Genomic DNA, 113,537 nt, shown 5'->3' with positions numbered 1-113,537 from the left:
CAAGCGCCGGATACGATGCCCTTCCTCCGAGGTTCCGAAATCGGGCAGACCGGCGGGCTTGCGGACGCGTTCCACCGATAGCAGCGTGGCATGGGGCAGGCCGCCGCCTCGCAGCAATTCTATCCTGAAGAACGCATAGATATTCTGTGCGGGTGCCTTGGCGCAGACATAGTTCCCCGACCCCTGCCGCCGTTCGAGCAGCCCCTGTCTCGTCAGTTCGGCCAGCGCCTTGCGCAGTGTTCCGACCGAGGTTCCCAGCTTCGCCGCCATTTCACGCTCGGGCGGCAGCTTTTCCCCGTCGAGCAGATGCCCGGCGGCGATGTCGCGGGCAAGAAGCTCGCTGAGCTGCAGATAGAGGGGAAGGGCGGAATGGGTTTCCATTTGTCCTGCGGCAAAAATTGATACACTATTGATCTACATCATCGGGCCTGCTACGCAAGGGAAAATTTCATCCAGGGAGCGCAAGGAATGAGTATCGTCCCGATAACCTCACCGGAGCTGCAAGCGGCTGAAGTGTCGTGGTTTTCCGCGCTTTGTTCAGATGACTACCGTTATCTCGGGGTGCCTGACGGCGCGTTGCGCTCCAGTTGGGAACATTGCTCGGACATCGTCAGGGCCGCCGAATCGCAGGGATTCCGCAATATCCTGTGCCCGTCCTCTTACCAGGTCGGGCAGGACACGCTGAGTTTCGTTGCCGGCTGCGCACCGATCACCGACCGGATCAACCTGCTGGCGGCTGTGCGTTGCGGCGAGATGCAGCCGATCATGCTGGCGCGGACCATTGCGACGCTGGACCACATGCTGAAGGGACGGCTGACGGTGAATATCATCAGCTCGGATTTTCCGGGCGAGAAGGCCGAGAGCGCCTATCGCTATCAGCGCTCGCGCGAGGTGGTCGAGATCCTGAAGCAGGCATGGACGCGGGACCAGATCACCTACAAAGGCGAGATCTACGATTTCGAGGGCATTCCCACCGACCCGGCCAAGCCCTATCAGCAGAATGGCGGCCCGTTGCTGTATTTCGGCGGCTACAGTCCCCCGGCACTGGAACTTTGCGGGCAGCATTGCGACGTTTACCTGATGTGGCCCGAAACCAAGGAAGAGCTTGCAGGCCGGATGAGGGCCGTCAACGCTGTGGCCGAGAGGTATGACCGCACGCTGGATTACGGGCTGCGCTGCCATGTGATCGTCCGCGAAACCGAGGCCGAGGCGCGCGAATATGCGCGGGAACTGGTCTCGAAACTGGATGACGAGAAAGGCGAGGCGATCCGGGCCCGCGCGCTGGACGCGACCTCTCTCGGGGTAGCGCACCAGGCCCGGAATCGTGAACTTGCGGATATGGAGGGATTCATCGAGCCGCATCTTTGGACGGGGGTGGGGCGGGCCCGCTCGGGTTGCGGCGCGGCGCTGGTCGGGTCAGCCGATCAGGTGTTGAGCGAGTTGGAGGAATATCGCAAAATGGGTATCCGGGCCTTCATTTTCTCGGGCTATCCGCATATTAACGAATGCGAGTATTTCGGCCGTCTGGTCCTGCCGCATGTGCGGACCTGCTCGCTGCCGCATGAATATGGCCGGGTGCCGGACAGCGCGCCTGAAACACCGCTTGGGATTGGAGAGCGCCGGTAATGGAACGTATCAGCCTCAACGGGGATCTGGAACTCAGCCGCATCGTCTATGGCATGTGGCGGCTGGCCGATGACGCGGATACCGGAGAAAGGCATGTTCAGGCCAAGATCGAGGCCTGCCTTGATCAGGGGATCACCAGTTTCGATCAGGCGGATATCTATGGCGATTATGAAAGCCAGATCGTTCTGGGCCGGGCGTTGAAAGCCGCGCCGTTCCTGCGCGACCGGATGGAGATCGTGACCAAATGCGATATCGCCCTGCTTTCGGACAGGTTCCCGAACCGGCGCGCGAAGCATTACGATACCAGCCGCGCACATATCGAGGCTTCGGTGGACCGCTCGCTGGCCGAGATGAATATCGAGCGGATCGACCTGCTTCTGATCCATCGTCCCGACCCGCTGATGGATCATCACGAAACCGGCGCCGCGTTGGACGGGCTGGTGGCCAGCGGCAAGGTGCGGGCCATTGGCGTTTCGAATTTCAAACTGCATGACTGGACCCTGTTGCAATCGGCCATGCAGACCAAGTTGGTGACCAACCAGGTCGAACTGAGCCTTTTGGAAAGCAGTCCGTTCCGCAATGGCGACGTAGCCTTCATGCAAGAGCGCGGCATTCCACCCATGGCATGGTCGCCCCTTGGCGGCGGCGCCCTGTTCGGCGGCGAACACGGGGTGCTGCGTGCCCGGCTGTCGGAACTCGCCCGACAGGCAGGGGTAGATGAGGCTGCGATCGCCATCGCATGGCTGCTGCGTCATCCGGCGCGCATCATCCCGGTGCTGGGAACGAACAATCTTGACCGGATCAAGGCGCTGTCCGCGGCGATGGATATCACGATCGATCGCGAAACCTGGTTCGAGCTTTACAGCCTTGCCAATGGCCATGATGTCCCTTGAGGGAGCGCGGGATATGATGCAAGCCATGCGTAGTTTCACTCCATCGCCAGAAAACAGCCGCGAATTCCGGGATGCGCTTGGACGCTTCGGCACCGGGATCACTGTGGTGACGGCCGGATCGGAGGATGGGCCGGTCGGGATCACCGCCAACAGCTTCGCCTCGGTCTCGCTGGAGCCGCCGCTGGTGCTTTGGTCGCCCGCGAAGGCATCGCGGCGGTTCGCGCATTTCCAGGCGGCAGAGTATTTCGCAATTCACGTCCTGTCGCACAGGCAGGAGCAAATCTGCCACGGTTTCGCCAGATCGGCCTATGCTTTCGACAAGCTGGACTGGGTCCGGAACGAAAATGGCGTGCCGCTGATCGAAGGCTGCCTGTCGCGCTTCGAATGCAGGCGTCGGGCGACTTATGAGGGGGGCGATCACATGATCGTCGTGGGAGAGGTGACGCGCGCGACGACGACCGACGGCGCGCCGCTGCTTTTCTACCGGGGAAGCTTGGGCGAATTCTTGCGCCGGAATTGAGACCGGGCGTTCGGGCCGATACCGGCGGGCCGGCATGGGCAGAGGCGGTCCGGCCCATTTACGAATGGTTCAAGCCGAACGTCGGTGGTGGTGAAGGGGCATTCAACACCCTAACCGAGGCGGTTGCATTGGCCGGGGAAGAGATCAATGCCGCGCGGGCCGCCGATATCCGGTAGCCGCGGTGGCAATTGGGGTAAATACCAACCAGTCAAACCCGTGAGGGGATCCGCGCATGGGTTACCCGATCCCGTGTTCAGTCCCATCCGTGTAATTCAGCATGAGTTTCTGCGCGAACAGATGATCGATTCCCGGCCTTGAAGGTGGCGATTGCGGGGCTTGTCCCGACCTGGCGGGTTTCATAAACTTCATTCGTCTGGTGCCATGCTCCCCGACGGGGCAGGAGAATCGGGAACACGGTGCAATTCCGTGACGTGCCCAACGCTGTAAGGTGGATGATGCGGCAATAGCCACTGACCCTGTGGTCGGGAAGGCGCCGCATCAGGTGAAGCCGAGTCAGAAGACCGGCCAGGCAAGATAGATCCTTTCCCGTGTGGATAGCGGGAGGTCGCCGATGTTGCCGAGACAGGGGAGATTGTCATGCCGCAACCCGTCAGCCCCGTGCCTGCGGGCAGGTTTTCCGATAACGAGCGAGAGGCGGTTTATCGTGCCATCCATACGCGCCGCGATGTTCGCGGCCAGTTTCGGCCCGATCCGATTTCCGAAGAGGTGTTGCATAGGCTGCTGCATGCGGCGCATCACGCTCCCTCGGTGGGGTTGATGCAACCATGGAACTTCATCGTGATCGAGGACGCGTCAGCCAAGTCCCGCATAAGGGAGGCTTTCAGACGGGCCAACGACACGGCTGCGGCATTGTTTCCGACAGAACGGCGGGCGCTTTATTCCACGCTCAAGCTTGAGGGCATTTCCGAAGCGCCGATCAATATTTGCGTTACCTGCGATCGTTCGCGGGGCGGCGAGGTTGTTCTTGGACGGACACATAATCGCGACACGGACATCTATTCGACGGTTTGCGCAGTGCAGAATCTCTGGCTTGCGGCGCGGGCCGAGGGGATCGGCCTGGGTTGGGTTAGTATCTTCGAGGAGGAGGATCTGCGGTCCATCCTGCAACTTCCGGATCACGTGGTCCCTGTCGCCTATCTTTGCCTTGGTCATGTAACGGAACTTTATGACGAACCGGAACTGCAGGCACGGGGTTGGGCGTCTCGTCTGCCCCTGGATAATCTGGTTTTCCGGGACAGATGGGGTGCAAGGCGGCGAAACGGCCCGGCCTGAGCCGGGCCTGGTCACTTCATTCAGCGGGTTGCGCTGCCATTTCCCGGTAATGATGGCGTTCGTTCACAGGACGCAGGAACAGGTTGGCGAAGAAGGCGATAACCAACAGCCCGGCCATGCAATACATCGTGGTGTTGTAAAGGCTTGGAGTCGGATCAATGGTGCCTTCGGGGGCGATCTCCATCAGCTTGGCGACAGTCACCGTCTTGGCTGCGACAAGCTGATCGAGTTGATCGATCGGGGCGCCGAATTTCTCGGCGAATGCCGCCGGATCGATCCTGCCTGTCAGGTCTTCGATGGCCTTGCCCACCGACATGTCCCGCAGCGAGGTGATGGCCAGCGGCCCCAAGACGCCCGCCGCCGACCATGCCGTCAGCAGTCTGCCATGGATGCCGCCTACATGCATGGTGCCGAACATGTCCGCCAGATAGGCCGGGATGGTCGCAAACCCACCGCCATACATCGAGAAGATGATCATCGTCGCGACATAGAAGCCGACCAGGTAGATCACATTCGGGCTCTCGGCGCCTGCCGAGGCGAAGAACGGAATCGACAGATACAGCAGCGTGCCGAGTACGAAGAAGCAGTGATAGGTCATCTTGCGGCCGATGTAATCCGAGGTCGAGGCCCAGAAGAACCGCCCGCACATGTTGAAGACCGAGATCATCAGCACATAGGTCGAGGCGAAGGCCGCGGTGACGATGCCGGGCATGGTGGTGCCGTAGATCTCGGTCATCATCGTCTTGGCGACGCCGATCACCCCAATCCCGGCGGTGACGTTAAAGCACAGCATCAGCCACATCTGCCAGAATTGCGGCGTCTTCAGCGCCTGGTCGATATGAACATGCTCGCGCGTGACCATGCGGTTGGTCTGTTCTTTAGGTTCCCACCCTTCGGGTTTCCAGTTCTCGGGCGGGACGCGATACATGAAGGATGCGACGATCATGACGCAGAAATAGACGATCCCAAGCGTCATGAAGGTGGCTGACGCACCGGTGTCGCCCGTGCCAACGACATAGATGCCCGCCTCGCCACCATAGGCGGCGGCCTGGTTCGCCGAGGCGACGATCACTTCGACCTTGCCGGCAGCGGTTTCGGCGAAACGGCGGCCGCCCTCGGTGATCACCTTTACCGCGCCTTCGGTGCCGAGATATTCGGGCGCCCTGGCATGGATCGACAGCAGCCAGTCCTTGACCGGCGCGGCAATCATCGCGCCACCGCCAAAGCCCATGATGGCCATGCCCGTCGCCATGCCGCGGCGGTCGGGGAACCAGCGCAGCAAAGTCGAGACCGGCGAGACATATCCCAGCCCCAGCCCGCAGCCACCCAGGACGCCATAGCCGAGATAGATCAGCCAGAGTTGATGCAGCGAAATACCGATCGAGCCGATAATGAAGCCGCCACCCCACAGGAACGCCGCGACGACTCCGACCATGCGCGGGCCAACCTCTTCCAGCCATTTGCCCGCGAAAGCAGCGGCCAGGCCCAGAAAGACGATAGCCACCGAGAAAATCCAGACGATCGAAGACAGGCTCCAGTCATCGGCGGCGGCACCTACGATACCGATCTCGCGCGAGAGGGCCGGGTTGAACACCGACCACGCATAGACCGAGCCGATGCAAAGGTGGATGGCAATCGATGCCGGTGGCACCAGCCAGCGGTTGAAACCGGGCTTGGCGACGATGTTTTCCTTTCTCAGGAATCCCAATGCGCCGCCGGGCTTGGCGTTGTTCATGATATCTCCTCCGTTGGTTGGGTTTTGCGCCGGTTTTTCCCGGCGCTTGCCCCCCGTATGCGAGGCGGATAATGGCGCGACACCGACAGGCGGTCAATATTTTTATATAATAAATTCAATTAGTTATTTGCATCTTGTCCTTTGTGCAAGGATTGTGTGGCCGCAATCGGGACATTTCGTCCATGACCCGGAGAAAGCCCGGCGCAGGTTTGGGACATTTTGTCCTTTTCAGGAATTTCCGGCCATCGGCAGGATAATATCGAAGCGGCTGCCCTTACCCGGCTCTGAACTGGCGCTGATTCGTCCGCCGGCCCGTCCGATCAGCTGCTGACTGATGGACAGGCCAAGCCCGGTGCCCTGTGCCTGCTTGGTGGTGAAGAACGGATCGAAGATGCGCTTCAGCGTCTCTGGCGGAATGCCCGAACCGGTATCCTCGATCCGGATCACGACATTCCCGCTTTGGTCCAGCACACTCAATGCAAGGCTGCCCCCTTCCGGCATGGCGTGAACGGCGTTGAGTATGAGGTTGACGATCACCTGCTGAAGCTCGGTCCTCTCCATCAACACGGTGCGGGTTGATGTGAAGTCCGTTCGGGTCTCGATCCGAGCCTTCTCGATCTGCTGGCGGGTCAGGACCAGGCAGTCGCGTGCAATCTCGGCCGGAACGATCAGGTTGGCGGCGCCGGAATATTCGGCCGGGCGCGCGAATTGCAGCAGCTTCGAGACGATCACCCCGATGCGATAGATTTGGTCGTCAATCAGCCGGAACTCCGTTTCCACCTTTTTCGCGTCTTTTTTCAGCAGATCGCGCGCGACATCCAGATTGCCCTGGATTACCGCGATGGGATTGTTGATTTCATGCGCGACCCCGGCGGTGATCTCGCCCACTGCCGCCAGTTTCTCGGACATGATCAGCCGTTCGGTCGCGCGCTCCAGCTTGCTGTTGGCCTCTTGCAGGTCGCGGGTGCGTTCCTCGACCTTCTGCTCCAGGCTTTCGCCCCAGTCCCGCAACTGCCGGTCACGCTCCTGCAAGGCGTCGAGCAGCCCATCGAGATGTCGTGCCACCTGCGCGATTTCCCCGCTTTCGCCCTGCTGCCGGTTCCGGGCATCCAGGTTGCCGGCCTCCACTTCGGTGATGGTCTGGGTCATTCCCTCAAGCGGGCGGAAGATCCGTCCAGCCCATCGCAGGAAGATCGGGACCGAGATGCCGGCGACGAACAGGAAGATCAGCGACAGTGCCGCGACCGTATTGGTTTTCTGCCGCTGAAACGGAGCTTCGAGAAATCCGACATACAGCATGCCGACATTATTGCCCTTGCTGTCGCTGATGGGCTGATAGGCGGAAATATACCAATCGTTAACCACAAAGGCGCGGTCCAGCCATGTGGCGCCGTCGCCCAGTACCCGTTGACGCACCTCGGCAGAGACGCGCGTGCCGAGGGCGCGCAGATTCTCGAACAGCCGGACATTGGTGGAAATGCGCACATCGTCCAGAAACAGTGTCGCCGTGCCCTGGCTGCCCTCGGGCAGGGACCGTTCTCGATAGACCAGCGCATTGATCGTGTCGATGAAATCGAGATTACGGTTCAGCAGAACCCCTCCGACCAATGCGCGGCGCGAGCCGTCGGGCATGGTGACCGGTGCGGCGGAATGAATGATCATGCCGCGGTCTTCCGTCTTGCGCTCGGTCGGCATAGCTGCGCGGGTAGGCACAAGCCGGATCGTGGCACGTTCCGCCATTCCCTCGGAGAGTGCCTCTAGTTGGTCCGGGCCGAGGATATCGATGGCGCTGCGTGACCGGCCAGACAGCGCATCGCGTATCACTGGCCAGTTGCCGGGGGCAAAGCCCCGGGGCAAGGTGCCGCCATCCGTCAGATACAGGAAATCGAGCCCCAGCCGCGCTTTCTGGGCGGCGATGAAGGCATCGAGAGCAACTGAACCCAAAGCCTCTTCGAAGGCGACGGAACGTGCCAGTGCATCAAGCTGCTCGACGGAGTTTTCCAGCAGGTGCTGCAGATACTGATCGGCGATGGTCAGGTCGCTGTTCACCTTGACGATCAGCAGATTGTCCATCTTGTTCGACCAGCGCAGCATTGCACCGCCCAGCATGACCGGGAAAAGCACCAGCATCGGCAACAGGGCGATGACCAGCAGACGAACGCGAACCGAGCGGAAAAAGCGCAGTGGCCCCGAGTCCGGCATGCTTCACAGCCCCCATGCCGCGCATTTCCGGTCGATGGTCTTGCGCGAAACGCCCAGCCGCCGTGCCGCCTCCGAGCGGTTGCCGCCGGTCGCGTCGAGCGCCCGCAGGATCTCGCGGCGCTCGACATGCGCCAGCGGCTCGATCTCGTCCCGATCGCCCGAGGGAGACAGGGTTTCCAGCGGGAACCGGCCAAATATCAACGACCGTTCGATGAAGTTTCGCAATTCCCGTATATTGCCGGGCCAGTCATGGCGCAGCAGCGCGGCGCGGGTTGGGCCATCGATTTCAAGCGGCGGCAGGCCAAGGCGGGCCGCGATTTCGCGCAGGAACAGCTTTGCTAGTTCGATGATATCCTGCTCTCGCTCTGCCAAATTCGGCATGCGCAATTCGATCACATTGATGCGAAAGAACAGGTCCTCGCGGAAACGGCCCTCGGCAACCTCCTGGGCCAGGTTCTTGCTGGTGGCGAGAACAAAGCGCAAATCCAGCTGCATCTCACGTTCGGCGCCGACAGGGCGCACGGTTCCGTCCTCCAGCACCCGCCGCAATGCCGATTGTGCGGAGGAGCTGAGTCCGGCGACATCGTCGAGAAAAACCGTTCCTCCCTGAGCGGAGGGCAACAGCCCCTCGCGCGCGGCCGAAGCGCCCGGAAAGGCGCCGGCGACATGGCCGAATAGCTCGCTTTCGATCATCTCTGCGGGAATGGCCGAACAGTTGATCGGCACGAACGGCGCAGCCGCGCGTTGCGATGTGCCGTGCATATGCCGCGCCGCGACCTCCTTGCCGGTGCCTGATGCGCCCGTGATCAGAATCGGCGTGGTGACATCGCGAATACGGGCCAGCATGTCACGCGTGGCAGCGATGGCAGCCGAAGATCCGATCAGTTCCCGCCGTTGCTGGCCGATATCCTGCCCGTCCAGTTCGCGCCGAAGCAGCATGTTCTCGCGCCGGAGCTGCGCCATCTGGATGCAGCGCCCAACCGCGTTGAGCAACTGGTTGGAGCGGAAGGGCTTCAGCACGAAATCCGAGGCACCCGCCCGCATTGCCTCGATCGCCGTTTCCAGATCGGCATAGGCGGTGACCATGATCGTATCCGTGAAGCCGCCCTTGCCGCGTTGCTCGGCCAGCCAGTCGAGACCGCGTTTGCCCGGCATCATGTTGTCAAGGATCATGACGTCGAAATGCCGGCGGGCAAGCTGCGCTTCGGCCTCATTGGTGTTCCCGGCCTCGGCCACGAAAAGACAGTGCGGCGTCAGCGTCTTGACCAGGAAATTCCGCATCCCCGGCTCATCATCCACCACCAGCAGGCTGGCGCGCGCGAGATGTCCGGTCAGTCGCAGATCATCGCCATTCATCCGAGGCCCCGCCTTGCCTTTTCATCATCACTTTCGCATCATCCTGACGCGGGCAAATGAAAAAAGCCAGTAATCCGCGATCCCGAGATGTGCAGCAAATCGCCCGGACCGGTCATCCGACGGATGCCGTCGTCTCGCGCAGCATCAGCTGCGGAGCGAGCAAGGTCACGGGTTCGACCTCGTCCCCCGAGATCCGGCGCAGGATCGTGCGGGCCGCTTGCCGCCCGAGTTCCTGCTTGGGCTGCCTGATCGTCGTCAGCGCGGGCGCCAGGTGCGAGCCGAGTTCGATATCGTCGAAGCCGATGATCGAGATATCGCGCGGTGCGACAATGCCGCTGCGTTGAAGGCTGGCCATGAACGCGCAGGCCATCTCGTCGGAAAAGGCGAAAACCGCGCTTGGCCGTTGTTCCCGCGGCAACTCTTCCCATCGCTTTGCCGCGTTCTTTCCGGCCTGCAATGTGAAATCTCCTTCAAACAGGGTCAGCCGGGCTCCGTTGGCGGCGTCGCGCACGCCTGCAAGGCGGGACCGGTGCAGAACGTTTCGCTCCGGTCCGCCGATCACGCCGATATGGCGGTGGCCCAGTTCGCGCAGATGGCCGATGGCCAGACGGGCGCCCTGGCGATTGTCCAGTATCACGCGCGGTAGATCGATTTCCTCGACCCATTCGCAGGCGGTGATCAAGGGGGGCAGGTCGGGCCGTTCTTCCATGCCATCCATCGGAACCATGCCGTCCAGCAGGATGATTCCGTCGGCGCGGGACGGATCCATGAAGCGGTGCAAGGCAGTGTGCCTGCCTGCTTCGTCCAGCGTATCGGCTACCAGCAGGTCATAGCCTGCCCGCGCCAGTTCCTTGCCCATTCCGTCAAGGATCTTGGCAAAGAAGGGGTTGCCAAGATTGGGAACCAGCGCGACCACACAGCCGGTGCGCTGTTTGCGCAGGTTCCGGGCGGCGTGGTTCATCCGATAGCCGGTTGCCGCAAGCGCCTCGGCCACGGCCTTGCGGGTCGCTTCGGCCACCACGTCAGGCCGCGAAAGCACCCGGCTGACGGTCGAGGCGGAAACACCGGCCAGTTTCGCTACATCCGAAAGCCGTGCCCGACCGGGTGAAGACAAGCTTTTGTTCATCGTGGAATCCTATGTCGCCGGAATCTGCCCCGCAAGATGGGAAAGAAATTATTTGCAATCGATTGCAAGCCAGTGCAGATTGCCCGCAAGCAAGGGAGGTTTCATGCAGACCATCAAGGGGCCGGCATTGTTTCTGGCGCAATTCATCGGTGACGAGGCGCCTTTTGACAGTTGGGACGGGATCACGAAATGGGCCGCCGAATGCGGCTATGCCGGGGTGCAGGTGCCGACCAACGATCCCCGGATACTCGATCTCGACCGGGCAGTGGATTCGCAGGATTACCGCGACGAATTCCTGGGCATCGCCCGGCAGAACGGCGTCGAGGTGACCGAGCTTTCTACCCATCTGCAGGGACAACTGGTCGCCGTGCATCCCGCCTATGACGCGGGGTTCGATGGTTTCGCGCCGGCCCGTCTGCATGGCGATCCCAAGGCAAGGCAGGAATGGGCTGTCGATCAGGTCGCCCGTGCCATTCGCGTCAGCCGTCTGCTGGGGCTGAATGCGATGGCGACATTTTCCGGAGCGCTGGCCTGGCCGTATCTTTATCCGTGGCCACAGCGCGCGCCGGGGCTGGTCGAGGCGGCTTTCGACACGCTGGCCGAGCGTTGGCGGCCGCTGCTGGATCTGGCGGACGAGCAAGGCGTCGATATCTGCTATGAGATCCATCCGGGTGAGGATTTGCATGACGGTGTGACATTCGAGATGTTCCTTGATCGCGTCGGCGGCCATGCCCGCGCGAACATGCTTTACGATCCGTCGCATTACATCCTGCAGCAACTGGATTACTTGCAGAATATCGATATCTATCACGACCGGATCCGCATGTTTCACGTCAAGGATGCCGAGTTCCGTCCGACCGGGCGGCAGGGCGTCTATGGCGGCTATCAAGGCTGGGCCGACCGTGTGGGGCGTTTCCGCAGCCCGGGCGACGGACAGGTGGATTTCGGCGGGGTGTTTTCCAAGCTGACTCAATACGGCTTCGATGGCTGGGCTGTGGTAGAGTGGGAATGCGCGCTGAAACATCCCGAGGACGGAGCGCGCGAAGGGGCGCAATTCGTGCGCGATCACATCATCCGGGTAACGCCGCATGCGTTCGACGATTTTGCGGCATCCGGTACCGATCGTGCGGCAATCGACAAGGCATTGGGGTTGGCATGAAACCGATACGTTTAGGCATGGTTGGCGGTGGCAGTGGAGCTTTCATCGGTGCAATCCACCGCATCGCCGCCAGGATGGACGGACATTACCAGATCGTCGCGGGCGCGCTTTCGTCGGATCCCGAACGGGCGGCGGCAAGCGCTGCAGAATTGGGACTGGATCGGAGCTATGCCGATTTCAACGAGATGGCGCGGGCCGAGGCCGCCCGCGAGGACGGGATCGAAGCCGTCAGCATCGTGACGCCGAACCATCTGCACGCGGCTCCGGCAATCGCGTTCCTGAACGCGGGCATTCACGTCATCTGCGACAAGCCCCTGACCGCGACGCCCGAGCAGGCGCAGGCTTTGGCCGAGGCGGTCCGTGCATCCCGCGCGCGGTTTTTTCTGACTCATAATTATTGCGCTCTGCCCATGGTGCGCGAGGCCCGGGCGTTGGTTGCAGAGGGGGCTCTGGGGCAGATCCGGCTGGTGCAGGCCGAGTATCTGCAGGGCTGGCTAGCCGACGAGGTAGACAATAAACAGGCCGCATGGCGCACCGATCCGGCGCAGGCCGGGGCGGGGGCGCTTGGCGATATCGGCACCCATGCGTGGCAATTGGCGCAGTTCGTCACCGGCCACACGCCGAGTCACGTGTCGGCAGAGGTGTCCAGCATCGTTCCGGGACGTCCGATCGACGACGACGCGCGCGTATCCTTGCGTTATGCCTCTGGCGCCAAGGGCGGGCTCTGGGCCAGTCAGGTCGCCGTGGGACAGGAAAATGGACTATCGTTACGGCTGTTCGGGACCGAGGCGGCGCTGGAATGGCGGCTGGAGGAAAGCGAAAGGCTGATCCTGACACCCAAGAATGGCCCGGCGCAAATCCTGACTCGGGCGCAGGATCGCTCGACCTCCTATCGCACCCCGCCAGGTCATCCCGAGGGCTATCTGGAGGGCTTCGCCAATCTGTACAGTGACATCGCCGCGATCATCCGTGGCGATACCACCGATCTGGAGCGTGTGCCGGGATTGATCGCGGGGCTGTCGGGGATGAGCTTCATTGCGGCGGCCAAGGCGTCATCCGCGCAAGGCGGTGCCTGGATCGAGATCGGCGAATGACGATCCTCGCGCTGCAGGATGTCTCGAAGAGTTTCGGGCCCATCGAGGTCCTGCATGATGTCGACCTGGCGCTTGAACCGGGTGAGGTTCATGCGCTGATCGGGGAAAACGGCGCGGGCAAATCGACGATCATGAAGATCCTCGGCGGGTTTCTGGACCCGACCAAAGGACAGGTTCTGCTGGATGGCCGGCAGGTGATCTTCGGCAGCGGTCCCGAGGCCGAGGCGGCGGGGGTTGTCGTCATCCATCAGGAATTCAACCTTGCCTCCGACCTGTCGGTTGCCGCCAACCTGTTCCTGGGGCGCGAGATCGGAGGCTGGCGGCTGGATCACGCCGCCATGCGCAAGCAGACCTCGGAACTGCTTGAACGGCTGCACAGCCCGATCGCGCCGGAAACCCTGATCCGAGACCTGTCGGTTCCCGACCGCCAGATGGTCGAGATCGGCAAGGCCCTGTCGCGCAATGCCCGCGTTCTGATCATGGACGAGCCGAGTGCCGTGCTGACCCATCGCGAGGTCGGCACGCTTTACGAACAGATCGACCGCTTGCGGGTCGAGGGTGTGGCGATCCTGTATTGCTCGCACCGGCTGGACGAGGTGGCGCATCTGGCCGACCGCATCACTGTTCTGCGCGATGGCAGCGTGGTGCGTCGTGCCATGCGCGGGGAGTTGGACGAGGATAGCATGGCCGCCGCCATGGTCGGGCGCGAATTGCAGGATTTCTATCCGCCGAAAGGCCAGCCATCCCCCGAACCCGCGCTGGAGGTCAGTGGCCTGAGCGTTCCCGGAAGGGTCCGCGATGTCGGTTTCACCCTGCGCAAGGGCGAGGTGCTGGGCATTGCCGGCCTGGTCGGATCGGGACGGACCGAATTGGCCGAGGGGCTGGTCGGCCTGCGTGCTGCCAGCGGTGAAATCCGGGTGAATGGCCAGCCCGTTGCAATCAGCAGCCTGCGGGATGCCTTTGACGCCGGGCTTGCCTATCTGACCGAGGACCGCAAGGAAGCCGGGCTTTTGCTGAACAAGGGGCTGCGCGAGAATCTGACGCTGGCCACGCTGGAACGCTTCGGCAAGTTCCGGTTGGATACCGTCGCCGAGGACGCCGCGCTGGACAAGGCCACCGGGGATTTCGACATCCGCGCCCCGCGCCGCGACATGGTGGCGGGCAAACTGTCGGGTGGGAACCAGCAAAAGCTGCTTCTGGCAAAGACCATGCTGCCCGATCCGCAGATCATCATCATCGACGAACCGACACGGGGCATCGATGTCGGCACCAAGAGCCAGATCTACGCCTTCATCCGCAACCTGTCGGCCGAGGGCCGCAGCGTGATCGTCATCAGCAGCGAAATGACCGAGGTGATCGGCCTTGCCGATCGCGTGCTGGTGATGCGCGAAGGGCGGCTGGCAGGGCAGGTCGAAGGGAACGCAATGACCGAAGACAATATCGTACGCCTCGCGATGGGCGTTGCCGGAGAAGCAGCATGAGCAAGCCCGATCTGCACACACTCGGCCCGCTGGTCGCGCTGGTCGCGCTGATCGTGCTGGGGGCGCTGCTGAACCCGGCCTTCCTGGCGCCCGGCAACATCACCAATGTGCTGGCGCGTTCGGCCTTTATCGGCATGATCGCGGTTGGCATGACCTTCGTGATCACGGCGGGCGGGCTGGACCTGTCGGTGGGTTCGATGGCCGCGTTCCTTGCCGGGATCGCCATCATCGCGATGAATGCCGCACTGCCGGGAATGGGAGAGAACTGGGGCACGATCCTTGTCGGCATGGGGGTGGCCGTGCTTGGCGGGCTTGTCGCCGGTTACCTGAACGGCGCGCTGATTACCAAGGCGCGGATCGAGCCGTTCATCGTGACCCTGGGAACCATGGGGATCTTCCGGTCGCTGGTGACATGGCTGGCAGATGGCGGGACGCTCAGCCTCGATTACGGGCTACGCACGCTGTATCGACCCGTCTATTACGGTGGTATCGGCTGGATCACATGGCCGATCATCACCTTTGCCATTGTCGCCTTTGCAGGCGAATGGATCATGCGGCACAGCCGATTCGGGCGTCATGTCGAGGCCATCGGCTCGAATGACCGGGTGGCGCGTTATTCGGCCATCGACGTGAATCGCATCCGGCTGATGACCTATATGCTGCTGGGCCTGCTCGTCGGATTGGCGACGGTGCTTTACGTGCCGCGCCTTGGCTCGGCCTCGGGCTCGACAGGGGTGCTGTGGGAGCTGGAGGCCATCGCCGCGGTCATCATCGGTGGCACGGCGCTGAAGGGGGGCACGGGGCGTGTCTGGGGCACGGTCGTGGGCGTGCTGATCCTGTCGCTGATCGACAATATTCTCAACCTGGCCGACCTGGTCAGCCCCTATCTCAACGGGGCGATCCAAGGGGTCATCATCGTTCTTGCTGTGGTCCTGCAGCGGGAGAAACGCATCGCTGAAGAGCGGTAACAACCGGGAGGAAGAAAAATGAAACGCAGAAGCCTGATGAAGGCCGCCGCATTGTCGGCGGTGATGGGGCTGACGGCCGGCGCCGCTTTGGCGCAGGAGGAGGCCGAAAAGAAGGTAATCGGCGTATCGATCCCATCCGCGACGCATGGGTTCATGGGTGGGCTGAACTGGCATGCGCAGGATACCATCGAGCGGATGGGCAAGGTCTATCCCAATCTCGAGTTCGTGTTGGCGACCGCAGGGGATTCCGCCAAGCAGGTCAGCGATATCGAGGACATGATGGCCACCCGCAATATCGACGGGCTGGTGGTTCTGCCCTTTGAATCAGAGCCTTTGACCGCGCCGGTTGCCGCCGTGAAAGAGGCGGGCAAATTCGTGACCGTTGTCGATCGCGGCCTGAGCCAGGAAGGGATCGAGGATCTTTATGTTGCGGGCGATAACACTGCTTTTGGCCGTGTTGCGGGTCAGTATTTCAGGGACAATCTCGAACCCGGCTCCAAGATCGTTGTGCTGCGCGGCATCCCGACCACGCTGGACAATGAGCGGGTAGAGGCGTTTCAGGCCGCGCTGGAAGGCTCGGAAATCGAGATCCTCGATATGGAGCACGGTAACTGGAACCGCGACGACGCCTTTACCGTAATGCAGGACTTCTTGTCGAAATACCCTGAAATCAATGCGGTATGGGCGGCTGACGACGATATGGCCATCGGCGTGCTCGAAGCCATTGCGGCAGCCGGACGCGAAGAAGAGATGTGGGTGATCGGCGGCGCCGGCATGAAGGAGATCGTCAAGCGGATCATGGACGGAGATCCGCAACTGCCGGTGAATGTGACCTATCCTCCGGCGCTGATCTCTGCGGCGATCGAGATGACGGCGCTGAACTTCGTGTCGAATGCGCCGATGACGGGACGCTTCATCATCGGCTCGCAACTGATCACGCCCGAGAATGCCGAGCAGTTCCACTTCCCCGACAGCCCGTATTGATCGCATTCGCTGCCGCGCTCTGCGCAAGGCGCAACGTTACCATGCGTTGCGCCGTTCCGTGTGGTGCAGAAGGAATTGCCCGACATGGCAGGCGGCGGAAATCCGGTCGTGACAACCCCGTGTGACGAGCGCGCGATCTGCAGGCGGTCGCGCATGCTGCTCGTTCCGGATCCGGGCGATCGACAGACTTTCCATTCGCCTCCGATATGGTCTAGAGCATGGCGGCAACCCAGGCCGGAGGACTGCCATGTATACCGTCTCGTTGATCGCTGCGCCTAAGGTAGCCAACCTGCACAGCGAGTTGTTGGATGGGCTGGCCGAACGCTGGCAGGGTGGGGCGGTGGAATGGCTCAATCCCGGAATCGCCGGGGAGTTCGAGATTCCGGCCATGCCCGTGGACCGGGATCAGGTCTGGGCGGATTTGCAGACTATCGGGTTGGATCTGGCCGTTTTGCCGAGTAGCGGGCGGCGCAAGCGGATCCTGCTGGCCGATATGGATTCGACCATGATCGAGCAGGAATGCATTGACGAGCTGGCCGATATGGCGGGAGTGGGGCCACGCGTTGCCGATATTACCGCCCGCGCGATGAATGGCGATCTGAATTTCCACGAGGCGCTGATCGAACGGGTTGGCCTGCTGGCGGGCTTGAGAGAGACCGTCATAGACGAGGTGCTCGATACCCGTATCACTCTGGCTCCGGGCGGGAGGGAACTGGTCGCCACGATGCGCGCCAATGGCAGCTATGCCGCGTTGGTTTCGGGCGGGTTCACGGCCTTTACCGGGGCGGTGGCGAAATGGCTGGGCTTTGACGAGCATCGCGCCAATACCCTGCTTTCCGAAGGAGGGGTCCTGACTGGCCATGTCGCACTGCCGGTGCTGGGGCGGGAGGCCAAGGTCGAGGCGCTTGAAGAGATCACCGCCGCGCGCAACCTGACCTTCGGGGATGTCATTGCCGTGGGGGATGGCGCGAATGATCTGGGCATGTTGCAACGCGCGGGAACCGGCGTGGCATTGCACGCCAAGCCGGCGGTTGCGGCGCAGGCAGGTGTCCGGATCAATCACGGAGACCTGACGGCGCTGTTGTATCTGCAGGGCTATTCCGCCATGGATTTCGTCACGGGCTGATTGCCGCCACGGTTTTCTTTGCGGGGCGAGCCACGGCATGTGCCGCGCCGGTTCCGGCCCAGAAAGCGCCGAATCCGGCTTCTCCTGCCGCCAATGCTGCCGCGTTCAACGCTTTTCCGGCGTCATAGGCCACGGGATAATCCGCCGCGCCGGTTCCGTCGATCGCGGTGAACAGGTTCTCCATGCCGCGTGCCGGCCGCCCCGAGATGGCGCGGGTCATGATCGTTCTGCCACTGGCCAATGCTGCCTGATGCGCGGCAGATGTTGCGGCCTCCGGGGCCAGCAGGAAAGCCGTTCCGCATTGGACCGCCGCCGCTCCGGCATCGATTGCCTCCCGGGCATCCGCGCGAGTCATGATTCCTCCCGCCGCGATGAGGGGCAGGCCCAGTCCGGCGAGAAGGCGTATCAGGGGCAGGGTTTCGAGGCACTCGTCACCGGCATCGGGATCGAACATGCCGCGATGTCCGCCCGCCTGCCATCCCTGCGCGACAATCCCGTCCAATCCGGCTTTTGCGATGGCGCGGCCTTCAGCCTCGCTGGTTGCCGTGGCCAGCAGAACGGCGCCGGTTGCACGCAGGGCCTGAAGCTGTGCGGGTTCCGGTAGTCCGAAGTGGAAGCTGATCGCGGCCGGGCGAGCCTCGAGCAGCATGTTGAGCATGTCGGGGCTGGTGCGAAAGCTTTGATAGATCTCGGTCAGGTGATCTGGCGGGGTGCTGTCAAAGCGGCGGAATTCGGGGCGCAATCGCTCCAGCCACGCCATTTCGCGCGCGTGGTCGCGATGCGCGGGCCGATGGCAAAACAGGTTCACCGCAAAGGGCCGTCCAGTCAGCGCCCGTGTTCTTGAGATCGCCTCTTGTGCCCCCGCCACGTCCAATGCGCCAAGCGCCACAGAGCCCAGCCCGCCCGCTTCGCTCACCGCCGCTGCCAATGCAGGCGTCGATACGCCGGCCATCGGCGCCTGTATCAGCGGGTGCCGCAGTTCCAACCGGTCCAGCATGTGTCTTTCCCCTCGTTTTCACTCAAATATCCTACGGGATCGCCGGTTGGGGCACCACTGGTTCGAGAACCAGCCGGCGACGGGGTGTGAAACCCCCGCTTTCCAACGAGCTTTCCGATGCCGTCCGGGCGCATCCGTGTTGTTTCTGACTTGGGAAGCCTTGGGGTAAGGCGGGCCGACACCCGCTCTGCCAAGGGGTGCCGGCCGAACGGTATTTCAGAGGGACGATTGGGGGCGCGGCCCTCATGGCGGCATTCAACCAGAAAAATGCGTCGGATTCGTGACGAATCAGCTGGGAAAGCCCGGCGCGGTCCGCATTTCCCCGGTCACGATTCCGCGCCAGTTCCGGATCGGGCCGGTCAGGTATGTGGAAATCACCGGGTCGTCATTATCCAATACTTTCAGGTGTAGCAGAAGCGCGACAATCGCAGCTTCGCTGGCGCGGGTGGCACCGTCCAGGGCCTTGAGCGCGATCCCCAGCCCCTCTTCGGGCAGGATCGCCACAAAGACACCCTCGGCGCCGGTCTTGACCGCGATCTTGCCGCGTGCCGCCCGCATGAGCGAGGTGCAGGCGCGGCCCTCGCCGGCCACCATCTCCGGATGCGTGCGCATGGCGTCGACCAGCCGTCGCATCGCCCGTCCCCGGCGATCGGTGCCGGGATTGGCGAAGGCGGCCATGGCACTGGCCAGACCCTTGAGACTGCAGGCATGATTGGGGGCCGAGCATCCATCGATCCCGTAGCCCCGACTGTCTTCGCCAGTGACCTCCTCGAAGGCGGCTTTCGCGGCTTGTTGCACCGGGTGATCCGGCTCGACATATTCGGGGCCGCCGCCCAGATGCCGGTTCAGAGTCAGGAAACCCGCATGCTTGCCCGAGCAGTTGTTATGCCGTTGGTCCGGTTCCTGATCCGAGCAGGTCAGGCGGCGGTTTTCTTCCTTGTCCTGCGGCATGTGACAGCCGCAGCGCAAATCGGCCTCGGACAGATCAAGGCCGGTCAGCCAGTCACCGACCGTTTCAACATGGATACGGGCGCCGCTATGACTGGCGCAGGCAAGGGCAAGCTGGCGGTCGGTCAGGCCTACCGCATCCGCGGCGCCGCTTTCCACAAGCGGCAATGCCTGGATCATCTTGCAGGACGACCGGGGGAAAATCACATTGCCGGGGCAGCCCCAGGCTTCGACTACGCCGGTGCTGTCGCAGATCACCGCGTGGCCCAGATGAAGGCTTTCGCGCCGCCCTCCGCGCCACAATTCGATCATTTCTGCCGCTTGCATCGCGATTTCCCCCTGACAATTGCGCGATTTTACGCATGTTCCCCTTTTTCATGCAGTGATTTTCGTTATCCTGTCCACAGGTGGTTGAAAAGACCAACGCAATCGGGAAAAGAACGTCGAACTGAGCGGCGAAAACATGGCAGGAGACCAGAGCATGAAGAATATCACGCTGCGCGGCATGGCCGCAGTCGCACTCCTGATGGCTGGGCTGGGGACAGCGGGCGCACAGGAATCCAACAATGTGGTGGCGACCGAAGGGGACTGGACCGTATTCGCGGCACAGGATCCGCAGGAATGCTGGGCGGTGTCGCCTCCCAAATCCACCGTGAACACGGATTCGGAGGGTAATCCCAAGGAAGTGACCCGTGGCGATATCCGCCTGTATGTCGCTTACCGTCCGGGCCAGAATGGTGAAGTGTCGTTTGCCGGCGGTTATCCCTTCGCGCCTGACTCGACGGTCGAGGTGGATATCGGGGGACAGAAGTTCAACCTGTTTACCGAGGGCGAGAACGCCTGGACCGGCAGCCCTGACGAGGACCAGAAGCTGATCAGCGCGCTGCGGGCCGGGTCGGATGCCGTGATCACGGGCCGTTCATCGCGGGGCACGGTCACCAAGGACACTTTCAGCCTTTCGGGCATCACTGCCGCCACCAACACGGCGCAGGAACGCTGCCAGTAAGCCCGGCGGCAATTACCTGACTGCGGGAGAGCCGGGCGGTTGCACGGGGCTGGTTGATTTACGGCCCCGTTTCGCTTATGTGCGGGTCCTTCAATCAATTTGCCGGTGACCCCGATATGTCCGTTCCGATCACGCAGGATGTCCTGACCATTCCCCGGAAATTGCCCGAAGGCGGCCGGACGAATATTGTCGGCCTGACGCGTGAACAGTTGCGCGAAGCGCTGATCGCCGCGGGAACGCCCGAGCGGCAGGCAAAGATGCGGGTCGGGCAGGTCTGGCAGTGGATCTATCATTGGGGCGTTCGCGACTTCGCGCAGATGACCAATCTGGCCAAGGATTATCGTGCCCTTCTGGCCGAGAAATTCGAGATAGTGCTGCCCGAGGTCGTTACCCGGCAGGTCAGCGCCGACGGCACGCGGAAATACCTGCTGCGCATTGCCGGGGGGCACGAGGTCGAGGCGGTCTATATTCCCGAAGAGGGGAGGGGCACGCTGTGCGTTTCCTCGCAGGTTGGCTGCACGCTGACATGTTCCTTTTGCCATACCGGCACCCAGAAACTGGTGCGCAACCTGACCCCGGGCGAGATCGTCGGCCAGCTCATGGTGGCGCGCGACGATCTGGGCGAATGGCCCGTGCCGGGCGCACCCAAGGACGAGACGCGGCTGGTCAGCAACATGGTGCTGATGGGCATGGGCGAACCGCTGTATAATTTCGAGGGCGTGCGCGACGCGATGAAGGTCGTCATGGATGGTGAAGGGCTCAGCCTGTCGCGCCGCCGGATCACGCTTTCGACGAGTGGCGTGGTGCCCGAGATCGCCCGCACCGCCGAAGAGATCGGCTGCCTTCTGGCGGTGAGTTTCCACGCGACCACCGATGATGTGCGCAACAGGCTGGTGCCGATCAATCGCCGCTGGAATATCGAGGCGCTTCTGACCGCGCTGCGCGAATATCCGCGCCTGTCGAACAGCGAGCGGATCACTTTCGAATATGTGATGCTGGACGGGGTGAACGACAGCGACGAGGACGCGCGGCGCCTAGTCAAGTTGATTCGCGGTATTCCGGCCAAGATCAACCTGATCCCTTTCAACGAATGGCCCGGCGCGCCCTATCGCCGGTCAAGCTGGGAACGGATCGAGGCATTCGCCGACATTGTTCACAAGGCGGGCTATGCCAGCCCGATCCGTACCCCGCGTGGAGAGGATATCATGGCCGCCTGCGGCCAGTTGAAATCCGCGACCGAGAGGGGCCGCAAGAGCCGCGCAGAGATCGCCGCCGAAGCGGCAGGGTAGGCGATCCTTTTCCGAACCGGGATGAAATGGGAAAACTGCGGGCCTGGGGAGTGGCTGCCCGAACCGGAATGCGGGCAGCCGGATCTGGTCACTTCAATGCGCCATCATCTCTTCGGCGATCTGCTCTCCGCTGAGTGACGAGGGGTAATAGGTCGGCCAGTTGGTCAGTTCTTCCAGCAATGCAGCGCGGTCATCGCCCCAATACAGGTGATAATGGTCCGCCTTTTCCGGGGCGATGCGGTGATCGCTGAACTGGATGAACTGCGGCGCGGCGTCATCGCCTTCGGTCTTTTCAAAGATGAAGCGCACCCCCCGATTGCCCTTTTCGTAGGTCAGGATTTCATAGCCGTCGCTTTCGTAATGCCCTTCGACAGGACCGCTATCCCTGAAAAAGGTCACGCTGTCGCCCTCGATCACGATGCGATCGGTATCCGTGCTGTATCCGGTTTCGTAATAGGCGCGGTATTCCTCTGCACTCTTGTCGCCATGTTCGGCCTTGTGCGCCATGACATCGTCGAGAGTGCCGTCCTGCAGATGAGGATAGACGGATTGCCAGTCGCCTTCCCAATCCGAAAGCGGGCGGTCCTTGATCTGGCTGTCTTCGAAATAGCCCTTGTAAACGGAATTGTCTGTGTCGTGCGCGTGATCATGTTCATGTGAATGATCATGCGCCGAGGATGGGTCGGAATTCTCCTTCGCCTGCGCATGCACGGTGAAAAGCAGCATCGAGCCAACTGCCATTGCGCCAAGGAATTTGTTGGTTGCCGTTTGCATCGTCATGGACCTCTTTCGGTTACTGCATTCAAGGGGTAACTACCCATGAATGATACGTTATATCATAACTATTCTGGAGATAATGCAAACTCACTCCGTTGGCAATCGGGAAGCGAAGTTCGGCACGCGATGAAACGAGATTTCGGCAGTGCAGCGATACTTTTGGTCTGCCAGCCGTTACCCGGCTTTTACCTTGGTCAGGACAAGAAATGTCATCATTCCCAGTGGCGGCAGCGTTTTCTGTTCTTCGAGAACCAGTGCCTTTTCTTGCAGAACCGTTTCGATCCTGAAGTCGGAATGCCAGCCAATCGTATTTGCAAGCGGAGCGAAAGCCCGCTCCAGTGATGCGAGAATGCCCTGCGTCCGCGCAAAATGATTGGTGATCACCACTTTGCCTCCGGGTTTGCAGACCCTTGCGATCTCGGCCATTACCTTTTCCGGTGCCGGAACGACCGACAGGACATGCATTGCGGCGACCGTATCGAAATGGTTGTCCGGAAAGTCGAGCGAACGGGCGTCCATCTGCCGCAATTCCTTGACATGGCGCAGTTTCAGCCGCTCTGCCTTGGCTATGGCCTTTTGCAGCATCGCTTCGCTGAAATCGATTCCGGTCACCTGCATCCCCGGTTTGTAGTATTTCAGCGCAAGGCCGGTGCCGACGCCAACTTCAAGCACGCTTCCCGGACGGGTATTGATGTAATCGACCGTTCGGCGCCTGCCGAGATTGGTAATCGCTCCGAAAGTGTTGTCGTAGACGGGTGCCCACCGGGAATAGGAGGATTGAACCGCTTCGATATCCATGTCTACTCCTTGTCAGTTTGAAAGACGGCCCTTGTCGAAACTCGCCCAGATGACCATTCCCACATAGCCGATGCAAAGCACGATCAATGTAGCCCAGGCAAAGGTCAGGATTGCGGCTCCGGCACAGGCGACGCCGACAAGGAAGAACTTGACGTTCCCGCGCGAGATCCTGGTGGTCTTGAACGACCATGTCGGGATCCGGCTGATCAGCAGCAGGCCGATGAAGATCATGTGGATGCAAATGACGAAATCCGGCAATATCGGTGCATCGGCAAAGGTAAACGACAAATACATCGGCAACATGACCAGCAGCGCACCTGCCGGGGACGGCACGCCTTCGAAAAAGGCGCTGTCGGGACCCGTGTTTTCGGACTTGTTGCCGACATTGAACCGTGCCAGCCGGATGACGCAGCAAATCGAAAAGAACAGCACGGCAATCCAGGCCAGGCCGCGAATATCCTGCAACGCCCAGAAATAGAGAATGAGCGAAGGTGCCACCCCGAAATTCAGAAAATCGGCAAGGGAATCGAGTTCCGCGCCGATCTTGCTGCTACAGCCGAGGATACGCGCAATGCGCCCATCCAGCCCGTCAAGAATGCCCGCCGCAATGATGAGCTGAACCGCAAGCATATAATCGCCCTGCACTCCGAACCTGATGGCCGATATGCCCGCGCAAATTGCTATTATGGTCAGCATATTCGGCAGCAGCTGGATCAGGGAAAATTCGGTTTCCGGGCCGTTCAAGGGATCCTCCATGGGCCCTTTTACCTGCTTTGATCCGGCGATAGCAAATCGGCAATGACGGTTTCGCCGGCGATCATGGTCTGTCCGATACTGACCGACGGAACCACGCCCTCCGGAAGGTATACGTCCAGCCGAGAACCGAACCGGATCAGGCCGAACCGGTCGGCGGTCTGCAGCTTGCTTCCCGGCTTCACAAAGCAGACGATCCGGCGCGCCACCAGACCAGCGATCTGCACGACTGCCAGTTCCCGCCCGTCTTCCATCCGGATGCACAGGCTGTTCCGTTCGTTATCGGCGCTGGCCTTGTCCAGCGATGCGTTGAAAAATTTTCCCGGCCGATAGGCCAGCGCAGTGACCTCTCCGGCAACCGGTGAGCGGTTCACATGGCAATTGAACACGCTCATGAACACGCTGACACGGGTAAGCGGTTGCTGGGGCATTCCAAGCTCGATCGGCGGAACCGCCCTTTCGATCAACGAGACGATCCCGTCAGCCGGGCTGACCACCAGCCCGGGGCGCATCGGAGGGACGCGGACCGGGTCCCGGAAAAAATAATAACACCAGACCGTCAGTCCGATGCCGATCCAGCCCAGAAAATCCGCTACTAGGAACAAGGCTATGGTCACGGCTGCAAAGATCGCCACGAACCGGATCCCCTCCGGATGCATCGGCTTGATGAATGTATCGCGCATTCGCATCGAAATCAGCTCCTCGGGGCACAGCAACCGGGCCACTCATAAGTGGATTGGCCCGTAATACAACAGAGATCAAAGGAACGTTGAGATATTCCCGCCCGATCGGGCAAGGCCGCACAACTATCCCGTGCGTGGATCGTATATAGATGTGACGACGGAGTGCCCTTTCAAACAAATCACAACCGGCGGAGATGAGGCATTGGCGGGTGGAAAGAAATCGCGCCCTGTTACTGTGCCATTTCCTCCTCGACCCTGACGGCGACGGCCAGTCGTTCGATGCCCGAACCCATTGCAACTCCGCGTATCGGTGCCGCATCCGATGCGTCCAGACCGGATCCGAGGCGGACATAACGCTCGTCCGGGCAGCATCCATTGGCCGCGTCGAAGCCGACCCAGCCCAGATTGCCGACATGAATCTCGGCCCATGCATGGGCGGCCTCGTGCGGCTGCCCGTCGGCGGTCGAGTGCAGATAACCCGAGACATAACGGGCGGGCAGGTCGCGCAGCCGGGCCAGGGAAATCAATGCATGGGCGTGATCCTGGCAGACGCCCTCGCCCAACGCCAGGGCCTCGGCGGCGGTGGTCTGTGCCCGGGTAACGCCGGGGCGGAAGGTTATGGCCTTGCTGACCAGCGCCGACAGTTTATGCGCCAGATCCAGCGCATCGTTATGCGTGCCGGTCGACTGCGCCAGTTTCCGCAATGCCTCGTCCGGTGCCGTTGCCTGCGTGTCGCGCAGATAGGCGAGCGGATGGATCAACTCGCGATGCCCGCGCAGGACCCCGGCGGTGTCGCGGGTTTCGACATGGCCGGTGATCCGCACCGTGACCTCCTGTGCCGGACCGCGCAGGGTCCAGCCCTCGATCCAATCGCCCGCACCGTCGCGGAAACCCGGCCCCTTGATGCCGTCCGGGACCTCGATCAGCCATTCATGGGTCTTCTGCCCCTCGAAGATCGAGGGAGTCAGCCGCAGGCTTTGCACAAGGTTGCGGATCGGCTGATCATAGCAATAGACTGTTTCATGAGAGATGCGCAGCTTCATGGGTTATGACCCTCCCAGCAGGTAGTCCTGGTGCACCAGGTTCGAGACGGTGCCGATCTCGCCGATGAACCAGCTGAGAAACTCGTGCAGCCCTTCGTCGAAGATCATGTCGATATTGCGTGCCTGCAGTGCTTCCAGCGTTGCCCGCGCCTGGTTTCGGGCACCTGCGGGCGCATTTTCGCCATAGCGGCGGACAAGGCCATCCAGGTGCCAGACCGTTTCGTAAAGGGAGGTGATCAGTGAACGCGGGCTTTCTCCGTTCAGGATCAGGAAATCGGCCACCCGCGCGGCGGTGATGTCGCCGCCATAGGCCCAGTGAAAGGCGCGATGCGCCGAGAGCGCCCGCAGGATCACCATCCACTGATAGGTATCGAGGCCGGAGCCAACGAACTCGATCCGGGGCAAGAGCACGAAATATTTCACGTCCAGTAACCGGGCAGTGGCGTCGGCCCGTTCCAACCCGAAGCCGGTATTCATGAAATGCCAGCCGTCATTGCGCAACTGGGTCGCGTTGATGGCCCCGCGCACGGTCGAGGTGTGGCTGGTGGTGAAATCGGTCAGAGTCGCGGTGTCCAGCTTGGAACGCGGGGTTTTCTCGATCTTGCGCAACTCCTGGTAGGTGACGTTGAGCGCGTCCCAGACCTGCCCTGTCAGCGCGGTGCGCACGATCCGGCCGCTTTCGCGGGCCTTTTCGATGCAATTGGCGACCGACGAGGGATTGTCGCGGTCGAAGAAGATGAACTCCTCGATATTCTCCTGCGTGAGATCGTTGTATTTCTGCCGGAACTGGTCGGCGGCCCCCGATGCCTGCAGAAGCGAGTTCCACTCACTCTGATATCCGGCCGCTGTATTGGGTAGCAGCGTGATGCGCTGGCCGACATCCAGCAGGCGGGCGGCGGTTTCGGCGCGTTCCAGGTGGCGGCCCATCCAGAACAGGTTCGAGGCGGTGCGGCTGAGCATGGCTGATCCCCCCTCTTATTCCGACAGGACCCAGGTGTCCTTGACGCCCCCGCCCTGCGACGAGTTGACGACAAGGCTGCCCTCGCGCAGCGCTACGCGGGTCAGTCCGCCCGGCACCAGTTCGATCCGGTCGCCGCAAAGGCAGAAGGGGCGCAGATCGACATGTCGCGGCGCGACGCCCTCCTCGACAAAGGTCGGGCAGGTCGACAGCGACAGGGTGGGCTGGGCGATGTAGTTCGAGGGATTGGCCTCGATCTTCTTGCGGAAGGTTTCGATTTCCTCCTTGCTGGCCTTTGGCCCGACCAGCATGCCGTAGCCACCCGAGCCATGCACCTCCTTCACCACCAGATCGGGCAGGTTCGCCATGACATGCCTGTAATCCTCCTCCTTCCACAGCGTCCATGTCTGGACATTATTCAGGAGCGGCTCTTCGCCCAGGTAGAAGCGGATCATTTCCGGCACGAAAGTATAGATGGCCTTGTCATCGGCCACGCCCGCACCGGGAGCCGAGCAGATCGACACCCCGCCCGAGCGATAGACATCCATCAGTCCTGGCACCCCCAGCATGGAATCGGGGCGGAAGCAAAGCGGATCCAGGAACGGGTCGTCGATCCGGCGATAGATGACATCGACGCGCTTTGGCCCCTGCGTCGTTCGCATATAGACGAATTCGCCGTCGACGAAGAGATCCTGCCCCTCGACCAGTTCGACGCCCATCAGGTTGGCAAGGAAACTGTGCTCATAATAAGCGCTGTTGTAGTGGCCCGGGGTCAGGATCACGCAGGTCGGGCGGCTGTCGCATTTCGCGGGTGCCACCGATTCCAGGGTCCGGCGCAGCAATTCGGGATATTGCTCGACCGGCTCGATGCGGCTCTGGCGGAAAAGCTGCGGAAACATGCGCATCATGATCTCGCGGTTTTCCAGCATGTAGCTGACGCCGGAGGGGGTGCGGCAATTGTCTTCGAGAACGAAGAATTCGTCCTTGGCGGTGCGGACAAGATCGATGCCGATGATATGGCTATAGACGCCGCGCGGCGGCACGATGCCGACAACGGCCTTTTCATAGGCCGCGTTTCGATAGACCAGCCGTGCCGGGATACGGCCCGCGCGGATGATCTCGCCACGGCCATAAACGTCGCGCAGAAAAGCGTTCAGGGCGCGGGCGCGTTGCTTGATGCCGCGTTCCAGCCTGCGCCATTCGGATTGTTCGAAGACGCGGGGCATCATGTCGAAGGGAATCAGCCGGTCCGGGTCGCCGCCCTCGCCATAAACGGCGAAGGTGATGCCGATGCGCCGGAACAGGGCCTCGGCTTCGGCCTGTTTCATCTGCCGGAAATCCTCCGGCATCGTCCTTACCCATTCGCTGAGGCGCGCATACGGGTCCCGGACGGACTCGCCCTCGAACATTTCATTATAATATACCATGATCCCCCCAAAAACTCACGACACCCCACCCTTTGCGGGCATTCTATGGGGCGATGATCGGGGACAGGCTTGGTGGTGTCTATAGCAGAAAGGTTATCGCCGTGCGAAAAACCTGTCATATTCCGGTGTTGCCAAACCCGTGGCGACGGCTGGTTGATGTTTTAGGCAAACTGGAAAGCTCGGCGTCCTTGGCAGGGCGGAAACCCGACAATACGCTATTCCTCGGGTGCGGGGGGCGCGGCTGGCGTTCGGGCGCCGGCACGTTGCCAACGCGACTGCTCGGCTTGGGGATCAAGCGACACGTCCCGGTAGGCGCGGTGATAGACACTCGTTCCCGCCAGACGCTCGAGCGGGCGAGGCTTGTGGCGCTCCCGCCACTCCTGATCGGCTTGTGCCAGGGTTGTGCGGATGGCGGGATCGTTGCCCGAGCGCGAGGCATAGGCCACCATTGCCTGATCCGATGCGGCAACACCCTGATCCGTCAGCGCGGCGGGATTGCCGCCCATCGCACCTACGGCGTCGGCTATCGGCGTGGGGTCGGTGATATTGGAACTGCCCGGGGTCGGGGTGGGCAGCAAGGCCAGATCCGGGGGCATGCTGATCGGTTTGGTTGGCAGAATCGCAAATTCATCCGGCGAATTCTGTCCCCTTTCCAGATTCATCAGCTTTGGATTGCCGCCACAGGCGGTCATGCCCGTCAGTGCCGCAATACCGATTGTCAGCGAGATCGCCCGCATTATCCGCCCCTTTATCATTCGGCCCTGTTCTAACGCGAATTTTCCGCTTCGTCACGGGTCTTGTCGCTTCTGGGCTTGCTGCGTGGCTTTCTTGCCGGTTTTCCCGGTTCGGGAGCGGGTTTCGTCTGTGGCATGAGAACCAGCCCTATGGCACCCGCGAAGATCGAGATATCCGCGACGTTGAAGCTATACGGGTTTTGCCAGTTCGGCAGCGACATGTTCAGGAAATCCGCGACCGCGCCATAGAGGATCCGGTCGATCACGTTGCCAAGTGCGCCGCCGATCAGCAACCCGGCGGATATTCGCGCAACCGTCCCCAATGCAGCCCGCCAAACCCAGATCCAGACCCAAAGCGAAATGGCCAGCGCGACGCCGATCAGCACCCATCGCATCATATCCTGTTCTGAGGAGAACAGCCCGAAATTCACTCCCTGGTTCCATGCCATGCGCAGGTTGAGCCATGGCGACAGCACGTCGATCTCGTGTCGCCGGTCAAGTTGCAGCACATGGACGATCCAGTATTTCAACGCCTGATCCAGCGCTATGATCGCGGCGGCAATCCAGCCCGTCAGCCGCATATCGGCGCGGATGGGTTCAGGCGGAGGATTGGGCCTGCGCGCGCGTGGGGCCTTGGGCTTGACACCCCCGGATTTCGGAGCCTCGGCCATCAGTGACGGAAATGCCGCTGGCCGGTAAAGACCATCGCCAGACCAAGCCGGTTGGCGGCGGCGATCACCTCGTCATCGCGCATCGAGCCACCGGGCTGGATCACGGCCTTCGCACCCGCTTCGGCCAGCGCCTCGATGCCGTCGGCAAAGGGGAAGAAGGCATCCGAGGCGACCGCCGCACCCTCGGTCAGCGGCCGGGACAGGCCAAGCGCCTCGGCCATGTCCTCGGATTTGCGGCGGCCGATACGGGTGGAATCCACGCGGCTCATCTGGCCCGCGCCGATGCCGACAGTGGCCATGTCCCTGGCATAGACGATGGCGTTGGACTTGACATGCTTGGCGACGGTCCAGGCGAACAGCAGATCGTTCAACTCGTCTTCCGAAGGCCGGCGCTCGGTCACGATCTTCAGCGTGTCGCGGGTGACGTGGCCGTTGTCGCGTCCCTGCACCAGAAACCCGCCCGCGACCTGCCGGAATGTCGTCCCGCCGGCGGTCGGATCGGGTAGCCCGCCGGTGGTCAGCAGGCGCAGGTTCTTCTTGGCGGCAAAGACGCGTTTCGCGTCCTCATCGGCATCCGGCGCGATGACAACCTCGGTGAAGATCTTGACGATCTCCTCAGCGGTCGCGCCGTCCAGAGGTTGATTCAGCGCCACGATTCCGCCGAAGGCCGAGGTCCGGTCGCAATCGAAGGCACGCTTATAGGCGTCGATGGCGGTCTTTCCGAGCGCGACGCCGCAAGGATTGGCGTGTTTGATGATCGCGCAGGCGGGGCCTTGGGCCGGGTCGAACTCGGCGGCCAGTTCGAATGCCGCGTCAGTGTCGTTAATATTGTTGTAGGACAGTTCCTTGCCCTGCCATTGCCTGGCGCTGGCGACCCCGAGGCGTGCCTCGCCCGTCACGTAGAAGGCGGCCGATTGATGCGGGTTTTCGCCATAGCGCAACCCTTGGGCCAACGTCCCGGCAAAGGCGCGGCGGCGCGGGGTTTCCTCGCCGATGGCGCCCGCCATCCAGGTCGATACGGCGGCGTCATAGGCGGCGGTGCGGGCATAGGCGATCTGAGCCTGGCGCTGGCGGAACTCCAATGTCGTGTGGTCGTCATTGGCGTCCAGCTCTGCCAGCAGGGCGTTGTAATCCTGCACATCCACGATGACGCTGACGAAGCCGTGATTCTTGGCTGCCGCCCGGATCATCGCGGGGCCGCCGATATCGATATTCTCGACGCAATCCTCGTAGGCGGCGCCCTTCGCCACGGTTTCCTCGAAGGGATAGAGGTTCACCACCAGCAGGTCGATAGGGCCGATGCCATGCGCCTCCATCGCGGCCAGGTGCTCGGCATTGTCGCGCAGGGCCAGTAATCCGCCATGCACGATCGGATGCAAGGTCTTGACACGGCCATCCATCATCTCCGGGAACCCGGTGACATCGGCGACATCCACCACCGTCAGCCCGGCCTCGCGCAGGACCTTGGCGCTGCCCCCGGTCGAAAGCAGCTCGACGCCACGGGCCGACAGTTTCCGGGCGAATTCGATCAGCCCGGTCTTGTCGGAGACCGAGATCAGGGCACGTTTCAGGGCGACGGGATGGGACATATGGGGCCTCGCATCTGGTTTGGCGATCAACTAACCGGCTGCGGGCCGAAGGTCCAGCGTCACGCGGGCTTTCCAAGGCGCGCCATGTAAAATCCATCCATTCCGCCCAGATCCGGCCAGTAATCGGGGCGCAGGCGCAACCCGCCTTCGGGGGTGATCCATGCCGGGTCGATGCCGGGCAGTGCGGGGGGGTGGGCGACAAGGCCGGGATGGCGGGTCAAGGCGGCGCGAATCTGCGCCTCCCCCTCTTCGGGCAGCAGCGAGCAGACGGCATAGACCAGCCTGCCGCCGGGAGGGAGCTGGGCCAGCACGTGATCGAGCAGGCGCGATTGCAGCGCCACCAGATCGGGAAGGCCGCTGCCGTCGCGCAAAAAGGGCAGGTCGGGATGACGGCGGATCGTGCCGGTGGCCGAGCAGGGGGCATCCAGCAGGATCGCGTCGAGGGCTGTATCAGCCTGCCATTCCAGGGCATCGGCCGTGACAAGATCGGCGCTCAGGCGGCAGCGCTTGAGATTTTCGGCGACGCGTCTCATGCGTGCGGCGCTGATATCCACCGCTGTCACCTGTGCACCGCTTGCCGCGAGTTGCAGCGTCTTGCCCCCGGGGGCCGCACAGATATCCGCGATCCTCTCGCCCGGTTGCGGATCGAGCAGGCGCACCGGCAGGGCCGCAGCCGCGTCCTGCACCCACCATGCCCCCTCGGAGTAACCCGGCAGGGCCGAGACCTGCACATGGCCAAAGATGCGCAGCGAACCGGTCGGCAGCTCTGTCGCGCCTTCGATAAGAGGCGCATCAGCCTTTGGCGTCAGGTCGAGCGGCGCGCCCGCCTGATGGGCCGCTTCGATGGCCAGCGCCACATTTTCCCCATAGGTCTCGGCAACCGGCAGGCGCAGCCAATCGGGCATGCGCTGTGGCGGCAGATCGGCCCAGCCCTCGTGGCGCGAAACCTTCCGCAACACCGCGTTCACCATGCCGGCTGCGGCCTGCCCGCGCCTGCCCAGCCCCCGGGTCAGGGTGACGGCCGCATCCACGACTCCATGTGCCGCACCGCCCAGTTCCAGCATCTCGACCGTGGCGAGGCGCAGGACATCGGCGATCTGCGGGGCAGGTTTGCGGCTGACATGGATGGCGATCACCATATCGGCGCGCTCCCGGTGGCGCAGCACCTCGGCGGCAAGACGACCGGCCCGGGCTTGCTCCGCCGGGGGTATCGATTTCAGCGATGCTCCCTGATCGGACAGGCTGAGCCCCTCGCGCATACCCGCAAGCAGCCGCAACGCGCCTTTTCGTGCCAAATCGCCAGCCGACTTTGCCAAATCACTTCCTTTCGCCTAAGTCTTGTCGCAAGACTGACATGACCCATACGCCCAATCAGGGAATGTTTCCATGAGCGATCGACCCGATTTGCCGCCCGCCGCCCAACGCGCCCTTGCCGAGGCCGAGGAACGCCGCAAGGCCGCAGTGAAACAGGCGGCTTCACCCAAGGAATATGGCGGCCGAGATGGCCCGGAACCCGTGCGCTTCGGCGATTACGAAAAGAACGGCCTCGCGGTGGATTTCTGAGATGGATTGGCTGAAGGCGACGGCGGTCCAGCAAGGCCGGGCGATCATTGCCGGGCTGCTCGACCCGCTGGATCAGACCGAGGCCTACCTGACCGCCATCAAGGCGCATCCCGACGGCAAGCGCATTTATGCGCGGCTGACCGAGGCCCGCGCCCGCTCTGAGGCCATTGCCGCCCATGACCGCGCCAAGGCGGAACTGCGCCGGGGTGTGCTGGACGGGGTGGCGATCAGTTGGAAAGACAATATCGACAGTGGCGGCTCGGTAACCGAGGCGGGTTCGCGTCTGCTGGAAGGGCGGGTGCCGCGGCGCGATGCCGAAACCCTGGCGCAAGCGACGCGCGAAGGGCTCGTCTGTCTGGGCAAGACGCATATGACCGAGCTTGCCTTTTCCGGATTGGGGCTGAACCCGATGACGGCCACGCCTCCCAACTCATGGGATCCGTCCAGGGCGCCCGGGGGATCGTCCTCGGGTGCGGCGGTGTCGGTGGCACTGGGGCTGGCCGCAGCGGCGATCGGCTCGGATACCGGCGGATCGATCCGGGTTCCGGCGGCGTGGAATGACATCGTCGGTTTCAAACCGACGCATGGGGCGGTGCCGTCGCAGGGCGTGGTGCCGCTATGCCGCCGCTTTGATGTGGCCGGGCCGCTGGCCCGCTCGGTCGAGGATTGCGCCGAGATCATGGCGGTGCTGACCGGCAGGCAAGCCGTCGACCTGAAGGACGTATCGGCGGCAGGGTTGCGGCTGATGATATTGGATGGCCTGCCCTTCGAGGATGCCGAAGATGGTCCGGTTTCGGCCTTTGACGACGCGGTTGACCGGCTGGCTCGTGCCGGGGCGTCCATTGTCCATGCCAGCCTCGGGGTTGTCGGGCGCGCTATGGAGCTGTCTCCGCTTCTTTTCGCGCCCGAGGCCTATGGTATATGGCGCGCGCAGATCGAGGATGCGCCGGAGTTGATGCACAAGCCGATCCTCGAACGTTTCCGCGGCGGTGCCGAGGTCAGTGCGGCGGATTACGTTGGCGGATGGGAAAAGCTGACGCGGCTGCGCCGTGAATGGGCCGCGAAAACCGCCGGGTATGATGCTATCCTGTTGCCAAGCTCGGCGATCCTGCCGCCGGATGCGGCCCGGTTGGGCGAGGACGAGAAATATTTTGCCCGCGCCAACCTGCTGACCCTGCGCAATACCCGGATCGGCAACCTGCTGGGCCTGCCTGCGGTTTCCCTGCCTACCGGTCATCGCGGATGCGGGATCATGGCCATGGGGCATGCCGGCGGTGACCGGCATCTTTTGCGCGTCGCAGCCGGGATGGAGATTGCCCTGGGTTCAAGTTAGTCCAGATGATCGCTTCGTGGGCATCGAACCGGGGTCATGTCCTCCGATATGCGGCCTGCCCACTTTCTTCTCACCCCCGGATGATGCGGGGATTTTCGCCCATGTCGAGCCCCGGGAACACCGAGGTTTCCAGCGCATCGCGGCTGGTTCCGAACAGATCGCGCATCGCCCAGGCCGCATAAGCGCGGATGTCGGCGACAGGCATCAGGTCACGTCCGGCATAAAGGTCGCTTTCGCCCAGCCCCGGCCATTTGCCCAATACGGTCCCGCCGCGCACTGCACCACCGGCAACCAGCATCGAGCCGCCGGTGCCATGATCCGTCCCACCGGAGCCATTTTCCCTTGCCGTACGCCCGAATTCGGTCATCGCGAGCACGGTGGTTTTCGGCCAGTTCCCGCCCAGATCCTTGCGCAGCGTCAGGATCGCATCCGCCAGGCGGAGTAATGCGCGCTCCAACACCGCGCCTTGCCGCGCGTGGCTGTCCCAGCCCGGCAGGGAAAAGGTCGCGATCCGCGTTTCCTCATTTAACCGGCTCGCGGCAAAATGGGCCAGGGCACGTGCATCGCGCGTGGGGCCGCCTTCCTTGTCCTCGCGGTTACCCTCCACCCCCTGGCCCGCGATTTCCATCGCCTCGCTGCCGGCTTCGCGGAACAACGGATCGTCATGATAGACATGCTGCAACAGCATCTGCGCCTGTGAACTGATCCGCAGGTCGATTTCGGGTGCCCAGCTTTTTGCCGGGGCATCTCCCGCGAGAATGCGCATATCCTCGGTGCCGACCGAATAAGCGGTTTCGGATTGCGCTCCGGGCATGTTGTGAAGCAAGCGGTTCAGCCAGCCATCGCGCTGGCGGTCCAGATCGAGATCCGTTCCGGTTCCTGCCTCGAGCATGTCCTGCCCGTCGAAATGGCTGCGCTTGTCGCGATAAGGAGTCGAGACCGAGGGCACGAAGCCGAGCTCTCCCGCCTTCCAGAGCGGCAGCAGCGAGGAAAGAGCGGGATGCAGCGCGAAGAAGCCATCGAGATCATGCGCCCCCTTGTCGGGGCCAAGTGAAATTGTCTGGCGCAGCTTGCGCAACTGGGGATCGCCATATGGCTGGAACACATCCAGCCCGTCCATCGCGCCACGCAGGATGATGACGACGAGCCGATTCTCGCTTGGCGCCGAGGCGAACGCAATGCTGGATAAGAGAGGGTGCGCCGCCGCCGAACAGCCGATCAATGCGCTGGATTTGAGAAACAGTCGTCGATTCAGCATTGCTTTATCTCCGGTTGAAATCGGCAGATGCCAGCACGATCGCTATGCCTTCCTGGGTGGATTCTGCCTTTGGAACCGCCCATTGCAGCGCCTCGGAAGCCGTATCGCCAAGCGCGGCTTGGAGGAGCTGCCGTGGATCGGGCAGGTCCGGGCGAAGTTTGGGTGGTATGCGCATCGCCCAATCTATCCTTGCGGCCAGCCCTTGCGGCGTGGCCCAGTTCTCGGCCGCCTCGGGCCAGCCGTTCGGGCCATCGGGTTGACCCCATTTCTGGCCCATCGAGGTCATCGGCTGTATCAGCCAGCGATAGGCCTGCCCCGGTTTGAGAGCCATGACCTGCTCGCCCGTAATCCCCAGGCCACGCAATGAAGTTACGATGAAGTCGAATGGCTGCCGCACTTTGCTGCGGAAATGCGTTTCCAGTTCCGGGGCCTCAACCAAGGCCGCATTAACGGCGGAAAGATCGCCATCGCTATCCGTATAGACCGCCGCGAGGCGGTCCACCATCGGTTGCGGGGGCTCATCGGAGATGAAATGCGTGACCAGTTTGCGGGCAAGATGCTGCGCTGTCGCCGGATGACGTGCCAGATCCCCGATCACGGCCCGGATATCACGCAATTTGGCTGGACCGTCTCCGCCATAGCTTTGTCCCAGCACCGTCTCGGCGCCCGGCTCCGCACGGTTGGGTTGAAACCGCTTGTCGCGCCGGGGGGTGTATACCAATCCGGTCAGCAGCTTGGCGAGTTGGCGCACATCCTCTTGCGTGTAGTCCGCCCCGACGCCCAGGCTATGCAACTCTATCATTTCCCGCGCGAGGTTTTCATTCAAACCTAGAGTGCGCTCATCCTTTTTCCGCCGTGCCAGCCGCGAGTTCGGCCCGACCGAGCGATCCTGATTGAGATAGACCAGCATTCCCGGATGGGTCTCGGCGGCGAACAGCATATCCGCGAATTTCCCGCTTATATGCGGACGGATCGCCTCGTTCACATAGGCGGCCGCCATCAAGCGCCGATCGGTGTTGTTGCCGGCAATCGTGAAGTGGTCGGCCCAGAATTGAACCAGCCTTTCGCCAAATCCGAAGGGATCATCGACGGCGCGCGCAATCCGCCGGAGCGCTTCCTTCTGGGCGCGCTGATTTGCCCGGCGACGTTCTTTTTTGACGGCTTCGCTTGCGCCTTTGTCGTCCTTGCCGCCCTTTTTCTGGTTGCGCTTCAGTTTCGCCAGGCGCGAGCGCATCTTGCGAATCTGATTCAGGCTGATGGTTTCGCCGTCGGGTCCGGCAGCCTGGACCGAGGCCAGGATTTCATCCGGTCCGGACGGTGGCGGCATCTGTGATGACAAGCCATGTCCCAATCGAATCGCAGCTAGCTCCGGATACGCGACCATTTTTTCCCTATCGCAACGTTTCCTGTCCCGTAAACGATCACCAGGCTATGTGGTGCACCCTATATCAACCCGCGCTTCGCTGTCAGTTCACGCTTTCGGTAGCATGCCTCGTATCAGCCGGATTCGAAACTGTTGATATAGGCAATGATCCCTTTCCTCGGCTCTTCTATATCAGCACGCATGGCCGCGCGTGCCGCCGGACCGTCACGGGTCTCGCAGGCCGCGATGATTTCGTAATGGTGGCTGACCAAATCCTTGCGCGCGCAATCGTAATATCCGGCGATGAGCGGCCCCATCCGCAGCCACAACCGGTGCAGGATCGACAGCAGAACCGGCATGTCCGCCATATTGGCCAGCTCGAAGTGAAAACGTTGATTATACTCGACAGCGCGGATCCACCGATCCGCCGCCATGGCCTCCTCGGTTTGCGCGACAATCCGCCTCAGGCGCGAGATATCGCCGGGCTTCGCCTGCCGGGCGGCCTGTTGGGCGGCCATGCCTTCCAGTTCTATCCGGATACGGGCGATTTCCAGGTATTGGGCGACCTCCAGCACCGGCACCCGGACATCGCGGGGCGAGCGTTGTTCCAGCACCTGATCCTGCAGCATGCGCTGGATGGCGTCGCGCACCGGGGTGGAGCTTGTTCCCAGCATCTCTGCCAGTCCCCGGATCGTCACCTTTTGATCCGGGCGAAGCATGCCCCGGACAAGCGCCTGCGCCAACCGATCATAGATGGCCGCGCCCAGGGGATCCTTGCTGATTTCCTTCAAAACCTGGCACCTCGCGACAATTGGAAGACAGTTTATTTTGACGCATCATGCATCAAAAACATTGAACCGGCAATAATTGGGCGCAATAGTCAGCCCGTCGGATCCTTGCGGAATCGTTTTCACTTCCCGCATCCACAATGTCAGGAGGACAGATCATGATGGCCAGCGGCATGAACTCTCAGGAAGCGCGTGACATTGCCTATCACCTGCATAGCTACACCAACGCGGCCCGGCATCTTGAGGTCGGCCCCCTCGTGATCGAACGCGGCGAGGGGCCCTACGTGTTCGACAATGGCGGCAATCGCTATTTCGAGGCAATGGCGGGGCTATGGAGCGTTGGCCTTGGCTTTAATGAGCAACGGCTGGTGGATGCGGCAACGCGGCAGATGAAGGCGCTGCCATTTTATCATTCCTTCTCGCATAAATCGCATGGTCCGGTCATCGATCTGGCGGAAAAATTGATCTCGATTGCCCCGGTGCCGATGAGCAAGATCTATTTCACCAATTCGGGCTCTGAAGCGAACGATACGGTCGTCAAGCTGCTCTGGTATCGTTCGAACGCGCTTGGCCAGCCGCAGCGCAAGAAGATCATTTCCCGCCTGCGCGGCTATCATGGCGTCACGGTTGCCTCTGCCAGCCTGACCGGATTGCCGAACAATCACCGGTCCTTCGATCTGCCGATCGCGAATGTCCTGCACACCATGGCACCGCATTTCGGTAGCGAGGGCAAGGAGGGAGAGAGCGAGGAGGAATTCGCCACCCGCTGCGCCGAGGAGCTGGAGGCGCTGATCCAGCGCGAAGGCCCCGATACCATCGCCGCCTTCATCGCCGAGCCGGTGATGGGCGCGGGGGGCGTGATCGTTCCACCCCGCACCTACTGGGAGAAGATCCAGGCCGTGCTGAAGCGGCATGACATTCTTCTGGTCGCCGACGAGGTGATCTGCGCTTTCGGGCGCACAGGAAAGATGTTTGCCTGCGAAACCTACGGGATCGAGCCGGACATTCTGGTGATGTCCAAGCAGATCACCTCGTCCTATTTCCCGCTCTCCGCCTTCATGATTAACGAGCGGGTCTTCGAGCCGATCGCACAGGAAAGTGACAGGATCGGTGTGCTGGGGCATGGTTTTACCGCCTCGGGCCATCCGGTGGGCGCAGCGGTGGCGCTGGAGAATATCGCCATTATCGAGGAGCGGGATCTGGTCCGGAACGCGGCGGAAACCGGTGCCTATATGCAGGACCGCCTGAACGCTCTTGCCGGTCATCCGCTGGTTGTCGAGGCGCGCGGGATCGGCCTGATCGGGGCGCTTGAACTGAAACCGGGTGAAATCCCGGGGCAGCGAGGAGCCTTGATGAACCGGATCATGCAGGACAAGGGCGTGATTTCGCGCAACATGACCGACGCAATGGCCTTCTGCCCACCCCTGATCGTTTCGCGCGCGCAGATCGACGAGATGATGGGTGTGGTGACGGAGTCGCTCGACATCCTGCAGCAGCAGATGCCGGCGTGATCCCATCCTGTGACCGATAAGGAAAAGAACATGAACGGAGCCGAAAGCGTCGTCCGCAGCCTGCATGCCGGTGGGGTCGAGATCTGTTTCGCCAATCCCGGCACCTCCGAGATGCAATTCGTCGATGCGCTGGACCGCACGAGGCTGATGCGCTGCGTGCTGGGCCTGTTCGAAGGTGTCGTGACCGGCGCGGCCGACGGATATGCGCGCATGGCCGGGAAACCCGCGGTGACGCTTTTGCATCTTGCGCCCGGCCTCGCCAATGCCGGGGCCAATATGCATAACGCGCGCAAGGGCAGGGTGCCGATGGTGAATATCGTCGGCGATCACGCCTTGCGTCATCAGCAATATGATGCGCCGCTTTCCGGCGATGTCGAGGGCGCGGCGGCCCCGTTCAGCGATTGGGTGCGCTCGGCCCGTTCGGCGGAAGGTTTTGCCGCCGATGCGATGGCGGCCCTGGCGGCGGCATGCAGCAAACCGGGACGAGTCGCCACGCTGGTCGCCCCGGCGGATATCGGTTGGGATGAAGGCGGGGTCATGGCGGATGTGATCGCGCCAGAGGGTCCCGCCCCGCTCGATGAAACCGCCCTGTCTCAGGCCGTCAGGGCATTGGAGGGCGGTGAAAACACTGTCATCCTGGCGGGAAATTCGGTCCTCGAGGACATCACCGCGCTGGCATTGCTGCAGGGGATATCGGAACGCAGCGGCGCGCGTGTTCTCGCCCCCGTTTCGAGCCGCCGGACCGAACGTGGCCGGGGCCGGTTCGAGGTGCCGAAGATTCCCTATCCGATCAACGAGGCGCTGGAATGCCTGCGCCCCTTCACGCGGGCGATCCTGATCGAGACGCCGCCGCCAGTCGCCTTCTTCGCCTATCCGGGCAAGCCCAGCCTCGTCCTGCCTGAGAATTGCGAGATCATCCGGCTGACCGGGCTGGATGGCGACGGCCCGGCGGCCATCGCCGCGCTGGCCGACCGGATCGGCGCCAGGCCGGGCAGGCCGGTCGACAATCCGCTGCCTCCCGCGCCGCAATCCGGTGCGATCACCCGCGAGACGCTGGCCGCCGCCATCGCCAATGCGCTGCCTGAGAATGCGATTGTCACGGATGAGATGGTCACCGCGGGTGCCCATGTCTATCCGGCCGCGGCGGGGGCGGCGCCGACAAGCTGGCTGGCACTGACGGGCGGTTCGATCGGCATCGGGCTGCCCTTGGCTACGGGGGCTGCACTCGGCGCGCCCGGCCGTCCGGTGATCGCCTGTCAGGCCGACGGATCGGCGATGTACACGATTCAGGCGCTCTGGACTCAGGCCCGTGAAGGCCTCGATGTCACCAATGTGATATTTGCCAATCGCAGCTATGAGATCCTCAAGGGGGAATTGCGCAATGTCGGCGCGAATCCGGGGCCCGCTGCGCTGAACATGCTTGATCTCGACCGTCCCGAGCTGGATTTCGTGGCGCTCGCTCGCGGGATGGGCGTGCCGGGGCGGCGGGTCGAGGATGCCCGCGAATTGCAGCAAGCCATCGAGGATGCCACGCGCGAACCCGGCCCGTTCCTGATTGAAGCCGTGATGTAACGGTGCAACCGAAAGGAGTATCCGATGCCGCTCGATCCAGCCCTCAGGGACCGCATCCTGGAATCCGTCGTGGAGGGATTCGATGATCAGATCGTCTTCACTCAGCAGCTTGTCGCGATGCCGTCACTGCGCGGGCACGAGCATCCGATCCAGGATTTCGTGTTCAACCAGTTGAAATCGCGCGGTTACGCGATGGATCGTTTCGCAATGGACAGGGAGGCCATCACCGCGCATCCTAGCGGTTCGCATTGGTCCGATCAGCATTCGGACGCGCCCATCATCGTCGGCATCCATCGGCCCCGGAACGAAACCGGCCGCTCGCTGATCCTGCAATCGCATCTCGACGTGGTGCCCGAAGGCTTGCACGACATGTGGCGCGACCCGCCCTTTTCGGGCCGGATCGATGGGGACTGGATGTATGGCCGGGGTGCCGCAGACATGAAGGCGGGTGCGGCGGCGAATATATTCGCGCTGGATGCGCTGCGCAGGATCGGGTTGCAGCCGGCGGCAACGGTCTATGTCCAATCGGTCGTGGAAGAGGAATCCACTGGCAACGGCGCGCTGCAGACATGGCTTCAGGGATATACCGCTGATGCTGTCCTGATCCCTGAACCCGAGGACGAAAAGCTGGTTCGTGCCAATACCGGGGTGCTGTGGTTCCAGGTCAGGCTGCGTGGCATGCCCGTGCATGTGCGGGAAATGGGCGAGGGGGCCAATGCCATCGACACGGCCTATCGTGTCATCGGGGCGCTGCGCGAGATCGAAACGGACTGGAATGCCGAAAGGGACAGGCATCCGCATTTCGAGCGGGAGGATCACCCGATCAACCTTAATATCGGCAAGATCGAGGGGGGTGACTGGGCGTCTTCGGTTCCGTCATGGTGCAATATCGACTGCCGTGTCTCGATCTATCCGGGACGCAGCGCCGCGGATGCAGCCCGCGAGATTACCGAACGGATCGCGGCTTTCGCCCAATCAGACAGATTTCTGGCCAACAATCCGCCGGAGGTCGTCTTCAACGGCTTCCACGCCGAGGGCTACGTGCTGGAACCCGGCTCTGCAGCCGAGGCGGCTCTGGCCGGTGCGCATGAGAGCGCATTTGGCAAGCCATTGGAAACATTCATGACTGCCGGTTATCTCGATACACGGGTCTATGCGCTGTACAACCGAATCCCGGCGCTTTGCTATGGTCCGGTTTCGCGCAATATCCATGGTGTCGATGAATGCGTCAGCCTGTCTTCCCTGCGCAGAATCACGCAAGCCATGGCATTGTTCATCGCTGATTGGTGCGGAACCGAGGCGGTCGGGTTCTGACAGCGTGCCGAGGGGTCATCCCGTGATAGGCGGTCAGCCGACCCGGTCGATATTGCGGTGAAGAACGATATGTGTCGTCAGTTCGGCCACCTCTTCGCGTGAGGCGACCAGACTCCGCAACGTGCTGAGCCGCGCGATATTCGGGGCGATCACTTCGACGATCAGGTCGATGCGCCCGCCAAGCGAACAGACCCGCCGCACCTCGGGGAAACGTGCCAGCAAGTCGACAACCTCCGGGGCGGGTGTGGTTTTCAGCGAGATCGTCAGATATGCGGATATATGCTGCTGATCGACTTCGGCTATGTCGGCGCGATATCCCTTTATGACACCCGCCCTCTCCAGCGCGTTCACACGGTCGGCCGTGGCACTGCGCGACAGGGAAATTCGCGCGGCCAGCGCCTTCATCGGAATCCGTGCCTCTTTCGAAAGGATGGCAAGGATCTCGCGATCCTTGTCGTCGAGGTTTTTCATGAGTGGGCTCCATCACCAACCGTGAATATGCCGGGGGAAACACCGCAAACAGCCGGCGATTCCGTCAGATTGTTGGATGCCGGATTTACGAGGCCGTGCCAAGGTTTGTTGGTCGAAGCGTGGGAAATGATCTTGAAGGTGGTTTTTCAACCTTGCGTCGGGAAGCCGGAAAATCGCTTTGGTTACGGGTGTTGCGCAGCCGCTGAAGGTTTGCTCTCGCGAGGGATGAAAGACGAAGGACGATGAATCCAGCGATCCATGCCGATCTGGCAGTGCATGACGATAAGGTCTGGACGGGATATGGCAATCAGCCGGCGCGGATCATCATGCCTGACAGACTGGATCTGGATGGAGAGATGGTCGGACCGTTGGCCGGAAATGCCCGGAATCGGCCTGTCCGTGAAGGCGCGCTGCGGCATGACGATTTGGGACGGGCATGTTGTCCATGATCCGTTCGACGGATGGTATGGGTCTGCTTTCACCTATGGACAAGAAAAACCGGGGCTGGAGGAGGCCCCTTCAACGGGAGAGAAACATGTTGACCAGACTTGGCCTTATGGCCGCCCTAGCGATCGGAACGGCGACCGCCGCAATCGCCCAGGGCGAGACTCCGCAGGATGGCGGCAGGCTGATATTCACGGCCGGTTACGGTTCGTCTATCACCTCGCTGGATATTACGGCGACGCCGCATACGCAGGACGAGATCTTCTCGAAGGCCATCAATGCCTCGCTGTATTCTTGGGATCCGGTGAAGGCCGAGCCGGTGCTGGAACTGGCGGAGTCGGTCGAGAAATCCGAAGACGGGAGAACCTATACCTACAAGCTGCGTGATGCGACCTTTCACGATGGCTCCAAGCTGACCGCGGATGACGTGATCTACAGCTACAATCGCCTTGCCGACCCCGAGAAGGCCCTGCCGGGTGCCCAGCAGATACTGGCGATCGAGGGGGTGGAAGAGGTGCAGAACGGCACTGCCGACACCATCTCGGGGCTGAAGAAGATCGACGACATGACCTTTTCGATCACGATGACGGATCTTGCCGATCCGGGCTGGTCGCTGATGTCGAATTTCGCGCCGATCTACAGCAAGGACTATCCCGAGGACAAGCTGGCCAGCCAGCCCAACGGTCTTGGGCCGTTCAAGCTGGTCAACTATGTGCCCGGTTCGAAAGCCGAATACGAGAAGTTCGAGGATTATTACGAGGAGGGTAAACCGCACCTGGACAAGCTTGAAATCGTGATGATGGGCGAGGCCGCCGCGCGTGACGTCGCCTTCCGCAATGGCGAGATCGACGTCAACATCCTTGGTCCGGTGCAATACGAAGCCTACGGACAGGAGGCCGGGCTGCAGGACCATCTTCTGGAGGTGGCCGAGGTCTATACCCGCAATATCGGTTTCAACTCCAAGGTGGAGGCATTCCAGGACAAACGTGTCCGCCAGGCCATCAACCATGCCATCAATTCCGAAGTCATCATTTCCAAACTTTTGAAGGACAAGGCTTATCCGGCCGTTTCCTGGCTGCCGACCTCGTCGCCCGCCTTCGACAAGGAGGCGCAGCCCTATGCTTATGATCCGGAAAAGGCAAAGGAGTTGCTGAACGAAGCCGGCTACGGCGACGGGCTGAGCTTTTCGGTGACGGCGACGCCGAATGAAAGCTGGGGTGTGCCGATCGTCGAGGCGATCATACCGATGTTGGCGAAAGTGGGCATTACGGCAACCGTCGATCCGGTCGAACCGCCGGTGCTGTCCGACAAGATCTTTGCGGATAATTTCGATGCCTTCATCTGGTCAAATGTCTCGGGACCGAATGCGCTCGAGGCGATGAAGTGCTTTTACTCCAAGACGCCGCAGACTGCCTGCAACTACGTCAAATTCTCGAATCCCGAATTCGACAAGCTGTATGAGGCCGCTGGGCAGGAGGCCGATCCGAACAAGCGGAACGAGTTGCTGAAACAGGCCAACAACCTGCTCCTGGAAGAGGCGCCGGTCTGGTTTTTCAACTATAACAAGGCGGTCATGGCTTATCAGCCCTGGGTTCATGGCCTGCAGCCCAATGCCCAGGAACTGGCGATCCAGGATTATGCCGACCTGTGGATCGACGATAGCGCCCCGGAATCGCGGAAATGATATGTTGGCAGGCAGGGACAGTCCCTGCCTGCCCGAATTCGCCTAACCGAAAGGACGAACCCGCCTATGTCGCGTTTCATCCTGCGCCGGGTGCTTCAGATGATTCCCACGATACTTGCCGTGGTGCTGATCATCTTCGTGATCTTCAGCGTTGTTCCCGGCAGTTTCGTTTCCAGCCTGCTGGCAGAGGGGCGCAACGTTACCAATGCGCAAGTGGTTTCGCATCTGAACGAGCAGTTCGGCCTGGACCAGCCGCTGCCGGTGAGGCTGTGGGATTACCTGTCGGGGCTTGTGCAGGGTGATCTGGGAACCTCGTACCGGACCCGCGAGCCGGTCTGGCAGACCATCGCGCCGCGGCTATGGCCCTCGATCAAGCTGGCGCTGGCGGCGATGGTGCTGGCGGCGGGGGTTGGTATTCCGCTTGGCTTTCTTGCCGCGCTGAAACCGGGAAGCGTTTTCGACAGTGCAACGATGGTTGTGGCGGTCTCGGGCCTGTCCTTGCCGGAATTCTGGTTTGGGCTGCTGCTGATGTACGCCTTCGCCCTGCAATTGGGCTGGCTTCCCAGTTTCGGCTACCAGCCGGGCAGCATCAGTCATGTCATCCTGCCTGCGATCGCGCTTGGCGTGTCGCCGATGGCATTGCTTGCGCGCACGACACGGTCCGGCGTGCTGGACGTGATGAATGCCGATTTCGTGCGAACCGGCCGCGCCAAGGGCGTATCCGAGCCGCGCTTGGTCAGGGCCCATGTCGCGCGCAACGTGCTTGTGCTTGTCCTGACCACGATGGGGCTGCAGATCGGCGCGCTGATGGGGCAGGCGATCGTGATCGAAAAACTGTTCTCCTGGCCCGGGATCGGATCGCTTCTGGTCGACAGCGTCGCGACCCGGGACATTCCGGTTGTGCAGGGCACGGTCCTGGTGATCGTGCTGTGGTTCCTGATCATCAACATGCTGGTCGATATCGCCTATGCGGTGATCGATCCGCGCATCAAGGTGGGCTGAGACCATGCAACTGCGTTTCAACCTGACCTTGGGGGCGGCGCTGGTCATTGCCGTGCTTCTGGGGGCGTTGACCGCCGGATGGATCGCCCCGTTCGATCCGGTGATGGATGCCGACCTGATGAGCTCGGAACTGCCGCCCGGTGGAGAGTATCTCCTGGGCACCGACGGGCAGGGACGCGATATCTGGTCGCGGATCCTCTATGGCGCGCGGGTATCGCTGGCGGTCGGGGTCATCTCGCAGATCATCAATTCCTGCATTGGCACGGCGCTTGGCATATCCGCTGGTTATTTCGGCGGCTGGTGGGATGATCTCGTGAACGGGTTGACCAATGTCATGCTGGCGATTCCGTCACTGGTCTTTGCCCTGGCGATCATGGCGGTCCTTGGGCCGGGACTGGCCAGCCTGTTGATCGCGCTCGGGCTGACGAACTGGTCCTGGACCTGCCGGATCGCGCGTAGCTCGACCCTTTCGCTGAAAAGCCAGGGCTTCGTTCAGGCGGCGAAAACGGCAGGCTTCAGCGACCTGAACATCATGCGCACGCAAATTCTGCCCAACATCCTCGGCCCGGTTCTGGTGATCGGTACGCTTGGCATCGGCACCGCCATACTGGCCGAGGCCGCCCTGTCCTTCCTTGGCATCGGCATCAAGCCTCCACAGCCAAGCTGGGGCAATATGCTGAGCGACGCGCGAGAACTGATCCGAGCCGCGCCATGGGCCGCGATTTTCCCCGGGCTGGCGATCTTCGTGACGGTGTTGGGTTTCAACCTGTTGGGGGACGGGCTTCGCGACAGGCTGGATCCCCATATGCGCACGAGGAAGGCATGAACGATATTCTTCCTGATCCCGTCCTTTCGGTCCGTGACCTGCAGATCGGCATCGGCAACAAGCTGAAGATCGTGCACGGCGTGTCCTTCGACATCCTGCCGGGCGAAACCTATGGGCTGGTCGGCGAATCCGGCAGCGGCAAAAGCGTAACCGGGCTGTCGATCATGGGGCTGCTGAAACGCCCGTTGAACGTCACCGGCGGCGCGCTGCATTTCCTTGGGCACGATCTGCGGAGAATCCGGCCCCGCGACCACCGCCGTTTGCGCGGTGACCGTATGGCGATGGTGTTCCAGGAGCCGATGACGGCGCTGAATCCGCTTGCCCCGATCGGCCGGCAAATCGCCGAGATGTTCGTGATCCATCGCGGCATGGACTGGTCCGAGGCCAAGGCAAAAGCGGTCGAGGCGTTGGAAAGCGTTCGCGTTCCATCACCGGAAGAGCGCGCGCGCGCCTATCCGCACCAGCTTTCAGGCGGGATGCGGCAGCGGGTGATGGTTGCGATGGCCTTGGCCTGCCGTCCCGATCTGCTGATCGCGGACGAGCCGACGACGGCCCTTGATGTCACCGTGCAGGCGGGCGTTCTGGAACTGATCGCAGATCTCTGTACCGCCGAGGGCACCGCCGTCCTGCTGATCAGCCATGACCTTGGGGTGATCGCCAATATGTGCCAGCGCGTGGGTGTCATGGATCGCGGCAGGTTGGTCGAGGAACAGGACACGAAAGCACTGTTCGAAAACCCGATGCATCCCTATACCCGCGGGCTACTTGCGGCGCGGCCACGTCTTGGCTCGCGTGTTCCCGGTGAGCGCGGGCGCCTGATAGAGCTGGAACAGATGGTCGCCGACGAGGATCGCGGGCATGACGTGCCGACACTGGTCACGCCGCGTGGTCCCAGGAAGGAGGTGACGGCATGACTGTAGCGCCGCTGCTAGAAATCCGTGATCTCTCGGTGCATTTCAACCTGCCACGCCTTACCCCCTTCGGGATGCGGCGGATTCTGCATGCCGTCGATGGCGTCGACCTGTCGGTGAAGGAGGGGGAGTGCCTTGGCATCGTGGGCGAGTCCGGCTGCGGCAAGTCCACGACCGCACTGACGGTGATGGGTCTGCAGGAGCCCAGCTCGGGGCAGATCCTTTATCGTGGTCAGCCCCTGTCCGGCCCTGGTGCTCCGGGTCGCAAGGAGCGGGCGCGGATCGCGCAGATGGTTTTTCAGGACCCCTATGCCTCGCTCAATCCCCGCCAGACGATTGGCAGCACGTTGTTGTCCCAGCTTGCCCTGCACGGTATCGCCCGCGGCAGCGAGGCAAGCGATCGCGTTGCCGATATGCTGGTCCGGGTCGGGCTTTCACCGGATCATGCGAAACGCTATCCGCACGAGTTTTCGGGCGGGCAACGCCAGCGCATCGGCATCGCCCGCGCCTTGATGCTGGATCCAGAGATCCTGGTGCTGGACGAGCCGGTCTCGGCGCTGGACGTCTCCATCCAGGCGCAGATCATCAATCTGCTGATGGATCTGCAAGAGACGCTGAACCTGTCCTATATCATGATCTCGCACGATCTCAGCGTGGTCGAACATGTCAGCGACCGGGTCGCGGTGATGTATTTCGGTCGAGTGGTAGAGCTGGGCCATTGGCATGCGATTTTCAGCCGTCCTACCCACCCCTATACCCGCCACCTGATCGGTTCGGTGCCGAATGCCGAGGCGGTTCTGGGCAGATCGCGTGGGGTTCCCGATCCGGTGGCGATTCCGGAGGGGCGCAGATTCGCGCCCGATATCTCGGTCCGGCCGGAAGCGGGTGCCTCCCGCGAGGCCAGCAGCCTTGTCGAAATAGGTCCGGACCACTTTGTCCGGCTGGCGGATTCCATCTCGTCGCCCAAGGCGAAGAGGTGATATTCAGGCGTGCTGTCCCCCGTTCACGTCAATCGACGCCCCGTTGACATAAGAGGCTTGATCGGAACACAGAAACAACACGACCTGCGCCACTTCATCCGGGCTTCCAAGCCTTCGCAGCGGGATGATACTACTGAGTTCGCTGGTGCCGGGGGACAGGATTTCCGTCTCTATCTCGCCCGGCGTCACCATGTTCACACGAATTCCCCGCGGCCCGAGTTCCGCGGCTGCTTCGCGCGTCAGAGCCGCCAGCGCGGCCTTGGAACAGGCATAGGCGACCCCGGCGAAGGGGTGAACCCTCGAACCGACGATCGAGCCGACATTCACGACCGCGCCCCGGCCCTTTTCAAGTTCGGGTAAAAGATCCCGCATCAGGGCGGCAGGCCCCATGAGATTTACCGCCAGAACCTGCTGCCAGAGCTCGTCGCTGCTTTGGGCGAGTCCCAATCTTTCGCCATGCTCTCCCTTCGGCGAGATACCGGCATTGTTCACAATGGCGTGCAACCCGCCATGACCAAGACTTGCCCGGACTCGCGAGACAAGATCGGCCCGCGCGGAAGGATCGGACAAATCTCCCTGGAAATGATCCGTGGCACCGGCGTGCCAGGGGCATCGTGAGTCAAAAGCGGTTCGGGAGACTGTCAGCACTCTCCAGCCAACTGCCTGGAACGCCTTGACGGTGGCATGTCCGATCCCGCGGCTCGCGCCGGTCAGAAGTAATGTCTTTTGTGTCATGTGACCTCTCGCCAAGCATCGTGATGCGAAAATGGTGAAAGGTAAATACGGTATGGCGGATCATCGAAGCGTATCACTAAAGAAACACTGATATCCGGTGGCAGGCTGTGCGGTTCGAACTAGCCGCTGCCACTACGTATCTTCGCTGTCCGCCGCCTGCGCGCGCGTGATTGATGTGCGACCCCTGCGCGCAGCAGCTTGCGGAAGCTCGGGCATTCCATATGCGAAGGTGCCGGGCAATCTGCCACGTGACGCATCATGGTGGCCAATACAACCATCTCGCGCGCCTTGTGCTCCAGCGCATCGGCGCGGTGATGCAGCTCCTCGCGGGGGATATCGGGCCTGTCGTCCCGCCCGAACATGGCCGCGATCTCGCTTAACGAGAAACCTGCCGACCGTGCCATGTCGATCAGCGCCAGCCGTTGGATCACGTCCGGCTCATATTGCCGGCGCAGGCCATGCCTGCCCGCTGATGCGATCAGGCGCAGTTCCTCATAATACCGGAGAGTCGAGGCGGGAACGCCGCTTGCATTCACGACCTCGGCAATGTCCAGCAATTTCATTCTTGACCTAAAGCTGACTTGAATTCGTATGGTGCCCGTTCGCAACTGAACATGCAAGCGGACAGTCCTATGGAAACCAATATAAATTACACAGAATCATCGGTCTGGCGCGACCCCCGCGCGATTGCGCTGATGATTGCCGCATCCCTGACTGTGATGGCCGCCGCCACGATAAGCCCCGCATTGCCGGGGCTTGAAAGACAGTTTCCCGACAACGCCACCAATGCATTCCTGATCCGCATATTGGTTCCGGCCCCTTCGCTTGCCGTTGTGCTGATGGCGCCGTGGTGCGGGATCATTGCCGATCGGTCGGGCCGCCGTCGGATGCTGTTGGCGGGGTTGATCCTGTTCATCATCGCCGGCAGCGCCGGGCTGGTATTGCCGACGCTGCCATCCATCCTGTTCAGCCGGTTGTGCCTGGGCGTGGCGCTCGCGATGATCATGACGGCGCAATCCGCCCTGCTTGGCGATTACTTCTCGGGCAAGGCCCTGCACGCGGTTTCCAGTGGTCAGGTATCGGCGCGGAATCTGGGCGGACTGGTATTCATCCTGCTTGCCGGTCTTCTGGCGACCGTTGGACCACGGCTTTCCTTTGCCGTCTATGCGTTGCCCATGCTGATCCTGCCCTTTTTCTGGCGCGTGATCGCCGAGCCCCCGCGCAAGGCAGGTGCGGCGGAAACCCGTGTCGCACCTGTCTCCGGCAGTTCACAGCGACTGGTGATCCTGCTTTGCTGCGGTCAGATGGCCGTGACGATGCTGTTTTTCGTCATGCCGACACAGCTTCCGTTCTTCCTGTCGGCTCAAGGCTACGAATCCCCGGCAATGACCGGGGCGGCATTGGGTATGCTCATGCTGGCTGGCGGTGTGGCCGCTCTTGGTTATCCCCGGATTCGCGCGGCCATCGGCGATGGCGGCAATTGGGCCTGTGGCTTTGGCCTGATGGCGGCGGGATTTGCCTTGTTCGCCACGAACACTGCTGAAGTGGCGATCTTTTTCGGCTGTGCGGCAATCGGTGCAGGCTATTCACTGGCTATACCGGGTTTCGTCGCGCTTTCACTCGCGGCAACTCCACCCGAGCGGCGTGGCAAGACGGGCGCATTTCTGACCGGCTCGGTATTTCTCGGCCAGTTCCTGTCTCCGTTCCTCAGCAGTCCCGCCATTGCGTATTGGGGATGGCACAGCAGCAGTATCGGGCTTGCCGTGATCCTCGGCATCGCAGGGCTGATTTCGGTGTTGTGTGCCCGCAGCTCGCCTTACCCGCGATGAAATCGCCATCGGGGGCCCTAACTCATCCACCGGAATAAGGGCGGAAACGCAAAAGATCAGTGCTTGAGGACCCGGGACAAGAAGCTCTGGGTTGAAGGGTGCTGCGGGGCGTCGAAGATCTGCTCGGGAGGACCTTCCTCGGCGATCCTGCCCTTGTCGATGAAGATCACCCGGTCGGCGACTTCGCGGGCAAAGCCCATCTCGTGGGTCACGATCATCATGGTCATGCCTTCATTGGCCAGTTCGCGCATGGCATCCAGCACCTCGCCGATCATCTCGGGATCCAGCGCGGATGTCGGCTCGTCGAACAGCATCAGACGCGGTTCCATCGCCAGCGCCCTGGCCAGTGCCACCCTTTGCTGCTGACCGCCGGAAAGCTGGCTGGGGTATTTGTTGGCCTGATCGCTGATTCCCACCCGCGCCAGTAATCGCCGGGCCGTGTCCGTGGCCTGATCCTGGCTCCAGCCGCGAACCCGCATCGGCGCTAGGGTCACGTTGTCGAGGACGCTCAGGTGGGGGAAGAGGTTGAACTGCTGAAAGACCATCCCGACCTCGGTGCGGATCTTCTGCAATGCCCGCGTGGCCTTGCCATTGGGCAGCAGGGTATTGCCATCGACCTCCAACTCGCCCTGCTGGAACTCTTCCAGCCCGTTGACGCAGCGGATCAGTGTCGATTTGCCCGAGCCGCTGGCACCGATGATCACCACCACCTCGCCGGGAACCACCGTCAGGTCGATATCCTTGAGCACGTGCAACTCGCCGTAATGCTTGTTGAGCTTGCTCAGGCTCACGATGGGCGTGGCGTCCGGGGCCGGCTTTTCATGCGTCATGTCGTGTCCTTCTGTCGTCGGCCCTGTCATTGTCCCACCAGCCCCTTGCGCTCAAGCAGGCGCAGCGCGATAGACAGTGACAGGGTGATCGCCAGGTAGAGCAGGGCGACCATCAGGTAGACCTCTAGCGCGGTGAAAGTGGTGGCGATATATATCTGTCCCTGGCGTACCAACTCACCCACCCCGATGACCGAGAACAGCGAAGTGTCCTTGATGCTGATGATGCCCTGGTTACCGAGCGCCGGGATCATGCGCCGGAAGGCCTGCGGCCAGATGATGTCGCGGAATGTCTGCACCCGCGACAGGCCGAGCGAAAGGCCTGCTTCGCGCTGTCCGCGCTCGATGGATTGCACGCCGCCGCGCACGATTTCCGAGATATAGGCGCCGGAATTGACGGCGATGGCGGCGATGCCGGCGACCAGCGCATTGATCGGACCGCCGAGGAGTTGCGGCAGGCCATAGAAGATGAACAGCACCTGGACCAGCACCGGTGTGCCCCGGAAAATCTCTATATAGACGATCGCGGGCCAGCGCAGCCACGCGCTCGGGCTGATCCGCAGCAGGCCGAAGAAGATGCCGATGAAGAACCCGATGGCGAGACCGCCGAAAGAGATCAGCAGCGTATAGGGAATGCCCGCCACGAGATGAGGAAGCGAGGCGAAGGCCGCCTGCCAGTCGAATCGGAAAGTGACGTCCAAGAAGGGCCTCCGTCAGAATACAATCAACGCTTTCCACGGAGTGGAGGGCAGACAGCGCAGCAGTTTGAATGACACGGGGCCGGATCGCCAGATCCGGCCCCGCATGATCGAGGCGCGGGCGTTACTCTTCGCTCGCGCTGCCGAACCATTTCGTATGGATTTCGTCGTAGGTGCCGTCTTCCTTCATGGCGGCGAGGGCTTCGTTCACGGGCTCAAGCCATTCGCTGTCCTTGACCAGAACGATGCCGTATTGCTGACCCTCGTAAAGCGGTCCGACCGTCTTGGCCCGGCCTTCGCCCTGGGTCTGCGAGAAATAGCCGACATTGGGCGCGTCGTAGAAGACGGCATCGGCGCTTCCGCCAAGCAGGGCCATATACATGTCGCTGGAACCCGGATAGGGCGTGATCTCGGCGCTGTCGCCGAGGTTTTCCTGAAGGTAATCGAAGCTGGTCGAGCCGATCTTGGTGGCGACGGTCTTGCCCTCGAGATCCTCGACAGTCGCGATGCTGTCGTCATTGGCGCCAACCAGCAGGCGCAGGCCGCTGTCATAATAAGGAGTCGAGAAATCGACGATCTTGGCGCGCTCCTCGGTGATGGTGATCCCGGCGATGGCGATATCGACATTACCGGTCTGCACGGCGGGAATGATGCCGTTGAAGTCCATGGTCCGCAGGTTGATTTCGAAGCCGGCCCGTTCGGCAACTTCGTTTATGATGTCAATGTCGAAACCGACCATTTCGCCGGAATCCTGATCCATCATTTCGAATGGCACAAAGCTCGGGTCCGTGACCACGTCCAGGGCCTGGTCCTGAGCATTGGCCATACCGGCAAGACCCAGACCCACGCCAAAGCAGGAAAGCAGCATTACCGTTTTCAATGGGTGTTTCATAGGTCTTCTCCCTTAACCTGAATGTCCTTTAATCCCGGCCACTATGTCGGGCCGCTACTGGAGCGTCAAGCTGACTGGGCGGGCCCGGCCGGGATTGCCGCTGAGGCCCCTGCCATCATGTCCCTGCAAAATCCGAGCATGGAAGAATGATCATACCGCCTTTTCAGGAAATATGGCGCTGGTTGCCCCCGCCATATCCGAGATCGGACGAAAGATTGCGTGTAAATTCCAGCAAGGATGTAACGACAGGACCATCCCGGTTCAGATCGGTCAGCCTGCTTGGACCAATGACAGTAACCGAAAGCTGCAATGCCCCGGTATGATCATAAACCGGGGCGGCAACGGCACTCACACCCGGGATCGGGATGTCGGCGGTTATCTCGTAGCCCATCTCGCGGATTTCCCGAACGCGGGCACGGAACCATTCCTCGGTGATGCCAAAAGAATGAACGTCATGGTTGTTATGCGCGGCAAATTCCGCGGTGATCCGGTCCTCGGTCGCCTCGGTGGGCAGGAAGGCGGCAAACAGGCGGCCTGTGGCGGTGATGCCGAGTTCGAATATATTGCCCGGCTTCACATAGGAATGAATCCTTCGCGGGCTGTCATGGACATAGACAATCGTCGTGCCGTGCTGACCCCAGACCGCGATTGCCACCATCAAACCGGTTTCTTCGGCGAGTTCCGGCACGCGCCGGATCGTCTCCATATACGCATCCTGATTCCGCAGCCGCGCCAGCCCGAGTTCCAGCGCGAAAGGGCCAAGGGCATATTGCGTGCCCTCGACCTGCTCGACGAGCCCGGTATTGCGGAAACTGACCATGTAGGGGTGCAGTTGCGACGCCGCGATGCCGACACGATTGCTGAGCTCGCTCAGTTTCATGGGGCCGGCGGCCTCGGTGAAGGCGCGCAGGATCATTGCCGCCGTTTCGACGGTCTGAACGCCTCTTTGCGCCCTGGCGGGTTTCCTGCCGCCTGTATGGTCCGAATTGGCTATTGTCCGATCCTCATGCTGGAAATCCGATCAGGCTATCCCTGCTTTTCGCGGGCGGCAACCAAGTGGCGCTATTCCAACCGTATGATGGGGCAGAGGGACACTGTTCAATCATTTCCCCCTGCCATGTGACGGGCCGCGATCCAGCCGAAGGTGACTGCCGGGCCAAGTGTGATGCCACCTCCGGGATAATTGCCACCCATGATCGAAGCGGCGTCATTGCCAACGGAATACAGCCCCGCGATCGGCTGTCCTTCCGGGGTGATGACCTGTGCGTTTTCATTGGTCCTGAGACCCGCGTAGGTGCCAAGATCGCCCACATGCAGCCGCACGGCGTAGAACGGACCGTCCTTGATGGGCGCAAGGCAGGGATTCGGGCCATGGTCCGGATCACCGAGCGAGCGGTTGTAACTGGTCGTGCCCTTGCCGAATTCGGGATCTTCTCCGCTGACGGCATATTCGTTGAACCTGCTCACGGTTTCATCCAGCTGTCGCGCATCGGCTCCGAACTGTGCCGCCAGATCCTGCAATGTCTCGCCGCGCAGCAGATAGCCATCTTGGATCAGCTTGCCATAGGGAACCGGGGCGGGTTTCGCGAAACCCAGGCCGTATTTGCGGAAGGCGCGATGATCGGTGATGAACCATGCGGCGATCTCTCCATCCGGGCCGGATTCCTCGCGGCAGCGCCTGACCATGGCCTGACAGAAGTCATGATAGCTGTTTGCCTCGTTTACGAAGCGACGGCCCGAACGGGTGACGGCGATGACGCCGGGTTTCGAACGATCCACGAAATGCGGAAAGGTGCCGAGCGTGCCATCCGGGCGGCGCGGACGCGAGATCGGCACCCAAGCGGCCGGATGCGGCAGAGAGGTATCCACGGTCGCGCCGACGCTTTCGCCAAGCCGCAGCCCGTCCCCGGTATTGCCGGGCGGGGCGGGCGAGACATGTTCATAGCCTGTCGGTGCGTGCGGCATCAGCATCTTGCGGCGGATCGGATCCTGCGGAAAGCCTCCGGCGGCCAGCACCACGCCCTTGCGCGCGATCACCTCGACCGGGCCGTCCGGCTTCTGGATGCGCGCGCCGGTGACTGCCCCCTTGTCGTCGCGCAAAAGTTTCAGGGCGGGCGATGAGGTCCAGATCTCTCCTCCCTTGTCAAAGATCGATTTCGCCAGCCGCCCGACCAACGCGTTACCGTTCATCAGCCGCATCGGGCGGCCATGGAACGCCATGTCGCGCAGGAATTTCAGGAACAGCCTGCCCACGTAAAAGGCCGACACGGGTGAGCGCATCACATTGAAGAAATGCAGAAGTTCCTTACCCGAGCCTATCATCATCCCCAGGAAGGTGATCTCCTGCAAAGGCGGGCGGAGGCGGCGGATCTCGTCGCCCAGTTCACGCCCGTCGAACGGTTTGGCCACGATCGAGCGCCCCCCATCCATGCCACCCGGCGCGGTCGGGTGGTAATCGGCAAAAGTCGGGCCAAGATCGAATTGCAGCGAGGTCTCGGCTTCGTAAAAATCCACGGCTTTCGGCCCGGCATCCAGAAAGGCGTCGATCCTCGCGGCATCAAAATGCTCTCCGGTTTCGTGTTGCAGATAGGTCCGCGCCTTCTCGCGGCTGTCCTGCACGCCGGCGCGGCGGGCGGGAGCATTGCAGGGAATCCACATCCACCCGCCGGAACGCGCGGTGGTGCCGCCGAAGACCGGCTCTTTCTCGGTGACGATGACCGACAGGTTCCGATATGCGGCCGAAACCGCCGTGGCCAGCCCTCCCGCACCCGAACCGATGACCAGAACATCGGTGTCGATCCGGCGCGGCGGGGTGATATGCTGAATTTCGCTATCCTGCATGGTGTGAATCCCTTGTCTCAAGCGGCCAGATAGCCGCCATCCACCGGCAACAGCGCGCCGGTCACATAGCTGGAGGCATCCGAGGTCAGGAACAGGACGGGCCCGACCAGCTCTTCCGGTTTGCCGGGGCGGCGCATGGGGGTATGCGCCATGAAGCGCCCGATGGCCTCCGGATCGGCGCGTGTAGGGGCCGTCATCGGGGTTTCGATCACGCCGGGAGCGATCGCGTTGACGCGAATTCCATCGGGCGCAAGGTCATGCGCCAATGCCTTTGTCATCTGCATCACCGCCCCTTTCGAGGCGGCATAGGCTGTCTGCCCCGGCCCGGCGATCACCGACATGATCGAGGCGAGATTGACGATTCGACCCCGCGTCGCGCGCAGCTGCGGCAGGAAGGCTCGAATCATCTGCATCGTCCCTGTCGCATTGACCGCCATGATCGCCCGCCAATCCTCGGCAAAGCTGGTTGCGTCCGGTTTGGTGCGCCGGATGATCCCGGCATTGTTGACCAGGATCGAAGCGTTTCCGAAATGCTGGGCAATCTTTTGTGCGGCGTTCAGGCAGGACGCCTCATCCGCGATATCCAGGTGCAAGGGTAATGCCTCGCCACCATTCGAGCGGATCTCGTCGGCCAGTTCCTGCAGCGGTTTATCCTGAATATCGCAACAAGCGACCCTTGCTCCCGCTCTTGCGAGTCCTTGGGCGATGGCTCGGCCATTGCCTTGCGCCGCCCCTGTCACGACGGCCGTTTGTCCTTGAATTTCCAGCATTGTCTCTTGGCCTCCCCAGTTTCCGAGCATTCTGTCCCTTGGCCGCAAGGGGCCGGGTCGTCTCATTCGAGATAGCAAAAAATTTGTATATTGCAAATGAATTTGTAATAAGCTAAAAAGCTTGAAGCGGAGGGCGGCATGCGCTCTGTCAAAATCGTCTGTGGGAGCGGGCGCTGATCTGGGAGGAAGCAATGAGAAATTCGGTCCTGGCCTCGATTCTGGTGGCAAGCTGCAGCTTCGCTACCTGGGCAAGCGGAGAAAGTTATGATCTGCAAAGCGTCTTTGGGCTCAATACCCCTTCTATCGGACCCAGCCCCGGGCTCTGGGCCGAGCGGGTTTCCCGCGCAACCAATGGCGAGGTCACGATCAATGTGCATGGCGCGGGGGATTTCGTCCCGCCCTTCGAGGTGTTCGGCGCCGTCAGTTCTGGCGCTCTGCCCATGGGCTTCGACTGGATAGGCTACTGGTCCGAGCAGATCCCGGTTGCAGGCCTGGTCGGCGCGATGCCCTTTGGTCCATCACCCGAGGTTGCGCTTGGCTGGATGTTCGAGGGCGGCGGGCTCGAGATCATCCAGAAGGCTTATGACCCCTTCAACGTCAAGGTTTTGCCCTGCCATCTGGTCGTCTCCGAGGCTGGAGGCTGGTTCACCAAGGAAATCAGCGGCGTTGACGATCTCAAGGGGTTGAACATGCGGATTGCCGGGCTTGGTGGGCTGACCATGGCCAAGCTGGGCGTCAACACCCAGCTTGTTCCGGCAGGAGAGATTTATCTGAGCCTTGAGACCGGACGTATCGACGCGGCGGAGTTCTCGGCCCCGCAACTCGATCTCGGGCTGGGTTTCCAGAAAGTCGCCAAGACCTATTATTTCCCGGGCTGGCATCAGCCGTCCAGCTGGGACAGCATCATCATCAACATGGATGTCTGGAACAGCTTCGACGAGCGCACGCAGCAGATCATGACAGATGCCTGTCAGGCGAATATCGCCTGGAACCTGCATGACCAGATCGACGCTCAGGCAGAGGCGATCGCCGAGATCCGGGATGCGGGGGTAGAGGTCAAGCGCCTGCCCGACGATGTGCTGGCCGCGTTGCGGGACGCTTCGAAAGAGGTTCTGGCCGAGCAGGCAAAAGCCGATCCGATCTTTGCCGAGGCGCTTGAGTCGATGCAGGCCTATATCGACAGTGTGGGCGAGTGGGGCACCCTGCAGGCATTATCCCGCTGATCGCGCGCAACCGACCCGGAGGAGGCCCGATGCCGAGAATACTCACCCGCCTGATCGACTTGATATGCCTTCCGGGGAAATGGTTCAGCTGGCTGGTTCTGCCATTGATGCTGGCCATCCTGCTGACGGTGGTGGCCGCCATCTTTGGCTGGACCACCCTGATCGACTGGCCCGGGGAAATCTTTCTGTTCGGCCAGGCGCTGACCGTGAACAGCTTGACTGACATACAATGGTATATCTTCTCGCTGATCGTGCTGTTCGGCGGTGTCTGGGCTCTGCGTGACGGCAGCCATGTCTCGGTCGATGTGCTCGCCATGAAAATGACCGGGCGTCAAAAGGCCATGGTGCAGATAGTCGGGGACCTGCTGTTCCTGCTGCCGTTCTGCGCGATTACTGCCTGGTATGGCTGGGGTTTCGCAGAAACGGCGTGGAGCACCGGCGAGGGTTCCAGTCAGGGCGGGCTGGGTGCCCGGTGGCTGATCAAGGGGGCGCTGCCCGTGGCATTCGCCCTTTTGGGTCTGCTGGGTCTGCTGCGGGGCATTGGAACCGCTATCGTCCTGCTGCGCGGAGAAATCCCGGCGCAGGGGCCGGAGCATTCCGCGGTCGCGAAGGGCGCGGAAAATGGCTGAATATCTATGGCCGATCGTGATGCTGGTGGCACTTGGCTGCGGGCTGTTCTCGGGCTATCCGGTCGCTTTCGTGCTTGCCGGAATCGGGATCCTGCTATCGCTGTTGGCCGATATTCCGGTGCTGTTCCTGTCGATGGGCGTGCAACGTATCTATTCCGGCACATTGACCAACTGGCTGCTGGTGGCCATTCCGCTTTTCGTCTTCATGGGCCTGATGCTGGAGCGCTCCGGCATCGCGCAAAGACTGATGCATTCGCTGGCCGCCCTGTTCCGCTCTACCCCCGGTGGCTATGCCTTTGCGATCGCAATCATCGGCGTCATCATGGCTGCCTCGACCGGTATCATCGGCGCCTCGGTCGTGTTGATGGGCATGATGGCCATGCCAGCCATGCGTGGGGCAAATTACGACGTCAAGCTCGCCTCGGGCCTGATCGCGGCGTCGGGAACCCTGGGCATCTTGCTGCCGCCGTCGATCATGCTGATCATCCTGGCCGATCAGATGCGGCTTTCGGTCGGGGATCTGTTCATGGGAGCGATTTATCCGGGACTGCTGCTGGCCGGGATGTATTTCCTGTATCTGCTGGGTATTGCGCTGTTCGCACCTCACAAGATGCCTGCACCGCCACGCTCGGACGATGGTCCGGGAATGGCGCGGGCAATCTGGTCGCTGGTCCGGGACATGCTGGCGCCGCTACTGCTGATCCTCTCGGTTCTGGGCACGATCATCGCCGGAGTCGCCACCCCCACGGAATCCGCCGCCATCGGAGCCGCTGGTGCGACTCTGCTGGCGTTGCTGTCGGGTGGATTGAGCCTGAAATCCTTGCAAAGCGCCGTATTCGATACTTGCAAAACCACGGCGATGATCGTTTTCGTGATGATCGGGGCGTCCATCTTCTCGGTGGTGTTCCGGCGTCTTGGTGGCGACCAGATGATGATCGACATGTTCAGGATCGACGAAAGCAATCCCTACTTCGTGCTGTTCGTCATCATGGCGCTGATCTTCGTGCTGGGCTTCTTTCTGGATTGGGTCGAGATCACTCTGGTCGTGGTTCCCATCGTTGCCCCGGTGGTAGCGGCTCTGGATTTCGGTCTGCCGGGTGATCAGGTGATGATCTGGTTCGCGATCCTTCTGGCGGTGAATCTTCAAACCTCGTTTCTGACCCCACCCTTCGGCTATGCGCTGTTCTATCTTCGTGGGGTGGTGCCGGATCTGCCGATCGCCACGATCTATCGCGGCATCATGCCCTTCGTGCTGATCCAGATACTCGCGCTGATCCTCGTGATCCTGCTGCCTCAGATTGTGCTAAGCTTGCCAATGGCAAACCGGTAGGCTTCCCATCAACCCATCATCAAGGAGCATCCAATGGCCAAGCAATTTGCCTCCCATGGCGATCTGGAGGAAAAGAAGATCAGTTTCACCGGGATCGGCGAGGGATTGTTTGCCTTCACCGCCGAGGGCGATCCCAACTCCGGAGTCATTATCGGCGATGACAGCGTGATGGTGGTCGAGGCGCAGGCCACGCCGCGCCTTGCCCGCAAGGTGATCGAGGCGGTGCGTGGAGTGACCGACAAGCCGATCAGCCATCTGGTTCTGACCCACTACCATGCCGTTCGCGTATTGGGAGCCTCGGCCTACAACGCCCGGGAAATCATAATGTCGGAGATCTCGCGCGCGCAGGTCGTCGAGCGCGGGCAAGAGGATTGGGACAGCGAATTCGGACGTTTTCCCCGCCTGTTCCAAGGGCATGAGGAAATCCCCGGCCTGACCTGGCCCACGACGACCTTCCGCGACCGGATGACAGTCTGGCTGGGCAATCGCCGCGTCGATATCATACAGCCGGGACGGGCGCATACGGCGGGGGATGCGATTGTCTGGGTGCCCGATCAGGAGGTGATGTTCACCGGCGATATCGTCGAATATCACTCGGCCTGCTATTGCGGAGACGGGCATTTTGCGGATTGGGGGTGCACGCTGGACCGGATCATGGCCTATGATCCGGCTTCGATCGCGCCGGGGCGTGGCGATGCGCTGCTGGGCCGCGACATGGTTTCCAGGGCTGTGGCCAATACCCGCGATTTCGTTGACAGCACATATCGCGCCGTGGCCCGTATCGCCGCCGCCGGTGGCACGATCGAGCAGGCGGCGGCGGCCGTCCGCGCTGAATGCGACCCGAAATTCGGCGATTACGCGATCTATGAACATTGCCTGCCCTTCAATGTCGGCCGCGCATGGGATGAGGCCCGTGGCATAGATACCCCCCGCATCTGGACGGCCGAGCGCGACCGGATGATGTGGGACCTCCTGCAGAAATAGCGGAGTGGCGGCGGTGGAGCAGTTTCCGCATCCTCTTGTCGTACCCGTCATGAAAGTCACTTGTAACGGGCAGCACCGTGCTATCCGGTGCGATGCCGCAGATATGCAGAAGAGATGTGGATATTCCCGGGCGGAAATCTGCAGCCGCTGGCGGCCCGGCCAAAGTCGCCGTAAATCGGTCATGGCCATAGACGGCCATGGATTATCCCCACTATGCTTGCAGCATGAGTGAAATATCATCCCGTCCCTATGACGCCGACGATTTCAGCGCCTGTCTGGCAATATTTGACAGCAATTTGCCAACATATTTTGCACCGGAAGAGCGGGCGCAGTTTTGCGAGTTCCTGGAAAATCTCGGTATTCGGGGCAGGACCTATCTGGTGCTCACAGGCAACGGCTCGGTGGTCGCTTGCGGCGGGCTGCTTGCCGATGAAGTGCAGGGGCGGGCGTCTCTGGAATGGGGAATGGTAGATCATGCGCTCCATGGGCAAGGATTGGGGACCGGTTTGATGCAGGCCCGGCTGGCACTGGCGAACTCGATTCCGGGCATTGCCGAGTTGACGATAGAAACAAGCCAGCATTCTCGTGGTTTCTATGAGCGATTTGGCTTTACCCTCTCAAGGATCACACCCGACGGGTTTGGTCCAGGGTTAGATCGCTGGAGTATGGCGCTGCGCCTCTCCTAGACGCCGGCGCTGTTCACGCGATCAGTTCTTCACTCTCCAGTATCCGCCTTTCCCGTCTGCTGGTGCTGTCATACCGGGCCGCCAGTTATTCCGGGCTTTCGTATCGTCAGCAGGAGAAACCCCTTGAAGTTCTGGCCACTAGAGAGATTAGCTTCTCGAATCGACGGAACATGTGATCCGGCACTGCGCCGGACCAGGAGACCAGAGATGAAAGATGCGACGCGAAGGGAATGGGCGGTCAATGGCATGGATTGCGCTGCCTGCACCAGAAAGGTGGCGCAGGCGGTGGAGCGTTTGCCCGGAGTCAGCGATGTCAGGGTTGCGCTGATAAGCGAGAAGCTTTCGCTGATGCTTGAACCGGGCACCACCGATCCCCGCCGGGTCGAAGAAACCGTCCGCCGGTTGGGTTATGGCATTTGGCGACATGAGGAGAAGGCCACAGGCCATGGGGCAGGAATCCCGCCCGCGGTGGCGCATGACAGGTTCGCGTGTGGCGCACTCGCCGGACCGGGACTTGACCGTAGGTTTCATGCCGGGGCGGGGCATGGCGAGACGGAAAATATCCCACGGTGTTCCGAACCTGTCGATGCGGGCAAGGTCTGGCACCGGACTGGTAAGGACCGGCTGGTCGCTTTCGTCGGTAGTTTGCTGGCGCTGGCATGGGCTGTAGAAATCATGACATCGGCCAGTTATGGCTACTGGGCCTTTGTCGCCGCTGCTCTGATCGGCGTGGCGCCAGTGACGAAGTGCGCCACCGAGGCGCTGCGCACAGGCCAACCTTTCACGATCGAAAGCCTGATGACGATCGCGGCCGTCAGTGCAGTTTTTATCGGCCCAGCGGAAGAGGCGGCGCTGGTCGTCTTTCTCTTTGCCGTGGGAGAACTGTTGAAGGATGTTGCCGCCGGCAAGGCGCGTGAGGTCATCCGGGCGCTGGCGAACCTGGTTCCCAAGACCGCGTTTCTGAAAGAAGCAAGCAGATATCGGCGTGGCGATGAGTTCCTGGCATAACCGGACGCCGGATCACGATCCTGACCGATACCGGGGCATGGTGCTGGTTACGATGAGCGCCCTGTGGCTGTTGCGCTTCGATCAGGTCAGGGAAAGCTGACGGTGGCGGAAAGCGTCGATATCGATCGGGCCGGCACCGGCTTACCGGCTTGCGGCAGAGTCGGGCGACCGCGCATCGGACGCATTGTCCCGCGCTTGCTGATAGGCTGCGGTCAGATCGGCAAGGACGGATGAAACATGACGGCCATGGGCGCCACCAACCGGATCCTCGATATGGATCAGGCGCAACTCGTTCATGAACCGCTCCCACATTGACGCGCCTCCGTCCTCGAGAAGCCGTGCTCGAATGCCAAGCTCTTCACTGACCGGCAAATGCCTGCATCCCCAAGCGCCGATCATCGCGAGAACCGGCAACAGCTGGATTGCCGGTTCGGTCAGGCTGTAGATAGCTTTCTGGCTATGGCTGGGATCGTCCTGCCTGGCCAGCAACCCAAGGCCCACCAGGCGCCTGAGCCGCGCGGCCAGGATATTCGACGCGATTCCTTCCACGGAATGCGTCAGCAGTTCGCGAAAATGCCGGTGATTGCCGAACATGATGTCGCGGATGACGATCAGGCTCCACCGGTCGCCCAATACTTCCATCGTCAGGTTGATCGGGCAGCCAGACCGTCGCTCGATATCCAATTCACACCCTCCTCGAAAACCAGTTGCAAAATAAGATCAGTCATGCGATAGCACAACCAGTTGCTTCTTGCAATCAGATCAGGGGGAGGAATTTATCATGTCCAGACTTCGCGTTTGCTGTTTCAGCCTGTCGCTTGATGGTTTCGGCGCCGGTCCGAACCAAACCATCGACAACCCGCTTGGTGAAGGTGGTGAGGCCATGCACAAATGGGTGTTTCCGACCCGCAACTTCCAGAGGAAGGTGATGGGCAAGGAAGAGGGTACAAGCGGCCCGGACGATGATTTCGTGGCGCGCGGGTTCGACAATATCGGCGCCTGGATCCTGGGGCGGAACATGTTCGGACCGGTCCGGGGCGAATGGCCGGATGATGAGTGGAAAGGCTGGTGGGGTGACAACCCGCCCTATCACACGGATGTCTTCGTGCTCACGCATCATCCCCGCGAACCGATCAAGATGGAGGGCGGCACGGTCTTTCACTTCGTCACCGATGGCATCCATGCCGCACTCGAACGGGCCCGGGCCTCCGCCGGAGGCAAGGACGTGCGGCTTGGCGGTGGCGTTGCGACCATCCGGCAATATCTTGAAGCGGGGCTCGTCGACGAGATGCATCTTGCGATCAGTCCGGTTTTGCTCGGCAGGGGCGAGCATTTTTTTGCCGGGATCGACACGGCCAGTCTTGGTTTCCGCTGCACCGAGCATGTAGCCACGGAGAGCGCCACCCATGTTGTGCTGACCAGGTAGGTGATCGCCTGTCCCGTAGCGACCCGGGGCCAGTCAGGCTGCGGGTCGCTGCTCTTCAGGACAAAGAGTGCTGGGCTCGCGCCGGGACGATCAGGCGCGTGCCCGGAGCGGCACGCCGGGCGATCCAGATGAGATGCTGGCGGGCGAAGGCGATGCAGCCTTCGGTGCCATGACGGGGGCGGCGCCATTGATGCAGGAAGATGGCCGAACCCCATCCGGCGATCGCCTCGGGCCAGTTCCAGTCGGTGGTCAGGATCAGGTCGTATAAAGGGTCGGAACGACGCAGGCACTCGTGGCTGGCGGCAAGCGGCGCATGGGTATGACGGTTATAGGCGGGGTGGCCAGGGTCGTCGCACCACAAGTCGCCGGGACCGATGGGGCGTGCCCATGGGGCAGGGGCGGCAAGCCGGTCCGGGCGATACCAGAGGCCGGTGATCCGGTGCTCCCCGGCGGGCGTGGCCTTGTCGCCTTCCCGTTTGGCCGTGGTTATGCCGGATTTACCGATACTGCAGGGCAAAACACGCCCGAGAAAGCGGATTCCCCGGGGGGTCAATACCAAGTCTTGCGGACTCATAGGAGATGCCCGGATTTGCGGGCCTTGGTGTCGAGATAATCCGTGTTGAACCGGTTACGGGGCGTGATCAGCGCCACACGCTCGGTAACCCTGATGCCTTGTCCCTCCAGCATCTCGACCTTGCGGGGATTGTTGGTCATCAGCCGCACGCTGTCAAAGCCCAAACGCCGCAGCAATCCTGCGCCGATGCGGAAATCGCGCTCGTCATCCTCGAAACCAAGGCGATGGTTCGCCTCCACCGTATCGAAACCCTGATTCTGCAGGTCGTAGGCGCGCATCTTGTTGGCCAGGCCGATCCCGCGGCCCTCCTGGTTAAGATAAAGCAATACGCCGGCCCCTGCCTGTCCCATCGCGGTCAGTGCCGATTGCAGTTGCGGGCCGCAATCGCATTTCAGGCTGCCAAGCACGTCGCCCGTGAAGCAGGCAGAGTGCAGCCGGGTCAGAACGGGGGCGTCGCGGGGCGGATCGCCGATCTCGATCGCATAATGCTCGGCCCCGCCGTCATCTGGCCGGAATATATGGAGGCGCGAGTGCTCTGCCGCCAGAAGCGGCAACCGGGCGGCGGCGACCGGTGCCATCGCGGCCTCTCCGGCCAGTTGCGCCAGCACCGGTCCCGCCGCCAGAACCGTCAGGCCAGGCTGTGCCTTTGCGGGAACCATCAGCATTGCCGGTAAAAGCTGCGCCGATTTGGCCAGCGCGAGTGCCGCCTGATGGGGCTGGACCCCTCCACCACGTTGCGTGAGTAACGGTCCTTTCATCGGGGTCATAAGGTCGCCTGCCGGATCGGCCAGCGCCCTGAGCCAGGGCAGATCGCCATCTTCCGGCACCAGGACCCGTGCGAGACCGTCGTCATAGACCCGGGCCTTCAATGTCTCGGCCCGGCGGGCGGTCAGGGCCAGCACAGGCTGACCCAATGCGCGGATATCCGACAGCCGTTCCGCTGACAGTGTTTCGACCGCAGCAACGAGATGGTCGTCGATCATGACCGGCAGCCCCATGCGCAAATCAGCGCGGGCGCGAGAGACGGTTTCGGCGAGTGTTGGGATCAGGCTCATGGCTGGCGATTTTGAAACATTCTGAAACATAGCGCCTTATTCCGACAACTCCATGTGATAATTCCGACATGTTGCTGGACGGCGCGCTGGCTTGTCCCCACTCCTTTGCGCAATGACGCAAAGGAGGCAACATGCCTGGACTGAAAAAAATCCTGCTGGTCGATGACGAGGAAGACCTGCGCGAGGCTCTGGCCGAGCAATTGGCGGCCACCGATGACTTCGAAGTGATCGAGGCCGGAACCGGCGCCGAAGCGGTCGAAGCAACGAAGAATGCGATCTATGATCTGGTGATTCTCGATGTGGGGCTGCCCGATACCGATGGCCGCGAGCTGTGCAAGAAGCTGCGCAAGCTGAATGTCAAATGCCCGGTGGTCATGCTGACCGGGCATGACACCGATGCGGATACGATCCTTGGGTTGGATGCCGGGGCTAACGATTACGTGACCAAGCCGTTCAAGTTCCCGGTTCTGCTTGCCCGTCTGCGCGCCCAGCTTCGCACGCATGAGCAATCCGAGGACGCGATCTTCCAGCTTGGGCCCTATACTTTCAAGCCGGCGATGAAGATGCTGATCGATCAGAAGGATCGCAAGATCCGGCTGACCGAGAAGGAAACAAACATCCTGAAATTCCTTTATCGCGCACAGGATGGAGTCGTGCCGCGTGATATCCTGCTGCACGAGGTCTGGGGATATAATGCCGGTGTCACCACGCATACGCTGGAAACCCATATCTATCGCCTGCGCCAGAAGATCGAGCCCGATCCCTCGAACGCGCGGCTTCTGGTGACCGAATCCGGCGGCTATCGCCTGATTGCCTGATCCGGGGGCGGATGGAACCGATCAGGCAGCGTCGCGTTTTACTGCCGAAGCCCAATGGCCGGTGGATGCGGCCATACCTCTCTCTCTCTGATGCCCCGGTGCCCTGTGCGCCGGGGTTTCGTCTTGGCGGCAGCAATTCCGGGGAACCGGTCGGGCCTGCCGGGTGTTGACGTGTCAGGGCGGACAGGAGATCGGGAAATGGACTATGTATTCGGAATTGTCGTCTTCGTTCTGGATGTCTGGGCAATTGCGCAGATCATCAACACGAATGAGCCGATGAGCAAGAAAATCCTGTGGATTGCCATTATTGTCATTCTGCCGATCCTGGGCCTGATCATCTGGTATTTTGCGGGGCCCAGGTCGAACGTCTCTCTCTGAGACCGCTACCTGCGCAGATAGACGTAATAGGCCCCTTCGCCGCCATGCCGGTAGTGAGCCGGGGTGACCTGTTGAACCACCTTGGCCAGCGGCATCTGGTGCAGCCAGTAAGGCACCTGATGCCGCAGCGCTCCGGGCCGTGTCGGCAGGGGGCCGTGATCCCCACGCCCCTTACCGGTGATTACCAGAACCAGTCGAAGGCCATTCGCGTGACAGGACAGGATAAAACCGGCCAGTTCCGGTTGCGCCGCCGCGAGCGTCATGCCGTGCAGGTCAAGCCGTGCCTCCGGCCGCATCTTGCCTCGGGTCATGCGCTTGTGAAGCTTGTGGTCCATACGCAAGGACGCCTCTGTCAAGCTTTCGGCCGGGCTGGGCGCTTGGTTATGCGCGGTCTTTGAGGGCGAGATGGACTGCCCGATACGAAAACGCGGCAATCCGGCCGGCTCTGCAGCCGGTTTCGCATCGGAACCGGCGAGCGGTCCTGGCAAAGGATCGGAGGGTTTCCGGGGTGGGTGCAAGGCTTCGGCGGTGCGTGTTACACGGGACCATAGTTCCCGCTCTTCGGGCGTCAGCCCCCTGCGCCGCCGTGCCATCTTAGCCGGTCGCGACAAGCTGCCAGTTCGGGTCGTCCTGCCCCATGCGTCGGCTGAAGGTCCAAAGATCCCGCTGCTTGCGGGAAATCTTGGGATCGCCCTCAACGATTTTTCCATCCGCGTCGCGGGTCGCTACAATCAGTTCGGCCACGAACTGGACGGTGATTTCCGCGCTTCCCGAATTGCCGTCAAATTCGGCAGTGGATATCGAGATTTCGCGTGTTCCCAAATACTGTGCCTCGACTGTCTGACCCAGTTCGTTACGGGAATCGATGACCGACTGAAATGCGCTGGCAACCTCTTCGGCCAGGAATGGGCGAATCTCGGAAATGTCGCCTCGTTCGAATGCCAGCAGGATCATCTCATGCGCCGATCTTGCACCGTTCAGGAACTCGCGGACACCGAAGGACGGCTCCGCACGTTTCATCGCGGCCAGAGCGTCGGCGTTGGGACTGCCGGCCTCGACATGATCCGTAATGTCATGGTCGACTTCATTTGCGCTTCCGTCGATGACCTCGAATGTTCGACGGTCCGTTCGGGGAGGCTCGGTTTTGGTCGGTTCAAATCCGTCCCGGGTACCCAGCACATTGCGTAGCCGCAAAATCAGGAAAATCGCGATCGCGGCCAGTACAAGCAACTGGATCATCGGATTTGACATTCAGTGAACCTCAATTCTGTGCACATCGGTTGGTATCTTCAAGCTTCCCCATTATGTAGGGATTGAGCCGGGGCAAGTCCAGTTGCCGCCCTGGTCGGAAAGGGGTTCATATGTCGCTATTCTGGCTTTTCCTCGCTGTGCCGATCATCGAGATCGCCCTGTTCATTCAGATCGGCGGCCTGATCGGTCTGTGGCCGACGCTGGGTATCGTCGTGCTGACCGCAATCGCCGGGACCGCACTCCTGCGCAGCCAGGGCGCTCGCGCATGGGGCGAGGTGAACCGAAGCTTTTCCGAACTGCGTGATCCCACCCGCCCGCTGGCACATGGTGTCATGATCCTTGTTGCGGGCATGCTATTGCTGACGCCGGGATTTTTCACCGATACGGTCGGCCTGTTGCTGCTGATTCCCGGAATGCGGAATCTGGTCATGCGCAAGCTGGCCAGCCGTATTCATGTCGCGCACGTGAATATGGCCGGGTCCGCAGAACCGCGCGAGCCGCATCGTCCGCCCTATGGTGAAGGCGTGATAGATGGCGATTACGTTGTCGAAGACGAGCCGCGGCGAAAACCGCCGGTGCCGCCGGATATTTCGCCGTCGAATAATGAAAAGCGGGGGAATTCCGGCTGGACACGGCATTGAGACAAAACAGCGCGCCTGCTAGAAGCTAGGCCGAGTTCGCATAGAGAGGTTTACGAACATGGCCGATGAAAGCCAATCGAACGGGGCTGCCCAGCCAGAGCAGACACCGCAGCAGCAGGTTCGGATGCAGATCCTGGCGCAATTTATCCGCGACCTGTCTTTCGAGAACGCGGTTGCCCAGAAGGGTGCGCCCACGGGCGATGTGCAGCCTGAAATCACCGTGCAGGTCAGTCTGGATGCGCGCAAACGCGGCACGGAACATCAATATGAGGTGATCTCCAAATTCCGCGTGACCTCGAAGAACAAGGGCGACAACCAGACCCTGTTCCTGGCCGAACTGGATTATGGCGGCGTGTTCCACATCGAAGGCGTTCCCGAGGAACAGTTGCATCCGTTCCTGATGATTGAATGCCCGCGAATGCTGTTTCCCTTCGTGCGCCGCATCATTTCGGACCTGACCCGCGATGGTGGATTCCCACCGTTCAACATGGAGCCGGTGGATTTCGTTGCGCTGTATCGCCAGGAACTGGCGCGGCGGGCGCAGCAACAAAAGACATCGGAACAGAAACCGGCCGCCGCAGACGGCCCTAAACCGTCCTGACGGCAGAAGGCGATGCCTGCCAAGCAACGGCGCGCCTGGCAGCGGATGCTGTCCGGGCGCCGCCTTGATCTTCTTGACCCCACTCCGGTCGATATCGAGATCGAGGATATCGCGCATGGCCTTGCCTTTGTTGCGCGCTGGAATGGCCAGACGCGCGGTGACTGGCCATATTCGGTGGCCGAGCATTCGCTGCTTGTCGAGCATATCTTTGACCGCCTGAACCCGGAGGAAGAGCCTATCTGGCGGTTGGCGGCCCTGCTGCACGATGCCCCCGAATATGTCATCGGCGACATGATCTCCCCGGTGAAGGCGGCGCTGGGACGAGAATACGGTGAGATGGACGAAAGATTGACGACGGCAATCCATCGCCGCTTTGGATTGCCAACGGAGATACCGGCGCCGGTCAAAAGACGTATAAAATCGGCCGACCGAATATCGGCCCGGCTTGAAGCTGTTCAAATTGCCGGATTTTCTACGGACGAAGCAGAAAAGCTGTTTCCGATTTCATGTGAACATATTCTGGAAGATCTGGAAATAAGGATACGTCCACCGATGGAGGTTCGAGGTGAATTTCTAAAGAAATTCACTCGGCTTCTTAATGATATCGATAGCGTAAAGTTATGAATGATAAAGTGACTGCGATAATGCAGTCACTTTATCGGGGTCAGATCAGCAGATCATCCAGGGTCTTGCCATTCTCCAGGCACTCCAGAACCCAACGCGGCTTGCGGCCGCGACCGGTCCAGGTCAGTGTAGGGTCTTCTGGATTGGCGTATTTCGGGGCTACCGTGCCTGCACGCTTTGGTTTGCTTCCCGTCAGTTCGGCCAGGTTAAAGCCATATTCACGCGCTGCACTTTCAACTGCTGCCAGTGCCTCTCGCCGTTTCCGGTCTTCGTAGGAATTGATGGCGCGCTCCAATTTTGCTTGAAGGGCTCGCAATTCCTTCAGCGACATCTTGTCGAAATCAATGTCCATTTTTTGCTTTCACATAGATACATGTCTCAGGTGGCGAATCATACGCACTGAGAAAAGAAAAATCTATTTTCAATTATTATCGGGGTCCGCGCTTGGCAAGAATTCGCTGTAATGTCCTTCGATGCATATGTAACCGGCGAGCAGTCTCGCTGACATTTCTATCACATTGCTCGAAAACGCGTTGAATATGCTCCCATCTAATTCTGTCGGCGGACATCGGATTATTGGGAGGAGGGGGAAGTGAACCGGTAGTGGACAACAATGCGGACGTCACGTCATTTGCATCGGCCGGTTTCGCCAGATAATCGGTTGCGCCCATTTTTACCGCCGCAACCGCCGTTGCGATCGCTCCGTAACCCGTCAGAACAATAATCCTCGCATCGGGACGGCGCTCCCGCAGATGATCCACCACGTCCAGCCCATGCCCGTCCTCGAGCCGGAGATCGATCACGGCATAGGCGGGCGGTGCCTCTGCGATCATTTGCTCGGCCTCTGCGACGCCAAGCGCTGTTCGGGTTCGAAACCCACGTTTCTCCATTGCGCGGCCAAGCCGATTGACGAAGATTTCATCGTCATCGACAAGCAGCAAGGAAGGGTCCGGCCCAATTTTGTCCAAGGTGTTTTCCGACATGCGCAGCCTTTGATCGAAATACCAGGCCCGTTGAATCGGGCGCTGCTGGCTGCTTGTAGCTTATGTTGCCGCGTCAATAAAGCAGGCCGCGCGATCCGCCAGGACTTCGGGGGCTTCATCGCGCGAGAAGAATTCGACGGTCTGATTTCCCGGCATGACCAGATAGGTATTTGTCATGTGGTCAACCAGATAGTATTCGTCGTCCTCCTCGTCGTTCAACTTGTAGTAATTCCGCCATCCCTTGTTGACCGCCGCGATTTCCTCGTCGGTGCCAGTCAGCCCGATCATATCGTCTGAAAACGCATCCGTGAAATCCGCCAGAACCTCCGGCGTGTCGCGGCGCGGGTCGACAGTGATGAATACGGTTTGCAGTTCCACACCGCGATCATTCAGGATTGCCGCAGCCTCGGCATTTCGGGCGCTGTCGAGAGGGCAGACATCGGGACAGAATGTATAACCGAAATACAGCAAGGAGGGTTTCGAGAAAACCTCCTGATCCGTAACGCGCTTACCGTCCTGATTGGTGAGGGTGAAGGATGTGCCGAAACTGTCCATCCCCCCGGCGACGTTGCTCTTGCTGCATTGCGCATAAATGTCGCCATTCCTGCCAAGCGTCAAATAGGCCGTACCGGCGGCGAGCACAGCAATTGTAATTGCGGTGCCCATCAAAAGAAGCTTGCGGTCTGCCATTTGCTTGCCCTGATTTGAATCGCTACATGCATTGATTGCTTATCCAGTGGCCGGTATCAAGGCGCGCATTGTCGCATCGGGAATTGTCCATGTCAGAAGCCGGACCAGCAAGCTTTGCGGAAAAAATCCCTCAGGCAGAGCCAATTCGAATGCGAACGCTGGCACTATTGCGATGGTTTGCAATTGCCGGGCAACTGGCCGCGGTCATCACGGCATTGGCGATGGGGATGGTTTTTCCCGTCCTTCCGGCCCTGCTGCTGATCGCCGCTGCTGGCGGTATGAATCTGTGGCTGTTTCTGCAGGCCCCCGCGCGGACTTCACCTGACAGCGTCGTGTTCCAGCTGCTGTTCGACGTTGCGCAAATCTCTGCCTTGCTGGGATTGACTGGCGGCATGGCCAATCCGTTCGCGCTTTTGGTGCTTGCGCCTGTAACGATTGCCGCGACCGCGCTGAACGCACGGCATACGCTCGCGCTTGGGGTTGCCACGGTGGCGCTGATCACTTTATCGGCATTGCTGGCAATTCCCGTGCATTATCCCGACGGAACTGCCATGCGGCTTGATCCCCTCCTCGATATTGGGCACTGGCTTGCCCTGGTGATCGGGGTTTTCTTTTTCTCGGGCTATGCGCATCGCGTCACGGCCGAGCTATCGGCCACGTCGAATGCGCTGTTCGCCACGCAGATGGCGCTGGCGCGAGAGCAGCGGCTGCAGCATCTTGGAGGTGTCGTGGCCGCCGCCGCGCATGAGATGGGCACGCCTCTGGCCACCATCAAGCTCATCACGTCTGAACTGATCGACGAATGGCAAGACCGCCCTGAGCTGGCTGACGATCTTGCCAGCCTGCGTGATTCAGCTGATCGGTGCGCGCATATCCTGCGCAGCATGGGCAGGGCGGGAAAGGACGATCTGCTGCTGCGTTCCGCCCCGCTGAGCACAATCATAGAGGATGCCATCGGACCCCATGCCGATCGCGGTCCATCGTTGGAGATTCATGCGACTGATATCAGCGTTCGCCGGGATCCGGCGATCATCCATGCGTTGCGTAACCTGATACAGAATGCGGTTGATTTCGCGGATAAACATGTCGTGATCGAAGCCACGCATGATAATCACGAACTGTCCGTCTCCATTCGGGATGATGGGCCGGGATATCCGCCCAGCCTGCTTGCCCGCATCGGCGATCCCTATCTGACCAGTCGCCGGACCGGAGCCCATCGTGAAGGTTATGAGGGGATGGGGTTGGGCCTGTTTATCGCCAAGACCCTGCTGGAGAGGTCCGGCGCGCGCCTGCGTTTCTCAAATGGTGGTCCCGGAGCAGCGGTCGATGTCATCTGGCCGCTGGATCGACTGCGCATCGATGACCGCGCCGCGCTTGGCGAGAATCCGCATCAGGAAAGCTGAGGCTGGATCTTTACTTTCCTTTGACGTAATTCTCCTTATGGTTGAGTTTGAGCGTCGAAGGAATTCCTGGTGGATACTTCTGTCATATGGATTGCCGAGTTGGCTTTTGTCGTTGGAACCTTGTCAGTCCTGTTCGCAATGGCATTGATAAGGGCCTGGGATCATATGCGTGGCCGCAATGGGCGGGGTTCCAGGGGCGGTGCCGCAGACCGTCATATTCCGACAGTATTTTTGTTCAAAAACAAAAAACTGATTGATGCTACCCCCCCGGCCCATAGCCTGCTGAGTCATCGCTGCGCCAAGGGTTCCGAATGGCAGAGGCTGCAGGGCTGGATCGAGGCTCGCTTTCCGGAAGCGGCAGTGGAACTGAGCAAGCCTGAACGTCCGGATAGAATCGAACTCGTTGGGAGCAATGGCCCAAAGGGAAATGAAATTCTCCTTGTGATTGAAAACATGGGAGAGCAACTGACACGCCTGACCCTGTCGGATATTCGGCCCGAACAGTCATCCGTCAGTGTCGATGCACTGTCTCAACAGGCCATGAAGGAAGAACTCGACCTGTTGCGGCATGCACTCGACAACACGCCGACCTTGATCTGGCGGCAGGATGCGCAAGATCGCATTACCTGGGCGAACGCGGCCTATCTGAAACGTGCCGAGGAAGTCGCCTCCCTCGGTTGGCCACTGCCCCGGCTGCTTGACCCGCCAAGGACCGATGCAGAGTTCTGCCGGGCCACGCTGGAAACCGATGGCAAGACATACTGGTTCGATTGCTACAGTCACGCTTATGGGGACGAGACAATATTCTTCGCCCTGCCTGCGGACGCCGCAGTGCGGGCAGAGGTCATTCTGCGTGAATTCGTCCAGACCCTGACCAAGACATTCGCCGCCCTGCATATCGGGCTGGCGATTTTCGACCGGCAGCGGAATCTGCAGCTTTTCAATCCAGCCTTGATCGAGCTGACCGGCTTGCCCGCCGAGATGCTGGCCACCCGACCAAAGCTGGTGGATTTTCTTGATCAGCTCCGGGAACGCCGCGTGGTGCCCGAACCCAGGGATTACCGCAGTTGGCGAAAGACGATCGGAAATCTCGAAGCAGCTGCCGCATCTGGTCATCATGTCGAGGAATGGTCGCTTCCGGGTGGACAAACCTATAGGGTGACCGGCTGCCCGCATCCCGATGGCGCTGTCGCCTTTCTGTTCGAGGATATCACCTCGGAAACCTCGATGACCCGGGAGTTTCGGGCAGAGCTCTTGATGGGCAAGACCGTTCTGGACGGGCTGGACGATGCATTGGTCGTCTTTGGGCCAGGCGGAAAGCTCGTCCTGTCCAACAGGGCTTACCGGGATCTCTGGGGAGGGGATGCGCGCACGGTGCTTGATGCCATTGAAGGCTGGAAGACCAGAATCAAGGCTGGTCCGGGATTCGATGCCCTGTGTGAACGCCTGCTGATGTCAGAAGACGAGGATAAACGCAGCAACGGCGCGATATCAGGGCCGGAGGGGCAGTTGATCGGCTGGACTGTTTCGCAAATCAGCGGCGGGCAGAGGATGCTGTGTTTCCGGATGAACAGGGCGGTAAAGCCGGAGACGGCTACCATTCCGTCGAAACCGGCGGAAAATTCGCTTTCCGCCGCAGTGGGAGCCTATTGATTGATTCCGCGACACGGACCTGCCTCCGATCAATTGCCTGACAGATAACCGTTCAGTAATCGCGTTCGAAAAAGATCCCGATCGTGCTCTCGCCATCGCTGGCGACCGATCCGCGTGCGCGAAGCGTGTCCGAAATGTCGAGGTTCAGGTTCAGCGTGCTCTTTCCGTCATCGCCGACCGCAACATCGGTATAGACATTGTCGGTCAGGTATTTTCCCGCCCGCACCTGCACATTGCCCTCGTCATCCGTCGCAAGATCCAGATCGTCCAAACCGACCTGGTTGCGCAGACGTCCGACGATGCCTTCCCCGGCACGCCCGGCCAGAACCGCAATCGCATTGGCAAGCTGAGCCGCCTGCAACGGGCTGATATTGTCCAGTCCACGCCCGAACAGAAGCTGGGACAGAACCTCCTCCTCGGGCATTTCCGGCGACGATTCGAAAATGATATCGGGGTCGCGGGCCTCGCCATCGATGATGATCCGGGTGGTGACACCATCCTCGGAGGTTTCGGCCACCAGCCTTATGACCGGGATCATGCTGCCCTGCATTTCAACCAGCCCCTCGGTCAGCGTGAAGCGTTTGCCCAGCAGGTCGACCCGGCCGCGGATCAGTTCCAGATGGCCGATGGGAATGACATTTCGTGTCGTGCCCGTAACCCGCAGATCTCCGCCCATCTCGGCATCCACGCCGCGGCCACGGATGAATATCTGGTTCGGCGCATTGATGAGCAGATCCAGCCGAGGCGGATTGGCCGGTGGCGTTGCGGGCGGTCCACCCAATCCGGCTTCACGCGATGCAGGGCTGCCAAAAGGCTCGAGCCCGGCCTTCGCCCGGGTGGAGCGCGGTGGCCGCTTGTCGCCCACATGTTTGATATCCGGAATTGACTTGGCCCCGCCCAACCCGGTCGACGGGATACGGATCTCGGCCTTGTCCACATCTATACGGCCAGAAATCAGCGGGCCGTCGGCATTGCGGCCCGCCATGCGGACATCGCCGGAAAGGGTGATTTCGTAAAGGTTCGGGTCGCGCGCCACGACATCGTCCAGCGTAACGCCGATATCCAGCGTCCCTGCGCGCAGATCGACCGGACCGCTGACCGCTATCCTTCCTCCCGCCGCGACATTGCCGGCGCCATCCACCTGGATTCGGCCGTTCTGCAGATCGGCCGTCACATCCAGACCTTCGATGCGCAGCCCCAGGCCCGGCTCTGCCACATCTCCGCCCTGCAACTGGACCCGCCCGCTGACCGCCTCCAGCGAAGGCTGCCCGTTCACCCGCAGGTCGAAATTCACCGGCCCCTCGATGCTGCGTGTCCGGATAGCGCTGTTCGCGACCGAGGCATCGGTGCTGCCCGTGATCCCGATATCGGTGGCCGAGAAATCGCGGGCGGCAGAACCCGCAATCTGCATTTGCGTGCTGCCGGGTGCCGTGACCCCCAGATCGACGATGAAATTCTGATCGGTCTCGCGCAGCGTGCCCTGAACCTCGACCGGACCGGGGAAACCCGGTTGAATCAGGGCGAGATCACTCAGCCTCGCGTCGATATTCAGTGCTTCGGCGGGATTACCGTCTGCGGTGACCCGAATCTGTGGATTGCTCACATCCAGGTTTTGCAGGGAAATCCCGGCCTCCGATTGCGTCGCGGCCAGATCAAAGCTGGTTTGCCCGCGCAAGACCGGGTCCACGCGTGACTGACCGATCGATAGCCCGTTTGCCGTGCCGGCTGCTGAAATCCGGCGAGTACCGCCCTCTTCGATCAGCCGGGCCTCGGCATCCACCGAACCACTGATACCATTTCCAAGGAAACTCAGGTCGCCGGCATTCAGCGCGGCTGCGATGTCGGTCACACCCTTTCCGACCTTGCCCGATGCCTGGGCGCTCAATCGCGGGTTATCGACCTGCGCCTCGTCTATCTGGAAGACTCCGTCGCGCTCGGTCCCGGTGAGTCTAAGCTGCGTTTCGCCTGCCAGCGCATTATCTACCTGCGCTTGCCCGAAGGCGAGATCACGGCCGGTTCCGTTGACCTCGAGCCGACGTCCGCCATCGCCCGTTTCGCGCAGATTGGCATCAGCACTCAAGGAACCGTGCCATCCGGCGACCAGCGGCGCGAGTGCGGAAATATCCACTTTCGCCGAAACATCCGTGACGCCCTCGCCATACACACCCTCGGCGGTAGCATTGATCTGCTCATTCGTCAGTTCGACGTCGCGCAAAGTGATAACACCGGATTTTTCCTCGGCCTTCACCTGCAAATCGGTGGTTCCGGTCGTTGCCACATTGGTGCCTTGCTGACCGAAGCCCAGATTTTCGCTTGTGCCGGTCAGATCGATGAAACGGGTGCCGTTCTCCTCGCTCAGCTTGGCAGTGGCGTTCAGGTCACCCGACCAGTCGGGCTGGATGACCGCCAAGTCGGGGATCGAGAGATTTGCCGTTGCATCCAGCGCATTCTGAGCAAAATTCCCCTCAGCTTCCGCTTTCAGTTGCGGATTGGCGAGTTGAAAGCTCTTGATCTGATATCCGCTCTCAACCTCGCTGGCCAAAAGCATCAGGTTGGTGCGGCCTTGCAGGGCGCGGTCCAGCGCATCGATGCCTATTTTCAGATCTTCCGCATCGCCGCTCAGCGAAAGCTGGCGCTCGCCCTCGGCCCCGTTCAGCTTTGCCTGGGCCAGAAGCGAACCCGCATAGTCCGCACCGATATCGGCGAGCGAAGGCATCGAGATCTGCGCCGTAACATCGCTGGAATTGCTGTTCAGATATCCCTGCGCCTCAGCCGTCAGCCCATGCGCGTTGATCGAGAAGTTGCGCAGGTCGATCCCAGTCTCGTCGCGGCGGGCCTGTGCGACGATCCGGGATTGTCCCGCAAGCAGGTTGTCCAGCTGTTCCTGATCGACGGAAATATCGTTGCCCTCGACTCTTGCATCGATGTCGAAGGCCTTGGTCAGGATCGTGTAATAGCCGGAAACAGAGGCATCCGCACGGCCGGACATTGGGCGGCCGGCCAAAGTCGAAAGCCGTTCCAGGTCCTGGTAACGGGCTTCCATGTCCAGCGACAGCATCAGCCCGCCCGTCAGGTCGGACAGCAGGCTATAGCCAGACAGGCCATAATCGGCGCCATCCACCGCAAGCTCGCTGATCTCGAGTTGGCCGCCGCCATAGGTGAATACCGCATTGCCGGTGATGGCGTCGCCGACCGCTTGCGCCAGCCCTGGATCGTTGAATTCGATCTGCTCGCCACCGAAATCGAGCGCACCGGTAATCTCGGACAGGGAGTTGGAATCGTCCAGCACCACCTGACCGGAGCCGTCCAGCGTAAGGGCCCCGATCCTGACCTCACCCTGATCGAGTTGACCAATCCGCCCTTCGAGCGTCCAGCCTTCGCCCTCGGCTGCATCGTATTGCAATTCGAGCCGCCCCGATTCGACCGTGGCGTCGTCCCCCGCGCCAGGCAGCTTGACCGGCACATCGGTTGCGCCGGCATCCCGGCCAAGCGTCATCAGCAGCACAGCGCTTTGCGGGGCGCCCTGTGGATTGGTGGCGACCGAACCCGAAACATTCAGCGCGTCGGTATCGATCATCAGCACCGGCACGTTCAGCCGGCCATCATCTCCGCGCCAGCCTTCGGCCAGAAGTTGGGTGTTCGGGCCAAAGAAGGTCCGGTCGTCAGGTGGAAGCAGCGAGGCGACATCGCCGCCCAGCTCAAGCCGAAAGGCGCGCCCCGGTGCACCATCCTCCGATGTTTCGGCGGTCAACGAAGCGCTCCCGGTGACTCGCGGTTGCCCGTTGGTGGCAAGACGCAGATCTGCGGTGAAGCCGTCCAGTGGCCCCTCGCCACTGATCTGGGCCGAGACAGAAGGCTTGTCGTAAAGGTCGATCAGGTTGACCAGCAGGCCATCGGCGGCCTCGTCCAGGGACAGGTTCAGGCTCAGTATCTTGGTTTCGTTGGCGTAGCCCGCGCTCAGGACAAAAGCGCCGCGCGGTCCGTCCAATCGGTTGATGGTCAGATCCGCTTTTCCCTCACCTCCGGCAAGACTCATGCTGCCCGCTGCCGATATCGCTGCGGGAATGCCGATCACCGGTTCGCCCAATTCGACCCTGTCAGCCTGGATCTTGTCGATACCGACAGATACCGGCAGTTCGGGCAGCGCGAACTCCTTGGCCTCGGCCTGCGGCCTCTTCTCGCCGCCCCCGCCCGGCAGGCGCGGCAGTTGGATCTCGGATGCGGAAAGTTCGGCGATTTCGATCCTGCCGCGCAACAGTGCGGCTCTGTTCCACTGGATCGCGCCATTATTCAATGTCAGCCAGATTCCATCGGCATCGGCGATGGTGATCTGCTGGAAGGTCGCGCGCGAGGACAGCGCCCCTTCGAAACCCTTGATGATGACCTGTCGGCCCGCCCCGGAAAGGTTTTCCTCCAATAGCCGGGTCAGAAAGCCGCGGTCGTCCTCGGTCTGTTCAGAGAGCTCGGCGGCGCTTTGCGCCAGCACGGCGAGCGGAAAGAGAATGGCGAAGAGGATGGTGATTATCTTGCGCATCAGAAAGCCTGCCCAAGGCCGAGGTAAAGTTGAACGCCATCGCCCGTGTCGCCGCCGGTGGGGCCGGCGACGTCAAAGCGCAGTGGCCCGATCGGGGTGTCGTAGCGGATGCCGACACCGGCGCCGGAATGCCAGCCGCTGTCACCGCCAAAGCCGCTCTCGGCCCAGACTTCGCCGTAATCGGCAAACAGCACCAGGCCGATCCTTTCACGAACCTGCCAGCGCAGTTCCGCGTTCAGGTTCGCGATGCTCATCCCGCCGGTCTTGATCCTGCCGTCAGGGCCGGAGATCTCGCGCACACCAAGCGATTCATAAGGCTGGCCGCGCACCGTGCCGCCGCCACCCGAAAAGAACAGGTAATCGCGCGGGGTATTTTCGATCGCCGCTCCCGTGACCGTGCCAAGCCGGGCACGCCCCGCCAGCGTGAATTTGTCATTCTCGCCCAACGAGTGGAACACGCGTGCCTCGCCAAGCGTTCTCACGCCCGATCCGGTGCCCTCGAAACCCTTGAAGGGTCTCACTTCGCCGGACAGGTAAAAACCATGTTTGGCATTGTTGGGCTCATCGCGCTTGTCCCAAATCGCCTCTGTCGGGAAGGAGAGAACCTGGAAATCGGTTCGCCCATTGGCGTCCGTCACCCGGGAAACCTCGTATTCCATGGCAATATCGGCGGTCAGCTTGTCGCTCTCATCGTCACGAAAGATATGGTTGAAACCAAGGGCGACACTGGCATTGTCGGAATCATATTCCTCTTCTCGCATGCGTTCGAGCTTGGTCTCGACATAAGCGGTCGTGTCGGGGGTGATCGTGGCGGGGCGATCGATACGAAGGCCCAGTTCTTCGTCGCGGCCACTGGTATCCGAGCCGATATCGGAAACCTCGGCATCGATTCGCAGCCTTTCGCCGCCCCCCAGAAGGTTGCGATGCATCCAATAGGCCGACACCAGGGCACCATCGGTATTCGACAGTTCGAACCCCGCGCCGATCCGTCGGGGCTTCTGTTCGACGACGGCAAGACTGATATCCATCGAATTGTCCGGTTTCAGAACTTCGGCTTCTTCGAGAGTCATGGCCGAAAATACCCCGGTGCGGCGCAGGCGTTTGCGGACGGTGTCCAGCTTTTCCGGATCGAAACGCTCGCCGGCGGGAAAACCCGCGATCTTGCGCAAGCGCCGTGGCTTCATCCGATCGTAACCCGAAATATGCAGATCTCCAAAAGTCACCACCGGGCCAGGAGCTAGCTCGATCCGGCTGTCCACGGTATTACTGTTGTGATCGGCGATAATTTCCTGTCCGCTCACATCGGCCTTTGCGTGGCCATGGTTGCGCCAGCCATCGACGCCCGACAGGGCCTCGGACTTGATTACACCGGTTCCGGCGACCTCGCCCCGCTGATAGGCGCTGGAGGCATTCAAACCGGGTGCCAGCGGGCCAATGGCGGCGCGCGCGAACTTGAATTCCGGGCCGGGATCAACCGTGACCACGACGGATCGCACCACCTCCGGCGCGTCGAGCGGTGCAATCTCGGCCGCCTCAACCCCGTCAAGGGTGATGTCGATGACCGCCGAATAACGTCCCGCGTCGTAAAGTGCCCCCAGAATGCGGGCATAATCGGCGCGGGCGGCAGCCAGCAGGTCCTGCCCGCTGATTCGCTCTTCGGCGAGCGCGCCTGACAGCAACGATGTGTTTCGAACGGTCTTCTCGATATCGCCGTCATCCCCGGCGATGCGAAATTCGAGCGAAACGGGCCCATCCTCGGTCTTGCCGCCGAACAGCCCGGAAAACGGGGAAGATGATTGGGCAAGCGCCATGCCGCAAAACCCCAAAGCCGAGCCCACGACAAGCATGGCTTTCAGATATGCCCGCATCTTGATTGCTCCGCCCCTGTTCCTTGGATTCAATATGAACAGTAATAGGCCCGAAGATCCAGCAATCGAGCGGTCTTTTTTGAATGGTGGTGCAAGCTGGCGCCAATCGGGCGTCAGGACAGCGCGGCCAGGCACCCGTGCAGAGCGGCCATGTCGTCGCGGATCAGGAAGATTGGTGTGTTTTCCGGGATATGGCGCATATAGGGTTCGGCCAGGAAGGCGGGCTCGAAGCGATCCATCCGATCGGCAATACTTCGCCCGACACTGCCCGCAAGGAACAGGCCCTCCAGCGGCATGAAGCGCAAGGTCAGTTCGCGGCATAGCAATCCGACCAGTTCTGTGAACAGGTCATATGTTGCAATCGCCTCGGGATCTCCACGCCCGGCGGCTTCGGCGATGGCTTCACTGCGGATGGGTTTCGTGCCTGTGCGCGCGGCATGCAGACGCGACAATCCGCGCCCGGCAAAGGTTTCCTCGGTCGAGAAGAACGCCTCCGCACCTTGATGTCCCAGGAGGTCGGCGAGCCGCTGATGGATATTGGTGGGCAATCTCGTATGCCCCTCCTCGGCTTCCAATGCCGTCACTCCGCCACCGGGCAAGGCACGGACGGCGCATACATTAAAGCCGGTGCCCAGACCGACCACCAGCGCCTGACCGTTGCGGGCGCGATCCGCGGGCGCCTCGCGAAGAACGGACAGACCATCTCCGCCCAAGACCGGAGTGGCATAACCGAGGGCGGTCAGGTCATTGATCAGCCTGACATGATCGGCATCGGTCAGCCTTGCCAGCCGGTCCTCCGAGAAATCCCAGTCACGATTGGTCAACGAGGCTCTGCCACCGCTGACCGGTCCCGCGACGGCGATGCAAAGTGAGGAGATATGGGGGTTGTCCTGTTCCTGCAAGAAACGCCGCACGACATCGTCGAAGCTTTGGTAGTCGTCGCCGCGAAACCGTGTCACCGTTTCGTTGTCGATCACCCCGTTGCGCGCGATTGCCAGCCGCGCGTTGGTGCCCCCGACATCTCCCAGCAGCATCGCCATCGGACCAGTTCCCCCAGATCAATCCTGTCGATGAACATCTTTAGGCGAGTTGCCGCGTTCTGGCGAGGGGGTGATTGATAGCGGAAACATTTTTGCGCGAAATTCCTGCATCCCGCGATGGCTGAGGGTTTCACACCCATCGCCGGCAGATCTCTCGAACCAGTGGCGCACCGCTGGTGATCCCTTGGGGGGCATGAAGAAGAAGGGAGCGGGCCGTTCAGGTGGGAAGCCGCATGAAAGGACAGTATGTTTTTCATACTGGCTTGGCAATTACTGTCCGGATGCGGCTTTGATCGTCCGGCGCGGTGTCGTGACAGGGCGTAGATGAGCGTGCAACGAGCACTACCGCTGCATCGCCTTTTGGGTCAGGCCGCGGCGATGGCCGGCACCGCCCGCGCCCGACTCAGATCAGTGGCCATCGTCGCGGCGGGTTCTGGTCCGAACCACTCCAACGAAGCTTCCGCCGTCCAGGGGAGGGCGGCCAGAATATGCGCATAGTCCAGGACTCCCTCGAAAAGCGGGCACATACCCTGCCGGCTGCCTGCGGGATCGTGGACATTACCGGGATTGAAAACCGTCAGGCAATCCCGCGCGGTCACGTTTTTTAGGTGATAATGGAGGATATGCGGTGCCAGCTTCGCATGGGCAGCAAGCGGATCGGCTCCGCTTTCCCAGACATGCAGCACGTCGAAATTCACACCAATCGCGGGATGATCCAGTTCTTCCAGCAGCCCAAGTGTTTCCGCAAGCCCGTCGGCCAGCGTGTCCGGATGGGTTTCGATCGCGACGCGGAGGCCGTGCAGGGCAGCGAACTGCGCGGTTTCGCGCAAGTCGCGCAGGATCGCGTCCCGCCGTTCCGGTGTGACCTCGGCACTGCCCAGATTGCCGGCAAAGAGACGAAGGCGTCCGGCCCCCCATTGCCGGGTCAGGACGCAGAGCGCCTCGGCCTCGGCCGCATCGAAACCCGGCAGTCCCACAGGCAAATAGCCCGCCAGCATTGGCACGTGAGAACGCGCGGGCAGGGCGGCCCATTCTTCGGCCATCGCACGGGCATGAGGCAACCAGATCTCCAGTCCGTCAAAACCTTCACGCATGACATAACGCGCCAGATCGGCGGCAGAGACGTCCAGATGCCGGAAGGCGACCGAGCAGGCGTTGATCTTCATTTCCCGTTCTCCCGCCAGCGGCTGAACCACTCGGCCAGACTGGCCTTGATGCCGATTTCCAAGGTGGACAGTTCATCAAGCTGTTCAAATACCTGCGTCAAATCAGCTTCGCTCCCGCCGCGCGCATAGGCCACCGCCCGGCGATGCACCGCGTTCAGCCCGCCATGCAATGCCGCGATCCGGTCGCAGCATTCCTCGAAGGCGTCGTAATCCGCCCCCTCGATATCGCCGAAACTCGCCAACGCGTGTTCATAGGCATATTTCCGGATCGCGATGACAGGCAGTTCGCGCAGGGCGAGTTCCAGATCGCTGCGGGGCATGTCGGCCGAATGTGCCGTGACGATCCGGCGGATTGCGTCGATCAGCGGAGTTTCCCGTGGCCTGAAGGTTTCAAGGAACATCGCCTCGATATCCTCGGGTGCGGCCGGATGGGCGGCGTCAAAGTCAAAGGCATAGCCGCCCGCCACCGTTTCGCGCAGAAACGCCTTGCGCAGATCGGCAGCGGGGATCGGCCCCTCCCACCGGAAATCCGAATCCCGCATCTGCCATATATCGGGATCGCCGGTCGGCTCGATCAGGGCGTAATGCGGAAAGGGATCCTGCGCGAACTTGTTGTCCCGCTGCGGCAGCAGGAACATATCGATCATCGGCATGACATATCGCCCGGGCCGCCATTCCGCCAGCAGTTCCTCCAACCGCGCCAGATTGGCGGGCTTGCCCGCCGCTTCGTCATACCAGCGCGTGACATCGATCCCGAACAGGCGCCGGAACCAGCGGCAATAGAAATCGTGATCGATATCATCGGCGTGATAGCCAAGCCGCATCTGCTCGTCGACAACCACCTGCCCGTCCCAGAGCCCCAGATACATGGGCCGGTGATCGATCCCGCCCTTGTCCTTCAGCGCCTGGCAAAAGCAGCTGACGACGCAATGCACCTTGATGTCGATGGGTTCCTCTTCGGGTTCTGCCGGTTCGACTCCCGCCAGCAGATTGGCCAGTGCCGATACCGTCAGCGTGGGCGCGTGGTCGAATGCGTCCTCGGGCATATCGATTCCGGCCTCTTCCAGATGCAGCATCAGGGTCATCAGCGCGACCGAATCGAGCCCCAGATCGTTGCCCAGCCTTGCCTCGGGGCCAAAGGCATCCATGCGCGGGCACGCCAGTGGTCCGGACAGGATATCGCGGAGAATCTCGATTGCCGCATCAGGCGTGGGAATGTGGCGAGGCTCGTTCATTGGACGGGCTCCATCAGGTTCGCGGCAAGATCGCGGCGGGCGATCTTGCCATTCGCGCCGCGGGGCAGGGCGGCCATGCGGATCAGCCTTGCCGGGCGCTGGCGCGGCGACAGCCGGGCGGCAAGATGGGCATCGAGATCGGCCTCGGATACCTCGCCGGCATAGGCAAGAGCGGGGCGCTGCGTTGCTGCCGGATCGGGGATGGCGAAGGCGACGGCATCGCGCAGCCCGGGGCAGGACATTGCGGCGGTCTCGATTTCGGCCGGGTAGACATTGATGCCAGCCACGTCGATCACCTCTGCCGCGCGTCCGGCAAAAATCAGGTGCCCGCGTGCGTCGATCATTCCCAGATCCCCCGTGTTGATCGTGGCATCCGCAGTCTCGATCACCACCGGGGCGGGATCCGACTGCCCGGCGCTCAGCCGGATATGCGGCAGTGGCGCGCCCATGTCCTCGGGGCTGTCCGGGGCTACGGCGATGGCGACGCAACCCGCCTCGGAGCAGCCATATTGCTGGAACAGGTGCCGCGCCGCGCCTCGGATCGAGTCGAACCAAAGCTGGGGCAGAACGGTGCCCGAGGACATCACCGCGTGCAGCCCACCTTCGCCCGCCAGGCGCGCCAGCACATGCAGCAGCGGCGGCGCGGCGTAGAGAAGCGGGCGTTCGATATTCCCCAGATGGCGCAGGATGGTCTTTGGATTGGTGCTGTCCAGCACCACTGGCACATGCCCGCGTGCCTGCCCGACCAGCACTCCCGGTATCAGCCCGTAGGAATGGGTGATCGGTGCTGCGATGACCGGGGTCATTTCCGCTGGTTCCGGAAAAGCTCGGATATAGGCCGCGATCTCGGTCTCGATCTGCGCCCATGAGCGGGCAATGACCTTGGGTGCACCTGTCGTGCCGGAACTCATCTGAATCAGCACGCCGCCGGGCGTTTCCGGCGAGACCTGGCCAAGTTCGATCAGCCCCGAAGTCTCGGCGAAACTGTCACAACCGGCGCGGCGGGCCAGATCCAGTGCCTGCTCGCGCGGGGTTTCGGGATGTATCGGATAGCAGGACGCTCCTGCCGCACGCAGCCGCAGGATCTGGCCAAGACAGTCGGCCTTGTCGCCCAGATACAGGGCGATGCGGCGTTTGGCGGGATCGGAGCCGCCCAGCAGATCGGGCAGGTCCAGCGCTTCGGGCTCAACTAGGCGGTCATCGATACGGAATGCGGGCATTGGGTCGCTCATGGGATTGGGCTTTCCTAGAGGGTTCGGGACGGGATGGCTGGATTCGGTCGTGTCCAGCAGACGGGCGGTCAGCGATTCAGCCGGGATCAGGCGGTCGTCCATTGCAAAGCCGGGGGCATCGGGCACGGTGCTGCGGACCAGTTGCCAAAAGCGGCTCTCGGGCAGGTAACCCGAGCGATGCAGGAGATCGGCCAGTTCCGACAGAACATGGACGATCAGGCAATCCATCACCAGGTCGCGCAGATCCGTTGCCGCGCCCATCCTGTGATAAAGCCCGTCGGGCGCGCTTCCGAAGCCGGGATCGATGGCTGCAAGATCCGGCAGCAGGTCGGGACGCGACAGGCAATCCGGGACATATTCGAGGCTTTCGCTGAAATCCCGGGCGATCAACCCGGTGGGCCAGCCATCGTCGTGGCGGATCAACAGGTTCTGGCCATGCGCCTCGAGCCCGATACCGTGGCGGGTCATCAGCAGCCAGACCGGGCGCAGGATATGCAGAAACCGCGACAGCCATGCTTCGGTGCCATGACGCCTCAGCCAATTGGCAATCAATGGCCGCCCGTCCGGCTCGGTCAGCGACAGGGCGCTGACCGGCACCGCATCCCCGGGCGGGGCGGAACGGCGGATCGCGGCGAGCCGTCCGCCCAACAGGTCGCGGGCAACGATAACGGCGGAATGTTCCGGCAGGATCGTCAGCCCGGCGAGTTCCGGGTCGCTGTCGACCACCCGGCCCAACCAGTCCGAGATCGCGGGTGCCACCGCCACGGACCACGGGGCCAGATTGCGCACCGAGGAGGTCACACCGACCCCGAGCGACAGTTTCAGGTGATCGCCATCTCCGCGTGGAGCCAATGTCCGCAGCGATGTGGTGGCCTGCATCTCCGGTCCGGTCTGGTCCAGCAGGCGCAGCCGTCCTTCGGTCAGCAGATGACGGATGGCGGGCTCACCCGACAATTTGCGCCACTGCCACGGATGAACAGGAATCGCCCCGGACGGAGCGAAACCCATTGCGATGTCGCCGCCTTCACGATGAACCAGTTCGGGATCGGTGGCCAGCCAGAACGGACGGATTGCCGCTGCAGCTTCGGGCCCGAAAGCGGCATTGTCGTCATTGCTGAACCCGATCCTCGATTTGAAACAGGGATGGTAGGGATGCCCTTCGATCAACGACGCTTCCAGCGCCAGCCCGGTCAGGGTAAGCCGGTTCGGGAGCGGTGCGCCAGCGGCGCGCAGAAATCCGGCGCTGCGCTGCATCCCTTGCAACAACCCGGAAGGGTCGAGACCCGCAGCCCGCAGCCCGCGGCCAAGCGCCTCTGCCGTCAATGGGCGGCCATCGCCTTCCCTCGGTATGCCCAGCAGGCGCACCCGTCCACTTGCCTGCACATGATGCGCCGCGCGGATGATCAGCCCGCCCGCTATCCAGCCGCCACGAACCGAACGCAGCACGCCTTCGAACGCCAGCGCCTCGATGGCTTGCCGCAAGACCCGCGCCTCAGGCGACATCCGCAAGCCTCCGTGTATTGCGGATATGCGCCGCGACCGGGTTCGGGATACGCACATAGGGCGCACGCTCACCGGGAATGTGCAACTCGTCCACGCCGCCAAGCTGGGTCAGCAGGTTTCCCTTCATCGGCAGGGTCGTCCCGGTCAGCCAGCGCCGGGCCAGCCCGCTGCCATGACCGGGCAACTCCTCTGCCAGCCTTTCCAGATGCGAGGCCAGCAGCCCCAGGGAGCGGGCTTCCGCCAAAAGCCCGTCCATTGCCAGCCGGTGAATGATGCTGAATACCTGATTGACGATCAGCGTATATCCAAGCGCGTCCTCGACCTCGCCCCGGGAATAGACAAGCTGCGGGATGGCGCGTTGTTCCGCATCGGCCATGTCCTGAGAGATGAAGAAGCCCTGGTTGTCCCGCAAGTCGCAGCGGCAGGGCAGCCCTTGCGACAGGTCCAGCAACGCATTCTGCTGATGCGCTTCGAAACCGATCCCGGTCGCATCATAGAGCCGTAACGGCGGGGCGACAGCGACATCCAGATAGGCCTTGAACCAGAGGACGGGATCATGCGTGCCGATGGCCCTTGCCAGCATCGAACGACGGCCGGGCAGGGGGGCTGAACTCAGCGCCGCCACCTGCATGACCTGTCCCCCCCGGGGCCGGCGGTAGGGATTATCGCGCAGAATTACTTCAAACCCGGTTTCGTTCCTGTCGGGCAGGTCCAGCCCCATCCATTGCGGATCCGTGATCAGGCGCATCGGGCCGAAGCGTTCCCCGAACCCCGCGATACGCCTTGCCATCAATGCACCGGCCAGCAATTCATGGCGCTTGTTCATGCGCTGCGAGTTCGTCACCGTGACCGGCAGCGACACCTTTACCATGAAGTCGCTATCCGGGCTCCAGAGGGTTCGCACTGAAGATGTCGCGTGCCATGGTGACCCGACCGGGCCCATGTCGCGGATCCGTCCCCGGGCCAGCAATGCCGCGATCTGCGGGTCGCGTGACAACCGGTCCAGCGTCAGTGGATGTGCGGGCAGGATTGCCCGGCCCTCCCCGGGATCAATACCGAATCCCGGCAGATGACGGGCAACTCCGGGCTGCGATGCCTTGACCAGTTCCGCATCGACCGAAAGGGCGTGGAGTTGCATGGCTCCACGCCAGTCCGGCGTCATGCCACGTTCTTCCTCGGCATTCATGCCGCCTAGCGCCTTGGGGGCGGGGTGCATCCAGTGGCCGAAAATCAATGCCTGCTCGGCGGCAAGGAAATCCAGCGGGTCGTCGGGCTGCTGCAGACGGTCCTGGACAATCCGGGCTATGCGGTCTCGGCTGGCATATGTTCTGCGCGCCAATTCTGGAGCGGTGGAGGGCGATATCAGGTTCAATCCGTCAAGCAACAGGTCCAGCGCCTCGGCCGCGGTCACAGGTTGTGTCGTATCAAGCGTCATTTGCTCGATACGGGCGGGGCCGCAGTGGCCGGGATCGGCTGTCCTGATATCCAGTTTGCCCCGGGCGGTGTCCATGCCAAGGCAGGTCCCGTATTGCTTCGAGATTTCGCGTTGCCAGCAGACAAGCAAGGCCTGAAGGCTGATTTGATCGGCAACAAGCCGCACGGGATCAGGATCATACCGGGGATTGCGACTCATCTGCCTCTCCTTGTCGGACCATGTCATGGCTGAAAGCGGAAAGGCTGGCGATTTGCTGGCACTTGGGTTGCGCTTATTAATCCTTATTTAATTAGTCAACATATTTGCGTCGTTTCACGACCAAAGCTTCATTGTCGAGGAGATGGGACATGGCAGGTTTGCATATCTGGACAATGCTGTCGCCAGAGCCGGTGCCGCCGATGGTATCGTATCGCGGATTCGGCGGAACGGTGATGCGCGCAATGAATTTTCCCCGGACATAATGAGCATGTTTCACGCCGGGCGCCTTGTAGTTCTTGTAGTAAGGCTTGTATCAAATAATAATGTAATGAGCTGATATTTAATCAAGAATATTGATCTATGATTGATGCAGCGAGTTCATCGCTCTTTCACATAGGGCTCCCCTCCTGCGCGTGGAGGGATGGCGCGGCCGACAAAGCCGGCCAGGATAATCACGGTCAGGATATAGGGCAGGGCGTTCATGAACATCGAGGGGATGGTAATCACACCCAGGTCGAGATTCGGGTAACGGTTGGCGATGGCTTCGAGCAGGCCGAAGAGGAAAGTTGCGAACAGGGCACTCCATGGCCGCCATTTGGCGAAGATCAGTGCCGCCAGCGCGATGAAGCCACGCCCTGCAGTCATCTCCTTGACGAAGCCTGCGGAAAGGCCGGTGGCGAGATAGGCGCCCGCGAGCCCGCAAAGCAGCCCGCATATCGCGATCGAGGCATAGCGGAGCCGGGTGACCGAGACGCCAGCAGTATCCACCGAGGCCGGGTTTTCCCCGACCGCCCGCAGGCGCAGGCCGAAACGGGTGCGAAACAATACCCACCATGTCAGCGGCACGCAGAGGAAGGCCACATAGACGAGGATCGAGTGACCGGAGATCAGATCCGCATAGACCGGCCCGAGAACGGGAACATCGCGAAGCGCATCGGCGAATGGCAGGATGATCTCGCCGAACCGCCCTCCGTCTGTCAGCGATGGGGTACGCCCGCCGAGGCCGAAGATGCGCTGGCCCAGAAGCACCGTCATGCCCGAGGCGAGGAAATTGATCGCGACACCGGAAATCAACTGGTTGCCCATGAAGGTGATCGAGGCAAGGCCATGGATCAGTGCCAGCGCCATGGAACCGCCGATTCCCGCCAGCAGGCCCAGCCAGGGGCTGCCCGTGGCATAGGCGACCGAGGCGGCGGTAAAGGCTGCCATCAGCATCTTGCCTTCCAGCCCGATATCGAAAACGCCCGAGCGTTCCGAATATAGCCCGGCAAGGCAGGCCAGCAGCAGCGGCGTCATCAGGCGCACCGCAGAGTCGAGGATCTGGATGATGGTGGCGAAATCCATTCTCAGCTCCTTTCGGTGGCCAGCCGGAAGGCGACATAGGCCAGGAAGCTGCCGATGGCGGCCTCGATCCAGCGGCGGGCGTGGTCATAGGCCAGCCGGAAGGGCGAGGAGGACAGCAGCACCGCATAGGCGCCGTGGCCGGCGAGCGACAGGGCGAAGGCCCCGGCGATAAATACCGCCAGCACCGGCAGGGGGGCGCCGTCGGTGGCCCCGACCGTAGCGATGGCCAGCCAGAACACGATGGCCTTGGGATTGGTGATCTGCATCAGATATCCGGCGATGAAGGCCCTCGGCAGGCCGGTGGCGGCGCGATCCACCCGCGCGATGGCGACGCTTGGCGGCTGGATCGCGCGGCGCCATGCCTTGACCGCCAACCAGAGCAGATAGCAGATCCCGGCAAGGCGGATGGCTGTGGACAGCCATGCCACGCGCTCCATCAGCAGGCCAAGCCCCTGCGTCGTGGCCAGTGCCAGACAAGCTGCCCCCGCCGCGATGCCTAAGGATGCCGCGACGGCACACGCGCGCCCCTGCGAAAGCGCGATACCCAGGAGCAGCGCCACCCCGGGGCCGGGTGAAGCGACCGAGACGGCCTGGATCGCATAGGCCGCCGTGAACCCCGGCAGGTAAGGGATCAGCCACTCCATCACGCGTGCCCCTTTCCGCGCAGGGCAAGGAATATCCGTTCCAGCGGCATGCGCACCATGTTGTCCAGCGCTCCGGTAAACAGGATCACCAGTGCCTGGATGACGACGATCAACTCGCGCGGAATAGAGGTCCACAGCGCCAATTCCCCGCCGCCCTGATAGAGGAAACCGAACAACAGCGCGGCAAGGAACACGCCGAACGGGTGGTTGCGGCCCATCAGGGCGACGGCGATGCCGATGAAGCCGGCGCCTTCGACTGCGTTCAGCACCAGCCGCTCGGCTTCGCCCATGACATTGTTGATCGCCATCAGCCCGGCCAGCCCGCCCGAGATCAGCATGGCGATCACGGTGATCCGGACGGGCGAGATCCCGGCATAAAGGGCGGCAGGCTCTGACCGGCCGAGGGCGCGGATTTCGTAGCCGAGACGTGTGCGCCAGATCAGCAGCCAGACCAGGATGCAGGCGATCAGGGCGATGATGAAGGTGATATTGACCGGGGTGTTCTTGCCCCACTCGATGCCAAGGGCTGCCGCCATCTCGGTCAGTTGAGGCAGATGCGCTCCCTCCGGGAAATTGGCCGAGGCCGGATCCTGCGTGCCCGCCGGCTTGAGGATATTGACCAGCATGTAGTTCAGCAGCGCCGCTGCGATGAAGTTGAACATGATGGTGGTGATCACGATATGGCTGCCGCGCCTGGCCTGCAGCCACGCCGGGATCAGCGCCCATGCCGCGCCGAACAAGGCCGCGCCGACCATTGCGGCGGGCAGGGCGAGGCTCCAATGCGGCCAGGGCAGGGCCAGCGCGATCAGCGCCACGCCAAGCCCGCCGAGCATCGCCTGCCCCTCGCCGCCGATATTGAACAGGCTGGCATGATAGGCGACTGCGACTGCCAGCCCGGTAAAGATGAAATTCGTGGTGTAATACAGCGTGTAACCCCAGCCATAGCTGGACCCGAGCGCTCCGTCGATCATGGTTTTCAGCGCCAGCCACGGGCTTTCGCCGATGGCAAGGATCACGATGGCCGATATCGCCATGGCAAGGATCAACGAGATCAGCGGCGTCAGGATCACATCCGCCCATTTCGGCATCTTGTCCATCAGCCGCGCTCCCCTGAAACCTCGTCGACATGCTTGTGCTCGGGCGGGATGCCTTCGCTGGCATCGGCATGCGCGGTGTCGGTGATGCCCGCCATCAGCAGGCCAAGTTCGCCCGTAGTCGTTTCGCCGGGCAGGCGTTCGCCCATGATGCGCCCGTCGAACATCACCGCGATGCGGTCCGACAGCGACAGGATCTCGTCAAGCTCGACGCTGACAAGCAGCACCGCCTTGCCCGCGTCACGCAGCTCGATGATGCGCTTGTGGATGAACTCGATCGCCCCGATATCGACGCCGCGTGTGGGCTGACCGATCAGCAACAGGTCGGGGTTGCGCTCGATCTCGCGCGCGACGACCAGCTTTTGCTGGTTCCCGCCCGAGAAATTGCGCGCGGCGAGGTTCGGGTTGCGGGGCCGGACATCGAAATGTTCCATCTTGGTTTCGGCATCGGCGCGGATGGCGGCATTGTCCATCAGCAGGCCCCTGTTGAATTCCGGGGCGCGATGATAGCCGAAGGCGGTATTCTCCCACGCGGTGAAATCCATGATCAGGCCTTCGGCCTGACGATCTTCGGGGACATGGCCAATGCCACGGGCGCGGCGGGTCGAGGCGTCGGACATGGTGCCGGTCAGGTCAAGTTCCTGCCCGTTCATCCTGATGGTGCCGCCGGATTTCGACCCTTTCTCGGGAAAACCACCCAGCAATTCCAGCAGCTGGGTCTGTCCATTTCCCGACACCCCCGCAATGCCCAGGATTTCCCCGGCGCGAATGTCGAAACTGATACCACGCAGACGCTCCACACCTTCGTCATCGACCAGCGTCAGGTCGCGCACTTCGAGGATCTTTTCTCCGGGGCGCGCCGGGGCTTTCTCGACATTCAACAGCACCTTGCGGCCAACCATCAGCTCGGCCAGTTCCTCGGGGCTGGTTTCGGCGGTTTTCACCGAGGCGACCATCTCGCCGCGCCGCATGACGCTGACATTATCGGTGATCTCCATGATCTCGCGCAGCTTGTGGGTGATCAGGATGATCGTCTTGCCCTCGGCCTTCAGCCCTTCGAGGATGCGGAACAGGTGGTCGGCTTCTGCCGGGGTCAGCACGCCGGTCGGTTCGTCGAGGATCAGGATATCGGCCTGCCGATACAGCGCCTTGAGGATCTCGACCCGCTGCTGGTGGCCCACTGACAATTCGTCGATGGTCTCGTCGGGATCGACATTCAGCTGATATTCGGCAGCAAGCCGTTTCAGCACTTCGCGCGCCTTGGCAAGGGACGGACGCAGCAGGCGGCCATCCTCGGCCCCGAGAATGACATTTTCCAGCACGGTGAAATTCTGCACCAGCTTGAAATGCTGGAACACCATGCCGATGCCCGCCTTGATCGCGGTCAGGCTGTCGGCAATGGTCAGCGGCCGCCCGTTTACCAGGATCTCGCCCTTGTCGGGCTTGTAGAAGCCGTAAAGGATCGACATGAGCGTCGATTTGCCCGCGCCATTCTCGCCTATGATCCCGTGGATTGTGCCCTGGGGCACGCGCAGGTCGATATCCTTGTTCGCCTGCACGGGGCCGAAGGCTTTCGAGATGCCGCGCAACTCGATGGCATTGGGGGCCGCCGTGGCCGGTCGTCCCCCGGTATCCGTGACGGCCTCATGCATCAGAAATTGAGTGCAGGACAGGTATTGTCGCTGTAGTAGTCATGGACTTCGATCTCGCCCGATTTGATCTTCTCGGCGATCTCATCGACCTTGGCCTTCATCTCGTCGGTGATCAGCGAGGCGTTGTTGTCGTCCAGGGCATAGCCGACACCATCGCTTTCAAGGCCAAGGACCGATTGGCCGGTTTCCAGGTCCTCACCCGCCTTGAAGGCCTCGTAGACCGCGACATCGACGCGCTTGATCATCGAGGTCAGCACCTTGCCCGGATGCAGGTGGTTCTGGTTGCTGTCCACCCCGATGGACAGGATACCGCCATCGGCCGCCGCCTGCAGCACGCCGATGCCGGTGCCGCCAGCTGCGGCAAAGACCACGTCCGCGCCCTGCGATATCTGCGCCTTGGTCAATTCTCCGCCCTTGACCGGGTCGTTCCAGGCGGCCGGGGTGGTGCCGGTCATGTTGGCCACGATCTTGATATCGGGGTTCTCGGCCTTCGCTCCCTGCGCATAGCCGCAGCCGAACTGCCGGATCAGCGGGACATCCATGCCGCCGATAAAGCCTATGGTTCCGCTTTCGCTCGCCATGGCCGCCAGAACGCCGACCAGATAGCTGCCTTCCTGCTCGGCGAACATGATGGATTTGACATTCGGCTGGTCAACGACCGCATCGATGATGGCGAATTTGGTATCCGGGTAATCCGGCGCGATCTCGTTGAGGATATTGCCGAATGCAAAGCCCGTCATGACGATGGGATTGGCGCCGGTTTCGGCCAGGCGGCGCAGGGCCTGTTCGCGCTGCGCCTCGGACTGCATCTCCAGCTCCTTGTAGGAGCCGCCGGTCTCCTCGGCCCAACGCTCGGCGCCCCGATAGGCGGCCTCGTTGAAGGATTTGTCGAATTTTCCGCCCAGATCAAAGATCAATGCCGGTTCGGCCAAGGCTGACCCGGTTGCAAGCGCCGCCAGCGCCAAGCTTGCCATAAATGTTTTCATCAAAGTCATGACAGATAACCCCATCCTGTTGCCGCGAGCGATTCAAGTCACCCGCCTGATGCGCCGATTAGGGCGCATTGGCCAGGGGCGGTCAACCGCCTTCTTGTTGTTCCGAAAAGCCAAGATGCATCACGATGGCATCCAGCCCGGGGCCGTAGTATTCCCGCCGCCGCCCCGTTTCGCGCCAGCCAAGGGCCGAATAAAGTTCATGCGCGGGAAGATTGTCCGCCGCCACCTCAAGGAACAGGTCACTGGCTCCCATGAGGCGCGCACGGGCGGTGAATTCCTGGGCCAGCGCGCGCCCGTAACCCTGCCTCCGCGCCTCGGGAGCAACGGCCAGGGTCAAAAGCTCTGCCTCTCCGGCAATCGCGCGGCCAAGAAGGAAGCCGCCGCGGCAGGTCAGCAGGAAACATCCGGGGGTTTCAAGCAGTGCCGAAAATTCCTCCGTGCTCCATGGTCGCGGCGTGGTGAAACAGCGCCTGTGCAGTGCTGCCAGCTCTGCGGGAGTCACTGCAGAATGACCGGAGCGGGATCGCGGGACGGGGCGGCATCGGCGGGGCGCAGGTAAATCGGCGCGGGGCGAGGGACAGGGGAATCCCGGCGCATTATCGCGATACGCGCGACTGCTTCTGCCAGAGGAAACATTGACGCAACCGGCTTGGGGCCGGGCGGCAGCGAGCCAATGGCACCCTGCTGCGGTCGGCCCTGCCTCTCATTCACGTCATCCGCGCCGAAATCCTGCCAGATCACCTGATCACGGCGCGATGGCAGCACGATCCGGCAGGGGCGCGGCAATCCGAAGGCGGCGGCTTCGGTCACGCTGACACCGATGGCGGGAATCTTCAGCGACAGCGCCAGTCCGCGCGCGGCGGCAACCGCGACGCGGATTCCGGTGAAGTTGCCAGGACCGGCACCCACGCCGATCACGTCCAGATCGTTCCATCCGATCCCCGCTTCGGGCAGCATCTCCTCCAGCATCGGGAACAGCCTTTCGGCCTGCCCCTTGGTCATCTCCTCATGCCGCGAGGCCAGTATCCGGTCGCCGCGCAGCAAAGCGGCCGCGCAATGCGCGGCCGATGTGTCGAAACCAAGCGCGACCGGTTCAGGCAACGGGGCGAACCTCGATCACCTCGGGGATATAGTGACGCAGAAGGTTCTCGATCCCCATCTTGAGCGTCAGGGTCGAGGAGGGGCAGCCCGCACAGGCACCCTGCATATGCAGATAGACGATGCCGCGGTCGAAACCGTGAAAGGTGATGTCGCCGCCATCCTGGGCCACGGCCGGGCGCACGCGTGTATCCAGCAGTTCCTTGATCTGGCCGACGATCTCGGAATCCGGGCCGTCATGCGCGGCATGCCCGGCGTTTTCCGCTCTGTCGCCCTCGATGGCGGGGGCTCCCGACTGGAAATGCTCCATGATCGCGCCAAGGATCGATGGCTTCAGGTGATCCCACGGCGCGTCCTCGGCCTTGGTCACGGTCACGAAGTCCCGGCCCAGAAACACTCCGGTAACGCCTTCGACGGCGAAAATTCGCTGCGCCAATGGGGATTTGCCGCCCGCCTCGGGATTCGGAAAATCTGCCGTGCCGCTGGCGAGCACTGTTTCGCCGGGCAGGAATTTCAGCGTGACGGGGTTCGGCGTGGTTTCGGTCTGGATGAACATGGGAACGCTCCTTTGGTTCCGATATGGCGATGGCGGCCTGCCGGGTCAAGCTATGGTGCGTCTATCGGGTGATAGCCTCCAGCCGCTCTTTCGACAGGTCGCCCGGTACGATGGTGATCGGGCAGGACAGGTTGCCCGCTTCGCGTAAAAGCCGGCTCAGGACCGGATTTGCTGCGGATTTGTCGCTGTTCAGCCCCAGGACGACCACGCCGATCTCCGCATCCTCCGCGATCTGAGCGATCAGTTCGTCCGCCGGGTCTCCCTCGCGCACGACCAGCTCTGGCTCGACCTTGGGGCGCGAGCGCATCCATTTGGCAAAAACCTCGAAATGCGCCTCGATACGCTCATAGGCTTCGGCCCGCATGACATCCGCCACGCCAAACCCATGCTGGATCTCGGCGGTTGGAATTACCGACAGGATGACGACCCCACCGCCGGTGCTGGCTGCCCGCATCGCCGCAAATCTCATCGCGTTGAGGCATTCGTGGCTATCGTCCAGTAAAACCAGAAACTTGCGCATGGATTTATCGCGTGTTTGCTTCGGAGATTGGCGTTACAGTGGAGGAAGTGTAACTATTAAGCAAGCATGGCTTTGCAACTTCCATGCTCGGGTTCCCATGTCATGAATGCCGTGTTAACTAATGGATCGGGTTGAGAATTGTGATCGGAAAACTGTCGTGACCATCCACCGCGATTGGGGTAATGCCAAGATCGGCGCCGAAGCGTTAAGCCTCTCGGAAGCGACCAGCCCTAATGCACTGCTGCAGCATCTGGATCCGGCATTCGACGAGGAAGCCTCTCATCCGCGGCTCAAACGCCTTTTCGACATTGTGCTGGCCACGGTTCTGCTGGTGCCGTTATCCGTGGTGATGGCGGTGGTGGCGCTGACCCTGCTTGTCGTTCAGGGACGTCCGATCCTCTACAGGGCAGAGCGGATGCAGGCGCCGGGGCGCAGTTTCCGGCAACTCAAGTTCCGGACCATGCTCCTGCATGACGAGGATTCCGGCGCGACCGGCGCGCACAAGCATTGGCGGATCACCCCGATCGGACGTTTCCTGCGTCGCTCCCGCATCGACGAATTTCCGCAACTGTTCAATATTCTGCGCGGCGAAATGAGTTTTGTGGGGCCAAGGCCGCCGCTTCGGGAATATGTCGAGCGCTTTCCGCTCAAATATCGGCAGGTGCTGCGGTGCCGTCCAGGTGTGACCGGCCTTGCCACGCTGATCTATCACCGCCACGAGGACCGTATTCTTGCCAGATGCGGCAGCGCCGAGGCGACAGAGCGCGCCTATTATCGCCGCTGCCTGCCGGCCAAGCTGCGTATTGACGAGATTTATCTGCACCGGTCCTCGTTGGGACTCGACCTGTGGATCCTGTGGAATACGGCGAGGATCGTGGTTTCGCATCGTGATGAGCGCCCGCGCCGCCGCCGTTCGGTCAGGCGCTGAACGGATCGGCCGGATAGCCGACTCCGGTAAGATACAGTCCATGTGGCGGGCATACCGGGCCGCAGGCCGCGCGGTCGCGGGCGGCCAATGCCTCGGCTACCTGCCGGGGCTGCCATGATCCCGCGCCGACCCGCTCCAGCGTGCCTATGATCGAGCGGACCTGGTTATGCAGGAAGGATCGCGCCCGCAGCCTGAACAGATATTCCCGGCCATGCGGAATCTCGCGTTCCTCGATCTCGATCCGATCCAACGTTTTCACCGGACTCTGCGCCTGGCAGATCGACGAGCGGAATGTGGTGAAATCATGCCTGCCGACCAGATGCGCAGCGCCTTCGCGCATGGCATCGGCATCCAGCGGGTTCAGCACCCGCCAGACCAGCCCGCGATCATGCGTCAGCGGCGCGCGCCGGGCGATGAGACGAAAGCAATAGCGCCGCTCGATCGCCGAGAACCGCGCGTGAAAATCATCCGGAACGCGTGCCGCGGCCAGCACGGCGACAGGGGCGGGCTTCAGGTGGTAGTTCAGCGCCTCTGACAGTCGGAAGGGTTCCCAATCCCGCTCCAGGTCGGCATGGGCGACCTGCCCGGTGGCATGGACCCCCGCGTCCGTCCTGCCCGCCGCGGCGATCCGCGCACCTGCCGAGAAGCCCGGATCAAGCCGCCCCAGGGCGCTCTCGATCGCCTGCTGGACCGAAGGCCGGTCGGCCTGCGCCTGCCAGCCCGAGAAGGGGGCGCCGTCATATTCGATCAGAAGGGCGAAACGGGGCATGGATCAGCGGGTCTTCTGCTGCTCCGGGATGGACAGCAAATCGTCCATGCTCTGTGCCTCTTGCGAGCGCAATGCGGGGCGTTCACCGTTATCAGCGGGACGCACCCCCTCGCGGGCCAGACGCTCGCGCAGCACGGTCATCTCGATGTCCAGGTCGCTGCGGTCTCCCTCCAGCAACTGGCGGCTGCGCGAAGTGAAATCTTTTTCCAGGTCGTTCAGGAATTCCTCATAAGCCGCCCGCGCTCGTGGATCCTGCGAGCGGGCATAGAGATTTGCGAATTTTACCGTCGCATCGCGGGCCCCCATCAGGTAGACCCCCATATAGCGCCGGACGCCACCCAACTCGGCAGGATCCTCCCGGACCTGGTCGAAAAGCTCGTGAACCGTGGCCTCGAACATCGTAACACGGGCCTCCAGCCGCCTTTCGCCGCTACGCCGGATCGCGTCCTTCATCTGGTCCAGATGGACCTGCCCTTCCTCGATCATCTTAGCGACGCGGTCCCGCTGGAAACTGTCGGTGCCTTCCATTCCCTTATCCCGCATCGGATCGGGGCCGAAGGCTAGCCAGTGCAGGGCCAGTCCCGCCACAGCGATCAACCCGGCTCCGGCCAGCGCCTCCGGTTCGGCGGCACCGATGCCAAGTCCCAGGGCAGCCATCACGCCGCCGAACAGCTTGCGAGGGATGGCCGGGCGGCGCGCGACGCGGCGGCGGTCATAGGCGGCTTCGGCGACGAGCCCCTCGCCGGTCAGCCACATCCCGGCGGCGATCAGGCCGAAACCCGCCAGGTTCATGACCATTCCCGCAGGTTCCTGGAAAAACGCGCTCAGCAGAAACGGAGAGGCGGCGATCGTGATCCATTTCGGCCGCCCCTGCAGCCGGTGCCGGGTCTCGGTCATGGGAAGCCGATCTGAACTGCCGGCCATATTGCCGGGCGAAAAACGCCCACCGAAACGCTGTGCCATCCTCGTCCCTTACGCCGCACCGGCCAGAGACGCATAGAGCGCCAGCAGCACCAGCAGGTAAAAGCTCAGCCTTTGCATCGCCTTGCGTGACATGACGCTCCTTTCCTCTTGCTCGGCACCGGGCCGACATGTCGCTGTATATATCGGCATGATCCGGTGAATTGCAAAGCGGATGGGCAGAAATCATGCTCAGGGGGCACGCGGTCCCGAAAGACGGCAGGGCGAAGAGCTATCCGCGAAATTCGATGCTGTCTAGAATCTGAAAGCGGTGCGGAACTGCGTCACGCGCCCTTCCACCTCGAGGCCCGGGAAACTATCGAAATCCTCGAATGTCTGGCTGGTGTATTCCAGGCCGACCATCACATGTTCGGTGAGTTTGAGATTGGCCCCCAAACCATATGCAAGGCCGAAACTTGGTGTGAGCGTGGTTTCTTCGGGGATTGCATAGGCCGTGCCAAAGATTCCATAGGGATTGAAACGACCCAGATCGACACCCAATGTCGTCTTGAAGCGCAGCAATTTGTGACGATTCCCGGTATTTCCCAGCTTGACGGTATGGGCATCTACCTCTGTTCCCGTGACGAGCCGCCCAAAATCCTTCCGATGTCCGCCATGGATGCCGCGGGCGGTCAGCCCGCCCAGATCGCCCCGATCACCGTCGAAATTCCGATAGGCAGTCCCCGACCCGGTTTGCAGCCCCAGATAGAAACCTGCCCAATCCCCGTTGGATGGCATGGCCGCAGACAGGTCCGGCACGGACCGGAGGGGGTGGGATGACGGCTCATTCGCGAGCGCCGCGGAAGATGCCAGAATGACGGCTGCCGCCGTCAGGATGGACCACATGTTCGACTCCGGTGCTGAAAAAGGCGCCGCAAGCGCCCGGGAACTCGTTCAATCCTACCGGCCCCGGGTTAATGATTCCTTTATGCCGGTCAATTTTCCGTCAGTTCTCCGGGGGAACCGGAGGGCGCTGCATCCGGGGCGCGGCGATCCGCCGCGCGGTTTCTTGCCAATGTCCGGCCGCGCGGATAGGTTGCGCGCCAACTTGAATGGGCAGGCCCGACGGTCTGGTCCGACAGCCGAAAGGAAACCGCATGTTCGCTACTCCCGCTTATGCCCAGGCCGCCGGTGGTTCCGGTGGTGCCGCCTTTGCACAGTTCATCCCGCTGATCCTGATCTTTGCGATCATGTATTTCCTGATGATCCGGCCACAGCAGAAGCGGGCTAAGCAGCACCGTGAAATGGTCGCGGCGCTGAAAAAGGGTGATCAGGTCGTGACCCAGGGCGGGCTGATCGGCAAGGTCGCCAGCGCCCGCGACGACGAACTTGAAGTCGAAATCGCACAGGGCGTCCGCGTTCGCGTCGTCCGTTCGACGATCGCCCAGGTGATCACCGCGACCACCCCGGTCGCCGCCAATAACTGAGGGCTTGACGCCAGATGCTTCAGATCGACCGATGGAAACGCATCCTGATCATCGGGATCTGCGTGCTGGGGCTGGCTTATGCCATGCCCAACCTGTTCTATAAGCGGGTCGAGGCGCATAACGATGCCGTGACCACGATCGAGAAGACTGGCGCCAGCACTCCCGAACTCGAAGCGGCTCAGGCGGGCTGGCCGGGCTGGCTGCCGAGCGGTCTCGTCAATCTGGGTCTCGATCTGCGCGGCGGCGCGCATCTTCTGGCCGAGGTTCGGGTGGCCGAGGTCTACAAGTCGCGCATGGATGCGCTGTGGCCTGATCTGCGCCGTGCGCTGGCCGATGAACGCGCGACCATCGGCGCGATTCGGCGTGTGCAATCGCCGGATGGCACATTGAAGATCGAGATCGGAAATCCCGATCAGATGGCGCGTGCGATCGAAATCGCGCGGGGCTTTTCCGATCCCGTGACCAGTCTGACCGGGGCGGGGCAGTCCAGTCTCGACATATCCGGTGACGGCAATGCGATGACGATCCAGTTGTCGGAGGCCGAGAGAGCCGTGACCGACGACCGAACCCTCCAGCAGAGCCTTGAAATCATCCGCCGCCGCGTCGATGAGGTCGGCACGCGCGAGCCTACGATCTTGCGTCAGGGCAGCGACCGCATCCTGATCCAGGTTCCGGGGATCGGTTCGGCCGACGAGCTCAAATCGCTGATCGGCACCACTGCCAAGCTGACCTTCAACCCCGTCGCGGGCACCGGCTCGAACCCGGACGCGCAGGTGGATCTGGGGCAGGTGGTCCTGCCCGATGCCGAGCAGGAAGGGGTTTACTACACGATCGAGGAAACCCCGGTCGTCACCGGCGAAGAGTTGAACGATGCGCTGCCCTCGACCGATCAGAACGGTCTGCCTTCGGTCGATTTTCGGTTCAATCCCACGGGGGCGCGGAAATTCGGGGCCTATACCTCGGCCAATGTCGGCCAGCCCTTCGCCATCGTTCTGGACGACCAGGTGATCTCGGCTCCCGTCATCCGGCAGGCGATCACGACCGGCTCGGGCCAGATCTCGGGCTCCATGACATTCGACGAGGCAAACGAACTGGCCATCTTGCTTCGTGCCGGCGCATTGCCCGCCGAACTGACCTTCCTGGAAGAGCGCACCATAGGTCCGGAACTGGGGCAGGACAGCGTCGATGCGGGCAAGATCGCCTCGATGGTGGGTTTCGTGGCCGTGGTTGCGCTGATGGTGCTGTCCTATGGGATGTTCGGGGTATTCGCGTCCATTGCGCTGTCCATCAACATGGGGCTGATCTTCGGTGTGCTGTCGATGATCGGGGCGACGCTGACTTTGCCGGGTATTGCCGGGATCGTGCTGACCATAGGCATGGCGGTCGATGCCAATGTGCTGGTCTTCGAACGTATTCGCGAAGAGTTGAAAACCGCCCGGGGTCCTGCCCGCGCGATCGAACTGGGTTATGAAAAGGCGATGTCGGCGATCGTGGATGCCAATATTACCACCCTGATCATCGCCGCGATCCTGTTCGTTCTGGGTTCCGGGCCGGTCAAGGGCTTTGCGGTGACGCTGACCATCGGTATCGTCACCTCGGTCTTTACGGCACTTTGGGTGACGCGGCTGATGACCGTCACATGGTTCGAACGCGCCCGCCCGCGCCAGATCGAGGTGTAACATGGCTTTCCGTCTGAAACTGGTTCCCGACAACACCCAGATCGATTTCTTCCGCTGGCAGTTCCTGACCTTCGGATTCTCTTCGGTCCTGGCGGTGCTGTCGATCGTCTGCCTGCTGGTGTTCGGGCTGAATTTCGGCATCGACTTCAAGGGCGGCACCACGATCCGCACCGAGTCCACGCAAGAGGTGGATGTCGGCGCCTATCGGCAGGCCTTGCAGCCTCTCGGGCTGGGAGACGTTGCGATCTCGCAGGTTTTCGACCCGACATTCGGCCCCGATCAACATGTCGCGCAGGTTCGTATCTCTGCACAGGAAGGCACGGAATCGGTTACCCCCGAAACGATCAATGAGGTCGAGGCGGCCTTAAAGGAGGTCGATCCTTCGATCACCTTTCCCTCGGTCGAATCGGTTGGGCCGAAGGTTTCGGGTGAGCTGATCAATACCGCGATCTATGCCATCCTTGCGTCTCTGGTGGCGATTTCGGCTTATATATGGTTGCGCTTCGAATGGCAGTTCTCGGTTGGGGCAATCGTCTCGCTGGTTCATGACGTGCTGATCACCATGGGCGTCTTCGCGCTGTTCCAGATCAAGTTCGACCTGGCGACCGTGGCCGCGCTGCTGACCATCGTGGGCTATTCGATCAACGACACGGTTGTCGTGTTCGACCGGCTGCGCGAGAACCTGATGAAATACAAGAAGCGCGCCCTTCGGGACCTGATGAACCTGTCGGTGAACGAGACCCTGAGCCGCACCGTGATGACTTCGGGCACAACGCTGGTCGCCCTGATTTCACTGCTGGTGCTGGGTGGCGACGTGATCCGCGGCTTTGTCTTCGCAATCACCTTCGGGATCGTGATCGGCACCTATTCCTCGATCTACGTGGCCAAGAACGTGGTTCTGTGGCTGGGTGTCAAGCGCGACTGGTCGAAGAAGGATCCCAAGGACGCCGCTTCCTCCTTTCCGGGCGCCGAGGCACCCTGATGGCGATGAAGCCCACAGATTTCGACGGGGCGGTGCCGGTTGACGGCTATGGCCCCGGCTTTTTCCGCGTGGGTGGAAAAGTCATAGAGGGCCCGGTCCTGGTCGAAGAGGGCGGAGCGCAGCCTTGGGGAGGGCTGGAGGATTCTGCCCCCCTGTTGACGCTGGCCGGGCGGATCGATGTGCTGTTCCTGGGGATGGGCGCGGAAATCGCCCATCCCCCGGCCGAACTGGTCGATGCGCTGGAAGCGGTGGGCGTGATGGTAGAGGCGATGGCCTCTCCCACGGCGGCGCGCACCTATAACGTGACCCTGTCCGAAGGGCGTCGCGTCGCCTGCGCGCTTTTGCCCCTGTGAGCCTGCTGGCCGTCCATGAGCTTGCCGCCGCTCGCGGCGGGATCAGGGCGGTGGAAGGCGTGTCCTTCACCCTTGATGCCGGAGAGGCGCTGATCCTGCGTGGCCCGAACGGCATCGGCAAGACGACGCTCCTGCGTTGCGTGGCGGGTTTGCAACCGGCGGTCGAAGGGCGGATCGAGATGGCCGGGGATTCGGTTGCCTATGCTGCCCATGCCGATGGGCTGAAAGCTGCGCTGACGGTGACCGAGAACCTGCGCTTCTGGGCGCAGATATTCGGTGGCGGCAGTGTCGAACAGGCTTTGGCCGCCATGGATCTGACGGCGCTTGCGGATCGTCCGGCAGCGGCGCTGTCTGCGGGACAGAAACGGCGATTGGGCCTTGCGCGGCTAATGGTGACGGGGCGTCCGCTCTGGGTGCTGGATGAGCCGACCGTGTCGCTGGACGCGGCCTCGGTGGAACGCTTCGCGGCACTGGTGCGAACACATCTGGCCGGGGGAGGGGCGGCGCTTATGGCCACGCATATCGATCTGGGGCTGCAAGAGGCGCGGGTGCTGGACCTCACCCCCTATCGCGCCAGGCCGGGAAGGTCCCGGCGGCCGGCGGGCTTCAACGAGGCCTTCGCATGAGCCGATCCGTGCCAGGCCTATCCCGCATGGGTTGCGTCCCGCGACAGCCGGAGGGCGCTTCGCCCCCCCGGATCCCCCCGAAGGTATTTTCCCAAAGAAGAAGGGAGAACAGCGCATGCCTGTCTTTTGCCGGGACCGGCGCTCCCCCTGATCGAAACCCGACAGTGGCGCGCGGATGATTGTTCTGCTGAAACGCGATCTTGCCCTTGCCACCCGTGCGGGCGGCGGGTTCGGCCTTGCGGTCGCGTTCTTCCTGATCCTCTGCGCAATGGTGCCCTTTGGCGTCGGACCCGAGACCAGCGCGCTGCGTCCCATCGCGCCGGGCATCCTTTGGGTCGGCGCGCTGCTGTCCTGCCTGCTGTCGCTGGATCGTATATTTGCGCTGGATTACGAGGATGGCAGTCTCGACCTGCTGGCAACCGCGCCCATTCCGCTGGAGGGTGTCACCGCGCTTAAGGCGCTGGCGCATTGGATCACCACCGGTCTGCCGCTGATCGCCGCGGCGCCGGTTTTCGGTATCCTGCTGCATCTGCCGGGCCAGGCCACTGGCTGGCTGATCGCCTCGTTGCTGATCGGCACGCCCGCGCTGTCGATGCTGGGTGCGTTCGGGGCAGCGATAACGGTAGGGTTGCGCCGCGGTGGGCTACTTTTGTCGCTCTTGGTTCTGCCGCTTTATATCCCCACCCTGATCTTCGGCACCGAGATCATCCGGCGCGGCGCGGAGGGGGGCGATCCCACCACGCCGATCCTGTTCCTTGCCGGGATCACCGCCGGAGTCATGGCGCTGGTGCCGTTCGCCGCCGCCGCCGCCCTGCGGGTCAATCTGCGGTGAGAGGGCTTGAGGGGCGCGCGCGCCGAGGATAGGGGAGACATATGTCGATCTGGGAATACGCAAACCCCGTGAAATTCATGCGCGTCTCTGGCGCCGTTCTGCCGTGGCTGGTCATCGCCGCGGCTGTCTGCACCATCGGCGGGATCGCATGGGGCTTTCTGACGCCCGAGGATTACAAGCAGGGCTCGACCGTCAAGATCGTCTTCCTGCATGTGCCGGCGGCGATGATGGCGATCAATATCTGGGTGATGATGCTTATCGCCTCGCTGATCTGGCTGATCCGGCGGCATCATGTCAGCGCATTGGCCGCCAAGGCTGCCGCGCCGGTGGGGGCAGTGATGACGCTGATCGCGCTGGCCACCGGGGCGATCTGGGGGCAGCCGATGTGGGGGACATGGTGGGAATGGGATCCGCGCCTGACCTCTTTCCTGATCCTGCTGCTGTTTTATATCGGCTATATCGCGCTCTGGTCCGCCATCGAGGATGCGGATAGCGCCGCCGATCTGACCGGGGTGCTGTGCCTTGTAGGCTCGGTCTTTGCGCTGCTGTCACGCTATGCGGTGCTGTTCTGGAACCAGGGGCTGCACCAGGGCGCTTCGCTGTCGGTCGCGCCGGGCGAACGGATGAGCGAGGTGTATCGATATCCGCTCTACCTCTCGATGTTGGGGTTCCTGCTGTTGTTCCTTGTGCTGGTGCTGGTCCGTACACGCACGGAAATCCGCAGGCGGCGCCTTGCCGCATTGCAGGCAAGGGAGATGCGCGCATGATCGATCTTGGGAAATATGCCGGCACGGTGCTGGCGGCCTACGGGGTCTCGCTGCTGCTATTAGTCGGGATCGTTTGGCAAAGCTGGGCGGCCAATGCCCGCGCCCGCCGTGAATTGGAGAAATACGAGAAGAATGGCTAGGATTTCGCCCCTTGTCGTGCTGCCGCCCCTAGCCTTCGCCGCATTGGCGGGGATGTTCCTGTGGGGAATGGGGCGCGATGACCCGTCGGAGCTGCCCTCGACCATGGTGGGGCGCGAAGCGCCTGCCGTGCCGCAGACCACGCTGCCGGGCAAGACGCAACTGACCGACGCGATGCTGCGTGAACCTGGTGTGAAACTGGTGAATTTCTGGGCAAGCTGGTGCCCGCCCTGCCGGGCCGAGCATCCGACCTTGATGGAATTGTCCGAACGCTTGCCGGTCTATGGGGTCGATCTGAAGGACCCGGAAGCCAATGCGCTGGAGTTCCTGGAGGAAGATGGCGATCCGTTCCATGCCATCGCGACCGATCCAAAGGGACGCGGCGCCATCGATTGGGGAGTGACCGCCCCGCCCGAGACCTTCATCGTCAATGGCGAGGGCGAGATCCTCTATCGTTTTGCCGGGCCTATGGTCCGCGAGGACTATACCAATCGCTTTGTCCCCGAACTGGAAAAGGCGCTGGCCGCCGAAGAGTGATCTGACGGGTTGCGCCTTGTGCAACCGCGCGACAGAGTGACCTCATCTATTTGTGAGAACGGGGAGAGGTCAGCCATGACAAGGTTGAGTCTGGTAACAGCGCTGCTGATGGGCAGCGTGTGGGCAATGCCTGCGACAGCGCAGCAGGCGACGGATGCGGTTGCGCCGGAGGCAGCCAGCCCCGAAACCGAAAGTGCCGATGCCTTCGCCGGTCTGGGCGAGACCGCCCGCGCTGCGCTTGCCAGCAAGGAAGAAGGCAAGCCGGTCACCGCCCAGAACTGGATGGTGGCGGCGGCCAATCCGCTGGCCGTCGAGGCCGGGGCCAAGGTGTTGGAGCGTGGCGGGTCGGCGGCCGATGCGATGGTGGCGGTGCAGACCGTCCTTGGGCTGGTCGAGCCGCAAAGCTCGGGGTTGGGCGGGGGCGCCTTTCTTGTCTGGTATGATGCCGAAAGCGGTGAGTTGACCACGCTGGACGGCCGCGAAACCGCGCCCAAGGCAGCGACTCCGACATATTTCCAGGATGAGAACGGCGAGCCGCTGGAATTCTATGACGCGGTGGTCGGCGGCCGTTCGGTCGGCACGCCGGGCACGCCCGCCCTGCTGGAGGAGGCGCATCGCCGTTGGGGCAAGGTGAACTGGGGAAGCCTGTTCGATGATGCCATCGCGCTGGCCGATGAGGGTTTTACCGTCTCGCCGCGCTTGGCCGGCTTGGTGGCCGAGGATAGCGAACGTTTGGGCCGTTTTCCCGCTACCAAAGCCTATTTCTTCCCTGGCGGCGAGGCCGTCGCGGCAGGCGACACGCTGAAAAACCCCGAATATGCCCATGTGCTGCGGCGGTTGGCGGCAGAGGGCAGCAAGGCCTTCTATAGCGGAGAAATCGCTGAAGGTATTGTCGACACCGTTCGAAATGCCGAGGGAAATCCTGGTCTTTTGGCGATGGAAGACCTGGCGGCCTACAAGGTCAAGGAGCGCCCGGCGGTCTGTGCCGAATATCGTGATCACGAGGTTTGCGGCATGGGGTCTCCGTCTTCGGGCGGGCTGACCGTGGGACAAATCCTCGGGATGCTGGGGGGCTATGATCTTGCCGCGCTCGGGGCCGAGAATCCCGAAAGCTGGCGGCTGATCGGTGACGCCTCGCGTCTCGCCTTCGCGGATCGGGGCCGGTATATGGCCGATAGCGATTTCGTTCCTGTCCCGACTGAGGGTCTGATCGCGCCCGATTATCTGGCCGGGCGGGGTGAATTGCTGGCTGGAGATGATGCTCTGCCCGAGGTCAGCGCCGGCTCGCCCGGCTGGTCGCATGCGATGAACTGGGGGCGGGACAGCTCACTGGAACTGCCCTCGACCTCGCATATCTCGATCGTCGATGCGGATGGCAATGCGCTGTCGATGACAACGACCATCGAGAACGGCTTTGGCTCGCGCCTGTTCACCCAGGGATTCCTGCTGAATAACGAATTGACCGATTTTTCGTTCGAGACGCATGACGAGGCGGGCTATCCCATCGCCAACCGGCTGGAGCCGGGCAAGCGGCCGCGTTCCTCTATGGCGCCCAGCATCGTGATGAAGGATGGCAAGCCGGTGCTGGTGATAGGTTCGCCGGGCGGCAGCCGGATCATCGGTTATGTCGCCAAGGCCATCATCGGCTATCTCGATTGGGAGTTGGATGTGCAGCAGGCGGTCGCTCTGCCCAATATTGTCAACCGCTTCGGGACGATGGATGTCGAGGCGGGAACTTCGGCCACTGACCTGACGCAACCACTGGCGGATATGGGCTTCGAGGTGGAAGAGACCGACCTGAACTCGGGTCTTCACGGTATTGCCATTACGCCCGACGGATTGTCCGGCGGGGCCGATCCGCGTCGTGAAGGTGTTGCGATAGGCGGTTGATGTAAAAGAAAACCCCCGGCGCAATTGGCCGGGGGTTCGTTGTTCGTCTTGCGCCGGTCAGGCTGCGGCGAGATTGCGCAGCACGTAATGCAGCACGCCGCCATTCTTCAGATATTCGATCTCGACCTCGGTATCGACGCGGGCCTTGAGCGTGATCTCCTTGGTGGTGCCATCGGCATAGGTGATTGTCGCGGGCACCAGTGAAAGCGGCTTGAAATCACCTTCCAGCCCACTGATCGATACGGTCTCGTCGCCGGTCAGTTTCAGCGTCTTACGGTTGTCGCCATCGGTGAACTCGAAGGGAATGACGCCCATGCCGACCAGATTGGAGCGGTGGATACGCTCGAAGCTTTCGGCGATCACCGCCTTGACACCCAGCAGGTTGGTGCCCTTGGCCGCCCAGTCACGCGACGAGCCCGCGCCATATTCGACCCCGCCGATGACGACCAGCGGAACGCCCTTGTCCTCATAGGCCATGGCCGCATCGTAGATCGCCGTCTGCTGGCCGTCCGGTCCCTTGGTATAGCCGCCCTCGACACCGTCCAGCATCTCGTTCTTGATGCGGATATTGGCGAAGGTGCCACGCATCATCACCTCGTGATTGCCGCGGCGCGAGCCGTAGGAGTTGAACTCGCGCGGAGGGACCTGACGCTCTGTCAGGTATTTCCCGGCGGGGGTTTCCGGCTTGAAGGAACCGGCAGGCGAGATGTGGTCGGTGGTGATCATGTCGCCCAGCAGTGCAAGGACGCGCGCGCCCTGGATATTGCTGATCGTGCCCGGGTCCTTCGACATGCCCTGGAAATAGGGCGGGTTCTGGATATAGGTCGAGCTGGCAGGCCAGTCATAGGTCTCGCTGTCGGTGACGTCGACGCCTTGCCAGCGGTCGTCGCCCTTGAACACATCGGCGTATTTTTCCTGGAACATCTCGCGCGTGACGACGGTTTCGACCAGTTCGGCCACCTCTTTCGTGGTCGGCCAGATATCCTTCAGATAGACAGGCTTGCCGTCCTTCGAGGTGCCAAGCGGCTCGCTCGTCAGGTCGATATTCATGTCGCCGGCCAGAGCATAGGCCACCACCAGCGGCGGCGAGGCCAGGTAATTGGCGCGCACATCGGGCGAGATCCGGCCCTCGAAGTTGCGGTTGCCCGACAGGACCGAAACCGCGACCAGATCATTGTCGTTGATCGATTTCGAGATCGCGGGCTCCAGCGGACCGGAATTGCCGATGCAGGTGGTGCAGCCGTAACCCACGAGATTGAAGCCGATCGCGTCCAGGTCCTCTTGCAGACCGGCGGCTTGCAGATATTCCGACACGACCTGCGAGCCGGGCGCCAGCGAGGTCTTGACCCAGGGCTTGCGGTTCAGGCCCAGTTCGCGCGCCTTGCGGGCGACGAGGCCGGCGGCCATCAGCACATAGGGGTTCGAGGTGTTGGTGCAGGAGGTGATCGAGGCGATCACGATAGAGCCGTCATGCAGCTTGTAATCCTCTCCCTCGACCGAGCCGGACTTGTAGCCCTCGTGATGACCGGGAAGATCGTCCGGCGAAGGGGCGCCGCCCTCGGCATTCCAGGTGCGGGTGCCGTTGCGGGCCGGTTCCGGCAGTTTGCGGGTGCCGCAGATATATTTGCGGAACGCGAATGCGGATTCGGTCAGCGCCACGTGATCCTGCGGGCGTTTCGGCCCCGAGATGGCGGGCACGACATCGCTCTGGTCCAGTTCCAGCGTCGAGGAATAGACCGGGTCGTAATCCTTGCCGCGCCAGAATCCGTTCTGCTTGGCATAGGCCTCGACCAGCGCGATGCGATCCTCGTCCCGGCCGGTCTGGCGCAGGTAGCGCAGGGTTTCGTCGTCGATCGGGAAAAAGCCGCAGGTCGCGCCGTATTCGGGCGCCATGTTGGCGATGGTCGCGCGGTCGGCCAGCGGCATGTGATCCAGCCCGTCGCCGTAGAACTCGACGAATTTGCCGACAACGCCATGCTCGCGCAGCATCTGCACGACCTTCAGCACCAGGTCGGTCGCGGTCACGCCTTCGGTCAGCGCGCCGGTGATCTTGAAGCCGACAACCTCGGGGATCAGCATCGAGATCGGCTGGCCCAGCATTGCGGCCTCCGCCTCGATCCCGCCGACGCCCCAGCCCAGAACGGCAAGGCCGTTGACCATGGTGGTATGCGAGTCGGTGCCGACCAGCGTATCGGGATAGGCGACTTCCTCGCCGCTCTGGTCGGTGTCGGTCCAGACGGTCTGTGCCAGGTACTCAAGGTTCACCTGGTGGCAGATACCGGTTCCGGGTGGCACGACGCGGAAATTCTGGAACGCTTTCTGACCCCATTTCAGGAACTGGTAACGTTCGATATTACGTTCGTATTCGCGTTCCACGTTGAACTGGAAGGCGCGGGGGGTGCCGAATTCGTCGATCATCACCGAGTGGTCGATGACCAGGTCGACCGGGTTCAGTGGGTTGATCTTTTGCGCATCGCCGCCAAGCGCCTTGATGCCGTCGCGCATCGCGGCCAGGTCCACCACGGCGGGGACACCGGTAAAGTCCTGCATCAGCACGCGGGCAGGGCGATAGGCGATTTCGCGGGGGTTCTTGCCGCCCTTGGCGGCCCATTCGGCGAATGCCTTGATGTCGTCGGGGCTGACGGTCTTGCCGCCATCCTCGAAGCGAAGCATGTTTTCCAGCACCACTTTCAGTGCGGCGGGAAGCCTGGAGAAATCACCAAGGCCGGCCTCGGTGGCGGCGTCGATCGAGTAATAGGCGATTTCCTTGCCACCGGCTTTGAGCTTGCGGCGGGTCTTGGCGGAGTCGATTCCGGTCTGGATGGGCATCAGGGCCTCCCTGTCTGCGAAATGGATGGGTCGGGCATGCGGTCTTCCTGCTTTGCCTCATGGAGAAGGGTTCTGCAAGGGCATCGCAGAGACTTTGTATGCAATCGCATACCATACTTGCTGCAGTTGCTCAAGTGGCACAATCAATAGCATTGGATCGACTAACAAAGCCTTGATTTGTCTTGAGGCTGCCGGAGCGGCTATGCAATAGACCTGAATTCGACGAATTGGGCAGAGTGATGCACAGCATGTCAGGTCAGACGCAACCCGGCGTTCTGGCGCGAAATACGGGTGGTCCGATCAGGAAAAGAATGGCTGCGTGGTCAGGAACCAAGATTTTATGGGCAACGATTGCCGTAACGCTGATCGCGGCGCTGCCCGTTCGCGCACAGGATACCACCGCGGCGGAGGGGGAGGAGGCGCCGGTTATCGCCGCCCCGGCAGAGCCCGGCCGCGCTGCGCCGCCGCTTGACAGTCAGTATGATTCTCCGGAAGCCACAGGCTTCAACAGCTTTGCCGCAAGCGACGTGGCGCCGCTTCCGCTGGACAGTTTCATGCCGCCGACCCTGCCCGTAGTGGTAGAGTTGTTCACGGCGCAAGGCTGCTCTTCCTGCCCGCCTGCCGACGCGATGCTGGAGGCGCTGGCGGATGATCCCGGTATCCTGCCCCTGTCGTTACATGTCGATTACTGGGATTACCTGGGCTGGACCGACAGCTTCGCCAGCCCGGAATTCACCGCGAGACAGGAGGCTTATGCCCGTGCGGCGGGCGAGCGGTCTGTCTATACCCCGCAACTCATTATAGATGGGCAGGACACTGCGGTTTCGCCCGGGCCGGCCCAGTTGATGGGATTGATCGACGCGCATCGCGCTTCGCCTGCGCTGGTCAGCATTACCCGGGAACAGGCGCCCGAAGGCGACCGCATAGAAGTCGTGCCGTTATCGGAACTGACGGGATCGATCGATGTGGTGCTGGTTCGCTATGTCCCGAACCGCACTGTCGAGATCGAGGCCGGAGAGAATCGCGGCAAGGAAATGTCCTATACCAATGTTGTGCTTTCGCTTGAGAAGTTGGCGGATTGGGATGGTCAGGCACCACTGCGCCTGACCATCCGGGCCGAAGGTCGGCCGGACGACAGTTATCCTTCCGACACCCGGCATGTGATTCTCGTGCAGGAAGACCTGAGCGGTCAGGAAATGCCGGGTCCGATTCTCGCCGCGATCGGACTGGATTGAATCGCTGCGCCCCGCATGGCTTGGCCGCAAGGGGAAGGTGTTTCCATCAGGAACTGCGTGATTCAGCCAAGTATATTATCGCTTACCTGCGTCGGTAGCGATCATGCGCTGGCCAGGGCGCCTCGGTGACAGGCAAGCCGCGCTTCGATGCTTCGCGATGTCTGCGGCATAGGCCCTGTCGGAATTGCCCGGCCAGCTTTGCGTTTTCAAGGGTGATGGATCGGACATGATGTGAGGCATTTGCTCTTCATCTTGTCTTCTGATTGATGATTTTCCCGCTTAAGCGCGCTATCCGGGGCATTCTTGAAATTAGGTATACCAGAATGCGCCTGTCGCCTTTGTGCTTGCGGCATGGTTTTCCGCATATGCAAAATGACTGATGAGAAATCAACCTTGCCACCCATCATTTGTCACGATTTCCCGGTCGCCGGATCAACGGCAGGACGGCTTCATTAACCCGTCAGCAGCGGGTGGGGGGCAATTATCATACTGACCGGAAAGACCAAAAGCAGCCGCGCTACCCTCATATGCGCCCGCATGGCGAAGTTTATCTTGACATTGTCCTGTTGTGGAATCCATCATTCATAATACCAGGAACATTTTCAGGCTGCGCCTTGGCGCGTTTTGAGTGAATCAAGCTTCGGGGAGGGGAACCATGCTCGACAA

Annotated in this window: 110 protein-coding genes and 1 riboswitch (1 of these 111 running past the window's edge); of the genes, 51 read left to right on the top strand and 59 right to left on the bottom strand. The window is 61.8% G+C overall.

Going from position 1 to position 113,537, the window contains the following annotated elements:
* On the bottom strand, positions 1-381 hold the 5' portion of the coding sequence (locus C9E81_RS11710; protein WP_122112541.1) for a GntR family transcriptional regulator. Its footprint begins 321 nt before the window's first position; 381 of the gene's 702 nt are visible here — the first part of the coding sequence; the start codon lies at positions 379-381; the stop codon falls past the left edge of the window.
* 87 nt (positions 382-468) lie between these two features.
* Between C9E81_RS11710 and C9E81_RS11705 the strand changes: the two genes are divergently transcribed.
* The 5 genes from C9E81_RS11705 to bluB all read left to right on the top strand — a co-directional run bounded on the left by C9E81_RS11705 (position 469) and on the right by bluB (position 4,332).
* Complete coding sequence (locus C9E81_RS11705; protein ID WP_122112540.1) at positions 469-1,626, top strand: LLM class flavin-dependent oxidoreductase; 1,158 nt, start codon at positions 469-471, stop codon at positions 1,624-1,626.
* A complete protein-coding gene (locus tag C9E81_RS11700; protein ID WP_122112539.1) occupies positions 1,626-2,519 on the top strand; it encodes an aldo/keto reductase in 894 nt (297 codons plus the stop codon). The genes C9E81_RS11705 and C9E81_RS11700 overlap by 1 nt, the downstream gene beginning before the upstream one ends.
* A gap of 25 nt (positions 2,520-2,544) precedes the next feature.
* Entirely contained in the window at positions 2,545-3,039 is a 495-nt protein-coding gene (locus C9E81_RS11695; RefSeq protein ID WP_243698626.1) for a flavin reductase family protein, read from the top strand.
* Complete coding sequence (locus tag C9E81_RS11690) at positions 3,036-3,215, top strand: hypothetical protein (protein ID WP_122112537.1); 180 nt, start codon at positions 3,036-3,038, stop codon at positions 3,213-3,215. The genes C9E81_RS11695 and C9E81_RS11690 overlap by 4 nt, the downstream gene beginning before the upstream one ends.
* Before the next feature lie 181 nt (positions 3,216-3,396).
* Positions 3,397-3,583, top strand: a riboswitch (cobalamin riboswitch).
* Between the two features lie 53 nt (positions 3,584-3,636).
* The gene (gene bluB / locus C9E81_RS11685) at positions 3,637-4,332 is read left to right on the top strand and encodes a 5,6-dimethylbenzimidazole synthase (RefSeq protein WP_122112536.1); all 696 of its coding nucleotides are present in this window, start codon (positions 3,637-3,639) and stop codon (positions 4,330-4,332) included.
* 16 nt (positions 4,333-4,348) lie between these two features.
* Here the strand turns inward: bluB and C9E81_RS11680 are convergent, their stop codons facing one another.
* From C9E81_RS11680 to C9E81_RS11665, 4 genes are all read right to left on the bottom strand, one after another.
* Entirely contained in the window at positions 4,349-6,067 is a 1,719-nt protein-coding gene (locus C9E81_RS11680; RefSeq protein ID WP_122112535.1) for an OFA family MFS transporter, read from the bottom strand.
* A 228-nt stretch (positions 6,068-6,295) separates the two neighbouring features.
* Positions 6,296-8,269 carry a sensor histidine kinase gene (locus C9E81_RS11675; protein ID WP_122112534.1) on the bottom strand — a complete coding sequence of 658 codons (1,974 nt, stop codon included), beginning with the start codon at positions 8,267-8,269 and terminating at the stop codon, positions 6,296-6,298.
* 3 nt (positions 8,270-8,272) lie between these two features.
* Positions 8,273-9,625, bottom strand: a complete 1,353-nt coding sequence (locus C9E81_RS11670) for a sigma-54-dependent transcriptional regulator (protein WP_122112533.1) — start codon at positions 9,623-9,625, stop codon at positions 8,273-8,275.
* A 112-nt stretch (positions 9,626-9,737) separates the two neighbouring features.
* Positions 9,738-10,751, bottom strand: coding sequence for a LacI family DNA-binding transcriptional regulator (locus C9E81_RS11665; protein WP_122112532.1), 1,014 nt, complete (start codon positions 10,749-10,751; stop codon positions 9,738-9,740).
* A 103-nt stretch (positions 10,752-10,854) separates the two neighbouring features.
* Here C9E81_RS11665 and C9E81_RS11660 point away from each other — a divergent pair, with 103 nt between their 5' ends.
* The 6 genes from C9E81_RS11660 to serB all read left to right on the top strand — a co-directional run bounded on the left by C9E81_RS11660 (position 10,855) and on the right by serB (position 17,563).
* Positions 10,855-11,910 carry a sugar phosphate isomerase/epimerase family protein gene (locus C9E81_RS11660; protein ID WP_122112531.1) on the top strand — a complete coding sequence of 352 codons (1,056 nt, stop codon included), beginning with the start codon at positions 10,855-10,857 and terminating at the stop codon, positions 11,908-11,910.
* Entirely contained in the window at positions 11,907-13,004 is a 1,098-nt protein-coding gene (locus tag C9E81_RS11655; protein WP_122112530.1) for a Gfo/Idh/MocA family protein, read from the top strand. Before C9E81_RS11660 ends, C9E81_RS11655 begins: the two co-directional genes overlap by 4 nt.
* Positions 13,001-14,485, top strand: coding sequence for a sugar ABC transporter ATP-binding protein (locus C9E81_RS11650; RefSeq protein WP_122112529.1), 1,485 nt, complete (start codon positions 13,001-13,003; stop codon positions 14,483-14,485). The genes C9E81_RS11655 and C9E81_RS11650 overlap by 4 nt, the downstream gene beginning before the upstream one ends.
* On the top strand, positions 14,482-15,453 hold the full coding sequence (locus C9E81_RS11645; RefSeq protein ID WP_122112528.1) for an ABC transporter permease: 972 nt from the start codon (positions 14,482-14,484) through the stop codon (positions 15,451-15,453). Before C9E81_RS11650 ends, C9E81_RS11645 begins: the two co-directional genes overlap by 4 nt.
* Before the next feature lie 18 nt (positions 15,454-15,471).
* On the top strand, positions 15,472-16,437 hold the full coding sequence (locus tag C9E81_RS11640; protein ID WP_122112527.1) for an ABC transporter substrate-binding protein: 966 nt from the start codon (positions 15,472-15,474) through the stop codon (positions 16,435-16,437).
* A gap of 247 nt (positions 16,438-16,684) precedes the next feature.
* Complete coding sequence (gene serB, locus C9E81_RS11635; RefSeq protein ID WP_122112526.1) at positions 16,685-17,563, top strand: phosphoserine phosphatase SerB; 879 nt, start codon at positions 16,685-16,687, stop codon at positions 17,561-17,563.
* Here the strand turns inward: serB and C9E81_RS11630 are convergent.
* Entirely contained in the window at positions 17,553-18,560 is a 1,008-nt protein-coding gene (locus tag C9E81_RS11630; RefSeq protein WP_122112525.1) for an NAD(P)H-dependent flavin oxidoreductase, read from the bottom strand. The two genes, serB and C9E81_RS11630, sit on opposite strands and share 11 nt — an antisense overlap.
* Before the next feature lie 288 nt (positions 18,561-18,848).
* On the bottom strand, positions 18,849-19,835 hold the full coding sequence (locus C9E81_RS11625; protein WP_122112524.1) for an asparaginase: 987 nt from the start codon (positions 19,833-19,835) through the stop codon (positions 18,849-18,851).
* Positions 19,836-19,989: 154 nt separating this feature from the next.
* On the opposite strand from C9E81_RS11625, the gene C9E81_RS11620 reads away from it, so the two are divergent.
* Both C9E81_RS11620 and rlmN read left to right on the top strand, forming a co-directional pair.
* Positions 19,990-20,514, top strand: a complete 525-nt coding sequence (locus C9E81_RS11620) for an invasion associated locus B family protein (RefSeq protein WP_122112523.1) — start codon at positions 19,990-19,992, stop codon at positions 20,512-20,514.
* Between the two features lie 116 nt (positions 20,515-20,630).
* Positions 20,631-21,803 (top strand): dual-specificity RNA methyltransferase RlmN, encoded by a 1,173-nt coding sequence (rlmN, locus tag C9E81_RS11615; RefSeq protein WP_122112840.1) that lies wholly within the window; start codon positions 20,631-20,633, stop codon positions 21,801-21,803.
* A gap of 93 nt (positions 21,804-21,896) precedes the next feature.
* Here the strand turns inward: rlmN and C9E81_RS11610 are convergent, their stop codons facing one another.
* From C9E81_RS11610 to C9E81_RS11560, 11 genes are all read right to left on the bottom strand, one after another.
* A complete protein-coding gene (locus C9E81_RS11610; protein WP_122112839.1) occupies positions 21,897-22,577 on the bottom strand; it encodes a ZinT family metal-binding protein in 681 nt (226 codons plus the stop codon).
* 177 nt (positions 22,578-22,754) lie between these two features.
* The gene (locus C9E81_RS11605; protein ID WP_122112522.1) at positions 22,755-23,378 is read right to left on the bottom strand and encodes a class I SAM-dependent methyltransferase; all 624 of its coding nucleotides are present in this window, start codon (positions 23,376-23,378) and stop codon (positions 22,755-22,757) included.
* Positions 23,379-23,390: 12 nt separating this feature from the next.
* The gene (pssA, locus tag C9E81_RS11600; RefSeq protein ID WP_122112521.1) at positions 23,391-24,134 is read right to left on the bottom strand and encodes a CDP-diacylglycerol--serine O-phosphatidyltransferase; all 744 of its coding nucleotides are present in this window, start codon (positions 24,132-24,134) and stop codon (positions 23,391-23,393) included.
* A gap of 8 nt (positions 24,135-24,142) precedes the next feature.
* Positions 24,143-24,820, bottom strand: a complete 678-nt coding sequence (locus C9E81_RS11595) for a phosphatidylserine decarboxylase (protein WP_122112520.1) — start codon at positions 24,818-24,820, stop codon at positions 24,143-24,145.
* A 224-nt stretch (positions 24,821-25,044) separates the two neighbouring features.
* Entirely contained in the window at positions 25,045-25,857 is an 813-nt protein-coding gene (locus C9E81_RS11590; RefSeq protein WP_122112519.1) for a transglutaminase family protein, read from the bottom strand.
* Positions 25,858-25,860: 3 nt separating this feature from the next.
* Positions 25,861-26,817: an alpha-E domain-containing protein gene (locus C9E81_RS11585; RefSeq protein WP_122112518.1), complete on the bottom strand. Its 957-nt coding sequence runs from the start codon at positions 26,815-26,817 to the stop codon at positions 25,861-25,863.
* Positions 26,818-26,832: 15 nt separating this feature from the next.
* Positions 26,833-28,242, bottom strand: a complete 1,410-nt coding sequence (locus C9E81_RS11580) for a circularly permuted type 2 ATP-grasp protein (RefSeq protein ID WP_166461892.1) — start codon at positions 28,240-28,242, stop codon at positions 26,833-26,835.
* 215 nt (positions 28,243-28,457) lie between these two features.
* Positions 28,458-28,979, bottom strand: coding sequence for a DUF3035 domain-containing protein (locus tag C9E81_RS11575; RefSeq protein WP_122112516.1), 522 nt, complete (start codon positions 28,977-28,979; stop codon positions 28,458-28,460).
* A 29-nt stretch (positions 28,980-29,008) separates the two neighbouring features.
* A complete protein-coding gene (gene lspA, locus C9E81_RS11570; protein ID WP_122112838.1) occupies positions 29,009-29,557 on the bottom strand; it encodes a signal peptidase II in 549 nt (182 codons plus the stop codon).
* A gap of 89 nt (positions 29,558-29,646) precedes the next feature.
* A complete protein-coding gene (gene purH, locus C9E81_RS11565) occupies positions 29,647-31,236 on the bottom strand; it encodes a bifunctional phosphoribosylaminoimidazolecarboxamide formyltransferase/IMP cyclohydrolase (RefSeq protein ID WP_122112515.1) in 1,590 nt (529 codons plus the stop codon).
* Between the two features lie 59 nt (positions 31,237-31,295).
* Entirely contained in the window at positions 31,296-32,495 is a 1,200-nt protein-coding gene (locus tag C9E81_RS11560) for an RsmB/NOP family class I SAM-dependent RNA methyltransferase (RefSeq protein WP_122112837.1), read from the bottom strand.
* Between the two features lie 127 nt (positions 32,496-32,622).
* On the opposite strand from C9E81_RS11560, the gene C9E81_RS11555 reads away from it, so the two are divergent.
* Together C9E81_RS11555 and C9E81_RS11550 are read left to right on the top strand one after the other, a co-directional pair.
* Positions 32,623-32,799, top strand: a complete 177-nt coding sequence (locus C9E81_RS11555; protein WP_122112514.1) for a DUF1674 domain-containing protein — start codon at positions 32,623-32,625, stop codon at positions 32,797-32,799.
* 1 nt (position 32,800) lies between these two features.
* Positions 32,801-34,132, top strand: a complete 1,332-nt coding sequence (locus C9E81_RS11550) for an amidase (protein ID WP_122112513.1) — start codon at positions 32,801-32,803, stop codon at positions 34,130-34,132.
* 70 nt (positions 34,133-34,202) lie between these two features.
* Here the strand turns inward: C9E81_RS11550 and C9E81_RS11545 are convergent, their stop codons facing one another.
* From C9E81_RS11545 to C9E81_RS11535, 3 genes are all read right to left on the bottom strand, one after another.
* Complete coding sequence (locus tag C9E81_RS11545; protein ID WP_122112512.1) at positions 34,203-35,390, bottom strand: DUF1501 domain-containing protein; 1,188 nt, start codon at positions 35,388-35,390, stop codon at positions 34,203-34,205.
* A 4-nt stretch (positions 35,391-35,394) separates the two neighbouring features.
* The gene (locus tag C9E81_RS11540) at positions 35,395-36,624 is read right to left on the bottom strand and encodes a DUF1800 domain-containing protein (protein ID WP_243698646.1); all 1,230 of its coding nucleotides are present in this window, start codon (positions 36,622-36,624) and stop codon (positions 35,395-35,397) included.
* A gap of 263 nt (positions 36,625-36,887) precedes the next feature.
* The gene (locus tag C9E81_RS11535) at positions 36,888-37,544 is read right to left on the bottom strand and encodes a GntR family transcriptional regulator (RefSeq protein ID WP_243698625.1); all 657 of its coding nucleotides are present in this window, start codon (positions 37,542-37,544) and stop codon (positions 36,888-36,890) included.
* 155 nt (positions 37,545-37,699) lie between these two features.
* Between C9E81_RS11535 and C9E81_RS11530 the strand changes: the two genes are divergently transcribed.
* From C9E81_RS11530 to C9E81_RS11520, 3 genes are read left to right on the top strand one after another with little or no spacing between them, the layout of a single operon-like run.
* Entirely contained in the window at positions 37,700-39,052 is a 1,353-nt protein-coding gene (locus C9E81_RS11530; RefSeq protein ID WP_208021160.1) for an aspartate aminotransferase family protein, read from the top strand.
* Positions 39,053-39,082: 30 nt separating this feature from the next.
* Positions 39,083-40,624 carry an acetolactate synthase large subunit gene (locus C9E81_RS11525; RefSeq protein WP_122112510.1) on the top strand — a complete coding sequence of 514 codons (1,542 nt, stop codon included), beginning with the start codon at positions 39,083-39,085 and terminating at the stop codon, positions 40,622-40,624.
* A 24-nt stretch (positions 40,625-40,648) separates the two neighbouring features.
* Positions 40,649-41,938 (top strand): ArgE/DapE family deacylase, encoded by a 1,290-nt coding sequence (locus tag C9E81_RS11520; protein WP_122112509.1) that lies wholly within the window; start codon positions 40,649-40,651, stop codon positions 41,936-41,938.
* 33 nt (positions 41,939-41,971) lie between these two features.
* Here C9E81_RS11520 and C9E81_RS11515 read toward each other — a convergent pair whose 3' ends face one another.
* On the bottom strand, positions 41,972-42,409 hold the full coding sequence (locus C9E81_RS11515) for an Lrp/AsnC family transcriptional regulator (RefSeq protein ID WP_122112508.1): 438 nt from the start codon (positions 42,407-42,409) through the stop codon (positions 41,972-41,974).
* A gap of 242 nt (positions 42,410-42,651) precedes the next feature.
* Here C9E81_RS11515 and C9E81_RS11510 point away from each other — a divergent pair, with 242 nt between their 5' ends.
* The 6 genes from C9E81_RS11510 (at position 42,652) to C9E81_RS11485 (ending at position 48,256) form a co-directional block, all read left to right on the top strand.
* Positions 42,652-42,858 carry a hypothetical protein gene (locus C9E81_RS11510; RefSeq protein WP_122112507.1) on the top strand — a complete coding sequence of 69 codons (207 nt, stop codon included), beginning with the start codon at positions 42,652-42,654 and terminating at the stop codon, positions 42,856-42,858.
* Positions 42,859-42,944: 86 nt separating this feature from the next.
* Positions 42,945-44,537, top strand: coding sequence for an ABC transporter substrate-binding protein (locus tag C9E81_RS11505; protein ID WP_122112506.1), 1,593 nt, complete (start codon positions 42,945-42,947; stop codon positions 44,535-44,537).
* A 66-nt stretch (positions 44,538-44,603) separates the two neighbouring features.
* On the top strand, positions 44,604-45,539 hold the full coding sequence (locus tag C9E81_RS11500; RefSeq protein ID WP_122112505.1) for an ABC transporter permease: 936 nt from the start codon (positions 44,604-44,606) through the stop codon (positions 45,537-45,539).
* A gap of 4 nt (positions 45,540-45,543) precedes the next feature.
* Entirely contained in the window at positions 45,544-46,365 is an 822-nt protein-coding gene (locus tag C9E81_RS11495; RefSeq protein ID WP_122112504.1) for an ABC transporter permease, read from the top strand.
* Positions 46,362-47,279 carry an ABC transporter ATP-binding protein gene (locus C9E81_RS11490; protein WP_122112503.1) on the top strand — a complete coding sequence of 306 codons (918 nt, stop codon included), beginning with the start codon at positions 46,362-46,364 and terminating at the stop codon, positions 47,277-47,279. The genes C9E81_RS11495 and C9E81_RS11490 overlap by 4 nt, the downstream gene beginning before the upstream one ends.
* Positions 47,276-48,256, top strand: a complete 981-nt coding sequence (locus tag C9E81_RS11485) for an ABC transporter ATP-binding protein (protein WP_122112502.1) — start codon at positions 47,276-47,278, stop codon at positions 48,254-48,256. The genes C9E81_RS11490 and C9E81_RS11485 overlap by 4 nt, the downstream gene beginning before the upstream one ends.
* 3 nt (positions 48,257-48,259) lie before the next feature.
* Here the strand turns inward: C9E81_RS11485 and C9E81_RS11480 are convergent, their stop codons facing one another.
* On the bottom strand, positions 48,260-48,991 hold the full coding sequence (locus C9E81_RS11480) for an SDR family NAD(P)-dependent oxidoreductase (protein ID WP_122112501.1): 732 nt from the start codon (positions 48,989-48,991) through the stop codon (positions 48,260-48,262).
* Between the two features lie 119 nt (positions 48,992-49,110).
* Positions 49,111-49,554 carry a helix-turn-helix domain-containing protein gene (locus C9E81_RS11475; RefSeq protein ID WP_122112500.1) on the bottom strand — a complete coding sequence of 148 codons (444 nt, stop codon included), beginning with the start codon at positions 49,552-49,554 and terminating at the stop codon, positions 49,111-49,113.
* 69 nt (positions 49,555-49,623) lie between these two features.
* Here C9E81_RS11475 and C9E81_RS11470 point away from each other — a divergent pair, with 69 nt between their 5' ends.
* Complete coding sequence (locus tag C9E81_RS11470) at positions 49,624-50,820, top strand: MFS transporter (protein WP_122112499.1); 1,197 nt, start codon at positions 49,624-49,626, stop codon at positions 50,818-50,820.
* Positions 50,821-50,876: 56 nt separating this feature from the next.
* On the opposite strand, the gene C9E81_RS11465 is transcribed toward C9E81_RS11470, so the two are convergent.
* The 6 genes from C9E81_RS11465 to C9E81_RS11440 form a co-directional block, all read right to left on the bottom strand.
* Entirely contained in the window at positions 50,877-51,650 is a 774-nt protein-coding gene (locus tag C9E81_RS11465) for an amino acid ABC transporter ATP-binding protein (RefSeq protein WP_122112498.1), read from the bottom strand.
* Between the two features lie 26 nt (positions 51,651-51,676).
* Positions 51,677-52,348, bottom strand: a complete 672-nt coding sequence (locus C9E81_RS11460) for an amino acid ABC transporter permease (RefSeq protein WP_122112497.1) — start codon at positions 52,346-52,348, stop codon at positions 51,677-51,679.
* 121 nt (positions 52,349-52,469) lie between these two features.
* Positions 52,470-53,237 (bottom strand): transporter substrate-binding domain-containing protein, encoded by a 768-nt coding sequence (locus tag C9E81_RS11455; protein WP_122112496.1) that lies wholly within the window; start codon positions 53,235-53,237, stop codon positions 52,470-52,472.
* A gap of 163 nt (positions 53,238-53,400) precedes the next feature.
* Complete coding sequence (locus C9E81_RS11450; protein WP_279432714.1) at positions 53,401-54,231, bottom strand: IclR family transcriptional regulator; 831 nt, start codon at positions 54,229-54,231, stop codon at positions 53,401-53,403.
* 104 nt (positions 54,232-54,335) lie between these two features.
* Positions 54,336-56,078: an FAD-dependent oxidoreductase gene (locus C9E81_RS11445; RefSeq protein WP_122112494.1), complete on the bottom strand. Its 1,743-nt coding sequence runs from the start codon at positions 56,076-56,078 to the stop codon at positions 54,336-54,338.
* A gap of 17 nt (positions 56,079-56,095) precedes the next feature.
* Positions 56,096-56,848 (bottom strand): SDR family NAD(P)-dependent oxidoreductase, encoded by a 753-nt coding sequence (locus C9E81_RS11440; RefSeq protein WP_122112493.1) that lies wholly within the window; start codon positions 56,846-56,848, stop codon positions 56,096-56,098.
* A 191-nt stretch (positions 56,849-57,039) separates the two neighbouring features.
* Between C9E81_RS11440 and C9E81_RS11435 the strand changes: the two genes are divergently transcribed.
* The 6 genes from C9E81_RS11435 to C9E81_RS11410 all read left to right on the top strand — a co-directional run bounded on the left by C9E81_RS11435 (position 57,040) and on the right by C9E81_RS11410 (position 62,708).
* Positions 57,040-58,071, top strand: coding sequence for a TRAP transporter substrate-binding protein (locus C9E81_RS11435; RefSeq protein WP_122112492.1), 1,032 nt, complete (start codon positions 57,040-57,042; stop codon positions 58,069-58,071).
* Between the two features lie 29 nt (positions 58,072-58,100).
* Entirely contained in the window at positions 58,101-58,700 is a 600-nt protein-coding gene (locus C9E81_RS11430; protein ID WP_122112491.1) for a TRAP transporter small permease subunit, read from the top strand.
* Positions 58,693-60,030, top strand: a complete 1,338-nt coding sequence (locus C9E81_RS11425) for a TRAP transporter large permease (RefSeq protein WP_122112490.1) — start codon at positions 58,693-58,695, stop codon at positions 60,028-60,030. The genes C9E81_RS11430 and C9E81_RS11425 overlap by 8 nt, the downstream gene beginning before the upstream one ends.
* Positions 60,031-60,063: 33 nt before the next feature.
* On the top strand, positions 60,064-61,014 hold the full coding sequence (locus C9E81_RS11420) for an MBL fold metallo-hydrolase (protein WP_122112489.1): 951 nt from the start codon (positions 60,064-60,066) through the stop codon (positions 61,012-61,014).
* Positions 61,015-61,238: 224 nt separating this feature from the next.
* The gene (locus C9E81_RS11415; protein WP_122112488.1) at positions 61,239-61,700 is read left to right on the top strand and encodes a GNAT family N-acetyltransferase; all 462 of its coding nucleotides are present in this window, start codon (positions 61,239-61,241) and stop codon (positions 61,698-61,700) included.
* Positions 61,701-61,907: 207 nt separating this feature from the next.
* The gene (locus C9E81_RS11410) at positions 61,908-62,708 is read left to right on the top strand and encodes a cation transporter (RefSeq protein ID WP_122112487.1); all 801 of its coding nucleotides are present in this window, start codon (positions 61,908-61,910) and stop codon (positions 62,706-62,708) included.
* A 141-nt stretch (positions 62,709-62,849) separates the two neighbouring features.
* On the opposite strand, the gene C9E81_RS11405 is transcribed toward C9E81_RS11410, so the two are convergent.
* Positions 62,850-63,392, bottom strand: coding sequence for a winged helix-turn-helix transcriptional regulator (locus C9E81_RS11405; protein WP_122112486.1), 543 nt, complete (start codon positions 63,390-63,392; stop codon positions 62,850-62,852).
* 97 nt (positions 63,393-63,489) lie between these two features.
* Between C9E81_RS11405 and C9E81_RS11400 the strand changes: the two genes are divergently transcribed.
* A complete protein-coding gene (locus C9E81_RS11400) occupies positions 63,490-64,134 on the top strand; it encodes a dihydrofolate reductase family protein (RefSeq protein ID WP_122112485.1) in 645 nt (214 codons plus the stop codon).
* Positions 64,135-64,189: 55 nt separating this feature from the next.
* Here C9E81_RS11400 and C9E81_RS11395 read toward each other — a convergent pair whose 3' ends face one another.
* Together C9E81_RS11395 and ribA are read right to left on the bottom strand one after the other, a co-directional pair.
* On the bottom strand, positions 64,190-64,708 hold the full coding sequence (locus tag C9E81_RS11395) for a L,D-transpeptidase family protein (protein WP_122112484.1): 519 nt from the start codon (positions 64,706-64,708) through the stop codon (positions 64,190-64,192).
* A complete protein-coding gene (gene ribA / locus C9E81_RS11390) occupies positions 64,705-65,763 on the bottom strand; it encodes a GTP cyclohydrolase II (protein ID WP_122112483.1) in 1,059 nt (352 codons plus the stop codon). Before ribA ends, C9E81_RS11395 begins: the two co-directional genes overlap by 4 nt.
* 131 nt (positions 65,764-65,894) lie before the next feature.
* Here ribA and C9E81_RS11385 point away from each other — a divergent pair, with 131 nt between their 5' ends.
* On the top strand, positions 65,895-66,581 hold the full coding sequence (locus tag C9E81_RS11385) for a response regulator transcription factor (RefSeq protein ID WP_122112482.1): 687 nt from the start codon (positions 65,895-65,897) through the stop codon (positions 66,579-66,581).
* A 198-nt stretch (positions 66,582-66,779) separates the two neighbouring features.
* Positions 66,780-66,959 (top strand): PLD nuclease N-terminal domain-containing protein, encoded by a 180-nt coding sequence (locus C9E81_RS11380; RefSeq protein WP_122112481.1) that lies wholly within the window; start codon positions 66,780-66,782, stop codon positions 66,957-66,959.
* 5 nt (positions 66,960-66,964) lie between these two features.
* Here C9E81_RS11380 and C9E81_RS11375 read toward each other — a convergent pair whose 3' ends face one another.
* Entirely contained in the window at positions 66,965-67,552 is a 588-nt protein-coding gene (locus tag C9E81_RS11375) for a Smr/MutS family protein (RefSeq protein WP_122112480.1), read from the bottom strand.
* Between the two features lies 1 nt (position 67,553).
* Positions 67,554-68,210 (bottom strand): Tim44/TimA family putative adaptor protein, encoded by a 657-nt coding sequence (locus C9E81_RS11370; protein WP_122112479.1) that lies wholly within the window; start codon positions 68,208-68,210, stop codon positions 67,554-67,556.
* Positions 68,211-68,320: 110 nt separating this feature from the next.
* Here C9E81_RS11370 and C9E81_RS11365 point away from each other — a divergent pair, with 110 nt between their 5' ends.
* The 3 genes from C9E81_RS11365 to C9E81_RS11355 are packed head-to-tail and all read left to right on the top strand — an operon-like array spanning position 68,321 to position 70,076.
* On the top strand, positions 68,321-68,851 hold the full coding sequence (locus C9E81_RS11365) for an FxsA family protein (RefSeq protein ID WP_122112478.1): 531 nt from the start codon (positions 68,321-68,323) through the stop codon (positions 68,849-68,851).
* 58 nt (positions 68,852-68,909) lie between these two features.
* Positions 68,910-69,452 carry a protein-export chaperone SecB gene (secB, locus tag C9E81_RS11360; RefSeq protein WP_122112477.1) on the top strand — a complete coding sequence of 181 codons (543 nt, stop codon included), beginning with the start codon at positions 68,910-68,912 and terminating at the stop codon, positions 69,450-69,452.
* Positions 69,453-69,464: 12 nt separating this feature from the next.
* Positions 69,465-70,076: an HD domain-containing protein gene (locus C9E81_RS11355; RefSeq protein ID WP_122112476.1), complete on the top strand. Its 612-nt coding sequence runs from the start codon at positions 69,465-69,467 to the stop codon at positions 70,074-70,076.
* Positions 70,077-70,116: 40 nt separating this feature from the next.
* Here C9E81_RS11355 and C9E81_RS11350 read toward each other — a convergent pair whose 3' ends face one another.
* The 3 genes from C9E81_RS11350 to C9E81_RS11340 form a co-directional block, all read right to left on the bottom strand.
* The gene (locus C9E81_RS11350) at positions 70,117-70,428 is read right to left on the bottom strand and encodes an H-NS histone family protein (protein WP_122112475.1); all 312 of its coding nucleotides are present in this window, start codon (positions 70,426-70,428) and stop codon (positions 70,117-70,119) included.
* 76 nt (positions 70,429-70,504) lie between these two features.
* A complete protein-coding gene (locus C9E81_RS11345) occupies positions 70,505-71,059 on the bottom strand; it encodes an ActR/PrrA/RegA family redox response regulator transcription factor (protein ID WP_122112474.1) in 555 nt (184 codons plus the stop codon).
* Between the two features lie 60 nt (positions 71,060-71,119).
* Positions 71,120-71,749, bottom strand: a complete 630-nt coding sequence (locus tag C9E81_RS11340; protein ID WP_166461891.1) for an SCO family protein — start codon at positions 71,747-71,749, stop codon at positions 71,120-71,122.
* An 89-nt stretch (positions 71,750-71,838) separates the two neighbouring features.
* On the opposite strand from C9E81_RS11340, the gene C9E81_RS11335 reads away from it, so the two are divergent.
* The gene (locus tag C9E81_RS11335) at positions 71,839-73,152 is read left to right on the top strand and encodes an ActS/PrrB/RegB family redox-sensitive histidine kinase (protein ID WP_122112473.1); all 1,314 of its coding nucleotides are present in this window, start codon (positions 71,839-71,841) and stop codon (positions 73,150-73,152) included.
* 453 nt (positions 73,153-73,605) lie between these two features.
* Complete coding sequence (locus C9E81_RS11330) at positions 73,606-74,805, top strand: PAS-domain containing protein (RefSeq protein ID WP_166461890.1); 1,200 nt, start codon at positions 73,606-73,608, stop codon at positions 74,803-74,805.
* 52 nt (positions 74,806-74,857) lie between these two features.
* On the opposite strand, the gene C9E81_RS11325 is transcribed toward C9E81_RS11330, so the two are convergent.
* From C9E81_RS11325 to C9E81_RS11245, 16 genes are all read right to left on the bottom strand, one after another.
* Entirely contained in the window at positions 74,858-79,339 is a 4,482-nt protein-coding gene (locus tag C9E81_RS11325) for a translocation/assembly module TamB domain-containing protein (protein ID WP_122112471.1), read from the bottom strand.
* A complete protein-coding gene (locus C9E81_RS11320; protein WP_122112470.1) occupies positions 79,339-81,207 on the bottom strand; it encodes an autotransporter assembly complex protein TamA in 1,869 nt (622 codons plus the stop codon). Before C9E81_RS11320 ends, C9E81_RS11325 begins: the two co-directional genes overlap by 1 nt.
* A 113-nt stretch (positions 81,208-81,320) precedes the next feature.
* Positions 81,321-82,247, bottom strand: a complete 927-nt coding sequence (locus C9E81_RS11315; RefSeq protein ID WP_122112469.1) for a glucokinase — start codon at positions 82,245-82,247, stop codon at positions 81,321-81,323.
* Positions 82,248-82,612: 365 nt separating this feature from the next.
* Positions 82,613-83,413 carry a sugar phosphate isomerase/epimerase family protein gene (locus tag C9E81_RS11310; RefSeq protein ID WP_122112468.1) on the bottom strand — a complete coding sequence of 267 codons (801 nt, stop codon included), beginning with the start codon at positions 83,411-83,413 and terminating at the stop codon, positions 82,613-82,615.
* Positions 83,410-84,648 (bottom strand): DUF6005 family protein, encoded by a 1,239-nt coding sequence (locus C9E81_RS11305; RefSeq protein WP_122112467.1) that lies wholly within the window; start codon positions 84,646-84,648, stop codon positions 83,410-83,412. The genes C9E81_RS11310 and C9E81_RS11305 overlap by 4 nt, the downstream gene beginning before the upstream one ends.
* The gene (locus C9E81_RS11300) at positions 84,645-87,383 is read right to left on the bottom strand and encodes an IucA/IucC family protein (protein WP_166461889.1); all 2,739 of its coding nucleotides are present in this window, start codon (positions 87,381-87,383) and stop codon (positions 84,645-84,647) included. Before C9E81_RS11300 ends, C9E81_RS11305 begins: the two co-directional genes overlap by 4 nt.
* Positions 87,373-89,016 carry an IucA/IucC family protein gene (locus C9E81_RS11295; protein WP_166461888.1) on the bottom strand — a complete coding sequence of 548 codons (1,644 nt, stop codon included), beginning with the start codon at positions 89,014-89,016 and terminating at the stop codon, positions 87,373-87,375. The genes C9E81_RS11300 and C9E81_RS11295 overlap by 11 nt, the downstream gene beginning before the upstream one ends.
* Positions 89,017-89,394: 378 nt before the next feature.
* Positions 89,395-90,360 carry an ABC transporter permease gene (locus C9E81_RS11285; RefSeq protein ID WP_122112463.1) on the bottom strand — a complete coding sequence of 322 codons (966 nt, stop codon included), beginning with the start codon at positions 90,358-90,360 and terminating at the stop codon, positions 89,395-89,397.
* Positions 90,361-90,362: 2 nt separating this feature from the next.
* Positions 90,363-91,004 (bottom strand): LysE family translocator, encoded by a 642-nt coding sequence (locus C9E81_RS11280; protein ID WP_166461887.1) that lies wholly within the window; start codon positions 91,002-91,004, stop codon positions 90,363-90,365.
* Entirely contained in the window at positions 91,004-92,101 is a 1,098-nt protein-coding gene (locus tag C9E81_RS11275) for an ABC transporter permease (protein WP_122112462.1), read from the bottom strand. Before C9E81_RS11275 ends, C9E81_RS11280 begins: the two co-directional genes overlap by 1 nt.
* Positions 92,101-93,750, bottom strand: a complete 1,650-nt coding sequence (locus C9E81_RS11270) for an ABC transporter ATP-binding protein (RefSeq protein ID WP_122112461.1) — start codon at positions 93,748-93,750, stop codon at positions 92,101-92,103. Before C9E81_RS11270 ends, C9E81_RS11275 begins: the two co-directional genes overlap by 1 nt.
* A complete protein-coding gene (locus C9E81_RS11265; protein WP_122112460.1) occupies positions 93,750-94,745 on the bottom strand; it encodes a BMP family lipoprotein in 996 nt (331 codons plus the stop codon). Before C9E81_RS11265 ends, C9E81_RS11270 begins: the two co-directional genes overlap by 1 nt.
* A gap of 82 nt (positions 94,746-94,827) precedes the next feature.
* Positions 94,828-95,247, bottom strand: coding sequence for a GNAT family N-acetyltransferase (locus C9E81_RS11260; RefSeq protein ID WP_122112459.1), 420 nt, complete (start codon positions 95,245-95,247; stop codon positions 94,828-94,830).
* Positions 95,244-95,846 (bottom strand): tRNA (adenosine(37)-N6)-threonylcarbamoyltransferase complex dimerization subunit type 1 TsaB, encoded by a 603-nt coding sequence (tsaB, locus tag C9E81_RS11255; RefSeq protein ID WP_122112458.1) that lies wholly within the window; start codon positions 95,844-95,846, stop codon positions 95,244-95,246. The genes C9E81_RS11260 and tsaB overlap by 4 nt, the downstream gene beginning before the upstream one ends.
* Entirely contained in the window at positions 95,839-96,399 is a 561-nt protein-coding gene (locus tag C9E81_RS11250) for a NifU family protein (protein WP_122112457.1), read from the bottom strand. The genes tsaB and C9E81_RS11250 overlap by 8 nt, the downstream gene beginning before the upstream one ends.
* A gap of 61 nt (positions 96,400-96,460) precedes the next feature.
* Positions 96,461-96,919, bottom strand: a complete 459-nt coding sequence (locus C9E81_RS11245; protein WP_122112456.1) for a universal stress protein — start codon at positions 96,917-96,919, stop codon at positions 96,461-96,463.
* A gap of 250 nt (positions 96,920-97,169) precedes the next feature.
* Here C9E81_RS11245 and C9E81_RS11240 point away from each other — a divergent pair, with 250 nt between their 5' ends.
* Positions 97,170-97,847: a sugar transferase gene (locus tag C9E81_RS11240; RefSeq protein ID WP_243698645.1), complete on the top strand. Its 678-nt coding sequence runs from the start codon at positions 97,170-97,172 to the stop codon at positions 97,845-97,847.
* Here C9E81_RS11240 and truA read toward each other — a convergent pair.
* The 4 genes from truA to C9E81_RS11225 form a co-directional block, all read right to left on the bottom strand.
* Positions 97,837-98,616: a tRNA pseudouridine(38-40) synthase TruA gene (truA, locus tag C9E81_RS11235; protein ID WP_122112454.1), complete on the bottom strand. Its 780-nt coding sequence runs from the start codon at positions 98,614-98,616 to the stop codon at positions 97,837-97,839. The two genes, C9E81_RS11240 and truA, sit on opposite strands and share 11 nt — an antisense overlap.
* A gap of 3 nt (positions 98,617-98,619) precedes the next feature.
* A complete protein-coding gene (locus tag C9E81_RS11230; RefSeq protein WP_122112453.1) occupies positions 98,620-99,579 on the bottom strand; it encodes a 5-bromo-4-chloroindolyl phosphate hydrolysis family protein in 960 nt (319 codons plus the stop codon).
* Between the two features lie 9 nt (positions 99,580-99,588).
* Positions 99,589-99,729 carry a hypothetical protein gene (locus tag C9E81_RS22890; RefSeq protein ID WP_166461886.1) on the bottom strand — a complete coding sequence of 47 codons (141 nt, stop codon included), beginning with the start codon at positions 99,727-99,729 and terminating at the stop codon, positions 99,589-99,591.
* Positions 99,730-99,831: 102 nt separating this feature from the next.
* The gene (locus C9E81_RS11225) at positions 99,832-100,422 is read right to left on the bottom strand and encodes an outer membrane beta-barrel protein (RefSeq protein WP_122112452.1); all 591 of its coding nucleotides are present in this window, start codon (positions 100,420-100,422) and stop codon (positions 99,832-99,834) included.
* Between the two features lie 251 nt (positions 100,423-100,673).
* Between C9E81_RS11225 and yajC the strand changes: the two genes are divergently transcribed.
* The 10 genes from yajC (at position 100,674) to ggt (ending at position 108,807) form a co-directional block, all read left to right on the top strand.
* Positions 100,674-101,003: a preprotein translocase subunit YajC gene (gene yajC / locus C9E81_RS11220; protein ID WP_122112451.1), complete on the top strand. Its 330-nt coding sequence runs from the start codon at positions 100,674-100,676 to the stop codon at positions 101,001-101,003.
* A 14-nt stretch (positions 101,004-101,017) separates the two neighbouring features.
* Entirely contained in the window at positions 101,018-102,682 is a 1,665-nt protein-coding gene (gene secD / locus C9E81_RS11215) for a protein translocase subunit SecD (protein ID WP_122112450.1), read from the top strand.
* Position 102,683: 1 nt separating this feature from the next.
* Positions 102,684-103,664 carry a protein translocase subunit SecF gene (secF, locus tag C9E81_RS11210; protein WP_122112449.1) on the top strand — a complete coding sequence of 327 codons (981 nt, stop codon included), beginning with the start codon at positions 102,684-102,686 and terminating at the stop codon, positions 103,662-103,664.
* Positions 103,664-104,017 (top strand): Mth938-like domain-containing protein, encoded by a 354-nt coding sequence (locus C9E81_RS11205; protein WP_122112448.1) that lies wholly within the window; start codon positions 103,664-103,666, stop codon positions 104,015-104,017. The genes secF and C9E81_RS11205 overlap by 1 nt, the downstream gene beginning before the upstream one ends.
* A complete protein-coding gene (gene ccmA / locus C9E81_RS11200) occupies positions 104,014-104,643 on the top strand; it encodes a heme ABC exporter ATP-binding protein CcmA (protein ID WP_122112447.1) in 630 nt (209 codons plus the stop codon). Before C9E81_RS11205 ends, ccmA begins: the two co-directional genes overlap by 4 nt.
* 175 nt (positions 104,644-104,818) lie before the next feature.
* Entirely contained in the window at positions 104,819-105,475 is a 657-nt protein-coding gene (ccmB, locus tag C9E81_RS11195) for a heme exporter protein CcmB (RefSeq protein ID WP_122112446.1), read from the top strand.
* 41 nt (positions 105,476-105,516) lie between these two features.
* Complete coding sequence (ccmC, locus tag C9E81_RS11190; protein ID WP_122112445.1) at positions 105,517-106,242, top strand: heme ABC transporter permease CcmC; 726 nt, start codon at positions 105,517-105,519, stop codon at positions 106,240-106,242.
* Complete coding sequence (gene ccmD, locus C9E81_RS11185; RefSeq protein ID WP_122112444.1) at positions 106,239-106,382, top strand: heme exporter protein CcmD; 144 nt, start codon at positions 106,239-106,241, stop codon at positions 106,380-106,382. Before ccmC ends, ccmD begins: the two co-directional genes overlap by 4 nt.
* Positions 106,375-106,917: a DsbE family thiol:disulfide interchange protein gene (locus C9E81_RS11180; RefSeq protein ID WP_122112443.1), complete on the top strand. Its 543-nt coding sequence runs from the start codon at positions 106,375-106,377 to the stop codon at positions 106,915-106,917. Before ccmD ends, C9E81_RS11180 begins: the two co-directional genes overlap by 8 nt.
* A gap of 75 nt (positions 106,918-106,992) precedes the next feature.
* Complete coding sequence (gene ggt, locus C9E81_RS11175; RefSeq protein ID WP_122112442.1) at positions 106,993-108,807, top strand: gamma-glutamyltransferase; 1,815 nt, start codon at positions 106,993-106,995, stop codon at positions 108,805-108,807.
* Positions 108,808-108,864: 57 nt separating this feature from the next.
* Here the strand turns inward: ggt and acnA are convergent, their stop codons facing one another.
* The gene (acnA, locus tag C9E81_RS11170; protein ID WP_122112441.1) at positions 108,865-111,636 is read right to left on the bottom strand and encodes an aconitate hydratase AcnA; all 2,772 of its coding nucleotides are present in this window, start codon (positions 111,634-111,636) and stop codon (positions 108,865-108,867) included.
* A 311-nt stretch (positions 111,637-111,947) separates the two neighbouring features.
* Between acnA and C9E81_RS11165 the strand changes: the two genes are divergently transcribed.
* A complete protein-coding gene (locus C9E81_RS11165; protein ID WP_166461885.1) occupies positions 111,948-112,871 on the top strand; it encodes a DUF1223 domain-containing protein in 924 nt (307 codons plus the stop codon).
* Positions 112,872-113,537 lie beyond the last annotated feature (666 nt).

Origin of the sequence: Paracoccus alkanivorans, assembly GCF_003697785.1 — a bacterium.
Lineage (GTDB): Bacteria > Pseudomonadota > Alphaproteobacteria > Rhodobacterales > Rhodobacteraceae > Paracoccus > Paracoccus alkanivorans.
Note: the sequence above shows the minus strand (reverse complement) of the source record. Positions and strands in the feature narration are given on the sequence as shown.

Coding starts and splice junctions, on each gene's coding strand:
- C9E81_RS11320 (WP_122112470.1), bottom strand. CDS start 81,207: ATGCGGGCATATCTGAAAGCCATGCTTGTCGTGGGCTCGGCTTTGGGG.
- serB (WP_122112526.1), top strand. CDS start 16,685: ATGTATACCGTCTCGTTGATCGCTGCGCCTAAGGTAGCCAACCTGCAC.
- lspA (WP_122112838.1), bottom strand. CDS start 29,557: ATGCGGCTGACGGGCTGGATTGCCGCCGCGATCATAGCGCTGGATCAG.
- C9E81_RS11435 (WP_122112492.1), top strand. CDS start 57,040: ATGAGAAATTCGGTCCTGGCCTCGATTCTGGTGGCAAGCTGCAGCTTC.
- C9E81_RS11420 (WP_122112489.1), top strand. CDS start 60,064: ATGGCCAAGCAATTTGCCTCCCATGGCGATCTGGAGGAAAAGAAGATC.
- C9E81_RS11265 (WP_122112460.1), bottom strand. CDS start 94,745: ATGACTTTGATGAAAACATTTATGGCAAGCTTGGCGCTGGCGGCGCTT.
- C9E81_RS22890 (WP_166461886.1), bottom strand. CDS start 99,729: ATGCCGATATATACAGCGACATGTCGGCCCGGTGCCGAGCAAGAGGAA.
- C9E81_RS11545 (WP_122112512.1), bottom strand. CDS start 35,390: ATGCTGAATCGACGACTGTTTCTCAAATCCAGCGCATTGATCGGCTGT.
- yajC (WP_122112451.1), top strand. CDS start 100,674: ATGTTCGCTACTCCCGCTTATGCCCAGGCCGCCGGTGGTTCCGGTGGT.
- C9E81_RS11340 (WP_166461891.1), bottom strand. CDS start 71,749: ATGGCAGACCGCAAGCTTCTTTTGATGGGCACCGCAATTACAATTGCT.
- ccmB (WP_122112446.1), top strand. CDS start 104,819: ATGATTGTTCTGCTGAAACGCGATCTTGCCCTTGCCACCCGTGCGGGC.
- C9E81_RS11515 (WP_122112508.1), bottom strand. CDS start 42,409: ATGAAAAACCTCGACGACAAGGATCGCGAGATCCTTGCCATCCTTTCG.
- acnA (WP_122112441.1), bottom strand. CDS start 111,636: ATGCCCATCCAGACCGGAATCGACTCCGCCAAGACCCGCCGCAAGCTC.
- C9E81_RS11330 (WP_166461890.1), top strand. CDS start 73,606: ATGGGAGAGCAACTGACACGCCTGACCCTGTCGGATATTCGGCCCGAA.
- secD (WP_122112450.1), top strand. CDS start 101,018: ATGCTTCAGATCGACCGATGGAAACGCATCCTGATCATCGGGATCTGC.
- purH (WP_122112515.1), bottom strand. CDS start 31,236: ATGTCCCATCCCGTCGCCCTGAAACGTGCCCTGATCTCGGTCTCCGAC.
- C9E81_RS11525 (WP_122112510.1), top strand. CDS start 39,083: ATGAACGGAGCCGAAAGCGTCGTCCGCAGCCTGCATGCCGGTGGGGTC.
- C9E81_RS11440 (WP_122112493.1), bottom strand. CDS start 56,848: ATGCTGGAAATTCAAGGACAAACGGCCGTCGTGACAGGGGCGGCGCAA.
- C9E81_RS11655 (WP_122112530.1), top strand. CDS start 11,907: ATGAAACCGATACGTTTAGGCATGGTTGGCGGTGGCAGTGGAGCTTTC.
- C9E81_RS11480 (WP_122112501.1), bottom strand. CDS start 48,991: ATGACACAAAAGACATTACTTCTGACCGGCGCGAGCCGCGGGATCGGA.
- C9E81_RS11375 (WP_122112480.1), bottom strand. CDS start 67,552: ATGGCACGGCGGCGCAGGGGGCTGACGCCCGAAGAGCGGGAACTATGG.
- C9E81_RS11230 (WP_122112453.1), bottom strand. CDS start 99,579: ATGGCACAGCGTTTCGGTGGGCGTTTTTCGCCCGGCAATATGGCCGGC.
- C9E81_RS11665 (WP_122112532.1), bottom strand. CDS start 10,751: ATGAACAAAAGCTTGTCTTCACCCGGTCGGGCACGGCTTTCGGATGTA.
- C9E81_RS11305 (WP_122112467.1), bottom strand. CDS start 84,648: ATGAACGAGCCTCGCCACATTCCCACGCCTGATGCGGCAATCGAGATT.
- C9E81_RS11295 (WP_166461888.1), bottom strand. CDS start 89,016: ATGAGTCGCAATCCCCGGTATGATCCTGATCCCGTGCGGCTTGTTGCC.
- C9E81_RS11495 (WP_122112504.1), top strand. CDS start 45,544: ATGCAACTGCGTTTCAACCTGACCTTGGGGGCGGCGCTGGTCATTGCC.
- C9E81_RS11520 (WP_122112509.1), top strand. CDS start 40,649: ATGCCGCTCGATCCAGCCCTCAGGGACCGCATCCTGGAATCCGTCGTG.
- C9E81_RS11335 (WP_122112473.1), top strand. CDS start 71,839: ATGTCAGAAGCCGGACCAGCAAGCTTTGCGGAAAAAATCCCTCAGGCA.
- C9E81_RS11680 (WP_122112535.1), bottom strand. CDS start 6,067: ATGAACAACGCCAAGCCCGGCGGCGCATTGGGATTCCTGAGAAAGGAA.
- C9E81_RS11205 (WP_122112448.1), top strand. CDS start 103,664: ATGGCGATGAAGCCCACAGATTTCGACGGGGCGGTGCCGGTTGACGGC.
- C9E81_RS11225 (WP_122112452.1), bottom strand. CDS start 100,422: ATGTGGTCCATCCTGACGGCGGCAGCCGTCATTCTGGCATCTTCCGCG.
- C9E81_RS11540 (WP_243698646.1), bottom strand. CDS start 36,624: ATGCGCTCGCGCCTGGCGAAACTGAAGCGCAACCAGAAAAAGGGCGGC.
- C9E81_RS11280 (WP_166461887.1), bottom strand. CDS start 91,004: ATGGAGTGGCTGATCCCTTACCTGCCGGGGTTCACGGCGGCCTATGCG.
- C9E81_RS11425 (WP_122112490.1), top strand. CDS start 58,693: ATGGCTGAATATCTATGGCCGATCGTGATGCTGGTGGCACTTGGCTGC.
- C9E81_RS11465 (WP_122112498.1), bottom strand. CDS start 51,650: ATGACGCATGAAAAGCCGGCCCCGGACGCCACGCCCATCGTGAGCCTG.
- C9E81_RS11300 (WP_166461889.1), bottom strand. CDS start 87,383: ATGTCGCCTGAGGCGCGGGTCTTGCGGCAAGCCATCGAGGCGCTGGCG.
- C9E81_RS11275 (WP_122112462.1), bottom strand. CDS start 92,101: ATGGACAAGATGCCGAAATGGGCGGATGTGATCCTGACGCCGCTGATC.
- C9E81_RS11700 (WP_122112539.1), top strand. CDS start 1,626: ATGGAACGTATCAGCCTCAACGGGGATCTGGAACTCAGCCGCATCGTC.
- ccmD (WP_122112444.1), top strand. CDS start 106,239: ATGATCGATCTTGGGAAATATGCCGGCACGGTGCTGGCGGCCTACGGG.
- C9E81_RS11325 (WP_122112471.1), bottom strand. CDS start 79,339: ATGCGCAAGATAATCACCATCCTCTTCGCCATTCTCTTTCCGCTCGCC.
- C9E81_RS11505 (WP_122112506.1), top strand. CDS start 42,945: ATGTTGACCAGACTTGGCCTTATGGCCGCCCTAGCGATCGGAACGGCG.
- C9E81_RS11585 (WP_122112518.1), bottom strand. CDS start 26,817: ATGCTCAGCCGCACCGCCTCGAACCTGTTCTGGATGGGCCGCCACCTG.
- C9E81_RS11510 (WP_122112507.1), top strand. CDS start 42,652: ATGAATCCAGCGATCCATGCCGATCTGGCAGTGCATGACGATAAGGTC.
- C9E81_RS11415 (WP_122112488.1), top strand. CDS start 61,239: ATGAGTGAAATATCATCCCGTCCCTATGACGCCGACGATTTCAGCGCC.
- ccmC (WP_122112445.1), top strand. CDS start 105,517: ATGTCGATCTGGGAATACGCAAACCCCGTGAAATTCATGCGCGTCTCT.
- rlmN (WP_122112840.1), top strand. CDS start 20,631: ATGTCCGTTCCGATCACGCAGGATGTCCTGACCATTCCCCGGAAATTG.
- C9E81_RS11380 (WP_122112481.1), top strand. CDS start 66,780: ATGGACTATGTATTCGGAATTGTCGTCTTCGTTCTGGATGTCTGGGCA.
- C9E81_RS11270 (WP_122112461.1), bottom strand. CDS start 93,750: ATGCATGAGGCCGTCACGGATACCGGGGGACGACCGGCCACGGCGGCC.
- C9E81_RS11500 (WP_122112505.1), top strand. CDS start 44,604: ATGTCGCGTTTCATCCTGCGCCGGGTGCTTCAGATGATTCCCACGATA.
- C9E81_RS11350 (WP_122112475.1), bottom strand. CDS start 70,428: ATGGACATTGATTTCGACAAGATGTCGCTGAAGGAATTGCGAGCCCTT.
- secF (WP_122112449.1), top strand. CDS start 102,684: ATGGCTTTCCGTCTGAAACTGGTTCCCGACAACACCCAGATCGATTTC.
- C9E81_RS11675 (WP_122112534.1), bottom strand. CDS start 8,269: ATGCCGGACTCGGGGCCACTGCGCTTTTTCCGCTCGGTTCGCGTTCGT.
- C9E81_RS11550 (WP_122112513.1), top strand. CDS start 32,801: ATGGATTGGCTGAAGGCGACGGCGGTCCAGCAAGGCCGGGCGATCATT.
- C9E81_RS11605 (WP_122112522.1), bottom strand. CDS start 23,378: ATGGATATCGAAGCGGTTCAATCCTCCTATTCCCGGTGGGCACCCGTC.
- ribA (WP_122112483.1), bottom strand. CDS start 65,763: ATGAGCCTGATCCCAACACTCGCCGAAACCGTCTCTCGCGCCCGCGCT.
- C9E81_RS11625 (WP_122112524.1), bottom strand. CDS start 19,835: ATGCAAGCGGCAGAAATGATCGAATTGTGGCGCGGAGGGCGGCGCGAA.
- C9E81_RS11595 (WP_122112520.1), bottom strand. CDS start 24,820: ATGCGAATGCGCGATACATTCATCAAGCCGATGCATCCGGAGGGGATC.
- truA (WP_122112454.1), bottom strand. CDS start 98,616: ATGCCCCGTTTCGCCCTTCTGATCGAATATGACGGCGCCCCCTTCTCG.
- pssA (WP_122112521.1), bottom strand. CDS start 24,134: ATGGAGGATCCCTTGAACGGCCCGGAAACCGAATTTTCCCTGATCCAG.
- C9E81_RS11670 (WP_122112533.1), bottom strand. CDS start 9,625: ATGAATGGCGATGATCTGCGACTGACCGGACATCTCGCGCGCGCCAGC.
- C9E81_RS11695 (WP_243698626.1), top strand. CDS start 2,545: ATGCGTAGTTTCACTCCATCGCCAGAAAACAGCCGCGAATTCCGGGAT.
- C9E81_RS11315 (WP_122112469.1), bottom strand. CDS start 82,247: ATGGCGATGCTGCTGGGAGATGTCGGGGGCACCAACGCGCGGCTGGCA.
- C9E81_RS11395 (WP_122112484.1), bottom strand. CDS start 64,708: ATGAGTCCGCAAGACTTGGTATTGACCCCCCGGGGAATCCGCTTTCTC.
- C9E81_RS11345 (WP_122112474.1), bottom strand. CDS start 71,059: ATGTCGGAAAACACCTTGGACAAAATTGGGCCGGACCCTTCCTTGCTG.
- C9E81_RS11285 (WP_122112463.1), bottom strand. CDS start 90,360: ATGGATTTCGCCACCATCATCCAGATCCTCGACTCTGCGGTGCGCCTG.
- secB (WP_122112477.1), top strand. CDS start 68,910: ATGGCCGATGAAAGCCAATCGAACGGGGCTGCCCAGCCAGAGCAGACA.
- C9E81_RS11455 (WP_122112496.1), bottom strand. CDS start 53,237: ATGAAACACCCATTGAAAACGGTAATGCTGCTTTCCTGCTTTGGCGTG.
- C9E81_RS11660 (WP_122112531.1), top strand. CDS start 10,855: ATGCAGACCATCAAGGGGCCGGCATTGTTTCTGGCGCAATTCATCGGT.
- C9E81_RS11530 (WP_208021160.1), top strand. CDS start 37,700: ATGATGGCCAGCGGCATGAACTCTCAGGAAGCGCGTGACATTGCCTAT.
- C9E81_RS11485 (WP_122112502.1), top strand. CDS start 47,276: ATGACTGTAGCGCCGCTGCTAGAAATCCGTGATCTCTCGGTGCATTTC.
- C9E81_RS11580 (WP_166461892.1), bottom strand. CDS start 28,242: ATGGTATATTATAATGAAATGTTCGAGGGCGAGTCCGTCCGGGACCCG.
- C9E81_RS11575 (WP_122112516.1), bottom strand. CDS start 28,979: ATGCGGGCGATCTCGCTGACAATCGGTATTGCGGCACTGACGGGCATG.
- C9E81_RS11410 (WP_122112487.1), top strand. CDS start 61,908: ATGAAAGATGCGACGCGAAGGGAATGGGCGGTCAATGGCATGGATTGC.
- C9E81_RS11560 (WP_122112837.1), bottom strand. CDS start 32,495: ATGCGCGAGGGGCTCAGCCTGTCCGATCAGGGAGCATCGCTGAAATCG.
- C9E81_RS11385 (WP_122112482.1), top strand. CDS start 65,895: ATGCCTGGACTGAAAAAAATCCTGCTGGTCGATGACGAGGAAGACCTG.
- C9E81_RS11310 (WP_122112468.1), bottom strand. CDS start 83,413: ATGAAGATCAACGCCTGCTCGGTCGCCTTCCGGCATCTGGACGTCTCT.
- C9E81_RS11165 (WP_166461885.1), top strand. CDS start 111,948: ATGGCTGCGTGGTCAGGAACCAAGATTTTATGGGCAACGATTGCCGTA.
- C9E81_RS11705 (WP_122112540.1), top strand. CDS start 469: ATGAGTATCGTCCCGATAACCTCACCGGAGCTGCAAGCGGCTGAAGTG.
- bluB (WP_122112536.1), top strand. CDS start 3,637: ATGCCGCAACCCGTCAGCCCCGTGCCTGCGGGCAGGTTTTCCGATAAC.
- C9E81_RS11620 (WP_122112523.1), top strand. CDS start 19,990: ATGAAGAATATCACGCTGCGCGGCATGGCCGCAGTCGCACTCCTGATG.
- C9E81_RS11490 (WP_122112503.1), top strand. CDS start 46,362: ATGAACGATATTCTTCCTGATCCCGTCCTTTCGGTCCGTGACCTGCAG.
- C9E81_RS11590 (WP_122112519.1), bottom strand. CDS start 25,857: ATGAAGCTGCGCATCTCTCATGAAACAGTCTATTGCTATGATCAGCCG.
- C9E81_RS11445 (WP_122112494.1), bottom strand. CDS start 56,078: ATGCAGGATAGCGAAATTCAGCATATCACCCCGCCGCGCCGGATCGAC.
- C9E81_RS11470 (WP_122112499.1), top strand. CDS start 49,624: ATGGAAACCAATATAAATTACACAGAATCATCGGTCTGGCGCGACCCC.
- C9E81_RS11555 (WP_122112514.1), top strand. CDS start 32,623: ATGAGCGATCGACCCGATTTGCCGCCCGCCGCCCAACGCGCCCTTGCC.
- C9E81_RS11365 (WP_122112478.1), top strand. CDS start 68,321: ATGTCGCTATTCTGGCTTTTCCTCGCTGTGCCGATCATCGAGATCGCC.
- C9E81_RS11370 (WP_122112479.1), bottom strand. CDS start 68,210: ATGTCAAATCCGATGATCCAGTTGCTTGTACTGGCCGCGATCGCGATT.
- C9E81_RS11475 (WP_122112500.1), bottom strand. CDS start 49,554: ATGAAATTGCTGGACATTGCCGAGGTCGTGAATGCAAGCGGCGTTCCC.
- C9E81_RS11400 (WP_122112485.1), top strand. CDS start 63,490: ATGTCCAGACTTCGCGTTTGCTGTTTCAGCCTGTCGCTTGATGGTTTC.
- C9E81_RS11645 (WP_122112528.1), top strand. CDS start 14,482: ATGAGCAAGCCCGATCTGCACACACTCGGCCCGCTGGTCGCGCTGGTC.
- C9E81_RS11245 (WP_122112456.1), bottom strand. CDS start 96,919: ATGCGCAAGTTTCTGGTTTTACTGGACGATAGCCACGAATGCCTCAAC.
- C9E81_RS11640 (WP_122112527.1), top strand. CDS start 15,472: ATGAAACGCAGAAGCCTGATGAAGGCCGCCGCATTGTCGGCGGTGATG.
- C9E81_RS11610 (WP_122112839.1), bottom strand. CDS start 22,577: ATGCAAACGGCAACCAACAAATTCCTTGGCGCAATGGCAGTTGGCTCG.
- C9E81_RS11630 (WP_122112525.1), bottom strand. CDS start 18,560: ATGCTGGACCGGTTGGAACTGCGGCACCCGCTGATACAGGCGCCGATG.
- C9E81_RS11250 (WP_122112457.1), bottom strand. CDS start 96,399: ATGTTCATCCAGACCGAAACCACGCCGAACCCCGTCACGCTGAAATTC.
- C9E81_RS11430 (WP_122112491.1), top strand. CDS start 58,101: ATGCCGAGAATACTCACCCGCCTGATCGACTTGATATGCCTTCCGGGG.
- C9E81_RS11180 (WP_122112443.1), top strand. CDS start 106,375: ATGGCTAGGATTTCGCCCCTTGTCGTGCTGCCGCCCCTAGCCTTCGCC.
- C9E81_RS11355 (WP_122112476.1), top strand. CDS start 69,465: ATGCCTGCCAAGCAACGGCGCGCCTGGCAGCGGATGCTGTCCGGGCGC.
- ggt (WP_122112442.1), top strand. CDS start 106,993: ATGACAAGGTTGAGTCTGGTAACAGCGCTGCTGATGGGCAGCGTGTGG.
- C9E81_RS11650 (WP_122112529.1), top strand. CDS start 13,001: ATGACGATCCTCGCGCTGCAGGATGTCTCGAAGAGTTTCGGGCCCATC.